The sequence below is a fragment of the Bradyrhizobium sp. SBR1B genome, from assembly GCF_014198205.1.
In the GTDB taxonomy this organism is placed as follows: domain Bacteria; phylum Pseudomonadota; class Alphaproteobacteria; order Rhizobiales; family Xanthobacteraceae; genus Bradyrhizobium.
In genome coordinates this window covers 500,305-610,369 of the sequence record NZ_JACIHC010000001.1, presented here as the reverse complement: position 1 = coordinate 610,369, position 110,065 = coordinate 500,305, and the positions used below count along the sequence as shown (strand labels likewise).

Genomic DNA, 110,065 nt, shown 5'->3' with positions numbered 1-110,065 from the left:
CACGGGGGCCGGGATCCCCACCGGCCTGATGCTGAAATCTGTACTCATGGCAGCCTCCTGGTTGCCTAATGTGAGTCAAATCCCAACCCCTCTAATAACGCAACCATGGAACACCAGGACTGAAGACCCGGTAAGGAAACGTGACTAACCGCGCGACGATTTCGCCGCGCGGTTTTTCGTAAAATTGTCGCTTGTTCTTGTGGCGCTCAGCTCAGAGCGAGCGGCTGACCGCCAACGGCGTGATGTGGCGCGGACCTGGAGCTGCGCGGCGACCAGCGGCCGTATAGGTGTTCGGCACGTTGCGCTTCTGGAGCTCGGCATTGACGCCGCGCACGACGCTTTCGGAGACCGCGTGCGCGGTCGCGAGCACGGTGAGATTGACCTGGAGCATCGCGCGGAACGCATCGTGGTGGCGGTGCAGCGTCGAGAGCAGCTCCGGCGCCGATTTCGCAAGCTGCGCCTGGTTCGCCTTTAACTGGCTGATGGCGCCGACATAGTTTCGCGACAGCTCCTGCTTCTTGCTCTCAAGCGTCATCGCCTCGCGGACCTTGCCGGCGCGAACGAGCTCGGTCTCGCGCTCGATCAGTCCGAGCAGCGCGCTCATCGCGTCCATCAGATCTTCGGCGAGCTTGCGCGCCTCGGCGCTGCCGGGCGCGGTGTTCGGGCGCTGTTGCATCGGCTGACGTGAGGCGTTGAAATGGTTCATCTCGTTTGACCTTATGCCGTGCGGATCGTTTTCGCCTGCTGCATGATGAGGGTGCGGTAGACTTCGGTGGCGATGCCGACGCCGCCGGCCTTGGCGAAGTTCTTGGAATATTGCTCGGTCAGCATCGAGCGCCACACGCCGGTGCCGGGCGTGTCGCCGAACGGGCCTTCGCCTTTCAGGCCCGATGTCATCTGCGAGAACATGCTGTTGAGGAACATCGCCTCGAAGTCGGTGGCGGTCTTCTGCGCCCTGGCCTGCTGCTTCGGCGAGACCTTTTGTAGGGCGGCGGCGAGCTCGAAATCGGGCCGGCCGTTGCGGCTCTCGACCGAGAAAGCCGAGGAGGTGGCGAGGCGCGGTGTGCTGATCGTGCTCGCCTGCATCACATCACCTCGATGTCGGCTTCGATCGCACCGGCGGCCTTGATTGCCTGGAGGATGCTGATCATGTCGCGCGGACCGATGCCGAGACCGTTGAGGCCGTCGACGAGCTGCTGCAGCGAGACGCCGTCCTTGACGACGGCCAGCTTCTTGCCGTCCTCGGTGACGGTGACGCTGCTGCGCGGCGCGACCACCGTGCGGCCGCGCGACAGTGGGTTGGGCTGACTCACCTGTGGGCTCTCGGAGATGGTGACGGTGAGGTTGCCCTGCGCCACCGCGACGGTGGCGACGCGGACGTCGCGCCCCATCACGATGATGCCGCTGCGTTCGTCGATGATGATCTTGGCGGCAAGATCCGGGTCGACCTGGAGTTGCTCGATCTCGGTGAGAAAGGCGACGACGTTGCCCTTGAACTCGGGCGGGACCGAAAGCTGGACCGTGGAGGGATCGATCGGTTCGGCGGTCTTGACGCCGAGATAGTCGTTGACCGCGGCCGCGATCCGTTTGGCCGTGGTGAAGTCGGCGTTGCGCAGCGCCAGGCGCACGTTCGGCAGCCGATTGAGCGCGAACTCGATCTCGCGCTCGATGATGGCGCCGTTGGCGATGCGTCCCACGGTCGGAACGCCGCGCACGATCTTGGCCGCCTCGCCCTCGGCCTGGAATCCGGAGATCGCGAGCGAGCCCTGCGCCACCGCGTAGACATTGCCGTCGGCACCTAACAGGGGGGTGACGAGCAGGGTGCCGCCCTGGAGGTTCTTGGCATCGCCGAGCGCGGAGACGGTGACGTCCATGCGGGTGCCTTGTGTGGCGAAGGCCGGCAGGTTGCCTGTGACCATCACGGCGGCGACGTTGCCGGTACGGATGGTGGCGCCGCGGATGTTGACGCCCATGCGCTCGAGCATCGCCTGCAGCGATTGCTTGGTGAAGGGGATGTTGTTGAGCGTGTCGCCGGTGCCGTTAAGGCCGACGACAAGACCGTAACCGATGAGCTGGTTCTGCCGCACGCCTTCGATATTGGCGAGGTCCTTGATGCGCGAGGTCGCAGCCGCCGGCGCGAGCGACAGCACCAACGCCGACAGCGCCGCGCAGGCCACCCCAACAATCCTCACCCAACGAACGCTTGGCATCCTCTGCTCCCCAAGGATCCTCAAAGGGCTCCTCAAATCGGAAGGACCTGCACGACACTCCCATGACGAGCTGGTCCGGCGCTGTCCTTGCGAGGGCTGTGCCAACCCGGGGCGGCGGGGATAGGCCGCTGAATAGGTTGAATAAATCTGTTTCGACCGGTGTCAGCCGGCGTTGTCCCTGAGGAGCGAAACTGCCGCCCGTCGGCAGATTTTGCCGGGCCGTTTACGCGCCGTTAACCATAAGACGGCGAAGGTGACCGCATCGATCACCCGGATTCCCTCCGATGCGCATCTACGGACCGAACGGCACGACGCTTGGAACGCCGGCCAACCAGGCCAGGCGGACCGGCTCCGGCACCTTCGTGTTGCCCGACACCTCGTCGGCGCAGGAGACCCGGAGCGCTGCCGCACCGAAGGCCGCCACCAACATCGACGGGCTGCTCGCGCTGCAAGGCGTCGAGGAGGATCCGGTCGAGCGCCGCAAGCGCTCGGTCACCCGCGGCAGGACGGCGCTCGACGTGCTCGACGATCTCAAGATGGGGCTATTGGCCGGTAATCTCGACGCCTCGACCGTGATGCGCTTGCGCGATGCTGCGGCGAACCTGAAATCGTCCTCGGGCGATCCCGGTCTCGATGCGGTGCTCTCCGAGATCGAGCTGCGCGTCGAGGTTGAACTCGCCAAGGCCGGACGGGCTTAATCGTCATCCGTCACCCTGAGGTCCGCGCCCTGCAATGCAATTGCAGGGCAAGCCTCGAAGGGCGACGGCCCCGCTGAAGCATCTCGGCCGTGCATCCTTCGAGGCTCCCCATGGGACGCGTTGCGTCCCATGCCTCGCGCCTCAGGATGACGGGACTGCTATTGCATCTTCGCCGCACCCCTTACGCCGCTTCCTCCTTCTGCTGCGCGTCGTAGCGGCGCTGGGCGGCGAGAACGTCTTTCAGATTCTGCTCGGCCCAATCGCGCAGCGGATCGACTGCGCCGGCGAGCGTCAGCCCGAGCTGCGTGATCGAATATTCCACCGTGACCGGCACGGTCGCGATGGCATGGCGCTTGATCAGCCCGTCGCGTTCGAGCGATTTGAGAACCTGGCTCAGCATCTTTTGCGAAATGCCTTCGATCGTGCGGCGCAAATGATTGAAGCGCATCGGCTCCTCGCGCAGCAGCAGCAGGATCAGCACCGCCCATTTGTCGCCGATGCGATCAAGGATCTGGCGCGTGGGGCAGTTCGCTGCATAGACGTCGGGTTTCATCGTCGGTCCTCGGAATCCATGTTCGTCGCTTGCGCCACGCGTTGGCGGTTACCCTTGCGTAATCAGGTAAGCACAAAGTGCTCTCTTAACACCAGCATTCTTTGCGATATCTAGTCACTGCTAGTTACCATAGAAGCAAAGGAGCCTTCCATGAAAATCGCAGTTGCCGGCGCCTCGGGTCGGGCCGGGTCGGAAATCACCAAGGAACTGTCGCGACGCGGCCATGCGGTCACGGCCATCGCCCGGAACCCCGAGAAGATCGCGGCCCTGCCGAACGTCACGCCGACCAAGGGGGACGTGCTCGACCAGGCGGGTCTTGCCAAGCTGTGGGCTGGGCACGACGTCGCCGTGAGTTCCGTGCACTTCCTGGCCAGCGACGCGCGGAAGTTGATCGATGCGGCGAAGGACGCCGGGGTTGGTCGTTACCTCGTCGTCGGCGGCGCCGGCAGCCTCGAGGTCGCGCCGGGCGTGAAACTGGTCACGACTCCCAATTTCCCGGCCCAATATAAGGCGGAAGCGGAGGCAGGCTCGACCTTCCTCGACCTCTTGCGACAGGAAAAGGATTTGAACTGGACCTTCATTTCGCCGTCGGCCCTGTTCGTCGAAGGGGAACGCACGGCCAAGTTCCGCCTCGGCACCGATCAGCTTCTCGCAGATGCGAACGGAAAAAGCTGGATCACCTTCGCCGACTACGCCATTGCGCTCGCCGATGAGATCGAGCGGCCAGCCCATCCGCGGCAGCGTTTCACGGTCGGTTACTAGGCTTTCGGCGGTCCCCGGGCCCTCCAGGATAAACCTTCCTGTGCAAGGGCTTGGGGGCGCCAGCCGGGGCTTCAGGGAAATATTGTCTGTCACAGGAGGCCACTATATAAGGCCCGGCTCAACGGACCCTGTTTCCGTTGCGAGTCGTTGATTAGACAGATAGGCCGCCCTTGGAAAAGTTGAAAAACTACCGACCGACCGAAAAAGAGCCTTTCATGAACGACCGGCAGAAGGAGTACTTCCGTTTGAAGCTCCTCGCCTGGAAGGATGAGATCCTCAAAGAGTCCAAGCTCACCCTGCAAGCCCTGCAGGAGGAGAACGTGAACCACCCCGATCTCGCCGATCGGGCATCGTCCGAAACCGACCGTGCCATCGAGCTCCGTGCCCGCGACCGCCAGCGCAAGCTGATCGCCAAGATCGACGCCGCGCTCCAGCGTATCGAGGACAACACCTACGGCTATTGCGAGGACACCGGCGAGCCGATCTCGTTGAAGCGGCTCGAGGCCCGGCCCATCGCGACGCTCTCGGTGGAGGCGCAGGAGCGCCACGAGAAGCGCGAGAAGGTCTATCGCGACGAATAGAGCCCGAGCCGCCGCGTGCGGCTCTTTTGTTTTTGGCTCACGGCGTCGCTTGAACGCCGGTGGTCCGGCGCGTAGATTCGCGCCGTCATGATGATTTGCACTCTCAACATCGCATCGGTCTTCTTCCTGGGCTGAGCGCAGGCGCCTCCGTCGCGGAGGCATTGCGTCCCGCGAGTTCGACTTGCGGCTTCCCAACCGATTGAGCCAGCCGGTTCCGCAGCGAGCGGACGATGAGGGCTGGCGAGCAATTGAGAGATCATCATGACTGCCAATCCGCGCGCGTTGGACGACGCGCAAATAGCCCAATTCATCCGTGACGGCTTTGTCCGGATCGACAATGCTTTCCCAAGTGAGCTCGCCGAGGCCGCCCGCGTCATCATCCGGCGCGATCTGCCATGCAGCGAGCACGACCCCGCGAGTTGGACCCGGCCCGTGGTGCGGCTGCCCTATTATGGCGGCCCGCCGTTCCGGGATGCCATCAACACCGCCGTGCTCCATGCCGCCTTCGACCAGATCGTCGGGCAGGGGCGGTGGCGGCCGCGACGCGACGTCGGCACTTTTCCGGTGCGTTTTCCACACCCGGACGATCCGGGCGACGACGGCTGGCATGTCGATCTCAGCTTTCCCGGCGAGGCCAGCAACCCGAACGAGCAGGATTTCTCGGCCTGGCGCGTCAACATCACCTCGCGGGGGCGGGCGCTGCTGCTGCTGTTCCTGTTCTCCGATGTCGGTGACGACGATGCGCCGACGCGGATCCGGGTCGGCTCGCATTTGCCGATGGCGCGCTACCTGGCGCCAGCCGGCGATGCGGGGCGGGCGCACATGATGCTGGAGCAGATGGGGGCCGATTGTCCGGTGGCGCTCGCGACCGGTGCGGCCGGCACGGTCTATCTCTGTCATCCCTTCCTGGTTCATGCCGCGCAGAAGCATCGGGGAACGCGACCGCGCTTCCTGGCGCAACCACCGCTGCATCTCGCCGAACCGTACCGGCTGGAGCGGAGCGAGGGCGACTACTCGCCGGTCGAGGTGGCCATCCGCCTCGCGCTTGGACGCATTTGACGGAAGCGATGGCATTGCACGCGGCGTTGTGGCGGGTTCCTGCGCCACAACGCCGCCGTCGTCCGACGCCAATTTCCGGGATCGCGAAAAATGAATCGCGATCAATGGGCTAGAGTCGAATCCTGCATGCTCACGTGAGTTCGCATGAGAAAAAGCCTTCACTTCAGGTGCGGGAAGTTTTGCGAGTCGCATCAAGGAGATCGACCGGCATCTTGAGACGGCGGCGCAGCGGCTTCACGCATCGCTGCAATCAGGGTCTCGTTCCGCGCGGGGCGGGCGGGCCCGGCCGCGTGGCTCCATAAAGACCGGACCAGCTCAATATTTCCTTAAGCGGCGGGAGCGCCCCGTATTCGGCCCGGCCGAGCGCCGACCAGCGCTTGTCAGGCGCGGACGGGGATGCTGAACTGAGCGGCAATGTTGCGTAGCGTGGGAGGCGGCGCCGATGGATAAGATTCTCGAAGCCGCAAAGGCGATCGCGCTGGCGCGTCGCAATCATGCGCCGCTCGCGGCCCTGGAACGTCCCCCCATGGATGAAGCCGAGGGCTACCAGGTCCAGCGTGCGGTGCACGATCTGCTGCTGCCGCATCTCGGGCCGCTGGTCGGCTACAAGATCGGCTGCACCAGCCAGGTGATGCAGGACTACATCGGCATCCCGCATCCCTGCGGCGGCGGCGTGTTCCAGAAGGGCGTGCACGACACCGGCGCCAAGCTCGCCGCCTCCAACTATGTCCGAGTCGGGGTCGAATGCGAGATTGCGGTGCGGCTGAAGCGCGACCTTGCCGCCGGCGAGGCGCCGTTCACGGCCGAATGGGTCGGCGAGGCGGTCGAGGCCTATCATCCCGCCATCGAGATCGTCGATGACCGCTACGTGAAGTGGGAGGCGATGGGCGCCCCGACGCTGATCGCCGACGATTTCTTCGCCGCCGGCTGCGTGCTGGGTCGGTCGGTTCCGCGCTCGTCGGTGCCGGACCTGAAGGCGGTCAAGGGCCGCGCCATCCTCAACGGCGAGGAGGTCAGCCACGGTACCGGCGCCGACGTGCTCGGCCATCCCCACAACGCGCTCGCCTGGCTCGCCAACCATCTCGCCGCTGAGGGCAAGGGTCTTCACGCGGGACAGCTCGTGCTGACGGGCAGCCTGGTCAAGACGCTGTGGCTGAAGGCCGGCGACAAGGTGCGGATGGAACTGGACGGGCTGGGAGCGGTGGACGTGAAGTTTACCTGAGGGGCACCGGTAGTCCCCGCAGTCATTCCCCGCGAAGGCGGGGAATCCAGTACGCCGCGCTGCACCAGTACAATCACGAATATCTCGGAGTACTGGATCGTCCACCTTCGCGGACGATGACAGAGGGGTGGCTTGAATGCTGTACCCTCATCCACGTCATTGCGAGCGAAGCGAAGCAATCCAGAACCCCTCGCCGGAGCAATTCTGGATTGCTTCGCTTCCGCCTTCGCTCTTTGAGCTTCGGCGGACAAGCCGCTCGCAAGGACCGCATGCGGCGACAGCGTTGCCAAAATGCCGCGAGCCTCTCTCGTGATGTGCAGTTTCTGACTCCATCCGACAGAGACATCTTGCGCCCGCCGGCGATCGGGTCTATGAGCCCCGTCCCATTCAACCTGCGCGTTCAACAATGAGGAGACCAGCCGTGAACAGTCTGTGGCGATCGACACGTTCCGTGCCGACGCTCTCACTGCGTCCGGCTGACAGTCATCCAATCATGTTGAACGACAATGGCACATTCATTGATTCAGCGCCGGCGGGAGGCCGAGCGCGCGCGGGTTGAAGCCTACGAGCTGTCGCTGCGGCATGTGTCGCAGCGGACGCGTCCTCCACCGGATTTCGAGACCGCGATCTACGAGGCCAAGCGTGGCTTCGAGGCCGACATCGTGCGCGATGCCGAGGCCTGGAAGCCGCGGATGAAGACTCGCGATGCCGCGCGTCTTCGTCTTGCCGCGGCTCGTTATCTCTTCGCGCGCTATCCTGTCGCAGAACATCTGGAGCAGATCTGGATCGACGGCGCGGGACTGGGCGCCGGCGAGATTCATTTGCGCAAGCGCTGGTATATCGCGGTGGCCGGCGGCGGTTCGCTCTACACTGCCGGTGCGGCCGAATGGCTGTCTCGCAAGGAGGTCCATGCGTTCCTCAATCCGTTGGGGAGCGTTGGCTTCGAGGCTGCGATCTGGCAGGCGATCGCGCGATCCTATGCGAACGATCCCGCCATTGCGATGCGGATCGCACGCACCAGGATCACGCAGACGCCGCGCGCTCAGCATCGCTTCTGGCGCGAGGTGGTGCGCTTCTTCTGCGCGCATCCCACCACGGTCGAGGACATGGATGACTTCCACGATTACCTCGCCGATTGCCACCGGCGTGATCCGGAGTACACCCTCAAGGGGCGTCACTGATCTCGCTTGGTCGGCAGATGCGCGAATGGCATCGCGATCTCGATGCGATCGCTCGTATCGAGGCCGCACGCCGTCGCGCCGAGGCTGCGCGAAACCGTGCGCGTGGGCTGGCAGCAAGCCCCGAGCAGATCGAGGACCGTTGGCTCGGTGCAGCGATCGCGGACTGGTCATGGACCAAGTCGTCCAAGGACCGGGCCAAGCGTGAAGAGTATGTTGTGGTCCAGTTGCGGACCGCAGCCGATCTCGTGGCCGAGACGCGGGGTATGCGCCACTGCGTCGCCTCTTACGCGACAAAGTGCATTGCCGGGCAGGCGTCGATCTGGTCGCTCCGTCGCCGTGCCTCGGGCGACGTCCAGCGGCTGCTGACCATCGAGCTGGATTCCCGTTCCCGGGCGGTTCAGGTTCGCGGGTTTGCAAACCGTCCGCCGCTCGCGGAGGAGAGCAAGATCCTGGAGCGGTGGGCGCAAGCACGCGGGATCATGCTGCTGTGAGAGTTGCCTGCGCCGCTTTCCGCGGCGCAGGCAAAATACATGCGGCCCTCGCCAGGGGAGCTAGCGAGGGCCGCGTCGTACATCGTCGTTCGCGCCTTAAGTTCGCGAACACGATGTGGGAGCTCTTGAAGAGACTTAGAAGGGCAGCAGCACGTCCATCACCTGCTGGCCGTAGCGCGGCTGCTGCACGTCCGTGATCTGGCCGCGGCCGCCATAGGCGATGCGGGCCTGCGCGATCTTGCTGGAATCGATGGTGTTGTCGCTCTGGATGTCTTCGGGGCGGACGATGCCGGCGACCACGAGCTCGCGGATCTCGTAATTGACACGAATTTCCTGCTTGCCCTCGACCACGAGGTTGCCGTTCGGCAGCACCTGGGTGACGACCGCGGCGACGTTGGTCTGCAAGGCTTCCGTGCGGTTGACCGAGCCCTTGCCGTCGCTGGAGGCGGTGGAGCCGGCGGTGAGGAGGCTGCCGGGCAGGATCTTGTTGGCCTGCGTGATCGTCTTCGCGCCGAGGAAGTCGGTGACCTGAGAGTTTTCCGAGTTGGTGCGGCTGCGCTGGGTCTCGTTGGCGATGTTGGCCTTGTCGGTGAAGTTGACGGTCACCGTGAGGAGGTCGCCGACCTGGCGGGCGCGCTGGTCCTTGAAGAAGGCGCGGCTGCCGTTGCGCCACAGCGAGTTCGGATTGTAGGAGGCGACTTCCGGCTTCGGCATCGGCATCTGCACCGGCTTGTAGCCCGGCTGCGCCGTCGGATTGTCGATCGCGGACAATTTCGGCTGCTCGCCGATCTGCGACAGGCGGTCGATCGAGGAGCAGCCGCCCAGCGCGCAACTGGCCAGCAGCAGCGCAGAGATCGCGATGCGACGAAGACGGTAAGCCGAACTGAAAGCGGACATGACGAACTCTTACTTGGCTTGAGCTTGCGAGACGCGAGCTTGCGGGATCTGGGCTTGTGCGATCTGGGCCGGCGACGCCGGCGCCTCGATCAGGCTCCGGGCGAGGGCTGCTGCCGCAGCCGCAGGGGCGGGCGCCTCATCGCGCTTGAGCGAGGAAGTCTGCTCGACCGCGGGCGCCATCGGTGCCGACTGGCTCGCGCCCTGGATCGTCACCTGGCCGCGGCCGGTGACGACGCCGGTCAGCGTCCGCTTGGATTGCACATTGAGCACGCTGACGGTGTCGCCCTCGGCGCCGCTCTCGATCGCCTTGCCGCGCGAGGTGAGATAGAGGCCGGGCACCTGGTAGATGATGGTGACGTTCTGATCGCGCACCACGAAGTCGGGCTTGACGATGTCGGCGGCACGGAGCGGGGTGCCCGCGCGCATCGGCCGGCGCAGCTGCATGCCGATGCTGCGGTCGCGCGAGGCGGGCTCGCCGGTGACCTCGGCTTTCGGCCGGCGTTCCAGCGTGACGTCGGAGGACTTCAGGAGATCGAGACGCTCGATGTCGCGCGTCAGCACGGCCACTTCCACCGTCTCGATCGCGGTCCCGGTGAAGCGCAGCTTGGTCGCGGCCGGATTGCTGTCGTTGGCAATCTCGAAGGCGATGTCGAACCGGCCGCTGCGGGCGTCGTAGCGGGTTGCGACCGGCTGCAGCGCGCCGGAGTTGGAGGCATCCAGCCGCATCTCGGCGACGCCGCGGTCGAAGGTGACGGTGATGTTGGCGGCGTCCCCGAGGCCGAAGCGGCGCTCGAGCGCCGAGGCGACGGCGGTTTCGAGATCCTTGTTCGCCAGCGTGCGGGCAAGGCGGGTGACCTGGACCTCCTTGAGGTCGCCGGTCATCACGCCGATCACCTGTTTTGCGCGGAGCACCGACAGCACTTGCGCGACCGTCAACGTGCCGGTGGTGCCGAGATCGGGCGAGCGGTAGACCGGGATCAGCGCGGCCGAACCGGCATTGTCGATGAGATCGCCGACCCGCACCACGTCCGAGGTCACGGTGACGCTCGCGCGCAGCGTCGGCGAGGCGATGAAGTCGTCCGCGGCCGCTGCCGGCAGGGCCAGCGCGAGCAGGGCGGAGATGGTGGCGAGGGTGGTGCGGATCATCGTCATTGCCTCAGCGGAACAGCGCCGTGGTCGATTGCATCATTTGGTCGGCGGCGCTGATCACCTTGGCGTTCATCTCGTAGGCGCGCTGGGCGGCGATCAGGTCGCTCATCTCCGAGACGACGTCGACATTGGCCTGCTCGAGGCTGCCCTGGGTGATCTTGCCGTAGCCCTCGGAGTTCGCGGTGCCGTCCTGCGGCGGGCCGGACGACGGGGTCTCGGTGAACTGGTTGCTGCCGACCGGCTGCAGGCCCGCCTTGTTGATGAAGCGGGTCACGCCGATCTGGCCGACGATCGTAGAAGTCGACGAGCCCGGCAGCGTCACCGAGACCTGGCCCTGCTCGCTCACGCTGATGCCGGAGGCGTTTTGCGGGATCGTGATGCTCGGCTGCACCGGGTTGCCCTGGGCGGTGACGACGCGGCCCTGATTGTCCATCTGGAAGGTGCCGTCGCGGGTGTACTGGTAGGTGCCGTCGGGCATCAGGATCTTGAAGAAGCCCTCGCCGGACATCGCGAGGTCGAGATCGTTGCCGGTCTGCGACAGCGTGCCCTGCGTCATGCTGCGCGGCGTGCCGACGGTCTTGACGCCGCCGCCGATGTCGACGCCGACGGGCAGGATGGTGCCCTGGTCCGAGGCCTGCGCGCCGACGCGGCGGACGTGCTCGTAGATCAGGTCCTGGAACGCCGCGGTCTGCTTCTTGAAGCCGGTGGTGCGCAGGTTGGCGATGTTGTTGGAGATCACCTGAACGTTGAGTTCCTGTGCCGCCATTCCGGTCGCTGCGGTGTGAAGCGCCTGCATGTCAGTTCTCCCTCAATCAGGCCGGAACGTCGGCGAGCTTCTCGATCGCCGATTTGTGGAGGTCGCTCTGCTGCTGGAGCAGATTGGCGATGGCGGTGTAGCTGCGCATGACTTCGACCATGCGGGTCATCTCGCCGACCGAATTCACGTTCGACTTCTCGACATAGCCCTGGCGCACGCTGCTGGATTTGGCGTCGGGCTGCAGGGTGGCGGAGCCGGCCGAATAGAGATTGGCGCCGAGCTTGGTCAGCTTGGTCGGATCGTCGAACGAGGCCATGCGGATCTTGCCGCGGATCGAGTCGGTCTTGGCGGTGCCCTCGAGCACCGTGATGGTGCCGTCGGGCGCGACGTTGATGTCGTGATCGGTCGGCTGGAAGGTGATCGGGCCGCCGGTGCCGAGCACCAGATTGCCGTCGGGGGTGACGAGCTGGCCAGTCGAGTTGAGCGAGAACTTGCCGTCGCGGGTGAACAGCTCGCCGCCATTGGCCTGCACCGCGAAATAGGCGTTGCCGTCGATCGCCATGTCGAGCGGGTTGTTGGTCGGCTCCATCGGCCCCTGGCCGATGTCGCGATAGGTGCCGCGGTCCTGCACATAGGAGACACGGCGGTCCGCGCCGATGAAATTGTCCTCACGCGCGTTCGAGTTGAGGTACTCCTCGAACAGCGAATGGTCGGCCTTGAAGCCGTTGGTGTTGGCATTGGCGACGTTGTTGGCGATGACATCCATCTGCCGTTCCAACGTCATCTGCCGTGACAAGCCGATCAGAAGCGCGTTCTGCATCGGAAATCTCCCCTGAGCGGATCTGCCATTTCGCTCTCCCAAGCGCCTTGGCGGACCCCGTGAACGAGACCGTCGGGTTCTCCCAAACCGTCGGGTCTCGGCCCTTTCTCAGCGAAAGCCGTGCCAACCTGGAAAACTTCGTAATTTCAGTGGCTTGCTGATTTCGAAGGGGCGCAGGAGGGCGGCAGAAAGGTTCTGTTAGCCATGTCTGCCCGGCAGATTTTTCCTAGTGGAGGCCCAATTGAAAGATTCCGTTAACCATTATTACCGTAGCGTTTGCCATGAAGAGGAGCGCATTGCGCCGGGGCATTTGTATCGCGTCCTTGTCTTAAGGCTTCGCTCTTTCGACCCCTTTGAGAGATCCGGGCGCGGCGACCATGGCAGAGAATGAAGCGGAAGGCGGCGCAGCTGCCGAAGGCGCGGAAGCCGCTCCGCCGAAGAACAAGCTCAAGCTCATCATCATGGCCGTGGGGCTGCTCGCCGTTCTCGGCGGCGGTGCTGCGACCTGGTTCTTCTTCTTCCGGCACGGCGACGACGAGCATCATGCCGAGGCCGCGCCTCCGCCGAAGCCGCCGTCCTTCGTCGACGTCCCCGACATCATGGTCAACCTGGCCGGTGCGCCCGGCGAGCGCGTGCAATATCTGCGGCTGAAGATCGTGCTGGAGCTGAAGGAAGAAAAGCAGATCGAGGCGATCAAGCCGACGATGCCGCGCGTCACCGACATCTTCCAGACCTATGTGCGCGAGCTGCGGCCCTCCGACCTCAACGGTTCCGCCGGCATCTTCCGCCTCAAGGAGGAGCTGACCAAGCGCGTCAACGCGGCGGTCGCTCCGGTCCAGGTCAGCGCGGTGCTGTTCAAGGAAGTCGTGATCCAGTGAGGACGCTGCGGAAGGTGATGGGCTAGCGTCATGGCCGGCAACGAGCAAATGGACCAGGATGCGATTGCCGCCCAATGGGAGGCGTCGCTCGATTCCGAGGATCCCGCCGAGGCCGCGAAGGCTGCGGCCGAGAACGAGCTGTCGGAGACCATGGCCCTGCAATGGGCGGCCATGGTCGAGGACGGCAGCCGCGATCTCGGCAGCGGCAAGAATTCCGGCGAGCGCGTGCTGTCGCAGGAGGAGATCGACAATCTCCTCGGCTTCACCGTCGGCGACGTCACCCTCGACGACCATTCCGGCATCCGCGCGATCATCGATTCGGCGATGGTCTCCTACGAGCGTCTGCCGATGCTCGAAATCGTCTTCGACCGCCTGGTGCGGCTGATGACGACGTCCCTGCGCAATTTCACCTCCGATAACGTCGAGGTCTCGCTCGACCGCATCACCTCGGTGCGCTTCGGCGACTACATGAACTCGATCCCGCTGCCCGCCGTCCTCACCGTCTTCAAGGCCGAGGAGTGGGAAAACTTCGGCATGGCGACGGTCGATTCCAACCTGATCTATTCGATGATCGACGTGCTGCTCGGCGGTCGCCGCGGCACCAGCCAGCTCCGCATCGAGGGCCGGCCCTACACCACGATCGAGACCGAGCTGGTCAAGCGGCTGGTCGAGGTGGTGCTGGCCGACGCCGAGCAGGCGTTCCGGCCGCTGTCGCCGGTGACCTTCACGATCGATCGGCTCGAGACCAACCCGCGTTTCGCCGCGATCAGCCGGCCCGCCAATGCCGCGATCCTGGTGCGCCTGCGCATCGACATGGAGGACCGCGGCGGCAACATCGAGCTGCTGCTGCCTTATGCCACCATCGAGCCGATCCGGGGCGTCCTGCTCCAGATGTTCATGGGCGAAAAGTTCGGCCGCGACCCGGTCTGGGAAGGCCATTTCGCCACCGAGATCGTGCAGGCCGAGATCGCCGTCGATGCCGTGCTCTACGAGGCCGACATTCCGCTCAAGCAGCTGATGCGGCTCAAGGTCGGCGACACCCTGCCGCTGGACATGCGCGCCGACGCCAACGTCACCGTGCGCTGCGGCGACGTCACGCTGACCGAGGGGCGGATGGGCCGGGTCGGCGACCGCGTCGCCATCCGCGTGACGAAACCCTTGCGCAAGCCAAGTACGACACTTGCGATGTTCGAGAAGGTGGACGAGCAGAACAAGATGATGGAGGCCCCATGAACCACTCCCTGGGAATGGCGATCGAGACGCTGGTGGCTATCCTGCTGATGCTGACGATCGTTTATTGCGTCATGCTCAACAAGCGGCTGACGCGGCTGAAGGCGGACGAGCACTCGCTGAAGGCGGTGATCGGCGAGCTGATCACCGCGACCGAGATCGCCGAGCGCGCGATCGGCGGGCTGAAGCTGGCGGTGCGCGACGTCAACGAGAACCTCGGCAGCCAGCTCGCCGCGGCGACGCAGATGTCGGACCAGCTCTACAAGCAGCTCGGCGAGGCCGACAACGTGGTGCGGCGGCTGTCCAAGATCGCGATCGCGGCGCGCCCTCCGGAAACGGTCGCTGCGCCCGCAGCCAAGCCGTCGACGGCGAAGGCGGTGGCGGCTGCGGCCGAAGCCTTCTCCGAGCGCCGACGATCCAATGGCCTTGCCGCATGAAGTCAGGGGTATGAAGTCCTTTCGTAACATCCGCGTCATCCCGGTCGTCCTGGTTGCCGTCGCAGGCCTCGCCACGCTGAAGGTGGCGGGCCTCGTGATCAATGGCGGCTATGTGTTCGACTACAAGCCGAACCAGGCCAAGAAATCCTGGGCGCAGGAGAATCTGAACTTCCCGACCGGCCGCGAGGAGCCGGAGATCATCACCGGCTCGACCCATGGCGCGCCGAAGGAGGCGCCCAAGCCCGCCGCGCCCGAGACCAAGCCGGAAGGCACCGTGGTCAAGGTCGACGAAGCCCAGCCGCAGGTCTCGGCCTCCGAGCGCGCGATCCTCGAGCGGTTGCAGGCGCGCCGCCAGGAGATCGAGGCCCGCCAGCGCGAGATCGACATCCGCGAGAGCCTGTTGAAGTCGGCCGAGAAGCGCATCGAAGGCAAGGTCGAGGAGATGAAGGCGGTGGAAACCCGCATCTCCGCGACGCAGGCCGAGCAGAAGGCCGCCGAAGCCCAGCGCATGAAGGGCCTCGTGACCATGTATGAGGGCATGAAGCCCAAGGACGCCGCACGGGTGTTCGACCGGCTCGAGATGGGCGTGCTGATCGAGATCGCCTCGGCGATCGCGCCGCGAAAGATGTCGGACATCATGGGACTGATGTCGCCGGAGGCCGCCGAGAAACTGACGGTCGAGATGGCCCGCCGTGCCAATGGCGGCGGCGATCAGTCGGCCTCGGCCGGCGAGCTGCCCAAGATCGACGGCAAGCCGACGCAAAAGCCGAATTGAGGGCGCGAGGCGAAGCGCGCTTTCGCGACCCGGCGCGTTGTCGCGTGGTCGTTCGACTGGCGCCCCGCGAGAGGCCTTGCGGGGTCTAGCTCGCGAAGACCTGTTGCACCCTGCGAACAGGCGGGCGCAACTGCTTCTCCACCTGAGGAAGAGTATCGGCCTGCTGCTTGATCAGCGCTGCCTTCGTGACGCGAGTCACGAGCTGCAGGGTGCTATGGCAACAGGAGCACTCGTATATTTTCAGGGCATATCCTCTGGCGATCGGAACGATCGCTACGACCGCTCTTGCCCTGCTACACACAATGCAACCGGCTTCTCCGCTCATTGATTACCCCCAAAGCTAACCAATGCGATTCGCATCGCCGAGGTCACATCTGAGTCAGAGTCGCGCGCGAACTGCAACGCCCCGAAGGTTGTGAGTGGGCGCGCTCAGCAACTCCTCAATGCGGCAGATCAAGCTCCCGTGGCGGATGCAGTCGAAGCTGGCGGCATCTTCTGAGACTGCGATGAGTTGACGCGCGCGGGTGTGAAGTGGCGTACAGTGGCGTTCAAGGCCCGGTCCTACGCTTGGCTAGTCGCAATCGGCAGCGCAGGAGGAGGCCATGAACTACTCGTCCGCAGCAGAACGCGTCATCGAGGCCCTCAACCGGCTGCTCATCGCGGCGATGACATCGGCGTGGACATCCGCCCTCAGCCATCAGCATGCAGAGCCGCCAGAAGGCGACGACGGCAACGATGATGAATCTTCTCTCGACGAAGACAGCTCCTCGGCACCGGAAGGCGCCGGCAAGCAACATTGAAGCCGCAATCGGCTTGAGCCGTCACACGATCAGATCGTGCGACACATGGCCGTGAACGGTACCTGCCGAGAAAGGTGGATCAACATCGGACGGCGATGCTTCAGGCATGAATGCCGGCTCGGATCCATGGAATTCCCCAGCGTGCTCGTGATGACCGACGAAGTCTGAGAGATGATCCAACACTGCGCCGTGCAGTGAGCCTTGCGACGCGACATCCCTGAACTGGAACGAGTCGCCGAGCTGAAGCGGATTGGCAGGCTTTGATCCAGACGCTTCCAGGGAGGGGTTGTGCTGGTCCGCCCCGCTTGAGAACGAATGGTTGGCGCCGCCGGTCGATGACTTCAGGAGGCTTGGGTTCAGCAGGCTTGGGTTGAACGCCGTGTCTGCCGTTTCCCCGCTGGTATGCCCATGGGCATGAGCCGCCTGGGCGGCGCCTCTTGATGACGCGACGCCGTCATTCCCTGTATCGTGTCCGAGCGCAAGCCCGCTACCGGCGTGCTGTCCGGCAGCGTCGTGGGCAAAATTCAGCATGGCGACGTCAGGCATCTGGCCGCTTGCGGCAACCGCGCCATTTTTGAACCCGGTCGGGTTGTTGAAGACAAAGCTGGCCTCGGTGAGTGGGATCACGTGCTGCACGATCAAAGACAGTCCGCTGGCTGAGGGAGCTGCCGTGTCGCTGCGGAGCGTTTCGGTCGCGAGCGTTTGCGTTTCGTCTGAACTGGACAAGCTGGAATATTCGGCCTGTCCGATCTGGTCCCAGTTCGAATCGAGGCTGTAGGTCGCCTCGGTCGATTGGATGGTCGAACTCTCTGCAGCGAGAAGCGTGCCGTCGGCGCTGCCGGAGTCGGACAAGCCTTCGGAAGTGATCGTCATCACGGCGGTCGCGTCACCCTGCGAGGTTGCGATGAGGTCGAGCAACTCGCCGGCAACCGCCGTCGCAGGTGCCGCTGCCGGCGCCGTGATGAAGTCCGACGCGTCGATGGTGGCGATGCCCTGCAAATGGATTTCGAGCAGACTGGAATCGCCGACGTGCAGGGTCTGGTCCGTTGAATTGACGTACACGATCGTTTCATTCGCCGCACTGTCATAGAGCCAGGCGATCGTATGTGCCGGCACGGCCGTGCTGGTTGAGCTCAATGCCAATATGGCGAACCCAAGCGCGCCCATGGCGGTCAAGTCGATCTTGTCCGCTCCCGATGCAAAGTCGGTGATGGTGTCGAACTGGCTTGCGTTGGAATCGGCTACGAACAAGTAAGCGAAACGGTCGTTCCCATTGCTGCCGGTGAGCTGGTCCGCACCAAATCCGCCCGTTATGGTGTCGGCGCCGTTGTTGCCGTTGATCGTATCGTTGCCCGAGCCGCCGAAGATGGTGTCATCCCCATCATTGCCTTTGATCGTGTCATTGCCTGATCCGCTGTAGAGAACGTCGGCTTTACCAGTGCCGTTGACGGTATCGCTGCCAGCTCCCGCGTAGATGATCTGACCTGTGTCGCCGCCGCCGGCAATGGTTTCGCTCCCCGGCGTTCCATACACGTTGGGGGGATCGGAGATCACGGCAGATCCGGTGGCCAAATTATCAAAATCGTTCGGGTCTGCGTCGCTGGCGCCATGAATGGCGACGGTCACCGTCTGTGACGTACCGTCGATGGCAGTTATCGAGAAGGTGTCCGTCAAGGTGTCGCCGACATCGAGCGCCTGAACCACGGTGTTGTTGTTATCGAGGGTGTAAGTCCATACGCCGGCTGCGGTCATCGTGAAGGTGCCGTATCCGCCGTCACTCGCAGCCGGCGAAGAGACTGCGGTGAACGTGTTCGGAGCGTTGTCGACGTCCGTATCGGTGAGCGTGCCGGTCGCGATGGGAACGCCGGGTGAGAAAGTTCCCGCCTCCGTCACTGAGCCGGTCGTGGTGCCGGAAATGAGGGCGGCATCGTTGCTGCCCTGAATGGTGATCGTCACCACCTGCGGCGTACCGTCGAGGGTCGTGACAGTGAAGCTGTCGGTGAGCGTGCCGCCGACATTGAGCGCCTGCACCGCGCCGCTGGCGTTGTCGAGCGTGTAGGTCCACACGCCGGCGGCGGTTATCGTAAAGGTGCCGAAACCGCTGATGCTTGCCTTCGGCGAGGTCACTGCCGTGAATGTATTGGATGGATTGTCGACGTCAGCCGCAAGCAGCGTGCCGGTTGCGCTCGGCGTACCGGGCGTCGCGTTGGCAAGGCCTCCAGCCTCGGTCACCGAGCCGGTCGTCATGCCGGTAATGACGGCAGCATCGTTGGTGCCATGGATGGTGACCGTCACCACCTGAGCGGTTCCGTCCAGCGTGGTCACCGCAAAACTGTCGGTCAGCGTCTCGCCTGAATTGAGCGCCTGCACTGCCCCGTTGGCGTTGTCGAGCGTATAGGTCCACACGCCCGCTGCCGTCATGGTGAAGGTGCCGTAGCCCGCCTCGCTTGCCTTGGGCAAGCTGACGGGCGTAAAGGCGTTTGCGGTGGTGTCGACGTCGACGTCGGTGAGCGTGCCGGTCGCGGTGGGTGTGCCGGGGTTTGCATTGGCGGTGCCGCCGGCTTCGATAACTGCACCGGTCGTCTCACCGGAGATGATCGCCGCGTCACTGGTCCCGTGGATGGTGATCGTCACCACCTGTGGGGTGCCTCCGATCGAGGTCACCGTAAAGCTGTCGGTCAGCGTCTCGCCGGCATTGAGTGCCTGCACTGCGAGGTTGGCATTGTCCAAGGTGTAGGTCCACACGCCGGCCGCCGTCATCGTGAAGGTGCCATAGCCACCGGCGCTCGCGGTTGGCGAACTCACGGCGGTGAACGTATTGGGCGGATCGTCGACGTCGGTATCGGAAAGGGTGCCGGTCGCAATCGGCGTGCCGGGCGTTCCATTGGCGATGCCGCCAGCCTCGATGATCGAACCGGTCGTGGTGCCGGAGATGATTGCAGCGTCGTTGACACCGTTGATGGTGATCGTGAAGGTCTGGGTGACGGAGGTGAGTCCGTCGGAGACGGTGATAACGAAACCGTCGGTCGTAGGCGCCTTCAGCGCGTTGATTGCGGCATTGTCGGGCACGAACGTATAAGCGCCGCTCGTGCTGTTGACGTAGAGAATCCCGTAGGAACTTGTCTTCGACAGATCGTACGTCACTCCATCCAGAACCGTACTGCCGGCGCTGGCCCCGACGACGCCGAAGGTCAGATTGCCACCGCCGCTGGTGCTACTGGCACTGAAGGTTCCCGTCGTCGCCGTGAATGTGTCAAACACGACCGTATCGAGCTCGATTGGCCCAGCCCCGGTGCTGAGAGTCGGCGGTACAGGGTCCACCAGCGCGAAAGTGATGAGTGGCGACGTGGTCGGCAAGATCTGCAGCGTGGGCGCATCCGGCTGAATGAAATTGATCGGCTGCAGTGGCTGGGGTTTGACGAAGAAAGGCGTGCTCGAGCCACGGGGCCCTTGTTCTCCTAGATTGGCGAGCACATCCTGTTGGGCGGCGCGCAACTCCTCCATGCGAGCCGCCGTATTCGCGACCTGATTGACGCTGATGGTGGATCCCACCTTCTTGATGACGATCGTCTCGCCGGGATCTTCGACGATGATGTGTCGCGGGACCCGCTCCTTGGTCACGAGCTCAAATGCGCCGTGCGCAAGGTCCTTGTAGGTAATGGAGTCGTCATCCAGGAATGTGACATCCGGATCCGCGGCCTCGGCATTCTGCGCGGCCGAGAAAGTCAATGCTGCAAGTGTCAGGATCCCGAAACCGCCCGCGTGGCCCCGGGCGCGAATGCCTGCAATGGGCGTATTCAGCCGGAGCGCTCCGGTTTCCGCCAGCCGGCCGGGTACGAAACCGAAGCTCCCTTGGGTCACGTCGAACAAGGCTGCAGATGGCATGCCTTCGACGTCGAAGACGAACTCGCTCAGCACAACATGAGTGCCGGAGGCGATGTTGAAAAAAGTACCGTCGATGAAGCCAATTGTGATCTGCCCGTCGGCGTCGGTTTCCAGCACGTCGCCCCGACAGATAGGCGCACCAGCTACCGCCTGTGTGGCGACGCCGCTCGCTCGCGTAAGCGCACAGCAACCGACCACAGTATGAATATGGCCGATGAGCTCGACGGGCAGGGCCATGGTGGCCCCGTTATCAGCGTGGATGCCGGATGCAACTAACATGGCTCGACCTCGCCTGGGTGATCGATTCAGGCTCGGCGTGCTGCCATAATCCTGCTCGGGCCCTCGCCAAGGGACAAAATTTCCTGGGCGCTGGCAGCCCGAAGGCTTGCCCGCCGAAATAATCAAGTCTGATCGAGAGAGACGCATTGCGCGGGGGACGGCGACGCGTACCGCCATTCCCGCCGTGCCCCCTCCCGCCAATGTGATTAAATTGACAAACGGAACGCATTTAATTTGTGGCGCTTGCGTAGCGCCGGAGATAAATTAGGCTGGTTAATAGAATTAAACAACAATTATATTTGCTGTGGCTGCGCTACGCGGTTCAAGAAATGGGCCACCGATAGCGACAAGATCTTCTCAGAAAGGGGGGATCATGTGCAGACCTACGATAGCTGCTTTGGCGATTGGTCTTGTTTTGGCGCTTGCCAATTTCTCGCCGAGCGCGGCTCAAGCGCAGAGCGATTCCGCCAAGCCCGCCGTCGCGGCCTCATCGCCGAAACCGATTGGGAAGGTGGTGGTGGTCTCAGGCTCGGTCACGATCGAACACGCGGGCGCAGTGATTGTTCAGGCGAATGTGTCGAGTGACCCTGGCCGCACCAACACGGGTGATCCCGTATATCTTGGTGACGTGGTGTACACCGGTGCCGACGGCCGCGTCGGCATCAACTTTACCGACGGCAGCTCGTTCAATCTATCGAGCAACGCCCGTATGGTGCTGGATCATTATGTGTATGAGCCGGCCGGCAAGTCCAATGCGACTCTGTTCAATCTCGCCAAGGGAACATTCACTTTTGTTGCGGGCGGGGTCGCAAAGACCGGCGACATGAAGGTCGATACTCCCGTCGCCACGCTGGGGATTCGAGGCACGACGCCGCATGTCGAGATTTCGGACGATGGGTCAGTCAAAATTTCGACCCTGATCGAAGAGGGCAAGAGCAAGCTCTTGAAGAAGCCGTCGACATCCGCGGCGCCGGAGCCCGATCGAAGCCTCAATCGGAGACTCAACATCTGTCGGGGGTGCTGAGAAACTTGCTTGGCCCGAAGCCGCCGCGACGCCGCAGTGCCGGCCGGCACTGAGATCAGGATTGGCGCTTCGTTCGCCGTCGGTGTCGGACACTTGGTGTGGAAATGACCGCAAGAGCCAGTTTCATCAAGGCCGTGATGCTCATTCTTGTCCTTGGGCTGTCCAGTTCGTCGGGCTGGGCACAGAAGAAGGGCAGCTCCCTCAAGAATGTTGAACTGTGCAACGGCTCGGACCGCGTATCACCCGAAGCTCGGATCGATGGCTGCACGGCGTTTATCGATGCGGGCGAGGGAGCCGTGAACGGCTTCGTTATCGCCTACAACAACAGGGGAAATGCCTATAGCGCCAAAGCCGACTACGAACGCGCGATTAAGGATTTCGTCGAAGCGACCAGGCTTGATCCGACTTATGCGAAAGCCTTCAACAACCTCGGCGTGGCCTATCTGAGAACGGGGGCGCGCGATCTGGCGATCGGCGCCTTTGAGGAGGCGCTCAAGCTCAACCCGAACTATGGCGCGGCTTTTGCCAACCGTGCGGCGGCCTACCTGCAGGGGAACGCGTACGACCGCGCAGCGCGGGACTATGACGAGGCAATTCGCCTTGATCCGAAGCTGGAGGCGGCGCGAAGCGGACGCTGTTGGACCCGAGCCGTCCTTGGCGCTCTGCAGGCTGCGCTGGAGGATTGCGATATTGCGCTTCGATCGGGAGCAAACAGCGCGGCAACATACGACTCGCGCGCTCTCATTAATCTGAAAATGGGGCAATTCTCCGCGGCGATGGACGACTACAACTCAGCGCTGCAGTTGGCGCCCAAGCTTGCGAGCGCGCTCTACGGCCGAGGGATTGCCAGATTCAAGCTCGGCGACGCAGTTGGTGGCCAAAGCGATATCTCGGCGGCCAGAAAAATCGACGCTGGGATCGACGAAGCCTTTGTCCGCTATGGGGTGCCCGTGAAGGGACTGGCCGACCGCGACAGCACCGTCTTGCAGGTGTTAACGAAGCCTTAACTATCGGCGTCTCAAATTCAGACCCGGCGGATCCGCCCACGCTCGATGCGGCACGGCGTGCTGCCTCCAAAGCAAATCAAGATATAGCATTAACAAGTCCTTAATTGGCGGGACCTACAGTCGACGGCATGGCCGGCCTTGATGCCGGCATGGACCGCCGAACCGGAAGAAATGCCGCCAATGGCGCGAAAGGCTGCCGCTGGATTTGTGTCGCGAACCCGCGCCTTGGCGCCGGGGCTGTCGCGTCATGTCCGAACGGCGGGCGCGCTGGCGGCCTGCCTGCTGATCGGTCTCGGTGCGCCTGCCCGGGCGGCCGATCCGATCAGGGGCGAGGCGAGCTTTTCGGCCGGCGGCGGCTTTGCCCGTCTCGTCATCAAGCTCGGCGAGGACGTCCCCTCCGAGGTGACGACCGCAGGCTCCATCCTCATCATCCGCTTCGACCGCGCGGTTGACGTTCCCGTCGACCGCGTTCCCGAAGGCGCGCCCGATTACGTCAACTCCGCGCGCCGCGATCCTGATGGCGGCGCCATCCGCCTGTCGCTGGCGCGGCGCGTCACCGTCAACACCATGAATGCCGGCGAGCGCACCTTCGTCGACCTGTTGCCGGAGGGCTGGAAGGGACCGCCGCCGAGCCTGCCGATGGACGTGGTCAAGGAGCTCGCCGAGCGCGCCCGCGTCGCCGAGCGCGCGCTGCGCGCCCAGCGCGCCGCGGCCGAGACCAAGAAGCGTCCGCAGATCCGCGTGCGGGCCTCGGTGCAGCCGACCTTCGTGCGCTTCGTGTTCGAGATGCCCGACGGCGTCGGCGTCTCCTCCGTGCTCAACGAGCAGAAGCTCACGCTCGCCTTCAACGCCAACCTCAATTTCGATCTGGCGGACGCGGTCGTCGCGGCGCCGCCGAACGTCGCCTCGATCAAGCAGAAGGCCGACATCGATCAGACCAATGTCGAGATCGCGCTGATCGGCGATTCCGACGTGCATTCGTTCCGCGACGAGAAGAACTACGTCGTCGACGTCTCTTTCCAGCCCGACAAGGGCAAGACCGCCGCGACGCCCGAGGCGGCGATCGCGCAGATGAAGCCTGCCGGTCACGGACCGGCGCCCGCGCCCGACAAGCCCGCGGCCGAGAAGCCGAAGGAGGCCCATCGCGAGATCGCGCCGCCGACCTCCGAGACGATCGCGCGCGACGCCAAAATCGACGTCAAGCCCGAGGTGAGGCCGGAAGCGCCCGCCGCGATGCCGCCCGCTGAAGCGCCGAAACCGGCGCCGGCTGCCGCCACTGAGGCTGTGCACGCTCCGGAAGCGCCCAAGGAAATGGCGAAGGAAGCTGCGAAGCCCGCGCCGCCGGTTTCCGAGGCTGCGGCCGCGCCGGCCAAGCCGGTGCCTGCCGAAGCGCCGAAAGAGGCCGTGAAGGAAGCCGCCAAGGCTGCGCCCGCCGAGGCGCCGGCCGCGCCGCAGCCCACCGTCGCCAGCGTCGATGCGCGCCGCGACAGCGACGGCTTGCGCGTGACGTTCCCGATTCAGGTCGCAACACCTGCGGCCGCGTTCCGCCGCGGCGACACGGTGTGGCTGGTGTTCGATACGCCGAAGCCGATCGACGTCGAGGCGATCCGTGCCAGGGGCGGGGCGATGATCGGCGAGGTCGGCCGCATCCCGCTCGACAAGGGGCAGGCGGTGCGTATCCGTCTCACCCGCCCGCTGGTCTACTCGCTGGCGAGCGAGGAGGTCGGCAAGGAGACCAACTGGCTCCTGACGCTCGCCGACAAGATCCAGTCGACGCCGCTTCCGCTGATGATGTCGCGCAACATCACCGACCCCGCGCTCGCCAACATTGCAATCCCCTTCGCCAATCCGGGCCTGCTGCACAGATTCACCGACCCCGACGCCGGCGACGCGCTCTATGTCGTCACCGCGCAGCGGCCGGTGCGCGGCTTCATCAAGCGGCAGGACCTCGTCGATCTCTCGCTGCTGGAATCCGCGCACGGCATCGCGATCCGGCCGAACTCCGACGAGGTCGGCGTCGAGGTCGGCGCCGACAAGGTGATCCTCGGCAAGAAGGGCGGGCTGACGCTGTCGCCGGTCGACATCTCCGCCGAGCGGGCGCCGACCGCAGTGCGCCCGATCTTCAGCCCCGAAGGCTGGCGCAAGGGTCAGTCGGACAACTTCATGACGCGTCAGAGCGACCTGATCACGGCGATCTCCAACGTCGAACCGGCACTGCGCTCGCTGCCGCGGCTCGATCTCGCGCAGTTCTACATGTCGCGCGCGATGTATCACGAAGCCAAGGCCGTGACCGAATTGATGCTGAGCGATCCGCTCAACAAGGAGGAGAGCGGCGCGCTGATCATGCATGCGATCGCCAGCGTCCTGATCGGCCGGCCGGCGCAGGGCCTGAAGGACCTCGCCAATCCCGTGATCGGCAACAGCCACGATTCCCAGCTCTGGAAGGCGCTCGCCTATGCGCGCCAGGGCAAATGGGCCGATGCGCGCGAAAAATTCAAGAACGTCGAATTCGCCATCGCCTCGCTGCCGCTCGACATCCAGCGCATCGTGACGATGGACGCGATGCGCGCCTCGCTCGAGGTGAAGGACTATGCCGGCGCCTCCAAGCGCCGCAGCGAGCTCGAGGTGGTCGGCGTCTCGCCCGAGGCCGCGCCCGGCTTCGCCGTGCTGCGCGGCCGGCTCGCCGAGGCGCTCGGCCACGACAAGGACGCGCTCGACGACTACAAGTTCGCGGCCGCCTCGGCCGATCGGCCGGCTGCGGCCGAGGCCAAGCAGCTCGAGGTCGCGCTGCGGCAGAAGCGCGACGAGATCAGCAAGGAAGACGCGCTGCGCGAGCTCGAGACCCTGTCCATGACCTGGCGCGGCGACGCGATCGAGGTCAAGACGCTGCAGATGCTGTCGCAGATGTTTGCCGAGAACGGGCGCTACCGCGACGCGCTCACCGCCGCGCGCACCGCGACCAGGCTGCAGCCGAACGCCGAAGCCTCGCGCCAGGCGCAGGATCTCGCCTCGGACCTGTTCACCAAGATCTTCCTGGGACCGAAGGGCGACGAGCTGCCGCCGGTCGAGGCGCTCGGGATGTTCTACGAATTTCGCGAGCTGACGCCGATTGGCCGGCGCGGCGACGAGCTGATCCGCCGTCTCGCCGACCGTCTCGCCTCGATTGACTTGCTCGACCAGGCCGCCGAGCTGCTGCAATATCAGGTCGATCACCGCCTCGAAGGTGCTGCGCGCGCCCAAGTCGCCGCGCGCCTGTCCATGATCTATCTCGCCAACCGCAAGCCCGACATGGCGATCACCGCGCTGCGCGCGAGCCGCATCAGCGATCTCTCCGGCGAGCTCAGGCAGCAGCGCCTGCTGCTGGAAGCGCGCGCGCAGAGCGACGTCGGCCGCCACGATCTCGCGCTCGACATCGTCTCCAACGTTTCCGGGCGCGAGGTGCTGCGCCTGCGTTCCGACATCTTCTGGGCGGGGCGGCGCTGGCGCGAGTCCGCCGAGCAGATCGAGCTCTATTACGGCGAGCGCTTCCGCGACTTCAAGCCGCTCAACGCGGTGGAGAAGAGCGACATCATCCGCGCCGCCGTCGGCTATGCGCTCGCCGACGACTCGATCGGCCTGTCGCGCTTCCGCGAGAAATACGCGCCGCTGATGAGCGAGAGCGCCGACCGTCTCGCCTTCGACATCGCCAGCAAGCCGGCCGCGGCCTCCAGCGCCGAATTCGCCGAGATCGCCAAGTTGGCTGCCAGCGTTGACACGCTCGACGGCTTCCTGCGCGAGATGAAGCAGCGCTTCCCCGACGCCACCGCCCGCGCCCCTGGCTCACCGCAGGCCAAGGAACAAGCCGACCACACCGGCTCGCTGCCGACGATCCCCGTCGTGCGGCAGATCAAGATGACGCGGTAGGACTGCTGCCCGCGCGAAGCGCGGCCCGCAACTCCGTCTCACCCCCCGTAACTCTGCACCAGGCTTCCGGCCACCAGCGACCAGCCGTCGACCAGCACGAAGAAGATCAGCTTGAACGGCAGCGAGATCGTTGCCGGGGGCAGCATCATCATGCCCATCGACATCAGCACCGAGGCGACGACGAGGTCGATGATCAGGAAGGGCAGGAACAGCAGGAAGCCGATCTCGAAGGCGCGTTTCAGCTCGGAGATCATGAAGGCGGGGACCAGGATGCGCAGTGCGAGGTCGTCTGGGGTGGCCGGCGGTGCCTCGCCCGAGAGATCCAGGAACAGCTTGAGGTCCTTTTCGCGCACGTTCTTCTGCATGAAGCCGCGCAAGGGAACGGAGGCGCGCTGCAGTGCGTCCTCGACGCCGATCTGGTTGGCGACGAGCGGGCGGATGCCGTCATCGTAGGATTTTTGCAGGACCGGCCCCATCACGAAGAAGGTGAGGAACATCGCCAGCGCGATGATCACCGAGTTCGGCGGAGCGGTCGCCGTGCCCAACGCCGTGCGCAGCAGAGACAGCACGACCACGATGCGCGTGAACGACGTCATCATGATCAGGATCGACGGCGCGATCGACAGCACTGTGAGCAGCGCGATCAGCTGGATCGCGCGCTCGGTGACGCCGCCGCCGCCAGCGCCGCCGCCGAGATTGATGCTGATGTCCTGCGCATGCGCCGGCATCGCTGCCGATGCCGCGCCGATCAGGACAGAAAGAAAAAATACTCTACGCGGGAGGGACGGCAGCCTCACGAAGACGGCTTCGGACGGCCAAGCAGGGAGGCCATCTCGTCTTCGAGATTTTCAAAGCTGGTCTTTTCCGTGGCCGGCTTTGCGGGCGGGGCCGGTGGTGCCGGCGGCTCACTGCGTGCGGCGCGGGGCGGCGGCGCAGGAGGTTCGGGCGCAACCGGAGGCGCGACCGTCTCGCCGGCCGGGCGACGCAAGGCTGCCTCCAGCCGCTGCGCCATCTCGGCGAGATTCTGCTCGGCGCTGGAGGGGGACGCGGCGGGAGCCGGCGGCGGAACAGGCGGAGCCTGCGGCACCGGCGGAGGAGGCGGCGGGGCAGGTGCGCGCTCGGCGCGCACCGGCGGCATCTTCGGCGGCTCACTCTGGCGCGGCGGCCGCGGCATCAGTGGCGGTTCGCTGCGCGGAACGCGCGGCGGCAGCGGCTCGGGCCGCGGTTCGCGCTCGGGGCGCGGCGCGATCGGCTCGGCCGTGAAGCCGGCGAGGGGATCGCTGCGGCGTTCGGCCAGCGCGGGAGCGGGCCGGCGCACCTCGTCGGCGAAGGACGGGCGCGCGGGCCGCGGCGGCGGCTCGGGCATTTGCGGCTCGGGATGGTCGAGCAGTTCGGGCCGCGGTGCTTCGTCGGCCCAGCTGCTGGTATCCGGCATGGGCGCAAGCCGCGGCGGTTCCGCGGCGTTCGGACGCTGCGGAAGCTGGTCGCGGCCGGGCGCGGCGCGAACGATATTGGGTTCGACGACGATATCGGTGGGCCCACCGATCATCAGGAGATGCTCGACATTGTCACGCCGGACCAGCACCAGGCGGCGCCGACCGTCGACCGCGGCAGCGTCGATCACCGCGAGCCTGGGCATCCTGCCGCGCTGGGTGTTGGCGCCGACCCGGCTGCCGGCGAATCGGCGAACCAGCCAGGCAGCGACGCCGATCAACGCCAGAACGACGATGAACGCGACGATGAAGGTGATAGGGCTGCCTTGCATACTTGTCCCCGACAAATGGCGCTGTTCTCGTGCCCATGGTCAGACGCGCCAACCACCGGCTTAACGATGCCCCAAACTGCGATCTCTTAACGTCCCACGGCAAGTTTTGCCGTCCCCAACTCTTAATAACCTATGAATCGCCCGATCCAAAACGACTTCTTGGCCCGTGCATGCGCCGCCAAATGGTTGGGTTAATGCCATTTTTGGACGCGTAGAATCACGGGGCGCAAAATAGTGTCCCGCCCGGGGACACGCCGCGAGGGCGTCCTTAACCAGCTATTAACCATACACGCGGCAAATTCTGCCTAGTTGGACCTCAAGGTTCGCAAGAGGCGGAAGGAGCCGCGACGATGTCCATCAACGACCTCCCGGTACTGTCGGCGCTTCGCACCAAGATGCAGTGGCACCAGGAGCGCCAGCGCGTCCTGTCCGAGAACGTCTCCAATTCCGACACGCCCAAATTCCGGCCGCGCGACCTGGTCGAGCCGAAGCTCGACAAGTCCGGGGCGGTCACCGGCTCGATGGGCCCCCTCGCGCTCGCCCGCACCAGCGGTTCTCACATGACGCCGTCGGGGGCTGCTTCCGGATTCGACCAGAACAGGAACGCGGGGTTCGAGACCCGCCCCGCGGGCAACGCCGTCAATCTCGAAGAGGAGATGATGAAGGCGGCCAGCAACCAGATGGACTACGCGGCGGCGACCTCGCTCTATTCGAAGAGCCTGCATCTGCTCAAGACCGCGATCGGCAAGGGCTAGCCGCATGATCCGGGAACAGAACAGCTAGAGGAGGCGCATCATGGCCAATGACAGCAGCGACTTTGCCCGCTCGATGGCGATCGCGACCTCCGGTCTGCGGGCGCAAGCCGGCCGCATGCGGGTGATCTCGGAGAACATCGCGAACGCGGATTCGACCTCGCAGACCGCCGGTGGCGATCCCTATCGACGCAAGGTTCCGACCTTCTCCTCCGCGCTCGACCGCACGCTCGACGCGCAGGTCGTCACCCTCGGCAAGATCAAGCCCGACCAGTCGAGCTTCCGCGTCAAATACGAGCCGAACAATCCGGTCGCCGACGCCAGCGGCAACGTCAAATACCCCAACGTGAACTCAGTGGTCGAGATGACCGACATGCGCGATGCGCAGCGGTCCTACGAGGCCAATCTCAACATCATCAGTGCGACGCGCCGGATGATCCAGCGCACGCTCGACATCCTCAAGAGCTGAACAGGACAATTGAGCCATGGCATCACCGACAATCGCGGCCAACGCTTATGCCAACCTCGCCCGGGTGCTGGAGAACAGCGGTGCCGACAAAGCCACCGAGGCCGGCGGGCAATCCTTTGCCTCAATGCTGAAGGACGCCGTCGGCAGCGTCATGGAGTCCGGCCGCAAGTCGGATGCGCAGACCGTGGCGATGGCCTCCGGCAAGGCCAACGTGATGGACGTGGTGACTGCGGTGGCGGACACCGACGTCGCGGTGTCTACCCTGGTCTCGGTCCGCGACCGCGTGATCGCGGCCTATGAAGACATCATGAAGATGCCGATCTGATTTTGGCGGATGGTGAGTAGCGAATGGGGACGTCTCCGATTCGCCATTCGCATTTCCCGGCACGTCAGACAACCAATAGCGAGTATCAAACAATGACCGGACCCGAGACCCTCGACGTTGCGCGCGATGCGATCTGGACGATCGTGATCGTGTCCTCTCCCCTGATGGTGGTCGGTCTGGTGGTCGGCGTCATCGTGTCGCTGTTCCAGGCGCTGACGCAGATCCAGGAGCAGACGCTGATCTACGTGCCGAAGATCCTCGCCATCTTTGCCACGATGCTGCTGGCGCTGCCGTTCATGGCCGACGCGCTCCACGCCCACATGCTGCGGATCTCGTCGCGAATCATCGGCGGCTGAGGCAAGATGCGTCAATTATGCGCATCGACGTCTCGCTGCTGCCGGCGCTCGCCGCTTCCTTCATGCTCGCCTTCGCCCGGGTCGGTGCGATGGTGATGCTGTTGCCGGGGCTGGGCGAGACCAATATTCCGACGCGGATCAAGCTGTCGATCGCACTGCTGCTCACGCTGATCATCCTGCCGCTGCATCGCAACGCCTATCAGGTCGACATGGGTTCGCTCGCGCCGCTCCTGGTCCTGATGCTGCATGAGATCGCGATCGGAATCGTGCTGGGCGCGACCGCGCGCGTGACGCTCTCGGCGCTCCAGGTTGCGGGATCGGTGATCGCGCAGCAGATGGGGCTCGGTTTCGTCACCTCGGTCGACCCGACGCAGGGCCAGCAGGGCGTGCTGGTCGGCAACTTCCTGACCATCCTCGGGGTAACGCTGCTGTTCGCCACCGACAGCCATCATCTGGTGATCGCGGCGTTGAACGACAGCTACACGATCTTCTCGCCGGGTGAGACCATATCAAGCGGCGATGTGGCCTCGCTCGCGACGCGCGCCTTCGCCGCCGCGTTCCGCCTGGGCCTGCAGCTCTCGGGGCCGTTTCTGGTGTTCGGCCTGGTCTTCAACATCGGCCTTGGCGTGCTGGCGCGGCTGATGCCGCAGATGCAGGTCTATTTCGTCGGTGTGCCGCTCTCGATCTTCGCGGGCTTCCTGGTGCTCGCCGTGGTGCTCACGGCGATGATGGGGACGTATCTGGATTACTTCATCGGTGTCATGCACCAGTTGATGCCGCTGAGGTCACGGTAGATCGATGGCAGAAGACAAGGACCCAGAGAGTCAAACAGAAGACCCGACGCAAAAGCGTCTGGACGACGCGCTCGAACGCGGCGACGTCGCCAAGAGCCAGGAGATCAACACCTGGTTCATGATGGCGGGCGGCACGCTCGTGGTCTCGACCTTTTCGGGCTCGGTGGGCAGCGGGCTGCTGACGCCGATGCGCAACCTGCTCGCCAATTCCTGGATGATCAAGACCGACGGCAAGGCCCTGCTCGCGCTGATGCAGCAGATCGAGTTCGCCCTGCTCGCGGCGATCGGCGTGCCTCTCTTCTTGCTGATGCTGGCGGCGATTGCCGGCAACATGCTGCAGCACCGCCTGGTCTGGTCGACCGAATCCCTGACGCCGAAGTTCAGCAAGATCTCGCCCGGCGCCGGCTTCCAGCGCATCTTCGGCAAGCAGGCGGCGGCCAATTTTCTCAAGGGCATCGGCAAGCTGGTGCTGCTCGGCGTGGTCATGACCATGATCCTGTGGCCGGAGCGGCATCGCATGGAGGCGATGGTCAGGCTCGATCCGGCCGCCATGCTCGGCGCCAGCACCAGCATGACGATCCATCTGCTCGGTGCGGTGGTCGCCGCGCTCGCGATCGTCGCCATCGCCGACTATTTTTTCCAGTACAGAAGCTGGTTCCAGCGGCAGAAGATGTCGCTCCAGGAGATCAAGGAAGAGTTCAAGCAGTCCGAAGGCGATCCGCACATCAAGGGCAAGATCAGGCAGTTGCGGCAGCAGCGCGCCAAGAAGCGCATGATGGCGGCGGTTCCCAAGGCCGCGGTGATCATCACCAACCCGACCCACTATTCGGTGGCGCTGTCCTACGAGCGCGGCATGACGGCTCCGATCTGCGTCGCCAAGGGCGTCGACAATCTCGCCTTCAAGATCCGGGAGATCGCGCGCGAGCACGACATCCCGATCGTGGAGAACGTGCCGCTGGCACGCGCGCTCTATGCCACCGTCGAGATCGACCAGGAAATCCCGACCGAGCACTACCATGCGGTCGCCGAAGTCATCGGCTACGTCATGCGGCTGAAGCGCGGATTCAGCGCCGGGCGAGGATAAAACACCCGAAAAGTACCGGAAATGGCCGTAATCTGGGAATCAGCGTACCTTTCGTCCCCGCTGCCCTTGCACCTCAGGGTCCGATTCAGGCAGGGAGGACCCCACGCGCCCCGTAGCGCGTTGATTCTCTGCCGACAGGCTGCGCCAGCTCGAGAATGACCGCCGAGACCGACCACGACCTCACCCGCGAGCCCGTTGCGACGCACGAGCCGTCGCCGCGCTCGGGCAGCATTGCGCTGGTGCTGCTGGTGGCCGCCGGCCTCGTCGCCGTCGCCGTCGGGCTGATGACGCTCGGGCGCGCGCAGGCGCAGCCCTATATCCTCGGCATCCTCGCCGTGCTGGCGATGGTCGGCCTGTTCAACCTGTTCGCCTTCGCCGCCGGGATCATCCGTTTCGCCGACCGCGGTCTTGATGACCCGGTCGTGGGCCGCATCGCCGATCACGGGTTCGACGGCCTCGCCGTGACCGATGCGCGCGGCCACGTGGTCTATTCCAACGCCGCCTATCTGACGCTGACCGGCGCGACCGGTCCGCAAGACGTGCGCCCGGTCGAGCGTGTCTTCATCGGCAACCCCGACGTCTCCGAAGCCGTGTTCCGCCTGCTCAAGGCCGCGCGCGAAGGCAAACGGCAGCAGGAAGAGGTCCGCATCTCCGGCCAAGACGGCAGCCAGGGCCGCTGGCTGCGCATGCGGGTGCGCCCGCTCGGCACCGGCAAGCGCGAGGCGAAATACGCGGTGTGGTCGATTGCCGATATCACCCGCGACCGCGAGCGCCAGGAGGACGTGTTCCAGGAGCTCCAGCACGCCATCGAATATCTCGATCACGCGCCGTGCGGCTTCTTCTCGGTCAATCCGGCCGGCGAGCTCGCTTACGTCAACGCGACGCTGGCGAACTGGCTCGACTACGACCTCGCCGAGATCGGCTCGGGCGGCCTGAAGCTGACCGACATCGTCTCCGGCGATGGCGCCTCGCTGCTCACCGCGATCGTGGCGGTGCCGGGCGAGGTGAAGACCGAGGTCTTCGACATCGACCTGCGGATGCGCACCGGCAAGACCATGCCGGTGCGGCTCTATCACAAGCTCGCCTTCGGCGCCGACGGCGCGCCGGGGCCGTCGCGCACGCTCGTCATCAGCCGCGCCCGCGACGAGCGCAGCGATCCCGATCGCGCCGCCGAAGTGCGCTTCATGCGCTTCTTCGACCATACGCCGATGGCGATCGCGACCGTCGACCGTGCCGGCAATGTCGTGCGCGCCAATGCGCGCTACGCCAAGCTCGGCCAGGCGCTCGGGCTCGACAGCGCCTCCAAGTCGATCTTCCGCGCGGTCAATTCGCGCGACCGGCACCTCCTGATCGCGGCCATCAACCAGGCCGCCGACGGCCAGGCCGACATCGCCCCGGTCGAGGTGGCGCTGGAAGGGACCAAGGAGCGCTGGGGCCAGTTCTTCGTCACGCCGGTCGATGCGGCCGAGAACGAGGCGGAAGCCGCCATCGTGCACATGCTCGAGACCACCGAGCGACGCGCGCTGGAGAACCAGATCAACCAGTCGCAGAAGATGGAGACGGTCGGCCAACTCGCCGGCGGCATCGCCCACGACTTCAACAACGTGCTCTCCGCCATCATGATGGCGAACGACTTCCTGCTGAACGCGCACAAGCCGACCGACCCGTCGTTCCAGGACATCATGCAGATCAAGCAGAACGCCACGCGGGCCGCGACCCTGGTGCGGCAGTTGCTGGCGTTCTCGCGGCGGCAGACGCTGCGGCCGCAGGTGCTCGATCTCGGCGATGCGCTGTCCGATCTCGCGATGCTGCTGCGCCGCCTGATCGGCGAGAAGGTCAAGCACGAGACCATCCACGGCCGCGACCTCTGGCCGGTCAAGGTCGACGTCTCCCAGTTCGAACAGGTGATCGTCAACCTCGCTGTGAACGCGCGCGATGCCATGCCCGACGGCGGCAAGCTGATCATCCGCACCGCCAACGTCACCGCGGAACAAGCGGCCAAGCTCGCCTACAAGGGGATGCCGGCCGCGGATTATGTCCGGATCGAGGTCGCCGACACCGGCACCGGCATTCCCGCCGACATCCGCGACAAGATTTTCGAGCCGTTCTTCTCGACCAAGGAAGTCGGCAAAGGCACCGGTCTCGGCCTTTCCACGGTCTACGGCATCGTCAAGCAGACCGGCGGCTTCATCTACGTCGATTCGGAGCCGGGCGAGGGCACCTCGTTCCATATCTTCCTGCCGCGTCACCATGCCGAGCCTGAAGCGCAGGTCGAGCTGCCGGCGGCTGTGGTCAGCGCGACCAGCGGCGCCGGCAAGGACGCCGCGGCGGCCGAGGCCAAGCCGCGCACCGATCTTACGGGGCAGGGCACCATCCTGCTGGTCGAGGACGAAGAGGGCCTGCGCGCGCTGAACGCACGCGGATTGCGCTCGCGCGGCTACACCGTGGTCGAGGCCGAGAACGGCGTCGAGGCCATGGAAGTGCTGGAGGAGCAGAGCGGCGCGATCGATCTCGTCGTCTCCGACGTCGTTATGCCCGAAATGGACGGCCCGACCTTGCTCAAGGCGATGCGGGAGAAGAACCCCGACATCAAGTTCATCTTCGTCTCCGGCTATGCCGAGGATGCGTTCGAGAAGAGCCTGCCCGAAGGCCAGCAGTTCGACTTCCTGCCGAAGCCGTTCACGCTCAGCCAGCTCGTGGCGGCGGTCAAGGAGACGATGGCGAAGCAGGGGTGAGGGTCGGCGGCGCACGCCGTTCGCCCCCTCCGTCATTGCGAGGAGCCCGCGACAAAATTGCGGAGCAATTTTGCGCTGGTGCGACGAAGCAATCCAGGGTCCTTCCGCGGAGGCAGTCTGGATTGCTTCGCTACGCTCGCAATGACGGGGAAAGAGCGGAAATCTCGGCCCAAAACCGCCGGTATCCCGCGACCACGGTTCCCCGACGCACCCGGCCAAGCCCCCGCCAAATATGGGCTTTTGCCACATCCCCGCGACTGAGGGCCGCAGCCATAGGTTCCGAAACCGGCTTCACTTTTCGGGAAGTCTGCCCATCTTAGGCGCACGTCCCCATGCCGGGGATTTGGGAAACGCACATGAATTTCTCGCTACGCTCCCGCAGTCTCTTCAAGACGATCGCTGTCGTGCTGGCGCTTGCGCTGCCGACTGCGCTGGCGATCTCGTCTGCCGACGCGCGTGTCGGCGGCGGCGGCTCGTCCGGTTCGCGCGGCTCGCGCACCTATTCGGCCCCGCCCCCGACCACGACGGCGCCCGGCTCGACCTCGCAGTTCAACCGCACCTACACCCAGCCGGGTGCAGGCATGAACTCGGCTGCTTCCGCGCCCGCGCGCGGCGGCCTGTTCGGCCGCGCCGGCGGCTTTATGGGCGGCCTCGCGGCTGGCTTCCTCGGCGCCGGCCTGCTCGGCATGCTGTTCGGCGGCGGCCTGTTCGGCGGCCTCGGCGGCCTGTCCTCGATCCTGGGCCTGATCATCCAGATCGCGCTCGTGGTGCTGGTGGTGCGGCTGGCGATGTCCTGGTGGCAGCGCCGTCACACGCCGCAGGCGGCCTATGCCAATGCCGACGCGGGCGCAGGTTCCGGACCGCAGCCGAACCAGCGCGGCGGTCTTGGTGGTGGTCTTGGCGGTGGTCTTGGCGGCTTCGGCTTCGGCGCGAACGCCAATAACGCGCCGCTTGAGATCAAGCCGGACGATTACGAGGCGTTCGAGCGCCTGCTCGGCGATGTCCAGACTGCATGGTCGAACGAGGACGTGGCCAAGCTGCACACGCTCGCGACGCCGGAGATGGTCTCCTATTTCGAGCAGGACCTCGCCCAGAACCGCGCGCGCAACGTCGTCAACAAGGTGACTGGCGTCAAGCTGCTGCAGGGCGACCTCGCAGAAGCCTGGCGCGAAGGCGAGACCGACTACGCCACGGTGGCGCTGCGCTTCGCGCTCACCGACAAGACGCTCGACCGTAACAGCGGCACGGTCGTCGCCGGCAGCGAGCAGCCGGGCGAAGTCACCGAAGTCTGGACCTTTGCCCGACGGCCCGGCAGCGGCTGGGAATTGTCGGCGATCCAGCAGACCAACTGATTGCAAAGCGATTGAAGACAAGGGCGTCGTGCTTCCCGCACGGCGCCCTTTTCTTTTGTACCCCTTTCATCGCGGCATCGGAATAAGTGGGGGCGCATCGGGTTGAAATCAGGCGGCCAACGACAAACACAACGGGAGGACAAGATGATCCGTATCAAGAGATCCGTGACGATTTCAGCGCTCGCTGCGGCCTCGCTTGCATGCCTTGCGGCGCCAGCCGTGCAGGCACAGTCGGCCGACATGACGTTCTTCGTGACCTCCAATGGCCCGGGCAAGGGTGCCGATCTCGGCGGCCTGGAGGGAGCCGATGCGCAGTGCGCGAGGCTCGCTCAGACCGCCGGCGCCGGTGCGAAGACCTGGCGCGCCTATCTCTCGACGCAGGCCGCCGACGGAAAACCGGCCGTCAACGCGCGCGATCGCATCGGCAAGGGACCGTGGCAGAACGCCAAGGGCGCGGTCATTGCCAAGGATGTTGCCGAACTGCACGGCCCCGCCAACAACCTCACCAAGCAGACCGCGCTCAGCGAGAAGGGCGAGGGGATCAACGGTATGGGTGACCAGCCGAACCGGCACGACGTCCTCACGGGATCGCAACCAGACGGCACCGCGTTTGCCGGTCCGGACGATCGCACCTGCAAGAACTGGACGTCGAGCACGCAAGGCACCGCGATGGTCGGCCATTTCGATCGCCGCGGCCTGCGCGACGACGAACCGTCAAAGTCCTGGAACAGCTCGCACCCCTCGCGCGGTCCCGATGGTGGCTGCTCGCAGGCTGATCTGAAGAGCACGGGCGGCGACGGCCTGCTGTATTGCTTCGCTGCGAATTGAGTTTGGACGCAACTCTCTCCACCCGTCATTGCGAGCGCCGCGAAGCAATCCAGAATCTTTCCGCGAAGGCGGTCTGGATTGCTTCGTCGCTTCGCTCCTCGCAATGACGGAGTGTTTGGTGGCGCCGTTCCGTCTCACCCTGCCGGAACTCCGAGCCACATGCTACATTGGTCCGTACGTGTTCACGCTCACGGACCTCTCTCATGAAATACGAGCTCTACTACTGGCCCGAGATCCAGGGCCGCGGCGAATATGTGCGGTTGGCGCTGGAGGAGGCGGGGGCCGCCTACGTCGATGTCGCGCGCGGGCCGCGCGGCACGGCTGCGATGATGAAGATGATGGACGCACACAAGGACACGCCACCCTTTGCGCCGCCGTTCCTGAAAGCCGGCAAGCTCGTCATCGGCCAGACCGCCAATATCCTGCTCTATCTCGGCGCCCGCCATGCGCTCGCGCCGAAGACGGAAGCCGGCAGGCTCTGGGTGCACCAGCTTCAGCTCACCATCACCGACCTCGTGGTCGAGATCCACGACACCCATCATCCGCTCGGACCCTCGCTCTATTACGAGGACCAGAAGCCGCCGGCAAAGAAACGCACGGCCGATTTCTGGGAGGAGCGGGTGCCGAAATATCTCGGCTATTTCGAGCAGCTTCTCACCGAGAATGGCGGCGCCTATGTCACTGGCCGGCGGCTGACCTATGTCGATCTCTCGCTGTTCCAGATCGTCGCGGGGCTGCGCTATGCCTTTCCCAAGCGCATGAAGGCGTTCGAGACAGACATTCCGGGCCTCCTCGGCCTGCACGACCGCATCGCTGCGCGGCCGAACATCAAAGCCTATCTGGCAAGCGAGCGCCGCATTCCCTTCAACGAGCAGGGCATCTTCCGCCGCTATCGCGAACTGGATGGCTAAAGCGTTTTCGAGCGAAGTGGATACCGGTTCGCGTCAAGAAAACGCGTCAAAAGAAGAACTTTAGCCGGTCCGGAGGGAGGCTGGCGGCAGCCCCCGTTCCGGACCGGCCGCTTCGGGCGCGATCAATCGCCCGAACGCGTCGTGGCCGGTGGGCGTCTGTAGACGCTGCGGCCCAGAGCGGTCGTCTGAATCATCGGGCAGAGGCGAGAGGTCATGCTCGTCGGGGCAGGGCGGCTTGCAGAACATCGTCGCGTCTTTCGTTGCGTTGCGTGCCACCGCTGTCTAGCGAAGTCCGCATTCCCAGGCGTCAGCCGTTCGGAGGAGGCAGCGCGATGCGCGCTCACCAAACGCCCGGCATCAGGCGATAGCGCACCCGTTCCGCGTAATCGGCATAGCCCGCCAAGCCATCGCGCAAGGTGCGTTCCTCTATGCCGATGCGGATCGCGAACAGGAGGACCAGGATCGGGACCATCACCAGTCCCCACCACGAGCCCAGCAGCAACGGCACGCCGGCGAAGAACAGGACCATGCCGCTATACATGGGATGACGCACATGGGCATAGGGGCCGGTCGAGATCACGCGCTGCGCGCGCTCGGCTTGCAGCTTCACCACGGGAGCAGCGAACGAGTTTTCGCGGAACACCCACATCGTGAACAATGTCGAGGCCAGAAACAGCGCGAGGCCGAAGGCCTGAAGCGCGACCGGCATGTCGGACGATTGAAGGCGCCGGTCGACGCCTATCAGCACCAGCCAGGCCAGCATCGCGACGACGAAGACGCTCATGAACAATTTGTCGGCGGCGGGCTGATCCTTCTGCAGCACCGGCCGCAGCCGCTCGGCGAGCAGCGCCGGATCGATCCGGTAGAGCCACCAGCCGCAGAGCGGGCCGAGCAGGGTGCAGGTCGCGAGGAACACCCAGGCCGAGGGCCAGCGCAGCGTCCCTGCGGAGGCGAACAGCAGCGCGCCCATCGCGGCGGTGGTGATCGTGTTCTGCAGCAGCAGTCTGGCGATCATGCGCGGCTCCCCCGGCAATCTCGCACGATGTTGGCTTTGCTATCCGGCAAAGATAGGGCCAGACGTACGAAAGGCCCGATCGACCGGATCGGGCGCTTCAGCCTAGGCAAACCTGATCAGGCGAGCTGATCGATCCGCGTGCCCTGACCCGGCGGCAGCGGCGCGGGCGGCTGCGGCTTGTAGGTGGGGTCGGCGTCCTTGGTCTTGGTCTGATCGTCCTGCTGCTTGGTCGTGTCGTAGCTCGGAACCACGATCGCGATCGGCGGCGGCGCAACGGTGGAAACCTTCATCCGCAAATCCTCACACATGGAAGCAACTGACCCTGCGCTGCGAGGAGCGAAAATTCCTTCAAGGCAATCGATAAAATGCGAAGGATTGGTGTGGCGGGAGGGCCGTGTTTGCGTCTCATCCGCGCGCTGCCAAAGGAGGCGACGAACCTCTCCCCGTCATGGCGAGGAGCCCTTGTGACGAAGCAATCCAGAATTTTTCCGCGGAGGGATTCTGGATTGCTTCCGCCTTCGCCAAGGCTTCGGCGGACAAGTCGCTACGCTCGCAATGACGGAGTATGTGGCCAAGTGCGTCGAACCAGACGTGTACCGTGTCCGCAGCAGTTACGAAGGAGGGCAACCCCGCCTATTCGTCCTTGCCGCGCGTGATCGCGATGGACGCATCCTTCTTGGTGCGGGTGCATTCCATGTTGAGTCGCCGATATCGCATGCTGATCTTGTCGCCGCGCAGCAGACCCATCCGCTTGAGGCAGCGGGTTGCGCCCGTCGTGGTGTCGTCCTTGGTCACGGTGAAGACGATCGCCGCCATCGATCCCACCAGCGCATAGAATTCTGGCGTCGGCTTGCGATCGCCCTTTGCATAGAGCTCGATGGAATATTTGTCGCCGCGGCAACCCACGGACAGCTCCTTGGCCGCCGGGTGCGTCAGGTAAACAACGTTGGCCGCCCGGAAATTCACCTTGAGGCGATCGACCTGGTTCGCCAGCTCCTTGGCACTGTCGTCGCAGCGGTCGGCGCGTGCGGGCGAAATGAGGGTCACAAGGCCGGTGATGGCGGCGGCGACCAGGATCGCGCCGCGGACGTTCAAGTTCAATGTCATGATGAAAAGCCCCTTAGGGCGCGCATTCAAGCGTCGTCGGGCGCGAAGTGCAAGGGTGGGAACGGGCATTTCCACGTGCTGCGCCAATGCCTTCCCGAGCCCTGGCCGCGCGCTCTCATGCGTATCGGTCCCTTCCTTTTCCGTCCAAAATGGGCTTAGAACGCTTCTACGCGAGGGCCCGCGCGTGGCCCCAAACCCCGAGATTCGCCCCATGAACGCTCCCACCGCCTTCCCCGACCCGTCAAAGCCCGTTCCGCCCTACAAGCACACCCCGCTGTTCCCGCTGGGCAAGGACGAGACGCCCTACAAGAAGATCACGGCCGAGGGCGTCAGGGTCGAGAAGGTCCTGGGCAAGGACATGCTGGTGGTGTCGCGCGAGGCGCTGCGGGCGCTGTCGGAGGCGGCTTTCGGCGACATCAATCATTACCTGCGCCCCGGCCATCTGAAGCAGCTCCGCGCGATCCTGGAGGACGGCGAGGCCAGCCCGAACGACAAGTTCGTCGCGCTGGACTTTTTGAAGAACGCCAACATCGCCGCGGGCGGCGTGCTGCCGATGTGCCAGGACACCGGCACCGCGATCATCATGGGCAAGAAGGGTTGCAACGTCATCACTGACGGCGACGACGAGGCGGCGCTGTCGGAAGGCGCGCGCGATGCGTACCTGCGCCGCAATCTTCGCTACTCGCAGGTCGCGCCACTCTCGATGTACGAGGAGAAGAACACCGCCAACAACATGCCGGCGCAGTGCGAGATCTACGCCGAAGGCGATGACGCCTACAAGTTCATGTTCATGGCGAAGGGCGGCGGCAGCGCCAACAAGAGCTTCCTGTTCCAGGCGACGCCCTCGGTGCTGACCAAGGACCGGCTGCTCGCTTTCCTTAAGGAAAAGATCCTCACCCTCGGCACCGCGGCGTGCCCACCCTATCATCTTGCGATCGTGATCGGCGGCACCTCGGCCGAGCTCTGCATGAAGACGGTGAAGCTCGCCTCCGCGCGCTATCTCGATGCGCTGCCGCCCCACGGCTCGCCGGACGGCAACGCCTTCCGCGACGTCGAGATGGAGAAGGAAATCCACAAGATGACGCAATCGCTCGGCGTCGGCGCGCAGTTCGGCGGCAAATATTTCTGCCACGACGTCCGTGTGATCCGCATGCCGCGTCACGGCGCATCGCTGCCGATCGGGCTTGGCGTGTCCTGCTCGGCCGATCGACAGGTGCTGGGCAAGATCACCAGGGACGGCGTCTATCTCGAGGAGCTCGAGCACAACCCGGCGCAATATTTGCCGCAGGTCGAGCAGGCGCTCGGCGGCGAGGTCGTCAAGATCGACCTCAACCAGCCGATGAAGGACATTCTGGCGACGTTCTCGAAGTATCCGATCAAGACCCGGGTCTCGATGACCGGCACCATGATCGTGGCGCGCGATAGCGCCCACGCCAAGCTGCGCGAGCGGCTGGAGAAGGGCGAGCCGCTGCCGGATTATTTCAAGAACCATCCGGTCTACTACGCCGGCCCGGCCAAGACGCCCGAGGGCTACGCCTCTGGCGCGTTCGGTCCGACCACCGCCGGCCGCATGGATTCCTTCGTCGACCAGTTCCAGGCCGCCGGCGGCTCGATGGTGATGGTGGCCAAGGGCAACCGCGCGCCGGCCGTGCGTGAGGCCTGCAAGAAATACGGCGGATTCTATCTCGGCTCGATCGGCGGCGCCGCGGCGAACCTTGCCGAGCACTGCATCAAGAAGGTCGAGGTGCTCGAATATCCCGAGCTCGGCATGGAAGCGATCTGGCGCATCGAAGTCGTCGACTTCCCGGCGTTCATCATCATCGACGACAAGGGCAACGACTTCTTCAAGGAGTTGAATTTGGGCTAGCCCTTTTACCTCGCCCCGCATGCGGGCAGGACAATCGCATGCGTGAGCGATTTCGCCTGTGGCCATCCTTCGAGACGCCCGCCGTTGGCGGGCCCTCAGGATGAGGACCGACTGCGCGGCTGTAGTTTCAACGAGCACGGATGCTGCTTAGCCTCATCCTGAGGAGACCGCGAAGCGGTCGTCTCGAAGGACGAGGCGCGCTCTCGGGACTCGCAAAGCGCCATTGCTCTGCCGCTTGCGTGGCGAGGGAGAATACTCAGCTGCAGTTCGTTACCTGATTGGAGCACAGCGCGCGCCACCAGCCGCGGACGCCGTCATGGCTCTCGACCAGACCCCAGAAGCCGCTGCAGGCGAAGCGGCGCTTCGGGCCGCCGTCACCATCGATCGGGCCACCGAGCTCGCGCTGGGCCGGCATCCATTTGGCATCGACGAAGGGAGCCTGGAACAGCCCGCCCGCGCGCGTATAGCCGTTGGCGTAGCTCGCGCCGACCTTGTTGGAGGCGACCCAGCCGCGCCCGGCATAGGGTTTGGGCGCGCTCCGCGGATATCTCTTCTCGTCCTCGTAGTCCTTGCCCGGCGGCTTGGCGCCTTCGATCAGAAACCAGCCGTTCTTGAAGCCGATGATGCGGAATTCGGTGAGCCAGCCGCCGTCGGGCGTGTTCTCGGCGCCGCCTAACTTCAAGCGGTAGGGCGGCGGCAGCGTGCCGAGCACGCGCGCCGTCGCTGACGGCTCGGCGCGCACGTTGAGGCCAGCAGGGTCCTTGTCGATGGACCAGGCGCCGAGACTGCAGGGCTCGGTGCCATCGGGCAGCTTTGCACGTCCGGCGGCGAGATCGGCGTGCAGCTTTGCGAAATCGGTCTCGTCATTGTCGGGATCGGGCTCCGCGCGCGGCTTCAACTCGGCTGAAACGGCGCGTGTTGCATCCGGCGTCAGCGTGACCACGAGGGCCTGGCGCGCAGCGAACACACTTGCCGGTGTTTTCGGATCGTTCGACGTCGCCGGATAGACCGCGAGATATCCCATCGAGCCATCGGTTCGATAAGCGGCGCCGGCGACATAGCCTGCCGGGAGCAGGGCGAGCGCGCTTGCGCGCCACGCCGGTTCGGTGTCATCCGCGCGCGCCGCTTGTGTCGCGACGCACAGCATCGTCGCCGCGATGAGACGAAGCACGCGCATGATGTTGCGCGGCCTTAGGCGCGGGCGCCGGTGAACGGGAAGCTGCCCATCGGGCCGATGCCCATCTCGCCGTTGATGCTGTCGCCGGAGACGGTCCCGGTGAATTCGAGCGTGAGCGGCATCGGTTTGTCGATCGAGACCTTCCAGGAGACGTTGTCGCCGGAGACGGTGCCGTCGAAAATTTCGGTGGTATTACCTTCCGCCTGCTGCGTGCCGGTGAGCGTGCCGCCGGCGGCCTTCAGGCTCAGCGTGGTCTGGCGCTCGCCCATCGGCGTCGTCATGGTCAGATTCCAGTTGCCGTCTACGGCCATTCCCGTCTCCCGAACAAATCCCGGCGGACCGCGACGATCCGCGGCCAGTCCTTAAGCGAGCCTATAACCCAACTCGCAGCTCCTGCCTAACCCTGCGATAGGGCATTTAAGCGCGGGCTGCAGCGCGCCGGCGGCTGGTGACGATGAGCCTTAGAACGACATACTGCACGGCAAAGGCGAGGATCTTGGCACCGCCGGCCACCACCGTGAGATAGAAGGCCCACAGCTTCAGATCGCCCGTGGAAGCGACCACGATCATACCGACGCCGATGACGAACATCAGCAGCGCCCAGGCATAGCCTGCAGCCGTCACATATTCCGGAACGGTCTCGACGACGATCGGCGGCATGTAGCGCAGCATCCAGCCGCGCTTCAGCATGATCGCGCCGATGGCGAAATGCGCAATCGAAGGCTTTGCCATCATGAAGCGGGGATCATTGGTCAGCAGTGTGATCCCGCCCAGTCCGACGACGAGCGCGAGGCTCGCATACGTCATGTAGTTGAGTTGCTGGCCCTTGATGCGGGCGTGGATCACCTGCGCGATCGCGCCGGCGATCGCCACCGACGTCGCCAGGATGACGTTGTCGGTGACAAGATAAATGACGAGGAAGAGGATGGCGGAGAAGAGATCGGAGCCGAGGCGGGCGAATACGTCCTTCATCGTCAATCCTGTTCAGTGGGCGTTGTGCAATGCGCGGGCAGGCGTACCGTACTTGATCTGGCGATACTCGGGATACCATTTTGTGAAGTAGATGGCGCTGTTGCGGGCGGCGAAGGCGACTGCAAGGCTCGACCAGAGCGGCAGGCCGGGGACGTAGAGCAGCACGAGATTGCCAGCCGCCATCAACAGCGCGGCCACGGTCCAGGCGCCGGTGATGACGTAATTGGCATAGAGAAAGCCGGGCATCGCCGCGGTCTCGGCCGGCACTGCTTCAAGCGCATATTGCAACGTGAAGGGACGGCGGACCAGCAGCGAGCCGAGCGAGATGACGAAGATGCCGATATCGACCGACAGCTTGACGCCGAGCGTTCCGAGCTGCGGGTCGAGCAGCACGAGGTAGAGGCCGATTGCGGCGAACACGATCGCCGAGCCTGCGGCCAGGGTCTTCACCGAGCGCCCGCGCGCCACATCGATTGCGACGGTGCCGAGGCAGATCGCGGAGGCCACGAACACGCTCATCGCGGCCGACGTCACCAGCATCAGGAGGCTGTAAGCGCCGTAGGGCGCAAGGATCAGGAAAATCGCCATTGCCTATCTCGGTCAGGTCGATCTTTACGATGTAAAGATCAATAATTCAGAGGCGAGGTCGGGTCAAGGGGAATCTTTACAGTGTCAAAATAACGTAGGCAACCTCCAAAAGATGAAGGGCTGCAACGGCCTGGTCGGACGCCTCGTCGGCCAATTCCGCCCAGGGCAGGCGCGACAGAATGGGGAGCGCGCAGGCGATCGCGAGGCCGAGGGCGAGCAGGATGCCGCCGTTGAAGATGACGCCGTTGAAGATGACTTGGCCGCTCCGCCGCAGATGGATCACTTCGAATGTGAGCGCGACGCAGACAAGGGCGAGGATGGCGAGGAAGCCTGCGGTGATTGAGGGCATCTGGATACGGGCCTCTTTGGTGACGCGTCCGTGCTGTGGCTCCGGCGCGCGCCAAGTGGCGCGCCCCAGAAGGACGGGAGTTACTGCGCTCCCACCCAATTGCCGTGAAAGCCGTCGGGCACGCGGTGGCCGAGCTGCACCAGCGCGACGGGACCCGCTTCGACATCGGTGGCGTTGAACACGGCGAGGTCGCTGCGGTTTTCCCGCGCCCGCCAGACCACCGCCAGCAGCCAGCCATCGCCCTCAGCCGCATCCTTCGATCGCTCGACGAACACAGGTTCGGAGATGGTGTCGCCGGCGGGCAGCAGATAATGGCCGAGACGCCTTCCGTTGCCGTCGACATGGACGACGCCGGAGAGCGCGCCGAACATCGGCTGGCGCGGATTGGCGCAGGCGTACCAGCCGTGGCGATTTTTCAACCCGGCGTGGCAGTCGTCGATGCGCGGGAATTCGCCGGTGAGATCGTCCAGGTATGTCTGCTGGAAGCGATCGGTATTCCCCGAGAGATCGAAGGTCCAGCGGCAGTGCCGGGCGCGCGATTTCTCCGGATCGGTCGGCCGGCCGTCGGGATGCGGAAACAGCGGGGCTTCCTCGAACTGCATGACGTCGGCGATGATGCGGTTATCATCCTCCCACGCGTTCATGATGTGGAAGACATAGCAGGCTTCACCGCGAAACCAGACGATGTCCTTTGCCGTGCCGCTCCGCTTCATCACGCCGACATAGGCGCCCTTGTCCGGCTCCCAGGCATAGGGCGGCTGCCCGCGCATCGCGCGCTCCATGCTGCCGGTGATCGGCAGGATCGGAAACAGCACATGGTTCGCGGTGACGATGAAGTCGTGGACCATGCTGGCATAGGGCGCCTCGAACCGCTCGAAGCGCGTCGCCTTGCCGGCGGCATCGATCGAGCCGTAGGAGAGGGCAGGCGTCAGCGGCCCCGCCGCGTTGTAGCCGAAGAACACGAGCTCGCCGGTCACAGGATCGATCTTCGGGTGCGCCGTGAAGCTGCCGGCGACGCGGCCCTGGTAGTTGTGATAGCCGCGCGTCGCCAGCGTGCCCGGCTCGATCTCGGTCGGCAGATGCGCTTCTTCCAGCGCCAGCAGCTTGCCGGCATGGAAGATGATGTTGGTGTTGGCGACGCCGCCATCGGTGAGATCAGCCGGCGCGTCCGGCAGCTTGCGGCCGAAGCCGCCGAACAAAGCGCGGCCGGCATCGTGCTCGGCGAGCCATTTCGGCGTGCGGACCCAGCGGTTGCGATAGCTGGCGCGGCCGTTCTCGAGATGGAAGGCGTGCAGCATGCCGTCGCCGACGAACCAATGCGCGCCGGGGGAATCGAACTGCGGATTGGGGCCGTTGCGATAGAGTACGCCGTTCAGCTCGCGCGGCAATTCGCCAATGATCTTCAGGAATGGCGCGTTTGCTTCGAACGGGATCGGCGCGATATTGTTGCGGCGCTCGGCGACGGCGTCGTGCTGCACGGCGTATCCCTTCCTATCTTTACATCGTAAAGATGAAATAACGCCGATCCTCGCATCGGTCAAGCAAAATCTTTACACTGTCAATATTGCGTCATATAGCTTGCAAATGGCCAAGACCGATACCAAGAGCGAAACGGCGCGAAGCGCGCGTGCCCCCAGCAAGACAACGTCGACTGCGGCATCGCGCCCAAGGCGCGGCGCGGCGAGCGCGAAGACCGAGTCGCCGTACCATCACGGCGCCCTGCGCGAGGCGCTGCTCAAGGCCGCCGAACGGGTGCTGGAACGCGACGGGCTCGCCGGTCTCACATTGCGCGCGGTGGCGCGCGAGGCGGGCGTCTCGCATGCCGCGCCGACCCATCATTTCGGCGATCTCACCGGCCTGCTCAGCGAACTCGCGGCCGTGGGCTTCCGCCAGTTCAACGCCGCGATGGCCTCGTCGTCCGACGCCGCCACCACGCCGCTCGCGCGCGCGCTGGCGCGGCCGAAGGCCTATGTCGCCTATGCGCAGGCCCATCCCGGCATGTACGGCATCATGTTCCGCACCGAGCGGCTGGATTATTCGAGACCCTCGCTGCACGAGGCCGCCGAAGCCTCCTTCGCGGGCCTTGCCAACGCCATCGGCATGATGCGGCAGGAGCAGATCAGCGAAGACGCGCTGACGCTGAACCAGGGCGCCGCGATCGCGCGCGCCTGGTCGATGGTGCACGGTTTCACCATGCTGCTGCTCGATGGACGGCTCGAGGACATCCTCGGGCGGCTGCCCGAGGGGACGACGGCCGAACGCCTGCTGGAGGCGATGCTGACGGCGCCCATCGCGGCGAAGCCGCCCGGCACCTGATCGCCACCGCGAAACGCAACCCTTGCCGTGGTCAGGCGTTGACGCCGCATGGCAAGAACACCGCGCGCGCCCTGGAAACGCTCGAATCCCCGCAAGCGGGCAGGCAAGGCCTCCAAGCATCTCAGTCCCGCGCAGAAATCGGCGGCGAAGGCGCGCGCCCGCCGCGCCGGCCGCCGCTATCCAAACCTCGTGGACAACATGCGCATGGCAGCGAAGAAGACTTCAAAGAAGAAGACCGCGAAGAAGAGCTCAAAGTCCAAAGCGTCAAAAGCAAAGTCGAAGGCTTCGGCGAAGAAGACGCGCAAGCGCACAGCGAAGAAGGCCAAGTCCCGGAAGCGCAGCGTATCCAGCCGCGAAAAAGATCCGCGTGGCGGCCTGACCGCGACGGGCCGCAAGGCGTTTGCGCGCAAGCAGGGCGCCCATTTGCGGCCCGGCGTCACGAAGAGAGAGTCGGAGATGACGCCACAGGAGATGCGGCGGAAAGGGAGCTGGGCCGTGCGCTTCTATGGTCGCACGAAACTGCCGCCGCTGGTCGATGCCAAGGGGCAGCCGACCAGGCACGCGCTGTCAGCGCATGCCTGGGGCGAGCCGGTTCCGAAGACGGTGGCGGCGGCACGGCGCATCGCGGCGAAGGGAGAGCGGCTGCTGGCGCGCTATCGGCATGCCAAGGCGAGAGGCTAGCGCATCGTCGCCAGCTCGACGGCGCGGCCGCGCGTGCCGATGATCTTCACCTCGTCCTTGCCGCAGGCAAAGCCGCGGGCGAAATCGTCCGCAGCCTTGCGCGCAAGCTCGTTGGCGGTGGGATTGGCGATCGCATCGACATAGGCGACGTGACAGACCGGGCCCGGCGGCAGCCGGGTCACGACCAGCATGGCCTTGGTGTTGGGCCGGCCCTGCTTGTCGGGATCGGCGTTATCGGCGATGTGCCAGCGCTGGATGATCGCGAACGGCTTTGCGCCCACGGTACGCCATTCGATCGTGGTCTCCGACGAATTGAACGGGGCGAACCAGACCTTGGCTGCCGGTTCCTCAGCCGCAGCCCTGCGATTGCGGCCGACCGAGACGATTTCGCGAAGATCGTCCTCGGCAATCAGCACCAGGAGGCCGTCCTTGCCCGGACAGATGCGCGTCGTGCTGCCGTCGAGCTCGCTGGGCTTGCCGATCTTGCGGCAATCCTTGGGCGCGGTCGAGGTGTATGTGCTGCCCACGGATTGGGCGGCGGCGCTGTTCAGGCCGATGCAGATCATCACGACGGCCAGGCCGATGCAGGTGATGCGGTTCATCATGAGGGCTTCGAGCGCAGGGAACTCCGTAGCATCAGACGTCTTCATTGTGGGCAAGGTTCAAACAGGTGTGCGATAGACCTGACAGCGGCGCGGAATCGTTCTAGAAGAGCGGCTTCGCTTGGGCTCTTCCAGCCTCGTTCGCGTCCTCCTTTACTTGATCATGCCAGCCATCTCCTCGCAAAAACCCTATCGCGTCGGCCGCTCCAAGACCGGGCTCGGCCTCTTCGCCACCAAGCCGATCAAGAAGGGCACCCGGATCATCCGCTATTTCGGACCGATCCTGGATTCGCGGATCCCCGAGCAGGACGACATCGAGAACAAGTACCTGTTCGAGCTCAATGGCCGCTGGACCATCGACGGTTCGGTGCGCAAGAACCTCGCCCGCTACATCAACCACTCCTGCCGGCCCAATGCCGAGTCCGACGTCCGGCCGCGCGAGCGCAAGGTCTTCATCCGCGCCATCAAGAACATCGAGCCGGGCGACGAGATCAACTACGATTACGGCACCGACTATTTCAAAGCCTATCTGAAGCCGATCGGTTGCAAGTGCGAGTCTTGCGAGAAGAAACGCAAGAAGCTGCGCGCCGAGGCGCGGGCTGAGCGCGCCAAGGTGAAGGCGCGCACGGAGCGCAAGGCGCAGAAGGCGGGCGCGAAAACCGCGTCCGTGAAAAAGAAGAAGCTGAACGGCAAGCACTTTGCCGGCAAGGTCGGCCGCGCCAAGGCGTAAGCGTGGCGGGATGGCCGCGACTGATGCGCGGCCAAGCCCGGGCCTCAAGCCGCCACCACGCTCGCACTTTTCCGCAATCCCACATATTGCAGCTCGGCGAACACGCCGGTGGCGATCGCCTGCGCGACGACCATGAGTGCGCCGGCAAGATTCGGCGACACCGCGCCGGAGAGCAGCAGCGCAATGCTGCCGACGGTCCAGGCCGCATTGCCGATCACGACCAGCAGCACGAGCGCCTTCGCCACCGAGGCCCGTGATGCCAGCCAGCCGACCAGCGCGGCGTAGGCGATCAGGAACAGGCCGGTCTCGCGCAGCAGCACTTCGGGCAGGTTGAACAGAGCAGCGAACGCGCTCGCGCCGAAAGTGAAGCCGAGGGCGGCAACGCCGCTGAAGACGGCGTCGGCCAACAGGGCGCGGCGCAGGAAGGTGGAAGCGTCGATCATCAGAGGTCTCCATGGTTGGGGTGGGCTCGGGGTGAAACTCAGTGCCATGCGCGCCACCAGGCGCGGAGCAGGCGGGCGAGGCGGAACGGACAAAGGCTCCTGCCGACGCCGTGCTCGAAGGCGGTAACCTGCGCGAGCACGTAGTCGCCGGTCGAATGCACCAGCGGCTCCGGCATGTTGAGGCTGCGCGCCAGCATCCGCGTTGCGAAGGCCGTGGCCCAGGGAACAAGGTGGTCTGCGACGGTCCGGTAGAGCAGCAGCGCGATCATGGTCATCTCCTGTCGCCACTGAAGATGCGCCGGCCCGAGGGCCAATTCGATTACCTCGTGGGTAATGGAAGGGCCGAAATCCGCATGATAGGTTTCTGGTCATGAACGCACATGCATCCACGGCACAGGCCGACCGCAGCCAGCCGGTTCACATCGGCGACCATTTGCGCGAATGGCGGCAGCGTCGCCGCATGAGCCAGCTCGATCTCGCGGGCGAGGCCGAAATTTCGGCGCGTCACCTAAGCTTCGTCGAGACCGGCCGCGCCGCGCCCTCGCGCGACATGGTGCTGCGGCTTGCCGAGCGTCTCGACGTGCCCTTGCGCGAACGCAACGTGCTGCTGGTCGCCGCCGGCTATGCGCCGGCATTCCAGCAGCGCCCGCTGGAGGACCCGGCCTTGAAATCAGCCCGCCAGGCGATCGACCTCGTGCTCAGGGCGCATGAGCCCAATCCCGCGCTCGCGGTGGACCGGCACTGGAACCTGGTGTCGGCCAACCGCATGGTGGCGCCGCTGCTCGACGGTATTCCGCAGCGGCTGCTCGGCCAGCCCTTCAACGTGCTGCGGCTCGCCTTTCATCCCGAGGCGCTGGCGCCGCGCACGGTCAATCTCGCGGAGTGGTGCGGCCATCTTTTGGAGCGTCTGCACCGCCAATGCGAGGTGACGGCCGATCCTGAGCTGATCAAGCTCTACAACGACCTCAAGAGCTATCCGATCCCGGCGCGGACGGGGCCGCTGTCGAGCGACAACGTCGCGATCCCGTTCAAGCTGCGTCACGGCGGTGAAATCCTGAGCTTCTTCTCCACCACCATGGTGTTCGGCACGCCCGTCGACATCACCCTGTCGGAGCTGGCGCTGGAGACCTTCTTCCCGGCGGACGAGCGCACCGCCGAACGGCTGAAGCAGATGGCGGCCGGGCTGCCATAGCGCCGTTTACAGGCAGCAGCGGTCCCCGCATAATCCGTCGATGGACACACGCTCGTTTCGGCGATTGCGCCCGGCCAATCCCGTCGGCGATCTCTTGCGCGCCTGGCGCATGCGCCGGGCGTTGAGTCAGGCGGAGCTGGCGTTCGAGGCCGGCATTTCGATCAAGCATCTGAGCTATGTCGAGACCGGCAAGGCGGCCGCGAGCCGGGACATTCTGCTGCAACTCGCATCCGCTCTCGATTTGTCGCTGCGCGACCGCAACGCGCTGCTCGAGGCCGGCGGCTTCGCCCGGCAATATGGCGAGCGCGACCTCGCCGCGCCCGAGCTTGCCGATGCGCGCCGGGCCATCGATCTTCTGCTGCGGCGGCACGAGCCGTTTCCCGCGATCGTCACCGACCGGCGTTGGAACGTGATGCAGACCAACCGTGCCGCATCGCGCCTGATGACGATGCTGCTCGGACCTGAGCGCATGCAGCGGCCGCTCAATCACATGCGCATGTTCCTGGCGCCGAACGAGCTCAAGCCGTTCGTCGAGAACTGGACCACCGTGGCCGCGGCTCTGCTGTCGCGCGCGCGCCATGAGGCAATGGCCGCGCCGCTCGACGAAGCCTTGCAATCGACCTGGCGCGAATTGATGCGGCTGCCGGAGCTGCCCGCGCTTGGGATCGAGGACAACGCCGTGCCGGGGCCGCTCTGCGAGGTGCGCCTGCGCAAGGGCGATGCCGGCGTCTCACTGATCGGCGCGGTTCTGACTTTAGGCACGCCGCAGGATGTGACGCTGCAGGAGCTCCGCGTCGAGATGTTCATGCCTGTTGATGCCGCCTCCGAGGCGACCCTGGTCGCGTTTGCGGCTCAAGACGCCTGAGCTTGCGCGGCCTCACGCCGCTCGAAGCTCATGGCCTGCATCACCTCGGCAAACGGACCCTTGAGATCGCTCAAGGTCGCCGTGGTGAGGCCGGCGCCGTTGGCGCCGACGCGCGTGGCGGCGCGGATCAGGATCCATTCGCTCTCGGGCGGACGGAAGAAGTAAAGGCTGATCTCGGGATTGATGAAGGTCCAGTCGCGCATGTCGACGATCTGCGCGACCCCGCTGGCGAAATCCGCGGCCTGCACCGCCTGGAGCAGCGGTGTGTTCGGCTCGCCCTCGACCAGCGCCGCGTCAAGCCGCATCCAGGCCGCCGCCGGGCCCGGCTTCTCCAGCGCGCCCTCGATCAGCCGCACCGACACGTTCTGGAAATAGCGGCTCCATTTCTGCGCGAAGGCCGGCGGCGGGCTGCCCGCCTCGGGCGCCTTGTCGAGCGCCATGGGGCTCGCAAAGGGATCGGTGGGGGATTCCCCGCTCGGCGCCGTCAGCAGCGCCGTGCAGCGGCCGATCTCGGTCTCGCCGTCCATCAGCCGCACCTGCAAGGTCTTGGCCTTGCGGCCGTCGCGCAGCAATTCGCTGACGGCCCTGAAGGCGCGCAGGCCCGCCGGTCGCCACAGATCGAAGGTCAGGCGTCGCACAACAAAGCCGGATTCGGTGGCGAGACGCTCGACCTCGCGGGTCATCAGGGCAGTGGTGGCGCTTCCCTGCAGCATGTCCGGAGACCACGGACCGCCGGCATGCTCCGTAGCCCGGAACTGTTGGCCTTCCGGCCTGAAAATGGCGCTCATCGCGGTCTCCTCTCGGACTTGATTGTGGTCGCGAGTATCGGGGCGGGGTGCAGCGGTCACAATAACCGCAGAGGTGAAGTCGTGAGCCATGCAGGACCGGCGGCTTGCGCTGCCCCCGGTTCGGCTTATCTTCCGGCGAACCCGTGACCCGCCCGAAGGAGACGCCTGACATGAGCACGCTGAAACCGCTCCAGATCGATGTCGTCTCCGACGTGGTGTGCCCCTGGTGCTATATCGGCAAGCACCGGATCGAGAGTGCGCTGGCGCTGGTGCCGGACGTTCCGGTCAAGCTCAATTTCCGCCCGTTCTTCCTCAATCCCTGGGTGCCGCGCGAGGGCATCAGCCGCGAGGCCTATCTCACCCAGAAGTTCGGCTCGGTCGAGGCCTATAAGGGCATTGCCGGACGTGTCGTTGCGGCCGCCAGCGAGGAGGGCCTCCTCTACAAGCCCGAGCTGGTGGCGCGGCAGCCCAACACCACCGACTGCCATCGCCTCATCCTGTGGGCGGAAGCGATCGGCAAGGCGCCCGAGATGAAGCAGCGCCTGATGGAGCTGTATTTCCGCGACGGCGGCGATCTCACCGATGTGAACGTGCTGGTGCAGGCGGCCGCCGATGTCGGCCTCGATGCCGAGGACGTGCGTCGGCGCCTTGCCACCGACGAGGACGTCGCGCGCGTCTCGGCCGATGCGCAGGAGGCGGCGGAGAAGGGAATCTCCGGCGTGCCGACCTACGTGTTCGCGCAGAAATACGCCGTCTCCGGCGCGCAGGACCCGAACCTGCTCGCGCGCGCCATCCGCCAGGTCTCGGAGGAGATCAACGCCCAGGCAGCGGAATAGCCTTCGCTTATTTGCGGAGCCGGCGAACCACGCCTCGCGCAGCTTCATGCGCGGCGTTGAGGCCAACCAGCGCTGCGTGAATGAGCGCCACGACCGGATCGTGCCGCCGCAGCGGAATCAGCACGTCGCCGACCGCAAAACGCCCGCGCCAGATCGGGTTGATCATGGGGTGATCGGCGCTCGCGGTGGAATCCGCGCTGGCGATGGCGGGATCGGCGCAGAGATGGCGGGTGAGCTCGATTGTGAGCTGCACGCCCGGCGAATATCTTGCAAAGCGCTCGTCGATGCCGAGCTTGAAGAAGAAGGCGCGGTCCTGGTGGCGCAGCACGATGCCCGCGGCGACCGGTGTCGTCCCGGCGCGAAGCGTGATGATTTCGCACTGCGCGGTCTCCGCCAGCGCCGGCACCGCGCGGCGAATGAAGGTCGCATCGCCTGCGTGCTGAACCAGCGCGGTGCCGCGCTTGCCTTTCCAGCCGCTGGCTTCGAGCTGCAGGAATGTTTCGAGCGCGGGGCCGATCTCGTCAGGCCGGCGTGCGACGTCGAACGCAACAGGGCCATGCTCTTCGAGGCGATGGCGTTGTCGGCGCAGCTCCTTGAGCTTCTTGGTGCCCAGTGCGTCGCGCAGCAGCGTCTCGGCATCCTGCGTCGCATCGAGGCTGGCGCGGATGTACGAGGAAAGGACGCGCGGCCTCAGGCCGTCGCGGGTCAGGACCTGCTCGAGCGCAGTCATCGCAGCGCCCTCGAGCGCAACGTCGTTGAGCACGAGCGCATGCGCGCCGCACTCGCGTGCCCGCTGCAACAGCTGCGTGGCCGCCTCGATCGGGGCGCCTCGGTCGATCAGCGGGCTGCACAGCGTGCCGTAGGGATGCGCGCTCACCAGCGCGGGCAGGGGAATCTTCAGGGCGTGCCACAGCGGGATCACCGGCATCAGCCCGATCAGCCGCGTCGACGTGCCGTCGAATGCGGGCAGGGCCGAGGCGTTCGTGCGGCCGCGCGCGGTGGCGCTGACGGCGAGCTCCCAGGCGGGCAGGTAATATCCGTTCGGCTCGATCGCCCGCTGCGCGAGCGCGCGCCATTGGCCAGGATCGATCGCCGCGAGCGGGACGCGCGCCGCCATGGCATCCCCGGATGCCGGATGGATCGCTGCCTGCTGCGCGATATCGACCACGTCCCCTCGTCCCGTTCACGCGGGCAAATGCCGCGTCACGTGGCCATGCTTAGCGCAAAGATTGGAAAATACCGTTGGGACGCGGCTCCAATTCGAACGGTAATGTTAACGTCTCGTTGAGCATCCGTGGCCGGATGCTCAACGCAGGCCTTACTTGTCGCCGGGCAGGAAGTGATCACGGGCGCTTGCCCGTCCACCGCCGGCGGTATCGGTGATCGTGACCTCGACATCGCGCGAGGTCTTCGGCAGATCGGCAGGCCCGACCTGCACCGACAGTCTGACCTCGCGGGTCTGGTCCTGTCCGACCTCGACGACGGGCTTGCCACCGGGAGCGACTTCGATGCCCGCAATCCGAATGTTCGCGCCGGGCAGCCCGGAGACCTCGATCGCAAACGATCGCTGTGCGCCCTTGTTGAGGATGCGCACGGTGTAATCGTTGCGGACTCCGCCGTCCGAGAGCTGAACGAACAGAGGATTGCGCTCGTGCAGCACGTTGACGTCCATGGTCGCGCGCGTGGCGAGGGTGTAGACCATGATGGTGCCGACGATGGCAATGGCTGCGGTATAGATCAGCGTGCGCGCGCGAACGATGCGATAGATCGGCGGCTTGCCTTCGCGCCGGCGCTGCATGTTGATGTCGGTGTCGTAGCCGATCAGCCCTTTGGGCCGGCCGATCTCGCGCATGACGTTGTCGCAGGCATCGATGCAGAGGCCGCACTGGATGCAGCCGAGCTGGATGCCGTGGCGGATGTCGACGCCGGTCGGGCAGACGTTGATGCATTGGTGGCAGTCGACGCAATCGCCGGCGAAATCACCGTGGGCGCGGGCGGCTTCCGCCTTCTTCACCGACATGCGCGGCTCGCCGCGGTCGCGGCGATAGGTGACGTTGAGGGCCCATTCGTCGGTCAGGGCCGCCTGGATGCGCGGCCACGGGCACATGTAGATGCACATCTGCTCGCGGGCGTGGCCGGCAAAGACATAGGTCGTTGCGGTCAGGATACCGATCCAGAGATAGGCGATGAACGGTGCCTGGAAGGTGGCGAGCTCCTTCACCAGCGTCGGCGCGTCGTCGAAATACAGCACCCAGGCGCCGCCGGTCCACCAGGCGATCATGATCCAGAGGAAATGCTTCAGCGCGACCTTTCGGATGTGGTCGAAGGTCCAGTATCGCTTGTCGCCCTGCATGCGCTCGCGGCGGTCGCCTTCGACCCAGCGCTCCACGGCGTAGAACAAATCGGTCCACACCGTCTGCGGACACAAATAGCCGCACCACAGCCGTCCCGCGACTGCGTTCATCAGGAACAGGGCCATCGCTGCGATGATGAGCAGACCGGTGAAGTAGTAGACCTCCTGCGGCCATAGCTCGATGAAGAAGAAATAGAAGCGACGATGCGGCAGGTCGATCAGCACGGCCTGGTCGGGCAGGCCCGGGCCGCGATTCCAGCGCACGAACGGCAGGAGGTAATAGATCCCGAGCGTGACGCACAGGATCGCCCATTTGATGCGGCGGAACGGCCCGTGGACCGACTGTGGATAGACCTTCCTGCGCTTCTCGTAGAGAGGTCCCTCGATGAAGGTGTCGTCGGTCATGCCGCGCTCCCGCGTTTGCGCCGGCGAAGTCCTAGGGTGCGCAGAAGAGGCGGTACAGCGTCTCCAGCACCACGCGGACTTCCCGGCTCGCGATGCTGTAGTATATCGTCTGGCCGTCCCGTCTGGGTTTGACCAGGCTCAATGCGCGCATCTTGCCGAGATGCTGCGATAGCGCCGCCGAGGACAGGCCCGCGATCTCAGCGAGTTCGCCGACGGACTTTTCGCCCTCCAGCATGTTGCAGAGAACCAGCAGGCGCTTGGGATTGCCCATGGCGGTGAGGAGGCGGGAGGCCTCTTCGGCCTTCTCCTCCAGAGCGATCAATTCCTGATTGCGGGGCTTGCGATTCATGGTCGGCCGATATATTAGTATATTCGAAAATAAGAAACAACTGAAATAAAGGTATTCGCCGCCCGTGAAGGGCGCTCTCGGTCCGGAGGGTCGAATGGTTGCAACGTCTTTCACGCCAATGGCTTCGCTTGTAGGCGGCGTGCTGATCGGCCTGTCCGCCGTTCTGCTGATGTGGGCGAAGGGACGGGTCGCCGGCGTCAGCGGCATCGCGGCACGGTTGTTTCCGCCCTATGAGGATGGCGAGTTCGCCGGTCGCCTCGCCTTCGTCGCCGGCCTTGTCGCCGCGCCCGTGCTGGTACGGCTCGCCACGGGGAGCCTGCCGTCGCAGACGATCGAGGCGGGAACGGCAATCCTGATTGTCGGGGGCCTGCTCACCGGCTTTGGCTCGGTGTGGGGCAGCGGCTGCACCTCCGGCCACGGCGTCTGCGGCCTGTCGCGGCTCTCCACGCGTTCGCTGGTCGCGACCGTGACCTTCATGGCAGCCGGCATGGCGACCGTCTTCCTGACGCGGCATTGGAGCTGACGCCGATGGCCATTCTCGTTCAATTCGTGATCGGCCTGATCTTCGGTCTCGGCCTCATCGTCTCCGGCATGTCCGACCCGGCGAAGGTTCTGAACTTCCTCGACGTCGGCGGCATTCCGGCGGGGACATGGGATGCGAGCCTTGCCTTCGTGATGGCCGGTGCGGTGGCGGTGACCTTCATCGGCTTCAATCGCGTCCTGCGGCGCGCCCGTCCGTTCTTTGCCGAACGATTTTTCCTCCCGACGCGAAACGATATCGATCCCAGAATCGTCGCAGGTCCGGCGATCTTCGGTATCGGCTGGGGATTGGCCGGCTTCTGTCCGGGGCCGGCGCTGACCGCGCTCGGGTTCGGGTCTTCTTCGGCCTTCATCTTCGTTGCGGCGATGTGTGCCGGCATGGTGCTCGCACGCTTTGCCGCCCACCTGCCGTCGCTGACGCGCTTGGTCGCGCCGGCCGATCCGCTCGAAACCTGAAGTCACTGCAGAGAGTAAAGATCATGGACAAGAACTACCCCGACATCGTCAGGCAAATCTCCGCCAACATGCGCAAGCTGCGGAGCGACATTCCCGAGACCATGAAGGGATTTTCCGCACTCGCCCAGGCTGCCACGCACGAGGGTGCACTGGACAAGAAGACGAAGGAGCTGATCGCGCTGGCGCTCGGTGTCGCCGCGCGTTGCGACGGCTGCATCGGCTTTCACACCGAAGCCCTCGTCAAGCTCGGCGCGACGCGTCAGGAGGTCGAGGAGACGCTCGGCATGGCCGTCTACATGGGCGGCGGACCGTCGCTGATGTACGCCGCCGATGCGATCGCGGCCTTTGAGCAGTTTCAGCAGCAATCGGTCGCCGCCTGACGTCGCGATCTGAGTCAAGCACGCGACGGGACCGGGCGAGTTGTCTCGTCCGGTCCCGTCCGTGCTCGATCTATCAACTACCAGCGGTCGCCGACACCGACGCCCACGCTGACGCCGGGTGTCCGGATGCCGACGCCGGCACGCGGACCATCGTCCCAGTCGCGATAGGTGCGTCGCTCATAATAGCGATCGCGCGGCATGGTCGCGTAGGAGTCGCGCACGATCACGCGCGAGCCGCCGCGGGTGCGGTAGCAATTGCCGGCGTCGTCGCAGACAAGCCGGACTTCCTGAATGAGATCGGGGTTCGTGTATTCGCTGGTCGAATAGATGTCCGCCGCCTTGGCACCGGTTGCCGCGGCCAGCGCGCCGACACCCGCCAACAGCGCAATCGTAAATGTCTTCATCGTGTCCTCCACCGAAACTGCCCTCGGCGGTAACAAGAAGGGGAGGCGGCGATCGTTCCCGGTTGCGGTGCTGGTTTTTCCCGGAACCGGAGCTTTGTTACGCAGATTCGCTGCTAGATCGGCTCGTAGGTTTCCGTTCCGCAGATGTCCTCGGCTTCTGCCCGGCGGCGGTCGACCACTTTTCCGCCTGATATCGTCACGATGTAGGTCTGGGCGCCGAGCGAGGTGCCGGTGGCGGAGGTGAGCTGGGCCCGGACGCAGGCGGTCCAGCCCGGCCCGCGCACCTCGCGATGGGGCGCAGCGACGTGCACCTCGCGCGGATAGGAGGTGGCGAGGAAGACGACGTCGATCTGCTCGCGCACCACGCGCTTGACGTCGGGGGCGGGCTCAGGCGGCGGCTGCTCGGTTTCCTTCATGCGCATGAATTCCGGCACCGGCACGCGGCTGTCGGCAAAGCCGCAGGCGCCGAGCGCGAGCGCGCCGGCGAGCAGCGCCGCATGTGCAATGATCCGTAACATCCGTGAAGGTCCCCTGCGGGCCAACAGATAGGCAGGAATGCGATCCGGCGAAGTCCCCGGCGATCAAGATTTGCTGAAGTCTCCAGGAAGTCCTGGAACTCGCGGCATTTCATATTCCGGAATTGCAGGCTAAGTTTGTACCCCAGACGAGGGGGGTTGCATCAATGAGGATTTTGGTCATCGCGGCTGCGGTCATGGCGCTGACGGTTGCATCGGCGCAGGCGCAGGGCCGGCGGCCACCCAATGAGGCAGCTAAACCGGCGGACAACAAGCCCAAGGTCGACGAGAAAGCCTACAAGGCCGCGCTTGAGCGCATTCCCGAGCCCAAGGACAAGTACGACCCGTGGGGCGGGGCCCGCCCGAGTGAACCCGCCAAGAAGCCGAAATAGGGCGAGGCGAGCGTTGCGGACCGGCCTGCGATTTCCGATCGGGCTCGTTGCGCTGCTGCTGATTGTCGTGCGGCCAAGCGCGGCCTGGGAGAGTTGGGGCGGCGATGCCGGCGGCTCGCGCTTCTCGCCACTGCAACAGATCACGCCCGACAATGTCGGCAATCTGGTTCGGGCCTTCGAATTCCGCACCGGCGATCTCGCGGTGCGCCCGCCGCAGGTGATGCGGCGAACAAAATTCCAGGCAACGCCGCTGTTCGTCGAGGACAGCCTGATCTTCTGCTCGCCCTTCAACGAGGTGATTGCGCTCGATCCCGGCTCGGGCGCGCAGAAATGGCGTTACGATCCGAAGATCGCGACCAATCAGCGTCCCGCCAATCGTTACGTCTGCCGCGGCGTCACCCACTGGACCGACGATGAGGCGCCCGCGAATGCCGCCTGTCGATCGCGCATCTTCATGGGCACGAACGACGTCCGCCTGATCGCGCTCGATGCGAAGACGGGAATTCCCTGTGCCGGTTTCGGCAATGGTGGCGAGGTGAAGCTTGATATCGGTATTGCCTTGGAATGGCCCGGCGAGTTCCAGATCACCTCGCCGCCCGCCGTTGGCCGGGGTGTCGTCGTGGTCGGCTCCTCGATCTCCGACAACCGACGCGTCGATGCGCCGAGCGGCGTCATACGCGCGTTCGATGCGCGCACCGGCCGGGCGCGCTGGAGCTTCGAGCCGCTCAAGCGTGACGGCATCGAAGCCGGGCACGCCAATGTCTGGGCGCCGATGTCGGTCGACACGGCGCGCGGCCTGGTGTTCCTGCCGACGTCCTCGCCGTCGCCCGATTTCTGGGGCGGCAAGCGGCCGGGCAACAACGAGCATGCCAATTCGGTGGTCGCATTGCGCATCGAGACCGGTGAACTCGCATGGGCATTCCAGACCGTGCATCACGACGTCTGGGATTACGATCTGGCGGCGCAGCCGACGCTCGCGCGCCTCGATGCCGGTGATGGCCAGCGCGACGTCGTGATCCAGCCGACCAAGCAAGGTTTTGTCTTCGTGCTCGACCGCGACAGCGGCAAGCCGGTCTGGCCGGTGGAAGAACGCGCGGTGCCGCAGGGCGGCGCGGAAGGGGAAACGTTGTCGCCGACGCAGCCATTTCCGACGCATGTGCCGGCGCTGACATCACAGGCGATCTCGACCGACGACGCGCTCTCGCCGTTGCCGGAACTGCGCCCCTCGTCCTGCGAGCGCCTGTTCACGGAGGCGCGCAACGAGGGTCTGTTCACGCCGCCTTCCGTGCGGGGCACGCTGGAGTTTCCCTTCACCGGCGGCGGCGTGAACTGGGGCAGCGCGGCCTTCGATCCGGTCCGGCAGATTCTCTACGCCAACACCGGGCGCGCCGTTCATCTCATCAGGCTGATCCCGCGCACGGAGGCTGCCGGATTCAATCCGCCGCCGGGGCATGATTTCGGCCAGCAGCGCGGCGCGCCGTTTGCGATGTCGCGCGCGGTGGCGATGTCGCCGCTCGGTCTGCTCTGCAACAAGCCGCCCTGGGGCGAGATGGTTGCGGTCGATCTGAAGGCCGGCAAGATCCTCTGGCGTTCGACCGTCGGGACCACCGAAGACCTGGCACCACTTGGCGCGCCGCTGCCCTGGGGTGCGCCTCTCGTCAACGGAGTGGCGGTCACGGCAGGCGGCCTCGTCTTCACCGGCGCGATGGATGCTTATCTGCGCGCCTTCGATGCGCGAAGCGGCAAGGAGCTGTGGCAGGGACGGCTGCCGGTGCCCGGCGTCGCCAATCCCATGACCTATCTGTGGAAGGGCGAGCAATATGTCGCGATCGGCGCCGGCGGTCACTCCGAAGTCGGCACCTCGATCGGCGACAGCGTGGTCGCGTTCCGCCTGGCGCGGCCGGGCGAGGCGCCGACATTGTGGTCGCGCACCATCGATCGTCCCGGTGGACGATTTTTCGGAGCATCCGCGGCGATCGGAATCGCAATCGCCGCGCTCGTGATCGCAAGCCTGCGCTGGCGTCGCCGTCGTCGTATCACGCAATCATAATCGTGTTGTGGATGCGATGCGAACGTTCGTTCACATCGCGCGCGCTATTGCACGAAGGCGAGGCCGACGCGCTTGTCACTGCGCCAAACTGTGCGACAATTCCGCACGAAATCGTCGCGCGCGATCGATAGCGTGAACGATTGCGGCAATGTGACGGGGGTGTCGAGGTCGATCGCCGCGCCGCCCGCCGACATGTTTCGCACGGTGCAGGGGATGCCGCTGCTTTCGAAGGTGATCGTTCCACCCTTGAAAACACGGTGCCGCTGCGCTGCACGCTTCTCGATCATCCGCGTTGGTCCATCATGATGATTGTGAAGTAATGCATAGAAATTACGTTGAACTAAACTCAATACTGGCGCTACTTGCACAGCGCTTCAGACTTCGTTTACGACGTTGACGCGGAGAATCTCTCCGCCGACTTTCCCCACACGCTCTTCTTTTATGGCGCTACGCGCCGATGGAGATACTGATGAAGACCACGCTTTCGATTTTGCTCGCCGCCGCGTTCTCGCTGTCGTCGATGCCTGCCCACGCCGTCAAGTGGGACCTTTCGACCATGAGCTGCAAGCAGTTCCTCGAGAGCGGCGAAGACAACATCCAGGTCGTGCTGACCTGGATGGACGGCTGGTACAAGGGCGACGAGGACAACGCGATCATCGACACTGACGTGTTCATCGAGAACGCCAAGAAGTTCGGTGCCTATTGCGGAAAGAATCCGACCGCCAGCATCGTCACCGCAGCCGACGAAGTGCTCGGAAAATAATCTCGGCAAGTCATGAAGCGTGCGGACCGAAGCGAGGATGCAATCGCGCTTCGGTCTTTTGCTTCGACACGATCGTGATGGAGAGCCGCGGTGCGCTTTGCGCCCACGCGGCTCTCTTCTTTTGAGATGCCGCTCAGCCCGGCAGCATCGCGAACGCGCTCGATACCATCGCGATCGGTTTGTTGTCGGTCGCCGAGAGCAGCGTGACGCGGCCAAAGCTCATGGTGCGCCCGAGCCGCACCACGCGCGCGTCCGCCAGCACGTCCGACGAGGAGGCCGCGCGCATGAAATGCGTGGTCTGGTCGACCGTGGTCATGGGGCGGTAGCCGCGATTGGCCGCGAGGTTCGCGATCACCATCGCGGTGTCGGCGAGCGCCATCAGGGCCTGGCCGCAGACCATGCCGCCGTTCCGGCACAGCCGCTCCGAGAACGGCATGCGCAGGAGTGCGCCCGGCTGCCAGTCAGGCGCATCCGCCGGCTGCACGTGCTCGAGGCGCTCGACCGCGAGATTGAGATCCTGGACCCAGGGCGCGATAATCTCGCCGAGGATGCGTCTGGCGTCGGAGAGGCCGAATTCGGTGTCTGGCTGCATTTGCATTGCTGGCGCGCTCTCCTGTATTGCCGGATGTTTCGGCCCATTGTGCGCGCATCGGCGCGGCAAAGTCACCCGGTCTGGGGCCGGTCCCGTCGGCTTGAAAATGCCTGACTTGGCCCGATATGATGGCTTGCTCGGGGTATGGGTGGATGATGTTGCGTCGGTGTGTCCTCGTCTTTTGTATGGCCGCGCTCGGCCTCGCGCTGAGCGGGTGCACCAAATGCGGTCCGATCTGGGACGACTGGCTGCATGCGCCGAAATCGTGCAGATCGGATCGGCTCTAGGGGGCCCGGACGGCCTCGGCGGTCGCGACCGGCCGCGACAAGGATGACCAGGCGCGGGCGAACCGTGCCTCCATGGATGATCAAGGAGTAGACGATGAAGCTTTTCCGTTTGGCCGCGGTGCTGGCCGTGCTAGCGGGACCTGCCTATGCGCAAATGCCCAATCTGAATTTGCTGCAGGACGCCCCGAGCAAGACCCCCGAGGAAAAGGCCGCGGAAGCCGAGCGTGACAAGGCCTATAAGGAAACGCTGAAGAAGATCCCGGATTCCAAGACGTCCAACGATCCCTGGGGCGGCATGCGCGCCGATCCGCCGAAGCAGCCGGTGGCGCCGAAGGCCTCGGCCGCAACCAGCGCGCCGAAGAAGTCCAAGAGCGGCACCGCCGCCAATTGACGAGCGGCACCGCCGCCAACTGACGAGCGGCGCCAGCTGACCGCAGCTCCATCCGGGGGCGGCACAACGCCTTCGGGAGGGGACTCCTCTTCGTCCGGCTCACGCCCTACATTTGGCTGGAGGGTAGCGCGCAGAGGAGGAGGACATGGCCGATCGTCCGCGGGATCTCGCCGAGCGGATGGCGGGCCGGCGCAAGATCGCCGGCAAGCCGGGCCAAACGGTCGGCGACGGCTATCTGCGCGAGACCTTCACGCTGCCGCGCGCGGCGGCACGGGAAAGGGCGCAGGCCTTCTTCGCCCGCTACCCCAAGGCCGGCTATATGAGCGCGGTCGAGACCTGGCGCGAGCTGCCCGGCGGCGACATCGAATTCACCATGCGGCGGCTGCCCAGCGCGGATTGAAGCTGCTTGCTAGTCGAGGGTTTCGGCGACGATGCGGATCCGGAACACGGGCTCCTTGGCCTCGTCCAGCAGCTCCATGTGCCATTCGGAATTTTCCTGGAGCTTGCGGGCAATGCCGGCGGTCATGTCGGCGCAGACATTGGTCATCTCTTTCCAGGCCGAATCGCGATCGGCGAATTCCGTCGCCTGGTCCGCGCAGCCCGAATAACGGCCATTCCGGATTCGAAAGAAATACAATGGCATGGCTGGCACCGATCGCGCGCGTGATGGCCTTGCCCCCAGGGCCATGAGCGCGCGCAGTCCAATCCCAAACCACCGTCAGATCAATTCCGGGCGGCTACGGATGATGTTCCGCCGCCAGCCGCGGCGGCACAAGGCGCCATCCGACGCCGACCTTCATCCGGCCGGTTCAGTCGGCCCGGCCGATCGCTTCAGCTCCCGATCGATGCGCAGCTGCACGCGCCGGATCGCCAACAGATCGATTTTCGTCTCGGTCTTGCCGGTCTTGACCTGCTCGCCGATGCGGAACTGCCATTGCCAGATTCCGGGAATCGCCGTCTTGGCGACAGTGAACTCGATGCCCCTGTGATTCATGGTGACCTCCCCACGATTCACTCTCCATGTCTGCAAACATGTTGGGCGTCCCAATATTCCGGAGACAAGCAAATTCTGTCGGTAAGCCCCGGATAGTTCGGGGATATCTCGAAAGCGCGCGTGCGCCGAAACAAGCGGAGCCGGCTTTCGAAAGACGCCGGGCCGTGAGACAGTAAGGCTGTCGCATACCCGTGGTTCTCCGACCATGAACAAAGTTCCTGGGCTGCACCCGGCTGCGCCGGTACGCCGATCGGACGGGCCGCGGGGGGCCCCGCCGGGGGGGGTACCGTTTTCCCTGCAAGCGGCGGCATATGCCTTGCTTGGTCTGAACGACGGCAAGAAACAACATGGGCCCGGTCATGCTCGGCATTCCCCGCCGCTACAGTCATTTCGTCTTCGGAATCATCCAGTCCGGACTGACCTCGCTGATCGCGGCGGGGATCGCCAGCTTGCCCGCCGGCAGCGCGATGAGCTTCGTCGGGCACTGGATGGTGTCGTGGCTGATCGCATGGGCCGCGATGCTGCCGATCGTTCTGCTGGCTGCGCCCGCGATCCGCACTTTCTCCCTGCTCCTGACCCAGGAGGACAGAGATCCGCGAACCGCCCGGCACGGATGAAAAAGCCCCGCCTGGGGAGAGCCAGACGGGGCAAAAAGTTATTGGAGGCTGAGGTGCTGGGCTGCAACACCATAGCCACATCATTCTAGCCGGCTGCGCTTACGGCAGCCTGACAGGCGGCGGATTTCCGGGCCGAGCGTCGAGGCCGCAGACTGGCCCCGCACCGGTCCCAATTTCGACATCCGTTCGCACAACTGCGGACACACCGGTCGGCAAGATTCCACATCGTTCGGCGCAGCCATGGGGGAACGTGGCACGCCGACCACGGGGTGGCATCATGGATAACGTAGAGCGGTCATTCGCCGCCGCGACAGCGGCTGGCTTCGTGGTGCTGGTGATCGGCCTCGTGCTGCTGGCGCTGCTTTAAAACAGGCGCGCGAGCGGCAGCCTTTCCCCGGATGACGGGTTACGGGACGTGCCGCATTCTCAAAAACTGGAAAACAACCCCATGCACAGTAGGCGGCATGGAAATTCTGTTGTTCTTTCAGCGACTTATGAGTAGTGTTTAGATGCCGTCATTGCGCGCGATGCGCCCCGTGGAGCCGCTCAAATCGACTCGAGCTGCGCTGCCGACACCTTGCGACTGCTTCCCGCCGCCGCCAGCAGCATCGCCGGCGCGCCCTTGTCAGCTTCGGACGCCGGCCCCGCGCCGTGTTTAGTGGATCTTGATTTCGTTCAGGGGAAGGTGGAGCTCGGCGGCGCGCTCTTGGCGGTCCTTCTTGCGGAACTCGTTTTCCGCGCGCTCGAACTTCATCAGTTCCTCCTGCGCCGCCTCCAGCAGGGGATTGCGCCTGATCGTGTCGCGGTTCGTGTTGTCCGTCATGACTGAGATCCCCAAAGTTGCGGTCCCATCCTGGAGAAGGCCCAAGACCGCGAAAAGGTTCGGTGCCGCAGGATTACGGAATTCTGACGGCGGCCGGGCCATGCGTCTTTGATGCGCGTCAGCTTCGGCCGGGGAATGACGTCGCGGCAGCCCTGTTATTTCGGCGGTTGCAGCCCGGGGGATATGACCCAATCGTGCAGATGATTGGCGACGTCGGCCTGCCGGGCCTTCTTGAGCAGGGCGTTCCGCTCGGGCCCGGGCGGAAGCCTGGAGGCCTGCTCCTCGACCTGCTTCACCCAGGCGGAGAGTCGATCTTGAAGCGTCAGTTGCTGCTTGAAACGTCGCCGCTTGAGCATGGCGCGCTCCTTTCCGTGCGAGGAAGGCGGGAGCGCAATCGGGCGTTCTCATCACCGATAGTGGCCACGGTTCGTGCGGTGATGGCCCATTGAGGACCATTAACGGGACCGGCGTCTGTCCAGTTGTGTGCACAACGCGAATGAGGAGGGGGACTGGGGGATGCTCACGGACAACCCCCAAATCCGCAAAAGAACATATTGCGAACCTAGAACAAATGGGGTACGCTACTTTTATCGACGAGCCGCCTCGCCAATCGTTTGTCCCTCACGCGAATCCTCGCCATAAGGAGCACGACCCAATGTCCGCCACTGCCCTGCGTATCGTCGAAGGATCTTCCATGGACAAGAGTAAAGCTCTGGCCGCCGCGCTCTCTCAGATCGAGCGCCAGTTCGGCAAGGGCTCGGTGATGAAGCTCGGCAAGAACGACCGGTCGATGGACATCGAGGCGGTGTCGTCAGGCTCGCTCGGGCTTGATATCGCGCTCGGCATCGGCGGTCTGCCCAAGGGACGCATCGTCGAGATCTACGGGCCGGAATCGTCGGGCAAGACCACGCTGGCGCTGCACACGGTGGCGGAAGCGCAGAAGAAGGGCGGCATCTGCGCCTTCATCGACGCCGAGCATGCGCTCGATCCGGTCTATGCCCGCAAGCTCGGCGTCAACATCGACGAGCTTCTGATCTCGCAGCCCGACACCGGCGAGCAGGCGCTGGAAATCTGCGACACGCTGGTGCGCTCGGGTGCGGTGGACGTGCTGGTGGTTGATTCGGTCGCCGCGCTGGTGCCGAAGGCCGAGCTCGAAGGCGAGATGGGTGATGCGCTTCCGGGTCTGCAGGCGCGCCTGATGAGCCAGGCGCTGCGCAAGCTGACGGCGTCGATCAACAAGTCCAATACCATGGTGATCTTCATCAACCAGATCCGCATGAAGATCGGTGTGATGTACGGCTCGCCCGAGACCACCACCGGCGGCAACGCGCTGAAGTTCTATGCCTCCGTCCGGCTCGACATCCGCCGCATCGGCGCGATCAAGGAGCGCGACGAAGTGGTCGGCAACACCACGCGCGTCAAGGTGGTCAAGAACAAGCTGGCACCGCCCTTCAAGCAGGTCGAGTTCGACATCATGTACGGCGAGGGCGTCTCCAAGATGGGCGAGATCCTCGATCTCGGCGTCAAGGCCGGCATCGTCGAGAAATCCGGCGCCTGGTTCTCCTATGACAGCCAGCGTCTCGGCCAGGGTCGCGAGAACTCGAAAGCCTTCCTGAAGGCCAACCCCGACATCACCGCCAAGATCGAGACCTCGATCCGCCAGAACTCCGGTCTGATCTCCGAGCAGATTCTGGCCGGTACGCCCGAGAGCGACGCCGACGGCGAGGAGCCGGCAGACGAGTAAGACGAACCGCGAAAGCTTTTCGCGAGGAGCGGGCGCTGAAGACGTTGAGTTGCCGACGTCGTCAGCGCCTGTTTCGTTTTGCGTTGTCGTGATCGGGTGGTGGTGTGATGAAGCGTCTGATCCTGACCAGTGCGGCCGGCGCCGATCTCGCCAAATCGAAGCTGGCCGAGATCGTCGTTCTGTTCTTTTTTCGCTTCACGTGGGGGCCGTTGCCTTCGTCCGACTATTTCGCAGCCTATTTCGGGGCGCAGTCAGGGACGCTCAGGCCGGGCGATCATTGGTCGGATTGGGGTACAAAATGGCCCTCCAAGTTCAAGGAACTCAGGAAGCTACCCTTTGCCGATTTTTGCGAGCGCTATGACGAGATCGAACTTTGGTTCGATCCGAGCCCAGACGATCAACTGCAGCTGATCTGGCTGCTCGACTATCTTGCCTCATACCCTGAGCTGCTGAAAAAACTCAGGTTGCGTCTGCTTGCATCCGATCTCTTCGATCTGAGAGACCGAGTTTCCGATGCGTCCGCGTCGCATATTCCTATGGTGGATGTTCAGGCCCGTGAACTTAGCACTGCCAGAATGGCCTGGCAGGCCTATCGCACGCCGACGCCCGAGGCCTGCGCCAACCTACTTTGGAGCGATCTGAGCGCCTTGTTGATGTTGCGACCGGCATTGCAAGAGCTGTTGGCAGAGCTACCGTCATCCTCGACGGGTCTTGGTGCGACCGAGATGCGATTCCTGGAGCTGCTTTCCAGAGGCTTTGCAAACACGAACGCCCTGTTTCATCTGCGCTCGCAGCGGCGCACGTACGTGTTCAGCGAATTTGATTTGGGTTCGCTGTTGGAGGGGCTCGCGCTTGGCCCCAGGCCCGCCGTAGCCGGTTTGGGCGATGAACTGCGTACAATCGATCACGGCAATCTAAGGGCTCGGCATGAGGTCTATCTCCGCAGCCGATTGTCGTTGACCGAGTTCGGGAAGGCTGTCCTGGCCCATCAGGAGGATTTCAGCCGATACAATCCGATCGACCGCTGGTGGGGCGGCACGCATCTGACCAATGATAAGCTATGGCGCTACGGCGCAGTCCTGACGAAACCCTGAGGATCCCGCATGACGCGGCTCATCGTGACGACCGATTCGTCCGCCGCCGGCGCGATACAAGGCGCCGGCCTTGGCGATCTCGTCCTTGCGATCGAGCGCCGGCTTGTCTTGGGGCCGCTGCCGTCTGATGCGGAACACCGGGCATTCTTCTCCCCGCGAACGACCCAAGCGCTCGGCCTGCACTGGCTGGACCACACCCCGGCCTGGCGTCTGGAAGGGTCTGGGGTGAGGGGGCGCGGACTGGTCGACCTGTTGTCCGAATGCGACACGGCCGAACTGTGGATGGGATCAGAGCCAAATGCACAGTTAATTCTGCTTTGGTTGCTCGAACATTGCAGCACCGAGAAAGCGGCAGTTTCCAAGCTCTCGATACGTCACCTGGACTTTGCCGTGGGTGATGTCGCGCCGGAGCAACTTGTGAAGCTGAATCCGCCAATAGGAAAACTTGCGGAAGATCACCTTGAACTGGCCAGTCGCGCATGGTGCGCTTATTGCGGACCCATGCCGCAGGCCTGGTTCAACCTGCTTGAAGCGGACTTGAGTCCGCTTCCGCAGCTCGAGCATTGCGTTGTTGACCTGCTCGAAGAGCTTCCAAACGTGACCAGCGGCCTCGGGACCACGGAGACACGGATGCTGCAACTCATCGCGCCGGGCGAAGTGCAGCCCTTTCACGTCTTCCCGGGACATCAGAAACCCAACGACCGGCGCGTGTACGATTACTGGGAGGTCGGCGCGCTGCTCGATGGACTCGCGCGATGTCCAGTGCCGGCCGTAGCCGGGCTGGAGGAGGGGCCATTCACGCTCGACATGCATGACGATGCTCGCCGTTTCGCGCAATACAAGCAGTCCCTAATGTCGCTCACCGATTTCGGGATGGCGGTGCTGACGGGAGAAGAGGACTTTCGGCGCCATAATCCGTTTCGCCGCTGGTGGGGTGGCACACTTCTCACCAGCGAACGGCTTTGGCGATGGGACGCCGAGCACCGCGCGTTGATCGCACCTGACTAAGGGCGCGCATGGCTCTCAGCGTTCCTGTACGCGAATCAATTTTTTAAGAGGCGACCGTGTCTCATTTGATCTTATCCACGAACCACCTTGACGAAGACGTGCTTGCCCAGTCGCGCCTCGCGAATGTCGTGGTTGGATTCAATCTACGCTTCGTGTGGAGGAAATTGCCTCCCGAGGAACAACTATTGCTTGGGCTGGAGCGCCGATCGGCGAAGCACGGCAATCCTGGCGATCATTGGCTCGATGAGGCTTGTCGCGGCTCGCTGGAGGGGTTCGGAACGCGTGATATCGGTTTCTTCGAGCTGTGTGCGAAGTTCGACTCAATTGAAATCTGGGTCGACCCTCGACCAAACGATCAGCTTGTGCTGATCTGGCTGCTGGACCTGCTTCGCCCCTACAAGGAGATTACGACGAAGCTCAGTCTGGTGCACACAGATGATCATGTTGCGGACTATGCTCCGGAATCTGTCGCAAAATGGAAGCTGCCGGCCTTCAAGGTGACCGAAAACCATTTGGCCTTGGCACGCCGCGCCTGGCAAGCCTATCGGGCTGAAACGCCAAAGCCCTGCTTCGATCTTCTGATGACGGATCTGACGGCCCTGCCGAGACTTCGGCCGGCGCTCATCGCGTTGCTCGAAGAGCTTCCGGACAGTGTGACGGGCCTGGGTGCCAGCGAAATGGATGTTCTGGAGTTTGTGAACGATGGGCACACCGACCCGAGGATCGTCGAGGGAGCGAGGTGGCTTCGCAATGTGTTTGACGAGAACGACGCGTTTGATGCCTTGCTCGAACTGGGGGCGCACCCGGCCCCGCCGATCCTGCTGGGCGATCCGGCATTCGACAATGAGGATCGCTATTTCGGCAGGAGCGAGTGGAAGGTCACGCTCACTGAACTCGGGCGTTCAATTTTTGCGCGCGAGGATGATATGTGGCGCCACAACCGGATTTATCGCTGGTGGGGCGGGACCGAACTCACCAACGAACGGCTCTGGCGCTGGGATCGTGAAAGCCGGTTGTTGATTGCGCCATAGCGGCGCATCCGGTGCCGTAGGGTGGAAAAAGGCGCGCAAGCGCCGTGCCCACCATTTTCAACAAGCAAGAGGTGGTGGGCACGCTGACGCTTTGCCCACCCTACGAGAGCTCCGCCGACGAGACCTCCGTCGTGGCTTACTCCGCAGCTTGCGCGTAATCGCTCACGGGCGGGCAGGAGCATACGAGGTTGCGGTCGCCGTAAACGTTGTCGACACGGCCGACGGGGCTCCAATATTTGTCGGTGCGAGAGGTGCCCGCGGGGAAGCAGCCTTCGGCGCGGGTGTAGGCGCGCTTCCAATCGTCGTCCGCGATGTCGTGCACGGTGTGCGGGGCGTGGCGCAGCGGCGAGGCCTCGATCTTGAAGCGGCCGGCCTCGACCTCGGCGATTTCTTTCCGGATCGCGATCATGGCATCGCAGAACCGGTCCAGCTCGGCCTTGGATTCCGACTCGGTCGGCTCGATCATCAGCGTGCCTGGCACCGGGAAGCTCATGGTCGGGGCGTGGAAGCCGTAATCGATCAGGCGTTTTGCAATGTCGTCGACGGTGACGCCGGACGTCGTCTTCAGCGGACGGGGGTCGACGATGCACTCATGCGCGACGCGGCCCTTGGCGTTCTTGTAGAGCACCGGGAAGTGCGGATCGAGGCGCGCTGCGATGTAATTGGCGTTGAGGATCGCGATCTCGGTGGCGCGCTTCAGGCCTTCGCCGCCCATCATCAAAATGTAGATGTAGGAGATGGTGAGGATCGAGGCCGAGCCGAACGGCGCCGCCGAGACCGGGCCGACCGGGGCATCCGCCTGCGTTGCCGGATGACCGGGCAGGAACGGGGCGAGGTGCGCCTTGACCCCGATCGGGCCCATGCCGGGGCCGCCGCCACCGTGCGGGATGCAGAAGGTCTTGTGCAGATTGAGATGGCTGACATCGGCGCCGTAATCGCCGGGCCTGCTAAGGCCGACCTGCGCGTTGAGGTTGGCGCCGTCGAGATATACCTGGCCGCCATGGCCATGCACGATGTCGCAGATCTCGCGGATGTGCTCCTCGAACACGCCGTGCGTCGAGGGATAGGTGATCATGACCGCAGCGAGATCATTGGAATGCTTCTCGGCCTTGGCGCGGAGATCATTGACGTCGACGTCGCCGTTTGTCTCACAGGCGACCACCACCACGTCCATGCCGACCATCGCGGCCGAGGCCGGGTTGGTGCCGTGGGCGGAGGAGGGGATCAGGCAGATCTTGCGATGGCTCTCGCCGCGCGCGGAATGGTAGCCACGGATGGCAAGAAGTCCGGCATATTCGCCCTGCGCGCCGGAATTCGGCTGCAGCGAGATCGCGTCATAGCCGGTGATGTCGCACAGCCATTTTTCCAGCCGCGCGAACAGCGCGTGATAGCCTGCCGCCTGCTCACGCGGCACGAATGGATGCAGCGAGCCGAACTCCGGCCAGGTCAGGGGCATCATCTCGGTGGTCGCATTCAGCTTCATGGTGCAGGATCCCAGCGGGATCATGGCGCGATCGAGCGCGAGGTCGCGATCGCTGAGCTTGCGCATGTAGCGCAGCATCTCGGTTTCCGAGCGATGGGCGTGGAACACCGGATGGGTGAGGAAGGAGGTCGCGCGCTTCAGTGCCTCCGGCAGCGCTTCGCGTGTGGTCGCCTCTAACTCGGCATAGGCCAGATTGCCGCCGAAGGCACGCCAGACCGCTTCGACCGTCGCGGGCGTCGTGGTCTCGTCGAGTGCGATGCGCAAGCTGGTGTCGCCGACGCCGAGATTGATCTTCTCGGCTGCCGCGCGCAAGACGATCTCGGCGCGCCTGGCGCCGGCATCGACGCTGAGCGTGTCGAAGAAATTCCCGCTGTCAGGCGCAAAGCCAAGCTTGCGCAGGCCGCTCGCGAGCACGGCGGCGCGGCGATGCACATTGCGGGCGATCTGCGTCAGCCCTTCGGGCCCGTGATAGACCGCATACATCGAGGCGATCACGGCCAGCAGCACCTGGGCGGTGCAGATGTTCGAGGTCGCCTTCTCGCGGCGGATGTGCTGCTCGCGGGTCTGCAGCGCGAGGCGATAGGCCGGTGCCCCGCGCGAATCCACGGAGAGGCCGACGATGCGGCCGGGCAGCGAGCGCTTCAGCGCATCGCGCACTGCCATGTAGGCCGCGTGCGGTCCGCCATAACCCATCGGCACGCCAAAGCGCTGGGCCGAGCCGATCGCGATGTCGGCGCCGAGCTCGCCGGGCGAGGAGAGCAGCGTCAGGGCCAGCAGGTCGGCGGCGACGATCGCGAGCGCGCCCTTGGCCTTCAGTGTTGCGATTGCAGGCCGGAGGTCGCGCACCGCGCCGGAAGACCCCGGATATTGCAGCAGCGCGCCGAGCACGTCGGCCTGGTCGAGATCGGTGAGGGGATCGCCGACGACGAGAGTCCATCCGAGCGGCTCGGCGCGGGTGCGCATCACGGCCAGCGTTTGCGGATGCACGTCCTTGTCGACGAAGAACGCTTGCGCTTTCACCTGCGAGTGACGCTCGGCGAGCGCCATGGCTTCGGCGGCCGCGGTGGCCTCGTCGAGCAGCGAGGCGTTGGCGACGTCGAGCCCGGTGAGGTCGCAGATCATGGTCTGGAAGTTGAGCAGCGCCTCCAGCCGGCCCTGGCTGATCTCGGGCTGGTAGGGCGTGTAGGCCGTGTACCAGGCCGAGTTCTCCAGGATGTTGCGCTGGATCACCGCGGGCAGGATCGTGCCGGAATAGCCTTGGCCGATCAGCGAGGTGAAGACCTGGTTCTGCCGTGCGAGCTCGCCCATATGCGCGATCGCCTCGGTCTCGCTGAGCGGCTTGCCGAGGTCGAGCGGGGCGGCCTGCCGGATCGAGGCCGGCAGCGTCTCCGCCATCAGCGCGTCCACACTCTTGGCGCTGACGGTTTCGAGCATGGCGGTGACATCGCGCGCCGATGGGCCGATGTGGCGGCGAACGAAACTGGCGGCGGTGTCGCCGTTGGTCTTGCGGTGCGCGGTCATCGCTTGCTCCATCGTCCTTAAGCCGTGTGCGCCTGGTAGGCGGCTTCATCCATGAGGCCGCCGAGTTCGCTTCTGTCGGCCATCTTGATCTTGAAGAACCACGCCTTGCCTTGCGCGTCCGAGTTCACCAGCGCCGGCTCGGCCGCGAGCTCGGCGTTGGTCTCGAGCACTTCGCCTGTCACGGGCGCGTACACGTCGGAGGCCGCCTTGACGGACTCGACCACGGCGGCGGCTTCCGCCTTCTTCAGCGTGCGGCCGACCTTGGGCAGTTCGACGAACACGACGTCACCGAGCTGCTGCTGGGCGTAGTCGGTGATGCCGACGGTGGCGACGTCGCCCTCGATGGCGAGCCATTCATGGTCGGAGGTGTACAGCGTCGTGGTCATTCTCGAATCCTCAGCGTTTGTAGGTGTTCTTGACGAAGGGCATGGCCGCGACAGCGACCGGCAGACGCTGGCCGCGCACCTCGGCGAAGAGTTGTGTGCCGAGCGCGCTTTGGCTCGTGGGCACGTAGCCCATCGCGACCGGCGCATTCAGGCTTGGGCCGAAACCGCCCGATGTGACTTGTCCGATCGGCTCGCCGCCCGCGTCATTCGCAAACAGCAGCGCGCCCTCGCGCACCGGCGCGCGTCCCTGGGCGAGCAGGCCGACGCGGCGGCGGGCCGCGCCGTTGTCGAAATGGGCGAGGATTTTTTCGGCACCGGGAAAGCCGCCGGCGCGCACGCCGCCGCTGCGGCGGCTCTTCTGCACCGACCATTCCAGCGCGGCCTCGACCGGCGTGGTCACGGTGTCGATGTCGTGGCCGTAGAGGCAGAGCCCGGCTTCCAGCCGCAGGCTGTCGCGGGCCCCCAGGCCGATCGGCAGCACGTCGGGATTTTCGAGCAGCGTTTTGGCGAGACGTTCCGCATCGGCCGCGGGAACCGAAATTTCAAAACCGTCCTCGCCGGTGTAGCCGGAGCGCGAGACGAAGCAGTCGAGGCCGGCCACCTTGCGCGGGCCGGAATCCATGAACTTCATGGCGGGCGCCTCTGCACATAATGTCGCCAGCGCCGCCTCGGCCTTCGGCCCCTGCAGCGCGATCAGCGCACGATCCGCGAGGGAAGCGATGATGCAGTCGTCAGAGAGATTCGCGCGCAGATGCGCCTCGTCGGCGTCCTTGCAGGCGGCGTTGACAACCAGGAAGAGGTGATCGCCGAAATTGGCGACCATCAGGTCGTCCAGAATGCCGCCGTCGGCGTTGGTGAACTGGGCGTAGCGCTGCCGTCCCGGCGCGATCGCCACGATATCCTGCGGCACCAGCCGTTCCAGCGCGCGGGCGGCGTCCTCGACCCTGCCGGATTTCGGCCGGAGCGCGATCTGGCCCATATGGGAGACGTCGAACAGGCCGGCGGAGGCTCGGGTATGGAGGTGCTCCTTCAGCACGCCCGCAGGGTATTGCACGGGCATGTCGTAGCCCGCGAACGGCACCATCTTGCCGCCGAGGGAGACATGAAGCCCATGAAGGGGCGTACGTTTTAGGGAATCTTGGTCGTCGCGCGCTAGCATCACAGGGGCCCTCGGCGGTTCCCCCGGGACGATTCCCTGGGGACACCAGTCGAAGCCCCATCTGTCGCTGTGCCTGAGAGTATTATCCCGTCGGCGGGAGCCATCCGGGTCTAAACCCGTCGGCGCCTCTTTCCAGATGCTGTCAAAGCCACGCGGTCCTTTTGCCTGAGAGTTTCCGGGGCGGTTGCTCCTTCGGCGCCGGCTGCCTAAAGCCGGTCTCTCCCGACGTGGCCGTACGATACAGATGGGTACAGACCACAGCGGGGCCAAGCCTGTCAACGCGTCCGCTTGCCCTATCAACGGGATTGCAGCGGGGATTGAGTGGCTGCCGCAACCCTCTGATCTCCTTGCACAGTTTCTGGACAGCGAAGCTGGCCTTGTCTAAAAGCGCTGTGGCCCGCAGATATCAGCCTAAATGTCAGGTTTGGATGGCCTATAGCGGGTCCAAGCACACCCGATTGGATGAACATGAGCGGCGTCAACGAGATCAGGTCGACCTTTCTGAACTTCTTTGCCGAGAACGGCCACGAGATCGTGTCGTCCTCGCCATTGGTGCCGCGCAACGATCCGACGTTGATGTTCACCAATGCCGGCATGGTGCAGTTCAAGAACGTCTTCACCGGCGTCGAGAAGCGGCCCTATCAGCGCGCCACCACGTCGCAGAAATGCGTGCGCGCCGGCGGCAAGCACAACGACCTCGACAATGTCGGCTACACCGCGCGCCATCTCACCTTCTTCGAGATGCTCGGCAACTTCTCGTTCGGCGACTACTTCAAGGAGCGCGCGATCGAGCTCGCCTGGAAGCTGATCACCAAGGATTTCGGGCTCAACAAGGACAAGCTGCTCGTCACCGTCTACCACACCGACGACGAGGCGCACGGGCTCTGGAAGAAGATCGCCGGGTTCTCCGACGACCGCATCATCCGCATTCCGACCTCCGACAATTTCTGGGCAATGGGGGATACCGGTCCGTGCGGCCCGTGCTCGGAGATCTTCATCGACCGTGGCGATCACATCTGGGGCGGCCCTCCGGGCTCCCCGGAGGAGGACGGCGACCGCTTCCTCGAATTCTGGAATCTCGTGTTCATGCAATATGAGCAGGTGACGAAGGAGGAGCGCGTGGATCTGCCGCGTCCCTCGATCGACACCGGCATGGGCCTCGAGCGCATGGCCTGCATCATGCAGGGGGTCGACAGCGTGTTCGAGACCGACCTGTTCCGTCATTTGATCGATGCGACATCGTCCGCGCTCGGCAGCGGGCCGAATGAGCAGACCGTCGCCTCGTTCCGCGTCATCGCCGACCATTTGCGTTCCTCGGCCTTCCTGGTCGCGGACGGCGTGCTGCCCTCGAACGAGGGCCGCGGCTATGTGCTGCGCCGGATCATGCGCCGCGCGATGCGCCATGCGCAGCTGCTCGGTGCCAAGGAGCCGCTGATGCACCGCCTGGTCTGGGCGCTGGTGCGCGAGATGGGCCAGGCCTATCCCGACCTGATGCGCGCGGAGAACCTGATCGAGGAAACGCTGCGGCTGGAAGAGACCCGCTTCCGCAAGACGCTTTCGCGTGGCCTTGCCATCCTCGACGAGAAGAGCGCGTCCTTGAAAAAGGGCGACATGTTCGACGGCGACGTCGCCTTCACGCTGTACGACACCTACGGCTTCCCGCTCGACCTGACGCAGGACGCGCTGAAGTCGCGCGGCATCGGCGTGGATCAAGCTGCGTTCACCGACGCAATGGAGCGCCAGAAGGCCAAGGCGCGCGAGTCCTGGAAGGGGTCCGGGGAAGCTGCGTCCGAGGCGATCTGGTTCCCGCTGCGCGAAAAGCTCGGCGCCACCGAATTCCTCGGCTACGAGACCGAGAGCGCCGAAGGCGTGGTGTCGGCGCTGGTGAAGGACGGTGCAGAGGTCGCCAGCCTGAAGGCCGGCGACACCGGTGCGATCGTGCTGAACCAGACGCCGTTCTACGCGGAATCAGGCGGCCAGGTCGGCGACACCGGCGTGCTCACGGGCGAGGGCGGCATCAAGTTTCGCGTCACCGACACGCAGAAGAAGCTCGGCGATTTCTTCGTGCATGTCGGCAACGTGGAGAGCGGCGAGCTGAAGCTCGGCACCGCGCTGCAGCTCGAGGTCGATCATTCCAGGCGCTCCTCGATTCGGGCGCATCATTCGGCGACGCATCTCATCCACGAGGCGCTGCGCCAGGTGCTCGGCGACCACATCGCCCAGCGCGGCTCGATGGTCGCGCCGGATCGCCTGCGCTTCGACTTCGTGCATCCGAAGCCGATCACGGCAGAGGAGCTGGCCCGCGTCGAGGACATCGCCAACGACGTGGTGCTGGAGAATGACGAGGTCACCACGCGTGTGATGGGCGTCGACGAGGCCCGCGAGGCCGGGGCGCGCGCGCTGTTCGGCGAGAAATACGGTGATGAAGTCCGCGTCGTCTCGATGGGCCGGACCGCGCGTGAGCGCGGCGCCAACGCGCTCGGCTGGTCGGTCGAGCTCTGCGGCGGCACCCATGTCAAGCGCACCGGCGACATCGGCCTGATCACGCTCACCGGCGAGAGCGCGGTTGCTTCGGGCGTGCGCCGCATCGAGGCGCTGACCGGCAATTATGCGCGCAGGCACGCCAACGAGACCATGGCGCTGGCCAAGACCGCGGCGAACGAGCTGCGCACCTCGCTCGACGACGTCCCGGCGCGCATCACCGCGCTGATGGAGGAGCGCAAGAAGCTCGAGCGCGAGCTCTCCGACGCCCGCAAGAAGCTGGCGATGGGCGGCGGCGCTTCGGCCGGCAGCAATGGCGCAGCTTCAGGCGTGCGCGAAATCGGCAACGTCAAGCTGATGGCGCGCGCGGTCGAGGGCATCGAGATGAAGGATCTCAAAAGCCTCGCCGACGACGGCAAGAAGCAGATCGGCTCCGGCGTGGTCGCCATCGTCGGCGTCACCGAGGACGGCAAGGCCGGCATCGTGGTCGGCGTCACCGCGGATCTCACCGCGCGCTTCAACGCGGTCAACCTCGTGCGCGTTGCCTCCGAGGCGCTCGGCGGCAAGGGCGGCGGTGGCCGGCCCGACATGGCGCAGGCCGGCGGCCCTGACGGGGCCAAGGCGACCGAGGCGCTGGCGGCGATCGAAAAAGCAATGGCAGGCGCGTAAACGGCCATGCGCCCCGGTCTGCGAGGGCGTGGACTTCGCGATCCCAATTTGAGGGATCGCCTCTACGAATTGCTGGAGCACGATCCGCTGGCTTATTCAGCCGGATCGCGCTTCATCCAGATCATCATCGGCGTCATCGTGCTCAATGTGGCCGCGATGATCCTCGCCTCGGTGCCGGAGCTGGACGCCCAGTTCGGCACGGTGTTCTCGGCCATCACCGTCCTGTCCGTGATCGTGTTCGCGCTGGAATATCTGGCGCGGCTGTGGACCGTGGCGGGCCACACCCAGCGCAAGGGCTCCGCGCTGTCCGACCGGCTGGGCTATGCCTTCTCCGCGCTCGGCGTCATCGACCTCATGGCGTTCCTGCCGGCGGCAATCGTGCTCGCCACCGGCCGGCACGCGACGCTGGCGGCGCTCGGGGTGCTGCCGTTCTTCAAGCTGATCCGCTATTCGCCGGCGATGCGCTCGCTGCTCGCCGCCGTGCATGCCGAGCGTCGCGCGCTGATCGGCTGCATCGTCATCCTGATCGGTGCGGTCCTGACTTTCGCCTCGCTGCTCTACGCCATCGAGCGCGACGTGCAGCCGGACAAGCTCGGCACCATCCCGCAGGCGATGTGGTGGGCGATCGTGACGCTCGGCACCGTCGGCTATGGCGACGTCGTGCCGGTGACGCCGCTCGGCAAGCTGGTCTCCACCTTCGCCATCATCTCAGGCTTCGCCATGATCGCGCTGCCGGTCGCGATCATCTCCACCGCCTTCGCCGAAGAGGTGAAGCGGCGCGATTTCGTCGTCACCTGGGGCATGCTGGCGCGGGTGCCGCTGTTCTCGCATCTGTCTGCCGCGGAGATCGCCGACATCATGCGGCTGTTGCGCGCGCGCACCATCGAGCAGGGCGAGATATTGGTCCGCCGTGGCGATGTGGCCTCGTCGATGTATTTCATCACCGCCGGCGAGGTCGAGATCGCGCTGCCGAGCCAGCATGTGCACCTCACGGACGGCACCTTCTTCGGCGAGATCGCGCTGCTGCATAAAACAAAGCGCAGCGGCACGGTGACCGCGACGCGCAAGACGCGCCTTTTGGTGCTCGACGCCCAGGATTTTCACGCTTTGATCGAACGGATGCCGACGCTCGCCGACCACGTCCACACCACCGCCAAGGCACGGCTTGCCGACAGCGGCGATCTCGCGCTCGCGGAATTGGCGCAGGCGGAGAAAGACGGGACCGACCGCTGAGCGGTCAGCCTTTCTTCAGGAAAACATACTCGGCCGAGTAGGGTGCGCTCCTGAACTCGCCGGCCTTGTCGCACGTGCCGTCGAGCTTGCCGCCATGGGTGTTGATGCGCTGCACGGTCGTCACCGGCGTCAGTACACCGCTGCCGCGGCGGGCGGTTACGTCCAGCTTCAGCCAGGGGATATCGGCCGCCGTTGCGCCCGGTGCGTTGCCCGCGGCCTTGGCGGTCACCGCGCTGCCGTCGGCGAGCTCCCAGTTCGGGCCGGCATAGTGGCGGCCGATTGTCTTGCCCTCGGACAGCAGCGTCGCGACCGGTTCGCGGAAGCTCCATGCGAGCTTGCCGTCGGTGCCGGCCTTGCACTCATAGACCTGCGCGCCCTCGGCGTGGACGCTAAGTACGACGCTCTCGCCCGGCGCGGCGATGGCGTCGGGGAGCGGCTCGGCAGCCCCGGCCGGTCCGATCAGGGCCGCGAGCAGCATGGTGGGGCCGGCAAGCTTGATGAACATGGTGGCATCTCCGCGCGAGGTCTCAAAAAGAAACGGGCCGCGCGGTTGCGCGGCCCGTGATGATGTCTGACCCAGTCGGGCGAAATTGCGGTCGGCTCAGACCGCCAACTCTTTCGTGAGGTTCTCCGCGACCTTGTCGAGGAAGCCGGTGGTCGAGAGCCAGCGCTGGTCGGCGCCGACCAGGAGCGCGAGGTCCTTGGTCATGTAGCCGGCCTCGACGGTGTCGACGCAGACCTTCTCCAGCGTGTTGGCGAACTTGGCGAGCTCGGCATTGTTGTCGAGCTTGGCACGGTGGGCGAGGCCACGGGTCCAGGCGAAGATCGACGCGATCGAGTTGGTCGAGGTCTCCTTGCCCTTCTGGTGTTCGCGGTAGTGGCGGGTCACCGTGCCGTGGGCGGCTTCGGCTTCCACGGTCTTGCCGTCGGGGGTGAGCAGCACCGAGGTCATCAGGCCGAGCGAGCCGTAGCCCTGCGCGACCGTGTCGGACTGCACGTCGCCGTCGTAGTTCTTGCAGGCCCAGACATAGCCGCCGGACCATTTCAGGGCCGAGGCCACCATGTCGTCGATCAGGCGGTGCTCGTAGGTCAGGCCCTTGGCGTCGAACTCCTTCTTGAACTCGCGGTCGAAGATGTCCTGGAAGATGTCCTTGAAGCGGCCGTCATAGACCTTCAGAATCGTGTTCTTGGTCGAGAGGTAGACCGGATAGTTGCGCAGCAGGCCGTAATTGAACGAGGCGCGGGCGAAGTCGATGATGGAGTCGTCGAGATTGTACATCTCCATGGCGACGCCGGCGCCGGGCGCCTTGAACACTTCCTTCTCGATCACGGTGCCGTCCTCGCCGACGAACTTCATCGACAGGGTGCCCTTGCCCGGGAACTTGATGTCTGTGGCGCGGTACTGGTCGCCATAGGCATGGCGGCCGATGATGATCGGCTTGCTCCAGCCGGGAACCAGGCGCGGCACGTTCTTGCAGATGATCGGCTCGCGGAAGATGCAGCCGCCGAGGATGTTGCGGATGGTGCCGTTCGGCGATTTCCACATCTGCTTGAGGTTGAACTCCTTCACCCGGGCTTCATCCGGGGTGATGGTGGCGCACTTGACGCCGACGCCGACCTTCTTGATGGCTTCGGCGGCGTCGATGGTGACCTGATCGTTGGTGTGGTCGCGGTACTCCATGCCCAGGTCGAAATACATCAGCTCGACATCCAGGAACGGGTTGATCAGCTTGTCCTTGATGTACTGCCAGATGATCCGGGTCATCTCGTCGCCATCGAGCTCGACGACGGGATTGGATACCTTGATTTTTGCCATGATCGGGGAAGCCTCTTGGGAACGGCGCTTTTGGCGCGCCACGGGAATATCCGCCGCCTCTTAGCACCCAGACGCGGCGGGCGAAAGCCAAGGGATTATGCACTTTTAGCTCATCCAGCTTCCCCAGACGTGGGGGCAGGGCCGCCCTGCCGCAGGGCCGGATCCGAGGATCCAGTGGAGATTCAAAAGTCGATTCCAACCCGTTATTTCCCTTGAGAATTTCGTCAGGACAGGCAAACGAGGCGGACAGCGCCGGCCGGCCCAGGGACGACTTGGGAAAGGCTGGCTTGAATCAATTCCTGAGAGTGCCCTGGCAAGGCCTTGAGACGAAGAGTGAAAGCGAAACGAGATGTCGGGGACTGACAAGAGCAAGGCGGGTTTGTCCCTCGACGGTCCCATCGTGATCCTGGTCGAGCCGCAGCTCGGGGAAAACATCGGCATGGCCGCGCGCGCCATGGGCAATTTTGCGCTCGGCGCCTTGCGCATCGTCAACCCCAGGGACGGCTGGCCCAACATCGCGGCACAGCGGGCCGCCGCCGGTGCCGACCACATTCTGGAAAAGGTCGAATTGTTCGGCACGGTCGAAGACGCGGTCGCCGACCTCGACCTGCTGTTCGCCACCACGGCTCGCCCCCACGACCAGGCCAAGCCGGTGGTGGGGCCGGAGGCAGCCGCCAGCGAGATCGCGGGTCACGTCGCGACCGGCGGCAAGGCCGGTATCCTGTTCGGCCGCGAGCGCTGGGGCCTGACCAACGAGGAGGTCGGCCTCTCCAACCGCATCATCACCTTCCCGGTCAATCCGGGCTTCGCCTCGCTCAACCTCGCCCAGGCCGTGCTGCTGGTCGGCTATGAATGGTTCAAGCTGATGACCTCGGGCGAGCTGCCGCACGCCATGCCGGAGCGCTCCGAGCGCGCCTCGCAGCACCAGATGCAGGCCTTCTTCGACAACCTCATCCGCGAGCTCGACAAGGTGGAATTTTTGCGCCCGGCCGAGAAGCGCGACACCATGCTGGTGAACCTGCGCAACATCTTCAGTCGGATGGAGCCGACCAAGCAGGACATGCACACCCTGCACGGGGTGATCATGGCGATCGCCGAGGGACGCAAGGGCCCGGCCAAGGGCGGCGTGCTCGACGGCGAGCAGGCGACGCGCCTGCGCGCGCTCTTGGCCCAGCACGGGCAGGGCGGCGGCGTGCCCGACAGCGGCTCGACCGTGCGCGGCCTCGCCCGCCTGCTTCGCCGCAACCCGACCGATGCCGAGCGTCTGCTCTGGCAGGCTTTGACCCGCGACCGTCGCTTCGCCGGCCAGTTCAAGCGCCAGACCCCGGTCGGCCGCCACATCCCGGACTTCGTCTCCTTCCCGCATCGGATCGCGATCGAGCTGGTCAATCCGGGCGAGGGGGAAGCGATCGCAGCGGATCGCGCATCGCGGCGGGCCTGGCTCGAGGCGCGGGACTATCGGGTGCTGGAGATTCGCGCCGCGGATGTGGAGCGGGATCTCGAGGCGGAGCTGGCGCGGCTGCAGGGGATGATCGAGCAAGCGATGTAGGTGCCGTAAGGCATGGCTCTCGTAGGGTGGGCAAAGCGAAGCGTGCCCACCATCTCTCGCTGATCATCAAGAGAAGGTGGGCACGGCGCTACGCGCCTTTGCCCACCCTACGGCACTTCCTGCTGGTCGGCAGCGGATGACGTCAGCGCTGAAACACGACCTTGCCGCCCACGAGCGTCATGTCCGCCTTGATGTCCTTGATCTGGTCCTCCGGCACGGCCGTGTAATCCGCGGAGAGCACCACGATGTCCGCAAGCTTTCCGGGCTCAATGGTCCCTTTACGTGCTTCATCGAACGTGTAGCGCGACGCCGCGCTGCTGTAGAGCCGCAGGGCCTGCTCGCGCGTAATGGCTTCTGCCGCGCCGTAGACGTTTCCGTTGGGGTCCTTCCTGGTCACCATGATGTACATGTTGAGGAAGGGGTTGATCGGGTTGACGGGAAAGTCCGTCCCGGCGCCGAGACTATTGAGCCCCATTTTTTCGATTAACGTCCTGGTCGGTACGGCGCGGTCAGCGGTCGCTTTCCCGAGAAATCGTTCGACGGTCGCTGCCTTATCCCACATGAAAGCGTTCTGGAAATCGACACGGGCTCCCAGCTTCTGCGCCCGCTCCATCTGTTCTGGCCGGATCAGGCTGGCATGAATGAGGACGAAGCGACGGTCTCGGATTGATTTCTCCTTATCCGCGGCCTCGAACGCATCGAGCACCTGGTCAATACCAAGGTCACCCACCACGTGGACACCGACCCGCCAGTCATATCGGTGGCAGATGGAGACGAGTTGTTTCAATCGCTCAGGTGTCTGCTGCGCAACGCCATGATAGCTGTCATGTGAATCGGGATACACCTCGCGCATGAGCGCTGTCTTCAGCGTCATGCCGCCGTCGTAGAAGATCTTGATTCCCGCGAACTTCAGCCAATCGTCGCCAAAGCCTGAAGAGGCCCCATTGCCTGCCATGATCGCTTCCCACGCGGTCAGATCGGCCGGGGGCTCCGGTCGAAACATCACGCCGGTGCGCAATGTGGCTTTCCCGGATGCGACATGCTTCTGCAGCATGCGGATATCGCGTGCCTCTGTCGCGCCTTCGACCACGCTCGTGATACCGAAGCTGTTCAGCACACTTTCGGCAATCGTGAATTGCCGCATCTCATCGTCTTCTGTCCAGGGCGGTACGGCCTTCTCGACCCGATCGATCGCCGTCTCCACCAGCACGCCGGTCAATTCACCGGCCGCGTCGCGCTCAAACTTTCCCCCGTTCGGATCCGCGGTGGTCTTGTCGATTCCGACCCGCTGTAGAGCCATGCTGTTTGCCATCGAGAAATGCCCGACGGTGCGAAGATAGACCGGATTGTCTGGAGCAACGCTATCAATCTCCTGCTTGGTCAGATATCGCTTCTCGGCCAATTGTGAAGGCGGATGCCACGCGCCACCTACAATCCACTCGCCCGGCTTCTTCTTCGCAGCGAATGCCTTGATAGCCTCGAGCGCTTCGGCGACCGTCTTGGCTCGGCCCATGATGACGACATAGTCGCCAAGACCAGCGGCCTTGAAGTGAGCGTGTGTATCGATCAATCCGGGGATGACGGTCTTGCCAGCCACATCGAGCACGCGGGTCCGGGCGCCGGCGAGCGCCTTTATCGAAGCACTGGTTCCGGTTGCGAGAATCTTTCCGTCTGCAACGGCCACTGCTTCCGTCATCGTCGATCGCTCATCCAGCGTCAGAACCTTGCCATTAATGAGGACCAGGTCAGGTGCGCTGAACTCCGGTTGCTGCGCCGCGACACTTGCGATGCCGGCGATCCACATGCTCGTGGCAACGATTGCAGATGCCGTCAACTTGCGAACCATGACGTCCCCCTTGAATCTTGTTTTTGCTGGACGAAGATTTTCAAGGGTATCGTCGATCGAACATCGGTTCAACGCTTCTGAGGCTTGCCAGCGTCCACATGCTGGCAAAGTGGATCGCGCTCTGTGTTAGTCTCGTAGGGTCGGCAAAGCGAAGCGTGCCCACGACGTCGATCAACAACGGCGCGGCAGACACGTGGGCACGGCGCTGCGCGCCTTTGCCCACCCTACGAGTTGGCAGGCGTGGCGGCCACGCCCAGGCAAGCGAACGGCGCTGCGCCCAAGACCATCCCGCCTCGTTGATGCATGTCAAGGAACATGGAACCCCGCCCGTTACGGTTTTGAGGCAACAGGGAGGGTTCGATATGTCAATCAGCCGTCGCCAAGCACTGGCCGCCTTCAGCGCCGCAGTATCGGCGCTCGCGATTTCCCGCACCGCACGCGCCGAGTTTGATGGTCTTGTCGTCAGGGCTCTGGAGGGCGGAGAAGATTTTTGGCTTGCCCAGGACGCCTATATCTACGGATATCCGCTCGTGACGATGGAGATGACACGCCGGGTCATGACCAACGTTGCTGCGGTGGAAGGCACGCGCGGGCCAATGGGGCAATTCGTCAAGCTCCGCAAGTACCCTGATGCCACCTTCAAGGACGTCACGGCACCCAATGCCGATACGCTCTACACGACGGCCTGGATCGACGTGGGAGACGAGCCCTGGGTCCTGAGCATGCCGGACATGAAGGACCGCTACTTCCTATTTCCGATGCTGGACGGCTGGACCAATGTCTTCCAGGTGCCTGGCAAGCGCACCACCGGCACCAAGGCGCAAACCTATGCGATCACCGGCCCGGGCTGGAAGGGAACGCTTCCCGCCGGCGTCAAGGAATACAAATCACCCACGGGCATGGTGTGGATCCTGGGCCGCATCTATTGCACCGGTACGCCGGAAGACTACGCGGCCGTGCACGCCGCGCAGGACCAGTTCAAGCTCGTGCCGCTCAGCGCATACGACAAGTCCTTTACGCCCCCGGCAGGCAAGGTCGATGCGTCGATCGACATGAAGACGGCGGTTCGCGAGCAGGTCAACCGCCTGGACGCCGCGGCCTATTTCACCCTTCTCGCGCAATTGATGAAGCGCAATCCGCCGGCCGCCGCCGACGCGGCCGAGGTCGCCAAATTCGCGAAGATCGGTCTTGTCCCCGGCAAGGATTTTGACGCAAGCAAATTCGATGCTGCCTTCGCCAAGCGGGTCCCGCAGGTGGCATTCGACCGCATCATGCTCCAGTTCAAGGTCAACAAGGCGATCAAGAACATCAACGGCTGGGCCTTCGACAGCGAAGCCGGCATTTACGGGACCAATTTTCTCAACCGTGCGCTTGTCACGGCCATCGGCCTCGGCGCCAACCGGATTCAGGATGCGTGCTATCCGACATCCCAGAAGGACGCCGATGGCAAAGAGTACGTCGGCAGCAACAAATACGTCATGCGTTTTCCGAAGGGGCAGCTTCCTCCGGTCGGCGGCTTCTGGTCGCTCACGATGTATGACGAGAACTATTTCTTCGTCGCCAATCCGATCAACCGCCAGTCGATCAGCGCCCGCCAGAATCTCAAAGCCAATCCCGACGGTTCGGTCGACCTCTACATTCAGAAGGACAACCCGGGCCCCGACAAGGAGAGCAATTGGCTTCCCGCGCCCGCGGGCAAGTTCGTGCTGATGTTGCGGATGTACTGGCCGAACGAGAAGTCGCCCTCGATCATCAACGGGACCTGGAAGCCGCCGCCCGTCCGGCAGGTGACGAGCAGCTAGGGAGCACGGCGCTTCGCGCCTTTGCCTACCCTACGCACCGTCACCGGCGCCCGAGCAGTACCTCGCGCTCCACCGCAATCCATGTCGTCCGCGCCAACGCCAGCAATCTGCCGGCTTCATCACGAAGCGCGGCGTCGGCCGTGCGCTTGCGGCCGTCGCGGCCGGTGGGCCAGGCGGTGATGATGCAGCGCTCGCCGGGGTGGGGGCGGGCTTCGATGCGGGCTGACATCCGTCCGAGCAGCAGCGGGGTCTTCTCGAAGCTGCCGCTCTGCTGATCGTAATTGCAGGCAAACCCGGTCGGGCAGTCGAGCGCGGACCAGAGAAATTCGGGCGCGATGAGGCCATCCTCGGCGGCGAGATTCGGATCGGGTGCCCAACTCGCGGCGAGAACGGCGTTCCGCGCATGACGGCGGAGCGGGCCGGCGAAGATGCGCAGGCCGTCGCCTTTCGCCCTTGCGGGACCGCAGACGAAACAGTTCGGCAGCGGATGCTCGTGCGGATTGAACAGTGCGAGCAATTCGGCCGCGCGGGCTTCCGGCAAGTTAGCTGTCTCGGTCTGCGCAAGCTCGACGCTCACGGCGCGCCCTGTCGCGACCACCTTGTCGCCGTCGCGGAGCTCCCATGTGTCGCCGTCTGTCGCGACCGCAGCGAGCGGCGTGTCCAGAGGCGGCGGCGCGCGCAGTGTCACTTCCGCAGGCCCCGGAATATGACGGGCGAGCCGGCCGCAGACATAGCCGCCGTTTCCGGAATTGGGAGGGCCGCAATAGCGTTTGTCGATGATGATCTCTGTCATGGTGCGCATTCTACCTGATCTTGAGCACAATTCGCCCCAGAACCGTGCGGTTGGCCACGGCGCGCATGGCCTCGCCGGCCTGCTCCAAAGGAAGGACGCGGTCGATGTGCGGGCGGATCTGCCCGGCCGCCAACAACTGTATCAGCGTGTCGTTCATCCGCGCGCTCTCGTCCGGGCATTTCTCCGCCCAGGCACCGGCAAAGACGCCAATGATGGAATAGTTCTTCAGCAGCGGCAGGTTCATCGGGATGGACGTAATCTCGCCGCCGGTGAAGCCGATCGGCATCAGCCGTCCGCCCCATTTCATCAGCCGGGCCATCTGCTCGAAGATCGCGCCGCCGACATTATCGAAGCCGACATCGATGCCGTCTCCTGACGTGACCGACTTGATCCGGTCGCGCAGATCCTCGCTGCGATAGTTGATGACGGCGCTGGCGCCGTAGTCGCGGACCAGGGCCGCCTTGTCGTCGGAGCCAACCCCGGCGACGACGCGCAGGCCGAGATGACGGCCGAGGTCGACGGCGGCCAGTCCAACCCCACCGGCAGCGCCCGTGACGAACAGCGTTTCGCTACGCTTGGCTCGCGCCCGCTCGACCAGTGCATAATAGGCCGTGCCGTAATTGTGCAGCACCGTGGCCGCTGCTTCGAACGCGACGCCGTCAGGCAGGCGCACGCTCTTCGACTCCTTCGCGATCATCCGTTCGGCGTAGCCACCGGTCCAGCTGCTGCAGGTCACGCGATCGCCGGGCGCGAACTTTGTCACCTTGTCGCCGACCGCGACGACGGTTCCGGAGGCTTCCGTGCCGGGCACGAAGGGCGTCTGCGGCCGCATCTGGTAGAGACCCGAGACCAAGAGCTGGTCCATGAAGCTGACGGAGGCCGCGTGGACGTCGATCAGGATCTCGTCGCCGGCGGGCTTGGGGACATCGATCTCAGCGAGGCGCAAATCGCCGGGTCCAGTGAACGAATGGCACAAAACTGCTTTCATTGTGGCGCTCCCGTTTTGCGACAGGCGAACATGCGCGGCAGCGGACGTGCGAACATGACGATCTTCCCTTAAGGTGTCGGCGCAAATGGCGCAGCATGCAGGAACTGAACCCTTCGCTCGCGAGCGGGCTCGATCCGGTCCGACACCTACCAATGGACCGTCCCCTGTGCGTCCCCCGAACGGCGCGATGAGGACGAGAGGATTTTCATGACGGTCTTCTCGCTTCACGCGCTTGGATTTCCCGAGGTCTACGCTGGCGATCGCCCGATCAAGCTGAACCTGCGCAAGGCTCTTGCGCTGCTGATCTATCTCGCGGAGGCCAGGGGCGCCGTTGCGCGCGAGGTCCTGGCCGCGCTGCTGTGGCCGGAGACGTCAGCCGAAACCGCCCGGGCGCGGTTGCGGCGGCTGCTTCATCGCGTCGAGCTTGCACTTGGCCGGGAGGTTTTCGAGGCCGACCGCGCCAGCGTGCGATGGTCTGCGGCGGTCGAGATGACGATCGATACCCATCTGTTCGAGGGCGCCTGCGACCGCGGCGCCTTCGAAGAAGCCTGTGCGATCTATCGGGACGACTTTCTCGCAGGGTTCGCTCTCGACGATTGTCCTGCATTCGACGATTGGGCGTTCTTTCGCCGCGAGGCGCTGAGAGGACGGCTGATGCATGCGCTCGAGCGTCTCGTGCAGGACAAGAACGCCGCCGGCGATCATTTTGCCGCGACCGCGTATGCGGCGCGCCTGGCCGAGCTCGATCCGCTCAGTGAAGTCTATGGGCGGTATCTGATCCGCAGCCTGCTGCTATCAGGCGACCGCAGCGCGGCCGAGCGTCACCATGCGGCCCTGACACAGCGGCTGCGGGAGGAACTCGGGATTGCGCCGGAGGCCGAGACCGAGGCGCTCATGAGTCCCGCAACGGAGCTGCACGCTGTTCCGACCACGCGCTATGTGAAGGGTGCCGGCGTGCATCTGGCGTATCAGACCTACGGAAGTGGCCCGCTCGATATCCTGGTGATGCCCGGTTTCGTGTCGCATGTGGAGCGCGCCTGGGAGAGCCCTGCAAGCCGGACGTTCCTGGCGTCGTTGATGAAGCTTGGACGGCTGATCGTTTTCGATCGTCGCGGGATCGGGTTGTCCGACCGGGTCGGATCGGCTCCCGGCATCGACGTCACCGCGGAGGATATCGACACCGTGCTGCGGGCAGCGGATTCGCGCCGCGTCGTGCTGTTCGGCGCTTCCGAATGCGGGCTGGCCTGCATCAAATTTGCGGTCGACGAACCGCGCCGCGTCGCCGGGCTCATCCTGTTCGGCGCGCTCGCCAAGGGCTGCTGGTCGGAGGATTATCCGCATGCCTTGCGCGCCAGCCAGTATGACGCCTGGAGCAGGCAGCTCGTCGCGCAATGGGGCGGCCCGGTCGGCATCGAGACATTTGCGCCGAGTCTTGCCGGCGATCCCCGGGCCCGCGCCTGGTGGGCCGGGCTATTGCGTGCGGCCTCCAGTCCCGGCGGCATCTCGGCCGTGCTCGAGGCCTTTCGCGATGCCGACGTGCGGCATCTCCTGGCGCAGATTGCGGTGCCGACGCTGGTGCTGCACCGGCGCGGCGACCAGGCGGTGCGGATCGCGGCCGGGCGCGATATCGCGAGCCGGATCAGCGGTGCGGAGTTCGTCGAGCTCGACGGCAACGATCACTGGTTTTTTGCGGGTGATCAGCAGCCGGTGCTCGAGGCGATCGCGCGATTTATAAAGGGCTCGATCTTGTAGGGTGGACAAAGCGAAGCGTGCCCACGACGTCGTTCGAGAAGGACCGAGGCAGATCGTGGGCACGGCGCTTTGCGCCTTTGCCCACCCTACGAAGTCATCGTAGCCCCGATGGAGCGAAAGGCAATCCGGGACAGTGTCCCCGCCTTCCGCTTTGCTCCGCGGGCTACGACGTGAGAGCGATCATACCGCCTCGAGCTCACGCTTCTTCTTCGCCTTGGACTGGCCGAGCAGGGGCCCGGCCGTGAGTGCCGCTGTATCGGCCACGCCTGGGTCGCGCGAGATCATCGCGGCGACGATGGCACCGTCGATGATGAGGCCGAGCTGATGCGCGAGCATTGCGGGCTCGCTCGAGCCCAGCTCGGCGGCGAGCTTCTCGATGTGGCCGAGCACGATCTTCTTGTGCTTCAGCGCGATGTTGCGGAATTGCTTGGCGTCCTTGTCGTGCTCGCCGACCGCGTTGATGAAGGGGCAGCCGTAGAAGCGCTCTTCGGCAAACCAGCTCTTCAGGGCCGGAAAGATGCGCGCCAGTTTCGCCTGCGCATCGCCGCCGCCGTCTTCCATGGCGCCGATGAACCATTCGCGCCATTGCTTGCCTTCGCTCTCCAGCACCGCGTTGACGAGGTTGGTCTTGGAGCCGAACAATTTGTAAAGCGTGGTCTTCGCGGTGCCGGCCTCCTCGATGATCGCATCGATGCCGGTGGCGTTGATTCCGTTCTTGCAAAACAGATGCGAGGCGGCACTGAGCAGGCGCCCGCGCGCGGATTCGTCATCGCCGCCGCCTGAATGCGGCGCGTTCTTCTTCGACGACATCTTGTTCAGTGAAGGCTTGTTCAGTGAAGGTTTGGCCATGGATTGCAACTTAATCGCAGCCGCGCGGTATCATCAAGTCGCATCTGCTCCGCGCTAAAAAGATTCGCACTGGCGATCTCATCTGCATGACCTTTGAGCAGAGCGCGGCTGATCAATCCGCAGGCAGCCATCGCTAAGCGGCTCCAATGCCTCGCATTTCGTTTTCGGTCTCGTCTGGCACGCTCCATGCAAGGAAACAGACCGTTCGGTATCCTGCCGTTTTCCACGGCTGCCAGGGAGAAGATGATGACTGCCGTCGTTCAAAAGACAGTGCTGACGGGGTGCCTTGCGCCCATCGACAAGAATGGCCTCGAGCAACTGATCGCGAGCGGCAAGGCCAATCCGAAGGTCGTCAAGACCTTGAAATGCAAGACGGTCGCGGAAGGCAAATTCCGTCACGCCAACTACATCCGCAATCTGCAGCCCTATATCGTCGACGAGCCGCCGGGGCTGCTGGGCGACGACACCGCGCCCAATCCGTCGGAAGCCTCGCTTGCTGCGCTCGGCTCGTGCCTCGCCGTTGGCCTGCACGCCAACGCCGTGCATCGCGGCTGGATCGTCAACAAGCTAGAGCTCGAGCTCGAAGGCGACCTCAACATCACCGCGGTCTGGGGCACTGGCGACACCTCGGACAAGCCGGTCGGCTTCACCGATGTGCGGGTCAAGGTCGACATGGAATGCGAGGGCGTCTCGCAAGACGAGATCAACGCGCTGGTCGCCCATGTGAAGAAATGGTCGCCGGTCGCCAACACCTTCACCCGGCCGGTCAATCTCGAGGTCGGCATCTAGCTGTTAGCAACCAGGACAAGGTGCGGGAGACGATCATGGGGTCACTGGCTTTATCGCGGGCCGAGGTTTTGGATCAGCCCGCACCGTCCATTGCAGGGGAGGTGGCGCGGATCGCGCGCGAAGATCTCGCGCCGCTTGCCGCCGGCATCGACGACGGCTCGGTCTATCCCGCCGAGGTGCTGCGCAAGTTCGGCGCGGTCGGCGCCTGGGGCAGTCACGTGCCGCACGAAGGTCCCGCGGATCTGCGCTGCGCGATCCAGGCGATGGCTGCGATCGGCGAGGTTTGCGGCGCCACGGCCTTCATGGCCTGGTGCCAGAACACGCTGGTCTGGTACGTGGCCAACTCGACCAATCTGAAGCTGGCAAAACGTTTCGGCGATGCGTTCTCGACCGGCCGCGTGCTCGGCGGCACCGGGCTCTCCAACCCGATGAAGAGCTTTTTCGGGATCGAGAAACTGAAGCTGAAAGGCAAGAAGGTCGAGGGCGGCTATATCGTGCGCGGCGCGCTGCCCTGGGTCTCCAATCTCGGCCCCGATCATTATTTCGGCACCATCTTCGAGCGTGAGGAGGATGAAGGTACTGTGATGTTCCTGGCCGACTGCTCGTATCCCGCGATCACGCTGACGCCGTGCAAGCCGTTCCTCGCGATGGATGGCACCGGCACCTATGGCGTGCAGTTCCGCGACGCCTTCGTGCCGGACGAGCTGATCCTCGCTGATCCTGCGGCGCCCTTCGTGAAGAAGATCCGCGCCGGGTTCATCCTGCTGCAGGCCGGCATGGCGCTGGGCGTGATCCGCGATTGCATCAACATCATGGATGAGGTCGGAAGTCCGCTCGGCCATATCAACCGCTATCTGCCGCAGCAGCCGGTGCATTTCCGCGATCTCGCTGCCGAGCTCGAGGCCGAGACCATGGCGCTGGCGCGCGATCCCTACAACGAGGACGAGACCTACTGGCGCAAGGTGATCGCGCTGAGGCTTCGCGCCGGCGAGGCCAGCGTCGCGGCGGCGCATGCGGCGATGCTGCATTGTGGCGCACGCGGCTATCTCAGGAGTCACCGCGCGCAGCGACGGCTGCGCGAGGCCTATTTCGTCGCGATCGTCACGCCGGCCACCAAGCAGCTGCGCAAGATGCTCGCCGATTACTGAGCTTCACGAGTCCACCCCAGAAGACCACTTAACCTCAACGGAGAGGCTGCCAATGACGGACGTTCTGATCTCTGCCAGCGAACTTGCCGATCTCTTGAAGCTCGAACCCTGTGTCGTCATCGACACCCGCAATCCCGACGCCTATGGCGCCGGGCACCTGCCGGGCGCCGTGAACGTGCACGAGATCTTCACGTTTCTTGCGACCTCGACGCCGGAAGGCATGAGCGAGCTGAAGATCAAATTCGCCGACGCCTTCGGTGCCGCCGGCCTCTCCGGCAAGGAGACCGCGGTGATCTACGAGCAGTCGATGAATTCCGGCTTCGGCCAGTCCTGCCGCGGCTACTATCTGCTCACCATGCTCGGCTATCCCAAGGTGAAGGTGCTGCATGGCGGCTTCGACGCGTGGTCGGCCGCGGGTCTTCCGGTGACCAAGGATGTCCCGGTACCGGCGAAGGCCTCGTTCGCGGTCGTGCCGGAAGCCGGCGATATCCTGATCGATGCGAAGACCATGCTTGCCGCGGTCGGCAAGCCCGGCATCTCCATTCTCGACGTGCGCGATGTCGATGAATGGATCGGCGACAGCTCTTCGCCCTATGGAAAGGATTTCTGCCCGCGCAAGGGCCGCATCCCCGGCGCGGTGTGGCTCGAATGGTACCGCATGATGAAGCCGACCGCGGAAGGGCCCCGCTTCAAGTCCAAGGACGAGATCCTGGCCGAATGCGCCACCGTGGGCATCTCGCCGACGACGCCGGTCTATCTCTATTGCTTCAAGGGCGCGCGCGCCTCGAACACCTTCCTGGCGCTGAAGAATGCCGGCGTGAAGGACGTGCGGATGTATTTCGGCTCCTGGAACGAATGGTCGCGCGATCCATCGCTGCCGATCGAGCAGGGATTGCCGATTGCATCGGGGGTGACGACCAAGGCGGCGTGAGCGCGCTTCCATCCAGCCTGACTAGATCGGGCCGTGTTGCCACGAAGGAAGTGCACTGCCTCTCCCGCTTGCGGGGGAGGGTTGGGGTGGGGTGTCTCCTCAGCGGGATTCCCAGTGTGGAGAGAGCCCCCACCCGGCGCTTCGTGCCGACCTCCCACGCAAGCGGGAGAGTTGAAATGAGCCCGTGGCCAGCATCGAAGCTGATCGCTTCATGCCAAACCGTTGAGGCCAGTCCGCGAACGCGGCGCAATTCCCAGCGCCTTGATCCGCGAGGCCAGGGTGGTCGGCTTGATGTCCAGCATCTCGGCCGCGCCGCCGGGGCCGAAGACTTTTCCAGCACAGGCCTCGAGCGCGGCCAAAATGTTGGCGCGCTCGTGGTCGCGCATTTCCGACGACGTCATGACGGCGGGACGCGCGTCGAGCTTCTGGCGAGCGGCACCGCTAGGCGCTTGCGCGCCGGAGGCGTCAGGCAGATCGATGCGCAGGCGGCCGTTCTGCGACAGGATCGCGGCGCGCTCGATCACGTTCTGCAGTTCGCGGACATTGCCGGGCCAGTCGTAGCGGGTCAGCCGCCGCGCGTCGCCCTCCGACAGGCGCAAATTCGACTTCAACGCCTTGCTCTCGCGCGTCAGGAAGTGCTGGGCGAGCAGCGGAATGTCCTCGCGCCGCTCGCGCAAGGGGACGGTCTCGATCGGGAACACGTTGAGGCGGAAATAGAGGTCTTCGCGAAAGCGGCCGCGCTGGACCTCCTGCTTGAGATCGCGATTGGTCGCGGCGATGACACGAACGTCGACCGCGCGGGTGCGCGCCTCGCCGACGCGCTCGAAATGGCCTTCCTGCAGCACGCGCAGCAGCTTACCCTGGAGTTCGAGCGGAATCTCGCCGACCTCGTCGAGGAACAGCGTGCCGCCGTCGGCGAGCTCGAAGCGGCCGATGCGGTCGCGCGTCGCCCCGGTGAAGGCGCCTCGGACATGGCCGAAGAACTCGCTCTCGAACAATTCGCGCGGGATCGCGGCGCAATTGACGCGGATCAGCGGCCGGTCGCTGCGGGTGGAGTCCTCGTGGATGGCGCGCGCGATCAGCTCCTTGCCGGTGCCGGATTCGCCGTTGATCATCACCGCCGCGGTGGTCGGCGCCACCAGCTTGACCTGCCGCAACGTCTTCTGGATCGCCTCGCTTTGACCGATGATGCCGCGCGGATTGGTCTCGATGCGGATTTCTTCCTGGAGATAGGCGTTTTCCAGCTCCAGCCGTTCGCGCAGGCGGTCGACCTCGGCAAGGGCGGCGTGCAGCTTCTCGTCGGCCTCGCGGCGCTGGCTGACGTCGCGAAACACCACGACGGCGCCGACCACGACGCCGCGATCGCGGATCGGAGTCGATGTGTATTCGACCCAGGCGGGCGAGCCGTCCTTGCGCCAAAACACCTCGCCGTCGACCTGGTGCACGGCGCCATCGCGGAACGCCGCATAGATCGGGCAATCGTGGTTGTGATAGTGGCGGCCGTCGTGATGGGTGTGGTGGACGATCGGGTGGATCTCCTTGCCGACCAGCTCTTCGGCGGTCCAGCCGAGCATGCGCTCGGCCGCGGGATTGACGAAGGTGGTCTTGCCTTCCGCGTTCACGCCATAGATGCCTTCGCCGGCGGCGCGCAGGATCAGCTGGTTCTCGCGTTCGATGTCCTGAAACACGCGCTCGACCCGCTGCCAGGTCGAAATGCCGCCGCGCATGTGGTCTTCGGCGGCGGCATCGACATTGCGCCGGCGGCGCGCTTCGAGATCGGTCAGCGTCAGCAGCAGCAGCGTGCGGCCGTCATGCGGCAGCAGGCAGCCGGCGTATTCGAGCCGGAGATCTTGCCCCGTGGCATGGCGGGGATTGAGCGCCGTGGTCCAATAGGCGCCCTTGTGCAGCACGGCCTGGGTGAAGACGGTAAGGGCGGGAAGCTCGCCGGCATGGAGCGTGCTGGCCCGGGTCTGCCGCAGCAGGGCGCGGTCGTAGCCGAGAAGAGCACAGGCGGCGGGATTGGCATCGACGATCTGGTCGCCGTAGGGGTCGACCAGAAGCGTCGCCTCGACGGAGGATTCGAACGCCGCGATGCGCGGGTCGATGGCGGAAGCCACATCATCGTGGATGGGCATTGGCGTCGTTGCCATTGCGAAATCTCGTAATTGAACTACGAAATCTCGTTTATCACGAGTTTTCGTAGTGGCCAAGCGCAGGCGAAATTACTGCGTCATCAAGGCGCTGGCCGCTTCTAGGGTCGTGGCATGCTCCTTGCGTAATTCTCCCCGCAATGACGCGCAGGAGGGCCGATGTCCACGTTCGACAATCCGTTTGATCCCGATCGCAACCTTCGAGCCGGCTGTATCTGCGGCCAGCATCGCTCTGCGGCGGAGCACGAGCAGGCGATGGCTCTGCATTGCGAACCGGTCGAAAGCCAAGAGAAGCGTTACGAGGGCGTCGTCGCCTCCGCGGTGATGCGCGCGATGTTTCCGCAGGACGTGGCGCGGCGTGCCTTCCTGAAGTCGGTCGGCGCATCGACTGCGCTTGCTGCACTGTCACAGTTCTTCCCGCTCAAGACGGCGACCGAGGTGTTCGCGCAGGCCGGTACGCCCGAGAAGAAGGACCTCAAGGTCGGGTTCATTCCGATCACCTGCGCCACGCCCATCATCATGGCGGCGCCGATGGGCTTTTACTCCAGGCACGGACTCAATGTCGAAGTGGTCAAGACCGCCGGCTGGGCCGTGATCCGCGACAAGACCATCAACAAGGAATACGACGCCGCGCATATGCTGGCGCCGATGCCGATCGCGATCTCGCTCGGCCTGGGCGCAAACGCCATCCCGTTTGCGGTGCCCGCGATCGAGAACATCAACGGGCAGGGCATCGTGCTGGCGGCCAAGCACAAGGACAAGCGCGACCCCAAGGATTGGAAGGGCCTGAAATTCGCCATCCCCTTCGACTATTCCATGCACAATTACCTGCTGCGCTACTATCTCGCCGAGCATGGTCTCGATCCCGATACCGACGTGCAGCTGCGCTCGGTGCCGCCGCCGGAGATGGTCGCCAATTTGCGTGCCGACAACATCGACGGCTTCCTCGCGCCCGACAACATCTGCCAGCGCGCGATCTATGACGGCGTCGGCTTCATGCATCTGTTGTCGAAGGAGATCTGGGACGGGCATCCCTGCTGCAGCTTTGCCGCAAGCCGCGAGTTCATCACGTCAGCGCCAAACAGCTTTGCGGCGCTGACCCGCGCCATCGTCGATGCCACCGCCTATGCCTCGAAGGCCGAGAACCGCAAGCAGATTGCAGAGGCGATCGCGCCCGCCAACTACATCAACGCGCCCGTCACGGTGCTCGAACAGGTCCTGACCGGCACCTATGCCGACGGTCTCGGCGGCGTGAAGACCGACGCCAAGCGCGTCGATTTCGATCCGTTCCCCTGGCAATCCTTTGCGGTGTGGATGCTGACGCAGATGAAGCGCTGGGGCCAGATCAAGGGCGACGTCGACTACAAGGCGGTGGCCGAGCAGGTGTATCTGGCCACCGACACCAAGAAGCTGATGACGCGAGATGGGCCTGTCGCCGCCGGCGAGCGCGTACAAGTCGTTTGCGGTGATGGGCAAGACTTTCGATCCGGCCAAGCCGGAGGACTATGTCGCGAGCTTCAAGATCAGGAAGTCGTCGTGATGGGCTGCGCTTTCTCCCAAGCGTCGTCCCTGCGAACGCCGGGACCCATAACCCCAGGGAGACGTTTGGCGAAGACTCGTCGTTCGGTACGCCCACCGATTGCGATCGATAGATTCCGCGGTATGGGTCCCGGCGTTCGCCGGGACGACATGGGGAGAGGTCTTGCGCGATGACCTCCTCCCTCCGTCTCCGCGCCGGTCTCGTTTCCATCGCGCTGCTCGCCGCGTTCCTCGGCATCTGGCATCTCGCCACGCGCTCGACAGGCCCCGTCGCCACGATGAGCCCCGAATATGCCAAGCTGATGGGCCTGACCGCGACGCAGGGCAAATCGGCGATGCCCGGGCCGCTCGACGTCGGCGCCAAGCTCTGGGAGCATCTGAGACGGCCGTTCTACGACAACGGGCCGAACGACAAGGGGCTGGGCATTCAGCTCGCATATTCCATCGGGCGCGTCGGCACCGGCTATCTGCTCGCGGTGCTGGTCGCGATCCCGCTCGGCTTCCTGATCGGCATGTCGCCGCTGCTCAGCAAGGCGCTCGATCCCTTCATCCAGGTGCTGAAGCCGATCTCGCCGCTGGCCTGGATGCCGCTCGCGCTCTACACCATCAAGGATTCCTCGATCTCGGCGATCTTCGTCATCTTCATCTGCTCGATCTGGCCGATGCTGCTCAACACCGTGTTCGGCGTTGCCAGCGTGCGCAAGGAATGGATCAACGTCGCGCGAACGCTCGAGGTCGGCACCGTCAGGCGCGCCTTCACCGTGATCCTCCCGGCGGCGGCGCCGACGATCCTGACCGGCATGCGCATCTCGATCGGCATCGCCTGGCTCGTGATCGTCGCTGCCGAAATGCTCGTCGGCGGCACCGGCATCGGCTACTTCGTCTGGAACGAGTGGAATAATCTGTCGATCACCAACGTGATCATCGCGATCCTCCTGATCGGGATCGTCGGCATGCTGCTCGACCAGATCCTGGCGCGCTTCACGCGCATGGTCACGTTTCCGGAGTAGGGGCGATGACCGACAAATTCATCTCGATCGAAGCCATCGCGAAGCGCTATCCGGGCGCCGGCGGTGCCACGACCACGGTTTTCGAGAACCTGTGGCTCTCGATGGCGCGCGGCGAGTTTGCCTGTGTGATCGGGCATTCCGGCTGCGGCAAGACCACGGTGCTCAACATCCTCGCCGGCCTCAATGCGCCGAGCGAGGGCGCCGTCATCGTCGACGGGCAGGCGATTTCGGGCACCAGCCTCGACCGCGCCGTGATCTTCCAGAGCCACGCGCTGTTGCCCTGGCGCAGCGTGCTCGGCAACGTCGCCTATGCCGTGAGCTCGAAATGGCGGAGCTGGGACCGCGCCAAGGTGAAAGCGCACGCGCAAACCTTCATCGATCTCGTCGGCTTGACCGGCTCCGAGCACAAGCGCCCGTCGGAGCTGTCGGGCGGCATGAAGCAGCGCGTCGGCATCGCACGTGCGCTCTCGATCACGCCGAAGATCATGCTGATGGACGAGCCGTTCTCGGCGCTGGACGCGCTGACGCGCGGCACTCTGCAGGACGAGGTGCGGCGCATTTGCCTCGAGACCGGGCAGACCGCGTTCATGATCAGCCATGACGTCGACGAGGCGATCTACCTCGCCGACAAGATCTTCCTGATGACCAACGGGCCCGGTGCGGTGCTCGCGGAAGTGGTCGAGAACCCACTGCCGAGAGACCGCGGCCGCACCGATCTGCACCGCCATCCGCTCTACTACGCGCTGCGCAACCACATCATCGATTTCCTGGTGACGCGCAGCAAGACGTTTACCGCCGAGACACCCGGTCACGATCCGCGGAATGTGCCGCTGGTGCCTATCGGCAAGCCCGGCCTGACCATCGCGACCAGTGGTGACGAGCAACGCCAGACCTTGATTCCCGGGACCAGTCCCGGACTGACTGCCTGAAACGGAGACCTGACATGAAACGCGAAGACCTCACCGAGAAGCTGCTCGACATCAAGCGCGAGAAGGGCTGGAGCTGGAAGCACATCTGCGACAAGATCGGGGGGTATTCCGAGGTCCTCATCGTCGGCGCCATTCTCGGCCAGATGAAGCTGACGAAGCCGCAGGCCGCCAATGCCGGCGAGCTGTTCGGCCTGTCGAAGGCGGAGACGGCGATGCTCAACGAGGTGCCGATGCGCGGCGCCGGCACGCCGATGCCGCCGACCGATCCCTTGATCTATCGCTTCTACGAGATGGTGATGGTGAACGGCCCGGCCTGGAAGGCGCTGATCGAAGAAGAATTCGGCGACGGCATCATGTCGGCGATCGACTTCGACATGGGAATCGAACGCGTCGCCAACCCGAAGGGCGACCGCGTCAAGATCACCATGAGCGGCAAATTCCTGCCGTACAAATATTACGGCGCCAGCGGCAACGTGCCGGAATACGGCTTCAAGGAGGAGTGACCGCGGCGAAGGCGGCGCGCAGGTCCTTGATCGGTGCCATCTCGCGAACATAGGTGAAGGAGCCATTCTCCTTCATCTCGCGCGCGCTCTTCAGGAAGGCGGCCAGCGCGTATCGCGACATGGCGCCACCGACGCTGATGCGCTTGACGCCGGCCGCGGACAATTGTGCGAGCGTCAGCGTCGGATCGGCAAAACCCATCACGAGGTTGAAGGGTTTTCCGACCGAGGCGACGACCGTCCTGATCGTGGCAAGGTCGTGGACCCCGGGGGCGTAGAGGACATCCGCGCCCGCCGCTTCGTACGCCTGAAGCCGCCGGATCGTGTCGTCGAGATCGTTGCGCCCGTGGAGAAGGTTTTCCGCCCGCGCCGTCAGCGTAAAGGGATACGACAGCGAGCGCGCCGTCTCGACGGCCGCCTGCACGCGCTCGACCGCCAGCGAGAAGTCGTAGATCGGCCGATCGCGGTCGCCCGTCGAATCCTCGATCGAGCCGCCGACCGCACCGGCCTCGGCGGCGCGCCGGATCGCCTCGGCTGCGCGTCTCGGATCGTGCGCGCCGCAGTTTTCCAGATCGACGCTGACCGGAAGATCGGTGGCCTGCGCGATCGCGCGGCAATTCTCAAGGATCGCGTCCAGGCTGACGGTCGAGCTTCCCTGCATGTTGGCAAGGCCGAGGCTCGTGGTTGCAAGCGCCTCGAAGCCGGCCGCGGCGAGCAGTTTTGCGGTGCCGGCATCCCAGGGGTTGGGAATGATGAACGCGCCGGGCCGCTCGTGCAGGGCGCGAAATGCTTTCGCTTTGTCCAATTGGCTCGTCATGGCTCGTCTCCGCTTGACCTTGTCTGCCGGCAAGCCTTAGGGGCATTCTCGCCATCCGCCAAATTTGTTATTCCTCTTATAGTCATCAGTTTTTTGCATGAGGTGTCCGCCATGGACAGCGATGCCCTCAATACCTTCCTGACCGTTCATCGCAGAGGCGGGGTCTCGAATGCCGCGAAATTCCTGCATCGCTCGCAGCCGGCGATTTCGCGCCGTATTGCGCTGCTGGAGCAGGAGCTCGGCGTGCTCCTGTTCGAGAGGATCGCGGGCCGTACGCGGCTCAGCGACGCCGGGCGCGTGCTGATCCCCTATGCCGAGCGCGCCGTCGCGGCGGCGCAGGACGCCGAGCAGGCGATACGTGCGCTGACCAAGCAGCCTTCGGGTCCGGTTTCGCTGGCCGTGACCGGCACGCTCGCCGACGGCCGCCTGTCGGGCATCATGAAACGGTTTGCCGCGGATAATCCCGCGGTCGCGCTTGCCCTGCGGACCGCGACCAGCGCGGAGGTCTCTGATCTCATCCGGCGCGGCGAGGCCACGATCGGCTTGCGTTACAATACCGACCTGGCCGGCGATCTCGCCTGTGAGCTGGTGCTGAGCGAGGCGTTGCAGGTGGTCTGTGCGTCCGACCATCCGCTCGCCAACAAGCGCGTCAAGCGGCTTGCCGAGCTTCGCGGCGAGCGCTGGATCGCGTTCCCGGAAACGCGCGGCCGCCGTGAGATCGCAGCGGCTCACGTGTTCGCGCTGTTCCTGACGCAAGGCCTCGGGGACGTGGAGTGGACGGCGGTGGACAGCCTCACGGCGCAAAAGCGGCTCGTGGAGGCGGGCTTCGGCCTTGCGCTATTGGCGCGGAGCCATGTGGCGGAGGAGCTGCATGCGGGAGCGATCTCGACGATCACCGTCGGCGATCTCGCCGCGGACCAGCACATCGTCCTGGTGACTCGTCTCGGCGGCTTCCTGAGTGCTGCCGCTCAGCATCTGCTGGAGACCATCCGCCGCGACTACGCCACGTTCGACGGCCCGGCCAGGCGGGGCGCCCAAAAAAGACCGCCGGCGCGCAAGGTCATTGCGCGCCGGCGTCGGGCCTGAGCGTATTATTTCCCCGCCTTCACCTCGGCGGCGGCGACCGCGAGCAGCTCGCTCATCTTGGCGCGAATCGCCTGCTCAGTGACGGCGACGTTCTTGGCGGCGAAATCGGTTGTCAGCTTGCGCAGGACGTCGGCATCGCCGGCCTCCTCGAAGTCGGCCGCGACCACCTCCTTGGCATAGGCGGTGGCGGCATCGCCGGACATGCCGAGCTTTTCGGCCGCCCACAGCCCGAGCAGCCGGTTGCGGCGGGCCTCCGCCTTGAATTTCTGCTCCTCGTCGAGGGCGTACTTCTTCTCGAAACCTTCCTGGCGCTTGTCGAACTCGCTCATGCCTTGTTCCAAATCCCGTGCTGATGGAGCGGGAGCCTTCCGTTGCGGCGACCCGACTGCATGCCTACATAGAGAGCACGAATCGGCAAAACAACGGGCCGTTAAGCCGCAGGGCAAGACGGTATAAGTTGGTGCCGGACGGCCGGATCGATTGTGCTCGGTCAGCCAATCGGATAGGTTGCCTGAAGGCTTGGTTCCCGTTCTGTTTCCAAGGGTTATAGATGGGGTTCCGGGCCGTTCACGGCAGCTCCGCTGTGGGTCGTAAATCCTAGTAACCGGAGCACACCAAATACATGGATTTCAACAAAACACGGTACATCCCCATGAGCCGTCGGCGTCGCATTTATGAAGGCAAGGCAAAGGTTCTGTATGAAGGCCCGGAGCCCGGTACCCTGATCCAGCACTTCAAGGACGACGCGACCGCGTTCAATGCGAAAAAGCATCAGGTGATCGAGGGCAAGGGCGTCCTCAACAACCGGATCTCGGAGTACCTGTTTCAGCACCTCAACGACATCGGGGTGCCGACCCACTTCATCCGCCGCCTCAACATGCGCGAGCAGCTGATTCGCGAGGTCGAGATCGTGCCGCTCGAGGTAGTGGTGCGCAACGTCGCTGCCGGCTCGCTGTCACAGCGCCTCGGCATCGAGGAGGGCACCCAGCTGCCCCGTTCGATCATCGAATTCTACTACAAGAACGACCAGCTCAACGACCCCATGGTGTCCGAAGAGCACATCACGGCCTTCGGCTGGGCGACGCCGCAGGAGATCGACGACATCATGGCGCTTGCCATCCGTGTCAACGACTTCCTCACCGGCCTCTTCCTCGGCATCGGCATCCGCCTCGTCGACTTCAAGATGGAATGCGGACGCCTGTTCGAGAACGAGATGATGCGCATCATCGTCGCCGACGAGATCTCGCCGGACAGCTGCCGTCTGTGGGACATCAAGTCGAACGAGAAGCTCGACAAGGACCGTTTCCGCAGGGATCTCGGCGGCTTGCTCGAGGCCTATACTGAAGTTGCAAAGCGCCTCGGCATCCTCATGGAGAACGAGCGTCCGCAGGGCTCCGGCCCGGTGCTGGTGAAGAGCTGAGGGGATTTTTGACGTGAAGGCACGTGTCACCGTTACCTTGAAGACGGGCATCCTCGATCCGCAAGGCAAGGCCATCGAAGGCGCGCTGAAGTCGCTCGGCGTCGACGGCGTCGCCAGCGTCCGCCAGGGCAAGGTGTTCGACATCGAGCTCGCCGGCGCCGACAAGACCAAGGCGGAAGCCGCGCTGAAGGAAGCCGCCGACAAGCTGCTGGCGAATACCGTGATCGAGAATTATCGGGTGGAGCTGCTCGGGTGAAGATGCGTTGCATCCTCATCTTCGTCGCGGCGCATCCGTTGAGCACGACCAGCATCCACAACGCGCGCCGAGGTCTCTAACCGATACTGCACTAGCGCATCCCGAGGGCCCCAACTATAAGTTTTGGCGGGGCGGCCTGATAGGCCAGGGTTGCGGGAGTATCGATGCGGTCTTACGTTTGCTTGTTGTCGCTGCTCGCCGCGCTGCTGGCGGGCGGCACGGCTTTCGCCGAGGCCCCGAAATCCGGGGCGGAGCGCGGCCCGCCTTTCTCGGTCGGCGGATTCCGCTATGAGCTGAGGCCCAACGACGTCCACATGTTCCTGTGCGAGCAACCCGCCTGCGGTGCGCAGTCGAGGGTGAGCTTTCGGTTCTATCCTCCCGGCAACACAATGACGCTGGAGCAATTCCGGCAAGAGCAGACGCAAATCGTCAAGATGCTGGAGCAACGGACGCCGGGACAGAAGATCTCGATTCTCGGAATTGATGGCGACAGCGGCACCAAGGTGCCACGCCTGTTCAAGGCGCGCCGACTGATGATGAAGCCTGACGGCACGAAGGAATATCAGGTCAGTGGCTATTTGTTTGGCGATCGAGGCGCCGCCAGCCTGATCAGTTCGGCGGCCACCGAAAAAGCCAGCTCCGAAAATTATGCGCAATTCGCCATCGGGGTGATAGTGGTGCTGATGCCGGCCAAGCGCTGAGTGCCGGCGCTACAGCCAGCCCGCTCTGCGAAACCGCCAGTACAGAGAGCCGCATGCAGTCAGCATCACGCCGAGCAGCATGAAATAACCGTACTCCCATTCCAGCTCCGGCATGTGCTTGAAGTTCATGCCGTAGATGCCGGCCAGCGCGGTCGGGATCGCGATGATCGCAAGCCACGAGGCGAGCTTCTTCGACACCGCCGTCTCCTGCGCCTGGCCGACCAGGAGGCTGGCCTCGAAGGCGAAGGCCAGCACCTCGCGCATGGAATCGATGCGCTCCTGGATGTTGCGGACGTGGTCGGTGACGTCGCGGAACAGTGGCTGCATGGCCTGCCGCACCATCGACAGCTCGTCATGCTCCAGCCGGCGGCAGACCTCCACCAGCGGCCCGATCGCGTTGCGCAGCCGCAGCAGGTCGCGGCGCAGCATGTAGAGCCGCTCGATCTGCGCCTTGCTGATCGGCTTGGACAGCACGTCGTCCTCGATGCCCTCGACCTCGTCGTGAATGCTCTCGAGCACGGGCGAGTAATTGTCGACGATGAAATCGAGGATCGCATAGAGGATGTAATCCTCGCCGCGCGCGAGTGCCCGCGGGCAGCTTTCGCAGCGTTCGCGCACCGGCGTGTAGGACGTCGAGGCGCCGTGGCGCACCGAGACCAGATAACCTTCGCCGACGAAGATGTGGGTCTCGCCGAAGGCGATGCGGCCCTCGACCAGCTGCGCCGTCCGCGCCACGATGAACAGGGCCTCGCCATATTGCTCGATCTTGGGTCGCTGATGGGCGTGGTTGGCGTCCTCGATCGCTAGTTCGTGCAGGTCGAATTGCTTCTGCACCGCGCCGAGCAGCGCCATGTCGGGCTCGTGCAGGCCGATCCAGACCACGTGGCCGGGCTTGGCCCGCCAACTCGAGGCCTCGCTGATGGCGATATTGGCGATACGGCGTCCATCGACATAGGCGCCGGCGGCGACGACGCCCTCGGTGGACACGGGCTCGGAGTGGGATGTGGGCAGCGACGGGACGTTCATGGCTTCAATCCCGGGCAAGATCGCGGGCAAAAGTGCCTCGGCTATGGCCTGTGTACAAGGCCGTCCGGCAAGGCTAGCACTGGTAAAATCCCCGTCAAATGGCTATGTCTCTTCACGAATTGGCCCTTTGGCCAGCCCGATTCCCATCACCGTCGGAACCCGAACATGAAAGCTGCCATCCTCGTCTTTCCCGGAATCAACCGCGAACGCGACATGGCGCGTGCACTGAGGATGATCTCGGGCAGCGAGCCGGCGATGGTCTGGCACGCCGAGACGGCGCTGCCTGCGGGCACGGATCTCGTGGTGGTGCCGGGCGGCTTCTCCTACGGCGACTATTTGCGCTGCGGCGCCATTGCCGCGCGCGCGCCGGTGATGGACGCGGTGCGCGACTATGCGGCCAAGGGCGGCCTCGTGCTCGGCGTCTGCAACGGGTTTCAGATCCTCTGCGAATCCGGCCTGTTGCCGGGCGTCTTGATGCGCAACGAGCGGCTGAAATTCATCTGTCACGACGTGCATCTGCGCGTCGAGCGGTCCGACACACCGTTCACCCGCGGCTACAATGCCGGACAGGTGATCCGCGTGCCGGTCGCCCATGGCGAAGGCAATTACGAGGCGGATGAAGAGACCATCAAGCGGCTCGAAGGCGAGGGGCGGGTGCTCTATCGCTACTGTTCCGCCGCCGGCGTGGTCGACGATGACAGCAACATCAACGGCGCGGCGCATTCGATCGCCGGCATCGTCAACGACAAAGGCAACGTGCTCGGCATGATGCCGCATCCGGAAAACCACGTCGAAGACATCATGGGCTGCACCGATGGCCGCGGCCTGTTCGCGGGCCTGACCGCGCATCTGGAAAAGGCCGCGTGATTTCGTTCGGGCTGAAGCGGTCACTCGCCGCGATCGCGGCGCTGTCGCTCGCGTCATTTTCGCTCGCAACTGGCGCGTTCGCGCAGGATTATCCCAAGCGTCCTGTTACCATGATCGTGCCGTTCGCGGCCGGCGGCACCTCGGACGTGATCGCACGCGCCGTGGCCGAGCAGATGGGCATCGCGCTCGGCCAGACCATCGTGATCGAGAACGTTGCGGGCGCCGGCGGCTCGACCGCGCTGGCGCGCGCCTCCCGCGCCGAGCCCGACGGCTACACCATCGCGATCGGCAATGCCGGCACCAACGCCGCGACCTACACGATCTATCCAAAACTGCCGTTCGCGCCTGACTCTTTCGTGCCGATCGCCATGGTGGCGAAGACGTTCGGCATCATCGCGCTCCGCAAGGATTTTCCGGCGAAGGACCTCAAGGAGTTCATCGCCTACGCCAAGGCCAATCCCGGCAAGATCAATCTCGGCCATGCCGGCGTCGGCTCCTCGAACTATCTGATCTGCAAGAGCTTCGTCACCGCCGCCGGCATCGACGCGACGCTGGTCGGCTATCGCGGCGCCGCGCCCGCGCTCACCGACGCCGTCGGCAGCCAGATCGATGGCGTCTGCGATGCCGCCGCGTCGGTCTCGCAATCGATCAACGAGAAGCTGGTGAAAGGGCTCGTGGTCGGCTCGACCGTGCGGCTCGCCACGCTGCCCGACCTGCCGACGTCGGTGGAGGCGGGCCTGCCCGAATTCGAGGCACAGGGCTGGAACGGCCTGTTCGCGCCGAAGGGCACGCCGGCGGCCGTGATTGCCAAGCTGAACGCCGCAGCGCGCACGGCCGTGGAGACCGACGCGGTGAAGAAGCGCTTTGCCGACCTTTCGACCGTTGCGCCCGATGCAAGCGAGCATACGCCGGAGCTGCTGCAGCAGCTCGTGACGCGAGACGTCGAAAAATACCGGAAGATGCTGGCGGACGACGCCAACAAGTAGCCGCGTTCGGCAACGATCTCATGAACCTGCGTCGCGTTTGGGGCGACTGACTCTTCGTCGCCGTCACAGTGCGTCCGGGTTCGCCCATTTCGCGGGCAGGGGCAACTCAAAGTTGTTTCCCTGCGCGAGTTGCGATATCAGGAAGCGGCGCTGCCGTTGTGCTGTCCGGATGTCACATGCCCGTCGCTTTGGTCGTTCTGCTGCTCGATATCACCCTGATCTATCACGCCTCGCGAACCGGACGGTTGCGGCCCTGGGCCTTCATCATCCTGATGGTGCCGCTGATGGGCGCGATCGCCTATATCGCGGTCGAGCTCATTCCCGAATGGTTTTCCAGCCCCGGCGCGCGGCAGGCGCGCCAGCGTGTTGCCAACCGGCTCGATCCCGAGAAGCGCTATCGCGAGCTGTCCGACCGGCTGGCCGGCACCGACACCATCTCCAACCGTGCGGCGCTGGCGGAAGAGTGCGCAAATATCGGCCGGTTCGCCGAAGCGGAATCGCATTACGATCACATCCTGAAGCTGTCGATGGGCCACGATCCCGCCTATGCGCTGCGCAAGGCGCAGGCGCAGTTTGCCGCCAGCCGCCCGGCCGATGCGCTCGCCACGCTGGACGATCTGCAGAAGCAATGGCCGGACTTCGATTCCGCCGACGCGCATCTGCTCTATGCCCGCGCGCTCGCCGAGGTCGGCCGGCTCGACGAGGCGCTCGAGGAATATCACGCGCTCGCCGGCTACTTCCCCGGCGCCGAGGCGCGGGTGCGCTACGGCATGCTGCTGCAAACGGTCGGCCGCAGCGCCGAGGCACGCATGGTCTTCAACGAGCTCCTGATCCAGATGCGGCGCGCGCCGAAATATCTGCGCAAGGCGCAGGCCGAATGGCTGTCGATCGCGGAGAAGCAGATTTCGGCTTGAGCGGCGAGCTTACCGCAGCTTCAGACGCTCCGCCGGCACCGTCATGGCCGCAACACCTGCCATCACCAGCAGCAGGCCGAGCGCGAGGTTGGACGGCACGCTCTCGCCGAGCAGCAGCACGGAGAGGCCGACGCCGATCGGGATGCGCAAATAGCCTTGCGCGTTCGTGGTCAGCGTGCCGAGCCGGCCGAGGCAGACGTAGAACAGCATCAAGCCCAGCGCGCTCGAGACGATTCCCATGACGATGGTGGCGACGATTGCGGTCGAGGTCGGCTGCAGCGTCCAGGGCTGATCGATGATCAGCGAGGGCGGCAACAGGATGAGGCCGCCGAACAACAGCGAGCCGGCCGCCACCACCATCGGGTCGTATTCGGAGAGGCGAAGGCCGAAGATCGTGGCGCAGGCAAAGGAGATGGTCGCGAGCAAAATCGCGATTTCCGCCACGATCTCGCTCCCGAAGCCGCGCAGCGCGTCGAGGCCGACGATGAGAACTGTGCCGGCGAGTCCCAAAATCGCGCCGGCGAGCTTGAGCAGCGTTGCCGGCTCATGCCGGGTGATCAGCGAGGTGATCAGGAACGCGAAGATCGGTGTCGTCGAGGCCAGCACCACCGTGTTCGACGCTGGCACATATTGCTGCGACCAGGTGATGATCAGGAACGGAAAGGTCGAGTTGATCAATTGCTGGGTCGCGAACAGCTTCCACGCCTTCGCGTCGGTCGGGACCTTGATGCCACGCATCCACAGGATCGCGAGCAGGAAGGCAGCCGCGATCAGCGAGCGTGCCGAGATGAAGGTGATGGGCGGGATGGTGGGAAGCGCCAGCTTCGCCAGCGGATAGGTCGAGCTCCAGCAGCAGGCGAGCGCGAGCAGCAGCGCATAGTCGCGCCAGTTGCGCGCGCCGGTGGCGGCGATGGGCGACAGTGGTGCGGCGGCCGTCGCGCGACTCGCCTCCGACGTGCTCTGCGGCACCTTGTTCCTGCTCCCCGGCGCGATAGTGCTTGCCGGGAAGTCTGGGCGAGGGGACCTGAAAAGGGAAGCCGCCGAGCTATGCGTTTGGCTGAGGTAGCGCCTTCCGCTTCATCCGCTTGATTGTGCCGGAAAAGGTCAGCAGCACGCGCGTCCCGGACATCATCTTGCCGCGCAGGAAGATCAGCGAGCCGCCGGCGCGGGTGACCTCGCCGGTGCATTCGATCAGCTCGCCCTCGCGTGCCGCGTCGAGGAATTCACATGCAAAATTGGTCGTCACCGCCCGGCTGTCCAGGACATGGGTGGCGATCGCAAACAGGGAGTAGTCGGCAAAGGCCATGTAGCAGCCGCCGTGGACGTTCCCGGAGCCGTTGAGGTGCTTTTTCTCGACCCTGAAGGCGCTGCGGACGTTGCCGTCCGCCTCGATCCGGTGCCAGAAGGGGCCGACATGGGACTCAAAACTGTCGCGAATCCAGGTCCGCCAGCCCACAAATTCGCCCTCGGTGGCGACGTGGAGGTCGGGGCGGCGGGGCGGGGGCGCTTTGGTCAACTCGTGCAAGGAAATGGGCCTTCAATTGCGGGTCTTTAGCCCTTAAATCCGATCCGTCCGCGCCGTGCAATTCCTGTTCCCGCCGTCCCCGCCTGCAAAACGTGGGACAGCGGGAAAATGCGCCAGAAAGGGCTTTCCGGAAGCCCCCGATGTTCCTAAGAACGGCCAAACCGCCGCCGAAAGCCTCGAATCCATGAAGAACGAACCCAAGATCACCCCCGAACTGGTTGCCGCCCACGGGCTCAAGCCCGACGAATACGAGCGCATCCTGAAGCTGATCGGGCGGGAACCGACCTTCACCGAGCTCGGCATCTTCTCGGCGATGTGGAACGAGCACTGCTCGTACAAGTCGTCACGCATCCATCTCAAGGGCCTGCCGACCAAGGCGCCCTGGGTGATCCAGGGTCCCGGCGAGAATGCCGGCGTGATCGACATCGCCGACGGCCAGGCTGTGGTCTTCAAGATGGA

Annotated in this window: 113 protein-coding genes, 2 pseudogenes and 1 riboswitch (2 of these 116 running past the window's edge); of the genes and pseudogenes, 64 read left to right on the top strand and 51 right to left on the bottom strand. The window is 64.7% G+C overall.

All coding sequences use genetic code 11. From position 1 onward, the window contains the following. From GGD61_RS03160 to GGD61_RS03145, 4 genes are all read right to left on the bottom strand, one after another. Positions 1-48, bottom strand: partial view of a hypothetical protein gene (locus GGD61_RS03160; protein WP_018321837.1) — the start only. It extends 312 nt beyond the left edge of the window; only the first 48 of its 360 coding nucleotides appear in the window; the start codon lies at positions 46-48; its stop codon lies beyond the left edge, outside the window. Positions 49-211: 163 nt separating this feature from the next. After that, a complete protein-coding gene (locus GGD61_RS03155; protein ID WP_183230123.1) occupies positions 212-706 on the bottom strand; it encodes a hypothetical protein in 495 nt (164 codons plus the stop codon). 11 nt (positions 707-717) lie between these two features. Continuing rightward, positions 718-1,086, bottom strand: coding sequence for a flagellar assembly peptidoglycan hydrolase FlgJ (flgJ, locus tag GGD61_RS03150; RefSeq protein WP_018321839.1), 369 nt, complete (start codon positions 1,084-1,086; stop codon positions 718-720). Next, positions 1,086-2,210: a flagellar basal body P-ring protein FlgI gene (locus GGD61_RS03145; RefSeq protein ID WP_026202627.1), complete on the bottom strand. Its 1,125-nt coding sequence runs from the start codon at positions 2,208-2,210 to the stop codon at positions 1,086-1,088. Before GGD61_RS03145 ends, flgJ begins: the two co-directional genes overlap by 1 nt. A 284-nt stretch (positions 2,211-2,494) precedes the next feature. Between GGD61_RS03145 and GGD61_RS03140 the strand changes: the two genes are divergently transcribed. Continuing rightward, a complete protein-coding gene (locus GGD61_RS03140) occupies positions 2,495-2,908 on the top strand; it encodes a flagellar assembly protein FliX (protein ID WP_018321841.1) in 414 nt (137 codons plus the stop codon). Positions 2,909-3,089: 181 nt separating this feature from the next. On the opposite strand, the gene GGD61_RS03135 is transcribed toward GGD61_RS03140, so the two are convergent. After that, the gene (locus GGD61_RS03135; protein ID WP_018321842.1) at positions 3,090-3,461 is read right to left on the bottom strand and encodes a helix-turn-helix domain-containing protein; all 372 of its coding nucleotides are present in this window, start codon (positions 3,459-3,461) and stop codon (positions 3,090-3,092) included. A 150-nt stretch (positions 3,462-3,611) separates the two neighbouring features. Between GGD61_RS03135 and GGD61_RS03130 the strand changes: the two genes are divergently transcribed. From GGD61_RS03130 to GGD61_RS41580, 5 genes and pseudogenes are all read left to right on the top strand, one after another. Beyond that, positions 3,612-4,223 (top strand): NAD(P)-dependent oxidoreductase, encoded by a 612-nt coding sequence (locus tag GGD61_RS03130; protein ID WP_183230121.1) that lies wholly within the window; start codon positions 3,612-3,614, stop codon positions 4,221-4,223. Positions 4,224-4,438: 215 nt separating this feature from the next. Next, positions 4,439-4,804 carry an RNA polymerase-binding protein DksA gene (gene dksA / locus GGD61_RS03125; RefSeq protein WP_008554760.1) on the top strand — a complete coding sequence of 122 codons (366 nt, stop codon included), beginning with the start codon at positions 4,439-4,441 and terminating at the stop codon, positions 4,802-4,804. 261 nt (positions 4,805-5,065) lie between these two features. Next, a complete protein-coding gene (locus GGD61_RS03120; RefSeq protein WP_183230119.1) occupies positions 5,066-5,863 on the top strand; it encodes a phytanoyl-CoA dioxygenase family protein in 798 nt (265 codons plus the stop codon). 442 nt (positions 5,864-6,305) lie between these two features. After that, on the top strand, positions 6,306-7,085 hold the full coding sequence (locus GGD61_RS03115; protein WP_183230118.1) for a 2-keto-4-pentenoate hydratase: 780 nt from the start codon (positions 6,306-6,308) through the stop codon (positions 7,083-7,085). A 506-nt stretch (positions 7,086-7,591) separates the two neighbouring features. Beyond that, positions 7,592-8,757, top strand: a pseudogene (locus GGD61_RS41580) (PcfJ domain-containing protein). A gap of 135 nt (positions 8,758-8,892) precedes the next feature. Here GGD61_RS41580 and flgH read toward each other — a convergent pair. Genes flgH through flgF form a run of 4 tightly spaced genes read right to left on the bottom strand, consistent with a single transcriptional unit; the run spans position 8,893 to position 12,380 of the window. Then, positions 8,893-9,654, bottom strand: coding sequence for a flagellar basal body L-ring protein FlgH (flgH, locus tag GGD61_RS03105; protein ID WP_018321847.1), 762 nt, complete (start codon positions 9,652-9,654; stop codon positions 8,893-8,895). 9 nt (positions 9,655-9,663) lie between these two features. After that, the gene (flgA, locus tag GGD61_RS03100) at positions 9,664-10,800 is read right to left on the bottom strand and encodes a flagellar basal body P-ring formation chaperone FlgA (protein WP_183230116.1); all 1,137 of its coding nucleotides are present in this window, start codon (positions 10,798-10,800) and stop codon (positions 9,664-9,666) included. A 10-nt stretch (positions 10,801-10,810) separates the two neighbouring features. Beyond that, positions 10,811-11,599 carry a flagellar basal-body rod protein FlgG gene (flgG, locus tag GGD61_RS03095; RefSeq protein WP_152102700.1) on the bottom strand — a complete coding sequence of 263 codons (789 nt, stop codon included), beginning with the start codon at positions 11,597-11,599 and terminating at the stop codon, positions 10,811-10,813. A 16-nt stretch (positions 11,600-11,615) separates the two neighbouring features. Further along, positions 11,616-12,380 carry a flagellar basal-body rod protein FlgF gene (gene flgF / locus GGD61_RS03090; protein WP_183230114.1) on the bottom strand — a complete coding sequence of 255 codons (765 nt, stop codon included), beginning with the start codon at positions 12,378-12,380 and terminating at the stop codon, positions 11,616-11,618. A gap of 377 nt (positions 12,381-12,757) precedes the next feature. Between flgF and fliL the strand changes: the two genes are divergently transcribed. The 5 genes from fliL to GGD61_RS03065 all read left to right on the top strand — a co-directional run bounded on the left by fliL (position 12,758) and on the right by GGD61_RS03065 (position 16,500). Then, complete coding sequence (fliL, locus tag GGD61_RS03085) at positions 12,758-13,258, top strand: flagellar basal body-associated protein FliL (RefSeq protein WP_018321851.1); 501 nt, start codon at positions 12,758-12,760, stop codon at positions 13,256-13,258. A 30-nt stretch (positions 13,259-13,288) separates the two neighbouring features. Further along, on the top strand, positions 13,289-14,491 hold the full coding sequence (gene fliM / locus GGD61_RS03080; protein WP_018321852.1) for a flagellar motor switch protein FliM: 1,203 nt from the start codon (positions 13,289-13,291) through the stop codon (positions 14,489-14,491). Continuing rightward, the gene (locus GGD61_RS03075) at positions 14,488-14,925 is read left to right on the top strand and encodes a DUF6468 domain-containing protein (RefSeq protein WP_092262721.1); all 438 of its coding nucleotides are present in this window, start codon (positions 14,488-14,490) and stop codon (positions 14,923-14,925) included. Before fliM ends, GGD61_RS03075 begins: the two co-directional genes overlap by 4 nt. A 10-nt stretch (positions 14,926-14,935) precedes the next feature. Next, entirely contained in the window at positions 14,936-15,700 is a 765-nt protein-coding gene (locus tag GGD61_RS03070; protein ID WP_183230112.1) for a MotE family protein, read from the top strand. A gap of 602 nt (positions 15,701-16,302) precedes the next feature. Then, a complete protein-coding gene (locus GGD61_RS03065; RefSeq protein ID WP_018321856.1) occupies positions 16,303-16,500 on the top strand; it encodes a hypothetical protein in 198 nt (65 codons plus the stop codon). Between the two features lie 21 nt (positions 16,501-16,521). On the opposite strand, the gene GGD61_RS03060 is transcribed toward GGD61_RS03065, so the two are convergent. Further along, on the bottom strand, positions 16,522-20,664 hold the full coding sequence (locus GGD61_RS03060; protein ID WP_246785852.1) for a VCBS domain-containing protein: 4,143 nt from the start codon (positions 20,662-20,664) through the stop codon (positions 16,522-16,524). 397 nt (positions 20,665-21,061) lie between these two features. Here GGD61_RS03060 and GGD61_RS03055 point away from each other — a divergent pair, with 397 nt between their 5' ends. The 3 genes from GGD61_RS03055 (at position 21,062) to GGD61_RS03045 (ending at position 26,598) form a co-directional block, all read left to right on the top strand. Beyond that, positions 21,062-21,688, top strand: coding sequence for a FecR family protein (locus tag GGD61_RS03055; RefSeq protein WP_312009933.1), 627 nt, complete (start codon positions 21,062-21,064; stop codon positions 21,686-21,688). Between the two features lie 104 nt (positions 21,689-21,792). After that, positions 21,793-22,695, top strand: a complete 903-nt coding sequence (locus GGD61_RS03050; RefSeq protein WP_210310959.1) for a tetratricopeptide repeat protein — start codon at positions 21,793-21,795, stop codon at positions 22,693-22,695. 180 nt (positions 22,696-22,875) lie between these two features. Then, positions 22,876-26,598, top strand: coding sequence for a tetratricopeptide repeat protein (locus GGD61_RS03045; protein WP_183230110.1), 3,723 nt, complete (start codon positions 22,876-22,878; stop codon positions 26,596-26,598). Between the two features lie 38 nt (positions 26,599-26,636). On the opposite strand, the gene fliP is transcribed toward GGD61_RS03045, so the two are convergent. Beyond that, positions 26,637-27,395 (bottom strand): flagellar type III secretion system pore protein FliP, encoded by a 759-nt coding sequence (gene fliP / locus GGD61_RS03040; protein ID WP_018321860.1) that lies wholly within the window; start codon positions 27,393-27,395, stop codon positions 26,637-26,639. Next, positions 27,392-28,363 (bottom strand): flagellar biosynthetic protein FliO, encoded by a 972-nt coding sequence (locus GGD61_RS03035; RefSeq protein WP_092262715.1) that lies wholly within the window; start codon positions 28,361-28,363, stop codon positions 27,392-27,394. The genes fliP and GGD61_RS03035 overlap by 4 nt, the downstream gene beginning before the upstream one ends. A 350-nt stretch (positions 28,364-28,713) precedes the next feature. On the opposite strand from GGD61_RS03035, the gene flgB reads away from it, so the two are divergent. The 10 genes from flgB to GGD61_RS02985 all read left to right on the top strand — a co-directional run bounded on the left by flgB (position 28,714) and on the right by GGD61_RS02985 (position 37,969). Further along, the gene (gene flgB, locus GGD61_RS03030; RefSeq protein WP_018321862.1) at positions 28,714-29,118 is read left to right on the top strand and encodes a flagellar basal body rod protein FlgB; all 405 of its coding nucleotides are present in this window, start codon (positions 28,714-28,716) and stop codon (positions 29,116-29,118) included. Between the two features lie 40 nt (positions 29,119-29,158). Next, entirely contained in the window at positions 29,159-29,584 is a 426-nt protein-coding gene (gene flgC / locus GGD61_RS03025) for a flagellar basal body rod protein FlgC (RefSeq protein WP_092262712.1), read from the top strand. A gap of 16 nt (positions 29,585-29,600) precedes the next feature. Further along, positions 29,601-29,909, top strand: a complete 309-nt coding sequence (fliE, locus tag GGD61_RS03020) for a flagellar hook-basal body complex protein FliE (RefSeq protein ID WP_092262708.1) — start codon at positions 29,601-29,603, stop codon at positions 29,907-29,909. A gap of 92 nt (positions 29,910-30,001) precedes the next feature. Further along, entirely contained in the window at positions 30,002-30,265 is a 264-nt protein-coding gene (gene fliQ / locus GGD61_RS03015) for a flagellar biosynthesis protein FliQ (protein ID WP_018321865.1), read from the top strand. 17 nt (positions 30,266-30,282) lie between these two features. After that, positions 30,283-31,059: a flagellar biosynthetic protein FliR gene (fliR, locus tag GGD61_RS03010; protein ID WP_018321866.1), complete on the top strand. Its 777-nt coding sequence runs from the start codon at positions 30,283-30,285 to the stop codon at positions 31,057-31,059. A gap of 4 nt (positions 31,060-31,063) precedes the next feature. Next, positions 31,064-32,143 carry a flagellar biosynthesis protein FlhB gene (flhB, locus tag GGD61_RS03005; RefSeq protein ID WP_018321867.1) on the top strand — a complete coding sequence of 360 codons (1,080 nt, stop codon included), beginning with the start codon at positions 31,064-31,066 and terminating at the stop codon, positions 32,141-32,143. Positions 32,144-32,298: 155 nt separating this feature from the next. After that, positions 32,299-34,878, top strand: a complete 2,580-nt coding sequence (gene cckA, locus GGD61_RS03000; protein WP_092262702.1) for a cell cycle histidine kinase CckA — start codon at positions 32,299-32,301, stop codon at positions 34,876-34,878. Positions 34,879-35,210: 332 nt separating this feature from the next. Beyond that, positions 35,211-36,230, top strand: a complete 1,020-nt coding sequence (locus tag GGD61_RS02995) for a Tim44 domain-containing protein (RefSeq protein ID WP_092262698.1) — start codon at positions 35,211-35,213, stop codon at positions 36,228-36,230. Positions 36,231-36,374: 144 nt separating this feature from the next. Then, positions 36,375-37,058 carry a hypothetical protein gene (locus GGD61_RS02990; protein WP_018321870.1) on the top strand — a complete coding sequence of 228 codons (684 nt, stop codon included), beginning with the start codon at positions 36,375-36,377 and terminating at the stop codon, positions 37,056-37,058. A 203-nt stretch (positions 37,059-37,261) separates the two neighbouring features. Further along, positions 37,262-37,969 (top strand): glutathione S-transferase, encoded by a 708-nt coding sequence (locus tag GGD61_RS02985; RefSeq protein WP_092262694.1) that lies wholly within the window; start codon positions 37,262-37,264, stop codon positions 37,967-37,969. Positions 37,970-38,309: 340 nt separating this feature from the next. Here GGD61_RS02985 and GGD61_RS02980 read toward each other — a convergent pair whose 3' ends face one another. The 3 genes from GGD61_RS02980 to GGD61_RS02970 all read right to left on the bottom strand — a co-directional run bounded on the left by GGD61_RS02980 (position 38,310) and on the right by GGD61_RS02970 (position 40,091). Beyond that, on the bottom strand, positions 38,310-38,984 hold the full coding sequence (locus GGD61_RS02980; protein WP_092262691.1) for an isoprenylcysteine carboxylmethyltransferase family protein: 675 nt from the start codon (positions 38,982-38,984) through the stop codon (positions 38,310-38,312). Between the two features lie 116 nt (positions 38,985-39,100). Further along, on the bottom strand, positions 39,101-39,274 hold the full coding sequence (locus GGD61_RS02975; protein ID WP_018321873.1) for a hypothetical protein: 174 nt from the start codon (positions 39,272-39,274) through the stop codon (positions 39,101-39,103). A 343-nt stretch (positions 39,275-39,617) separates the two neighbouring features. Further along, positions 39,618-40,091, bottom strand: coding sequence for a hypothetical protein (locus GGD61_RS02970; protein ID WP_092262688.1), 474 nt, complete (start codon positions 40,089-40,091; stop codon positions 39,618-39,620). 211 nt (positions 40,092-40,302) lie between these two features. Here GGD61_RS02970 and GGD61_RS02965 point away from each other — a divergent pair, with 211 nt between their 5' ends. After that, on the top strand, positions 40,303-41,958 hold the full coding sequence (locus GGD61_RS02965) for a fumarate hydratase (RefSeq protein ID WP_092262685.1): 1,656 nt from the start codon (positions 40,303-40,305) through the stop codon (positions 41,956-41,958). A 256-nt stretch (positions 41,959-42,214) separates the two neighbouring features. Here the strand turns inward: GGD61_RS02965 and GGD61_RS02960 are convergent, their stop codons facing one another. The 6 genes from GGD61_RS02960 to GGD61_RS02935 all read right to left on the bottom strand — a co-directional run bounded on the left by GGD61_RS02960 (position 42,215) and on the right by GGD61_RS02935 (position 46,522). Then, positions 42,215-43,135: an SH3 domain-containing protein gene (locus GGD61_RS02960; protein ID WP_183230108.1), complete on the bottom strand. Its 921-nt coding sequence runs from the start codon at positions 43,133-43,135 to the stop codon at positions 42,215-42,217. Positions 43,136-43,149: 14 nt separating this feature from the next. Next, a complete protein-coding gene (locus GGD61_RS02955) occupies positions 43,150-43,446 on the bottom strand; it encodes a hypothetical protein (RefSeq protein WP_018321877.1) in 297 nt (98 codons plus the stop codon). 106 nt (positions 43,447-43,552) lie between these two features. Next, positions 43,553-44,107, bottom strand: coding sequence for an inner membrane-spanning protein YciB (locus GGD61_RS02950; RefSeq protein WP_018321878.1), 555 nt, complete (start codon positions 44,105-44,107; stop codon positions 43,553-43,555). A gap of 12 nt (positions 44,108-44,119) precedes the next feature. Then, positions 44,120-44,695 carry a hypothetical protein gene (locus tag GGD61_RS02945; protein WP_183230106.1) on the bottom strand — a complete coding sequence of 192 codons (576 nt, stop codon included), beginning with the start codon at positions 44,693-44,695 and terminating at the stop codon, positions 44,120-44,122. Positions 44,696-44,771: 76 nt separating this feature from the next. Further along, positions 44,772-45,044, bottom strand: coding sequence for a hypothetical protein (locus GGD61_RS02940; protein WP_210310932.1), 273 nt, complete (start codon positions 45,042-45,044; stop codon positions 44,772-44,774). 80 nt (positions 45,045-45,124) lie between these two features. Beyond that, on the bottom strand, positions 45,125-46,522 hold the full coding sequence (locus tag GGD61_RS02935; protein ID WP_183230103.1) for a carotenoid oxygenase family protein: 1,398 nt from the start codon (positions 46,520-46,522) through the stop codon (positions 45,125-45,127). Between the two features lie 106 nt (positions 46,523-46,628). On the opposite strand from GGD61_RS02935, the gene GGD61_RS02930 reads away from it, so the two are divergent. Further along, positions 46,629-47,360, top strand: a complete 732-nt coding sequence (locus GGD61_RS02930; protein ID WP_183230101.1) for a TetR/AcrR family transcriptional regulator — start codon at positions 46,629-46,631, stop codon at positions 47,358-47,360. A 48-nt stretch (positions 47,361-47,408) separates the two neighbouring features. Next, the gene (locus GGD61_RS02925; protein ID WP_183230099.1) at positions 47,409-48,041 is read left to right on the top strand and encodes a DUF6321 domain-containing protein; all 633 of its coding nucleotides are present in this window, start codon (positions 47,409-47,411) and stop codon (positions 48,039-48,041) included. Here the strand turns inward: GGD61_RS02925 and GGD61_RS02920 are convergent. Next, positions 48,038-48,643, bottom strand: coding sequence for a hypothetical protein (locus GGD61_RS02920; RefSeq protein WP_183230335.1), 606 nt, complete (start codon positions 48,641-48,643; stop codon positions 48,038-48,040). The two genes, GGD61_RS02925 and GGD61_RS02920, sit on opposite strands and share 4 nt — an antisense overlap. Before the next feature lie 163 nt (positions 48,644-48,806). On the opposite strand from GGD61_RS02920, the gene GGD61_RS02915 reads away from it, so the two are divergent. Beyond that, positions 48,807-49,373: an SET domain-containing protein gene (locus tag GGD61_RS02915; protein WP_183230097.1), complete on the top strand. Its 567-nt coding sequence runs from the start codon at positions 48,807-48,809 to the stop codon at positions 49,371-49,373. Positions 49,374-49,417: 44 nt separating this feature from the next. On the opposite strand, the gene GGD61_RS02910 is transcribed toward GGD61_RS02915, so the two are convergent. Continuing rightward, positions 49,418-49,816: a hypothetical protein gene (locus tag GGD61_RS02910; protein WP_183230095.1), complete on the bottom strand. Its 399-nt coding sequence runs from the start codon at positions 49,814-49,816 to the stop codon at positions 49,418-49,420. Positions 49,817-49,854: 38 nt separating this feature from the next. Continuing rightward, the gene (locus GGD61_RS02905) at positions 49,855-50,085 is read right to left on the bottom strand and encodes a hypothetical protein (protein WP_183230334.1); all 231 of its coding nucleotides are present in this window, start codon (positions 50,083-50,085) and stop codon (positions 49,855-49,857) included. 101 nt (positions 50,086-50,186) lie between these two features. Between GGD61_RS02905 and GGD61_RS02900 the strand changes: the two genes are divergently transcribed. Further along, positions 50,187-51,008, top strand: a complete 822-nt coding sequence (locus GGD61_RS02900) for a helix-turn-helix domain-containing protein (RefSeq protein ID WP_018316648.1) — start codon at positions 50,187-50,189, stop codon at positions 51,006-51,008. A gap of 40 nt (positions 51,009-51,048) precedes the next feature. Further along, positions 51,049-51,873: a helix-turn-helix domain-containing protein gene (locus GGD61_RS02895; protein WP_092258952.1), complete on the top strand. Its 825-nt coding sequence runs from the start codon at positions 51,049-51,051 to the stop codon at positions 51,871-51,873. Here GGD61_RS02895 and GGD61_RS02890 read toward each other — a convergent pair. Further along, positions 51,861-52,661: a thioesterase family protein gene (locus GGD61_RS02890; protein ID WP_092258955.1), complete on the bottom strand. Its 801-nt coding sequence runs from the start codon at positions 52,659-52,661 to the stop codon at positions 51,861-51,863. The genes GGD61_RS02895 and GGD61_RS02890 overlap by 13 nt on opposite strands. Positions 52,662-52,831: 170 nt before the next feature. Between GGD61_RS02890 and GGD61_RS02885 the strand changes: the two genes are divergently transcribed. Then, positions 52,832-53,497: a DsbA family oxidoreductase gene (locus tag GGD61_RS02885; RefSeq protein ID WP_020508626.1), complete on the top strand. Its 666-nt coding sequence runs from the start codon at positions 52,832-52,834 to the stop codon at positions 53,495-53,497. A gap of 7 nt (positions 53,498-53,504) precedes the next feature. Here GGD61_RS02885 and GGD61_RS02880 read toward each other — a convergent pair whose 3' ends face one another. The 3 genes from GGD61_RS02880 to GGD61_RS02870 all read right to left on the bottom strand — a co-directional run bounded on the left by GGD61_RS02880 (position 53,505) and on the right by GGD61_RS02870 (position 56,604). Beyond that, on the bottom strand, positions 53,505-54,665 hold the full coding sequence (locus GGD61_RS02880; protein ID WP_092258961.1) for a GNAT family N-acetyltransferase: 1,161 nt from the start codon (positions 54,663-54,665) through the stop codon (positions 53,505-53,507). 150 nt (positions 54,666-54,815) lie between these two features. Continuing rightward, the gene (gene ccoG, locus GGD61_RS02875) at positions 54,816-56,255 is read right to left on the bottom strand and encodes a cytochrome c oxidase accessory protein CcoG (RefSeq protein ID WP_092258964.1); all 1,440 of its coding nucleotides are present in this window, start codon (positions 56,253-56,255) and stop codon (positions 54,816-54,818) included. A 31-nt stretch (positions 56,256-56,286) separates the two neighbouring features. Then, positions 56,287-56,604 carry a helix-turn-helix transcriptional regulator gene (locus GGD61_RS02870; protein WP_018316642.1) on the bottom strand — a complete coding sequence of 106 codons (318 nt, stop codon included), beginning with the start codon at positions 56,602-56,604 and terminating at the stop codon, positions 56,287-56,289. A 94-nt stretch (positions 56,605-56,698) separates the two neighbouring features. Here GGD61_RS02870 and GGD61_RS02865 point away from each other — a divergent pair, with 94 nt between their 5' ends. From GGD61_RS02865 to GGD61_RS02855, 3 genes are read left to right on the top strand one after another with little or no spacing between them, the layout of a single operon-like run. Continuing rightward, entirely contained in the window at positions 56,699-57,127 is a 429-nt protein-coding gene (locus tag GGD61_RS02865; RefSeq protein WP_092258967.1) for a YeeE/YedE family protein, read from the top strand. 5 nt (positions 57,128-57,132) lie between these two features. Then, positions 57,133-57,600, top strand: a complete 468-nt coding sequence (locus GGD61_RS02860) for a DUF6691 family protein (protein WP_183230093.1) — start codon at positions 57,133-57,135, stop codon at positions 57,598-57,600. 23 nt (positions 57,601-57,623) lie between these two features. Then, positions 57,624-57,980 (top strand): carboxymuconolactone decarboxylase family protein, encoded by a 357-nt coding sequence (locus GGD61_RS02855; protein WP_092258973.1) that lies wholly within the window; start codon positions 57,624-57,626, stop codon positions 57,978-57,980. 77 nt (positions 57,981-58,057) lie between these two features. Here GGD61_RS02855 and GGD61_RS02850 read toward each other — a convergent pair whose 3' ends face one another. Both GGD61_RS02850 and GGD61_RS02845 read right to left on the bottom strand, forming a co-directional pair. After that, positions 58,058-58,384 carry a hypothetical protein gene (locus tag GGD61_RS02850; RefSeq protein ID WP_018316638.1) on the bottom strand — a complete coding sequence of 109 codons (327 nt, stop codon included), beginning with the start codon at positions 58,382-58,384 and terminating at the stop codon, positions 58,058-58,060. Positions 58,385-58,497: 113 nt separating this feature from the next. Continuing rightward, entirely contained in the window at positions 58,498-58,902 is a 405-nt protein-coding gene (locus tag GGD61_RS02845) for a hypothetical protein (RefSeq protein WP_183230091.1), read from the bottom strand. A gap of 164 nt (positions 58,903-59,066) precedes the next feature. Between GGD61_RS02845 and GGD61_RS02840 the strand changes: the two genes are divergently transcribed. Beyond that, positions 59,067-59,291 (top strand): hypothetical protein, encoded by a 225-nt coding sequence (locus GGD61_RS02840; protein WP_018316637.1) that lies wholly within the window; start codon positions 59,067-59,069, stop codon positions 59,289-59,291. A 13-nt stretch (positions 59,292-59,304) separates the two neighbouring features. Continuing rightward, positions 59,305-61,341, top strand: a complete 2,037-nt coding sequence (locus GGD61_RS02835; RefSeq protein WP_244550703.1) for a pyrroloquinoline quinone-dependent dehydrogenase — start codon at positions 59,305-59,307, stop codon at positions 61,339-61,341. 44 nt (positions 61,342-61,385) lie between these two features. Here GGD61_RS02835 and GGD61_RS02830 read toward each other — a convergent pair whose 3' ends face one another. Beyond that, positions 61,386-61,628, bottom strand: a complete 243-nt coding sequence (locus tag GGD61_RS02830) for a PilZ domain-containing protein (protein WP_177237215.1) — start codon at positions 61,626-61,628, stop codon at positions 61,386-61,388. A 182-nt stretch (positions 61,629-61,810) separates the two neighbouring features. On the opposite strand from GGD61_RS02830, the gene GGD61_RS02825 reads away from it, so the two are divergent. Further along, positions 61,811-62,104, top strand: a complete 294-nt coding sequence (locus GGD61_RS02825; protein WP_026201704.1) for an HdeA family protein — start codon at positions 61,811-61,813, stop codon at positions 62,102-62,104. A gap of 133 nt (positions 62,105-62,237) precedes the next feature. Here GGD61_RS02825 and GGD61_RS02820 read toward each other — a convergent pair whose 3' ends face one another. Next, complete coding sequence (locus tag GGD61_RS02820; RefSeq protein ID WP_018316633.1) at positions 62,238-62,702, bottom strand: PaaI family thioesterase; 465 nt, start codon at positions 62,700-62,702, stop codon at positions 62,238-62,240. Positions 62,703-63,077: 375 nt separating this feature from the next. On the opposite strand from GGD61_RS02820, the gene GGD61_RS02815 reads away from it, so the two are divergent. Both GGD61_RS02815 and GGD61_RS02810 read left to right on the top strand, forming a co-directional pair. Next, positions 63,078-63,374, top strand: coding sequence for a hypothetical protein (locus GGD61_RS02815; RefSeq protein ID WP_183230089.1), 297 nt, complete (start codon positions 63,078-63,080; stop codon positions 63,372-63,374). A 145-nt stretch (positions 63,375-63,519) separates the two neighbouring features. Further along, complete coding sequence (locus GGD61_RS02810; RefSeq protein WP_018316630.1) at positions 63,520-63,774, top strand: hypothetical protein; 255 nt, start codon at positions 63,520-63,522, stop codon at positions 63,772-63,774. Positions 63,775-63,783: 9 nt separating this feature from the next. On the opposite strand, the gene GGD61_RS02805 is transcribed toward GGD61_RS02810, so the two are convergent. Beyond that, positions 63,784-64,017 (bottom strand): DUF6894 family protein, encoded by a 234-nt coding sequence (locus GGD61_RS02805; protein ID WP_018316629.1) that lies wholly within the window; start codon positions 64,015-64,017, stop codon positions 63,784-63,786. A gap of 153 nt (positions 64,018-64,170) precedes the next feature. Then, positions 64,171-64,368 carry a hypothetical protein gene (locus GGD61_RS02800; protein ID WP_026201702.1) on the bottom strand — a complete coding sequence of 66 codons (198 nt, stop codon included), beginning with the start codon at positions 64,366-64,368 and terminating at the stop codon, positions 64,171-64,173. A 359-nt stretch (positions 64,369-64,727) separates the two neighbouring features. On the opposite strand from GGD61_RS02800, the gene GGD61_RS02795 reads away from it, so the two are divergent. Continuing rightward, a complete protein-coding gene (locus GGD61_RS02795) occupies positions 64,728-64,985 on the top strand; it encodes a DUF2798 domain-containing protein (RefSeq protein ID WP_183230333.1) in 258 nt (85 codons plus the stop codon). 655 nt (positions 64,986-65,640) lie between these two features. Here GGD61_RS02795 and GGD61_RS02790 read toward each other — a convergent pair. Further along, positions 65,641-65,808 carry a hypothetical protein gene (locus GGD61_RS02790; RefSeq protein ID WP_018316626.1) on the bottom strand — a complete coding sequence of 56 codons (168 nt, stop codon included), beginning with the start codon at positions 65,806-65,808 and terminating at the stop codon, positions 65,641-65,643. 155 nt (positions 65,809-65,963) lie between these two features. Next, entirely contained in the window at positions 65,964-66,164 is a 201-nt protein-coding gene (locus GGD61_RS02785; RefSeq protein ID WP_183230087.1) for a hypothetical protein, read from the bottom strand. A gap of 299 nt (positions 66,165-66,463) precedes the next feature. Here GGD61_RS02785 and recA point away from each other — a divergent pair, with 299 nt between their 5' ends. The 4 genes from recA to GGD61_RS02765 all read left to right on the top strand — a co-directional run bounded on the left by recA (position 66,464) and on the right by GGD61_RS02765 (position 70,685). Then, a complete protein-coding gene (gene recA, locus GGD61_RS02780) occupies positions 66,464-67,552 on the top strand; it encodes a recombinase RecA (RefSeq protein WP_018316624.1) in 1,089 nt (362 codons plus the stop codon). A gap of 107 nt (positions 67,553-67,659) precedes the next feature. Next, on the top strand, positions 67,660-68,646 hold the full coding sequence (locus tag GGD61_RS02775) for a hypothetical protein (protein ID WP_183230085.1): 987 nt from the start codon (positions 67,660-67,662) through the stop codon (positions 68,644-68,646). Positions 68,647-68,655: 9 nt separating this feature from the next. Beyond that, on the top strand, positions 68,656-69,654 hold the full coding sequence (locus tag GGD61_RS02770; RefSeq protein WP_183230083.1) for a hypothetical protein: 999 nt from the start codon (positions 68,656-68,658) through the stop codon (positions 69,652-69,654). Positions 69,655-69,710: 56 nt separating this feature from the next. Next, positions 69,711-70,685, top strand: coding sequence for a hypothetical protein (locus GGD61_RS02765; RefSeq protein WP_312012523.1), 975 nt, complete (start codon positions 69,711-69,713; stop codon positions 70,683-70,685). 136 nt (positions 70,686-70,821) lie between these two features. On the opposite strand, the gene gcvP is transcribed toward GGD61_RS02765, so the two are convergent. From gcvP to gcvT, 3 genes are read right to left on the bottom strand one after another with little or no spacing between them, the layout of a single operon-like run. Then, complete coding sequence (gene gcvP, locus GGD61_RS02760; RefSeq protein ID WP_183230081.1) at positions 70,822-73,689, bottom strand: aminomethyl-transferring glycine dehydrogenase; 2,868 nt, start codon at positions 73,687-73,689, stop codon at positions 70,822-70,824. Between the two features lie 17 nt (positions 73,690-73,706). Beyond that, positions 73,707-74,075 (bottom strand): glycine cleavage system protein GcvH, encoded by a 369-nt coding sequence (gene gcvH, locus GGD61_RS02755; protein ID WP_183230079.1) that lies wholly within the window; start codon positions 74,073-74,075, stop codon positions 73,707-73,709. A 10-nt stretch (positions 74,076-74,085) separates the two neighbouring features. Further along, on the bottom strand, positions 74,086-75,234 hold the full coding sequence (gene gcvT / locus GGD61_RS02750) for a glycine cleavage system aminomethyltransferase GcvT (RefSeq protein ID WP_183230077.1): 1,149 nt from the start codon (positions 75,232-75,234) through the stop codon (positions 74,086-74,088). A 144-nt stretch (positions 75,235-75,378) separates the two neighbouring features. After that, positions 75,379-75,469, bottom strand: a riboswitch (glycine riboswitch). Positions 75,470-75,702: 233 nt separating this feature from the next. Between gcvT and alaS the strand changes: the two genes are divergently transcribed. Beyond that, complete coding sequence (alaS, locus tag GGD61_RS02745) at positions 75,703-78,384, top strand: alanine--tRNA ligase (RefSeq protein WP_026201699.1); 2,682 nt, start codon at positions 75,703-75,705, stop codon at positions 78,382-78,384. A 6-nt stretch (positions 78,385-78,390) separates the two neighbouring features. Continuing rightward, positions 78,391-79,617, top strand: coding sequence for a cyclic nucleotide-gated ion channel (locus tag GGD61_RS02740; protein WP_183230075.1), 1,227 nt, complete (start codon positions 78,391-78,393; stop codon positions 79,615-79,617). Between the two features lie 4 nt (positions 79,618-79,621). On the opposite strand, the gene GGD61_RS02735 is transcribed toward GGD61_RS02740, so the two are convergent. Continuing rightward, positions 79,622-80,122: a DUF3455 domain-containing protein gene (locus GGD61_RS02735; protein ID WP_183230073.1), complete on the bottom strand. Its 501-nt coding sequence runs from the start codon at positions 80,120-80,122 to the stop codon at positions 79,622-79,624. Between the two features lie 96 nt (positions 80,123-80,218). Beyond that, positions 80,219-81,433: an NADP-dependent isocitrate dehydrogenase gene (locus tag GGD61_RS02730; RefSeq protein ID WP_183230071.1), complete on the bottom strand. Its 1,215-nt coding sequence runs from the start codon at positions 81,431-81,433 to the stop codon at positions 80,219-80,221. Positions 81,434-81,782: 349 nt separating this feature from the next. On the opposite strand from GGD61_RS02730, the gene GGD61_RS02725 reads away from it, so the two are divergent. Next, positions 81,783-82,982, top strand: a complete 1,200-nt coding sequence (locus GGD61_RS02725) for a TrmJ/YjtD family RNA methyltransferase (RefSeq protein ID WP_183230069.1) — start codon at positions 81,783-81,785, stop codon at positions 82,980-82,982. 142 nt (positions 82,983-83,124) lie between these two features. Here the strand turns inward: GGD61_RS02725 and GGD61_RS02720 are convergent, their stop codons facing one another. Beyond that, positions 83,125-84,828, bottom strand: a complete 1,704-nt coding sequence (locus tag GGD61_RS02720) for an amidohydrolase (protein ID WP_183230067.1) — start codon at positions 84,826-84,828, stop codon at positions 83,125-83,127. A 362-nt stretch (positions 84,829-85,190) separates the two neighbouring features. Here GGD61_RS02720 and GGD61_RS02715 point away from each other — a divergent pair, with 362 nt between their 5' ends. Continuing rightward, positions 85,191-86,630 carry a DUF1254 domain-containing protein gene (locus GGD61_RS02715; protein WP_183230065.1) on the top strand — a complete coding sequence of 480 codons (1,440 nt, stop codon included), beginning with the start codon at positions 85,191-85,193 and terminating at the stop codon, positions 86,628-86,630. Between the two features lie 40 nt (positions 86,631-86,670). On the opposite strand, the gene GGD61_RS02710 is transcribed toward GGD61_RS02715, so the two are convergent. After that, on the bottom strand, positions 86,671-87,423 hold the full coding sequence (locus tag GGD61_RS02710) for a hypothetical protein (protein ID WP_183230063.1): 753 nt from the start codon (positions 87,421-87,423) through the stop codon (positions 86,671-86,673). A gap of 10 nt (positions 87,424-87,433) precedes the next feature. After that, complete coding sequence (locus GGD61_RS02705) at positions 87,434-88,411, bottom strand: NADPH:quinone oxidoreductase family protein (RefSeq protein WP_183230061.1); 978 nt, start codon at positions 88,409-88,411, stop codon at positions 87,434-87,436. Positions 88,412-88,618: 207 nt separating this feature from the next. On the opposite strand from GGD61_RS02705, the gene GGD61_RS02700 reads away from it, so the two are divergent. Further along, entirely contained in the window at positions 88,619-90,163 is a 1,545-nt protein-coding gene (locus tag GGD61_RS02700) for an alpha/beta fold hydrolase (RefSeq protein ID WP_183230059.1), read from the top strand. A 180-nt stretch (positions 90,164-90,343) separates the two neighbouring features. Here GGD61_RS02700 and GGD61_RS02695 read toward each other — a convergent pair whose 3' ends face one another. Further along, complete coding sequence (locus tag GGD61_RS02695) at positions 90,344-91,012, bottom strand: TetR/AcrR family transcriptional regulator (protein ID WP_183230057.1); 669 nt, start codon at positions 91,010-91,012, stop codon at positions 90,344-90,346. Between the two features lie 246 nt (positions 91,013-91,258). On the opposite strand from GGD61_RS02695, the gene GGD61_RS02690 reads away from it, so the two are divergent. From GGD61_RS02690 to GGD61_RS02680, 3 genes are read left to right on the top strand one after another with little or no spacing between them, the layout of a single operon-like run. Further along, positions 91,259-91,801 carry an OsmC family protein gene (locus GGD61_RS02690; protein WP_183230331.1) on the top strand — a complete coding sequence of 181 codons (543 nt, stop codon included), beginning with the start codon at positions 91,259-91,261 and terminating at the stop codon, positions 91,799-91,801. Positions 91,802-91,836: 35 nt separating this feature from the next. Beyond that, positions 91,837-92,949 carry an acyl-CoA dehydrogenase family protein gene (locus GGD61_RS02685; RefSeq protein WP_183230055.1) on the top strand — a complete coding sequence of 371 codons (1,113 nt, stop codon included), beginning with the start codon at positions 91,837-91,839 and terminating at the stop codon, positions 92,947-92,949. A 52-nt stretch (positions 92,950-93,001) separates the two neighbouring features. After that, positions 93,002-93,880 carry a sulfurtransferase gene (locus tag GGD61_RS02680; protein ID WP_183230053.1) on the top strand — a complete coding sequence of 293 codons (879 nt, stop codon included), beginning with the start codon at positions 93,002-93,004 and terminating at the stop codon, positions 93,878-93,880. 209 nt (positions 93,881-94,089) lie between these two features. On the opposite strand, the gene GGD61_RS02675 is transcribed toward GGD61_RS02680, so the two are convergent. Further along, positions 94,090-96,030 (bottom strand): sigma 54-interacting transcriptional regulator, encoded by a 1,941-nt coding sequence (locus GGD61_RS02675; protein ID WP_183230051.1) that lies wholly within the window; start codon positions 96,028-96,030, stop codon positions 94,090-94,092. A 159-nt stretch (positions 96,031-96,189) separates the two neighbouring features. Between GGD61_RS02675 and GGD61_RS02670 the strand changes: the two are divergent. The 4 genes and pseudogenes from GGD61_RS02670 (at position 96,190) to cynS (ending at position 100,011) form a co-directional block, all read left to right on the top strand. Continuing rightward, positions 96,190-97,570, top strand: a pseudogene (locus GGD61_RS02670) (CmpA/NrtA family ABC transporter substrate-binding protein). Positions 97,571-97,739: 169 nt separating this feature from the next. Further along, on the top strand, positions 97,740-98,579 hold the full coding sequence (gene ntrB, locus GGD61_RS02665) for a nitrate ABC transporter permease (protein ID WP_183230049.1): 840 nt from the start codon (positions 97,740-97,742) through the stop codon (positions 98,577-98,579). A gap of 5 nt (positions 98,580-98,584) precedes the next feature. Next, on the top strand, positions 98,585-99,508 hold the full coding sequence (locus GGD61_RS02660; RefSeq protein ID WP_183230047.1) for an ABC transporter ATP-binding protein: 924 nt from the start codon (positions 98,585-98,587) through the stop codon (positions 99,506-99,508). 14 nt (positions 99,509-99,522) lie between these two features. Continuing rightward, positions 99,523-100,011 (top strand): cyanase, encoded by a 489-nt coding sequence (gene cynS, locus GGD61_RS02655; protein WP_018316603.1) that lies wholly within the window; start codon positions 99,523-99,525, stop codon positions 100,009-100,011. Here cynS and GGD61_RS02650 read toward each other — a convergent pair. Continuing rightward, positions 99,998-100,825, bottom strand: a complete 828-nt coding sequence (locus GGD61_RS02650; RefSeq protein ID WP_183230045.1) for an oxaloacetate decarboxylase — start codon at positions 100,823-100,825, stop codon at positions 99,998-100,000. The two genes, cynS and GGD61_RS02650, sit on opposite strands and share 14 nt — an antisense overlap. Positions 100,826-100,936: 111 nt before the next feature. Between GGD61_RS02650 and GGD61_RS02645 the strand changes: the two genes are divergently transcribed. Beyond that, positions 100,937-101,911: a LysR family transcriptional regulator gene (locus GGD61_RS02645; RefSeq protein WP_183230043.1), complete on the top strand. Its 975-nt coding sequence runs from the start codon at positions 100,937-100,939 to the stop codon at positions 101,909-101,911. A gap of 5 nt (positions 101,912-101,916) precedes the next feature. On the opposite strand, the gene GGD61_RS02640 is transcribed toward GGD61_RS02645, so the two are convergent. Continuing rightward, on the bottom strand, positions 101,917-102,240 hold the full coding sequence (locus tag GGD61_RS02640) for a DUF1476 domain-containing protein (protein ID WP_018316600.1): 324 nt from the start codon (positions 102,238-102,240) through the stop codon (positions 101,917-101,919). A 323-nt stretch (positions 102,241-102,563) separates the two neighbouring features. Here GGD61_RS02640 and purC point away from each other — a divergent pair, with 323 nt between their 5' ends. The 3 genes from purC to GGD61_RS02625 all read left to right on the top strand — a co-directional run bounded on the left by purC (position 102,564) and on the right by GGD61_RS02625 (position 104,288). Beyond that, positions 102,564-103,331 carry a phosphoribosylaminoimidazolesuccinocarboxamide synthase gene (gene purC, locus GGD61_RS02635; protein ID WP_173015815.1) on the top strand — a complete coding sequence of 256 codons (768 nt, stop codon included), beginning with the start codon at positions 102,564-102,566 and terminating at the stop codon, positions 103,329-103,331. A gap of 13 nt (positions 103,332-103,344) precedes the next feature. Next, a complete protein-coding gene (purS, locus tag GGD61_RS02630) occupies positions 103,345-103,587 on the top strand; it encodes a phosphoribosylformylglycinamidine synthase subunit PurS (RefSeq protein WP_092259039.1) in 243 nt (80 codons plus the stop codon). A gap of 185 nt (positions 103,588-103,772) precedes the next feature. Next, complete coding sequence (locus tag GGD61_RS02625) at positions 103,773-104,288, top strand: hypothetical protein (RefSeq protein ID WP_312012515.1); 516 nt, start codon at positions 103,773-103,775, stop codon at positions 104,286-104,288. Between the two features lie 9 nt (positions 104,289-104,297). On the opposite strand, the gene GGD61_RS02620 is transcribed toward GGD61_RS02625, so the two are convergent. Beyond that, positions 104,298-105,314 (bottom strand): magnesium and cobalt transport protein CorA, encoded by a 1,017-nt coding sequence (locus GGD61_RS02620; protein ID WP_018316597.1) that lies wholly within the window; start codon positions 105,312-105,314, stop codon positions 104,298-104,300. A 165-nt stretch (positions 105,315-105,479) separates the two neighbouring features. Here GGD61_RS02620 and purQ point away from each other — a divergent pair, with 165 nt between their 5' ends. The 3 genes from purQ to GGD61_RS02605 all read left to right on the top strand — a co-directional run bounded on the left by purQ (position 105,480) and on the right by GGD61_RS02605 (position 108,081). Further along, on the top strand, positions 105,480-106,181 hold the full coding sequence (gene purQ, locus GGD61_RS02615) for a phosphoribosylformylglycinamidine synthase subunit PurQ (protein WP_018316596.1): 702 nt from the start codon (positions 105,480-105,482) through the stop codon (positions 106,179-106,181). After that, positions 106,178-107,167, top strand: coding sequence for a tripartite tricarboxylate transporter substrate binding protein BugD (locus tag GGD61_RS02610; RefSeq protein WP_183230041.1), 990 nt, complete (start codon positions 106,178-106,180; stop codon positions 107,165-107,167). Before purQ ends, GGD61_RS02610 begins: the two co-directional genes overlap by 4 nt. 176 nt (positions 107,168-107,343) lie before the next feature. Further along, positions 107,344-108,081, top strand: a complete 738-nt coding sequence (locus tag GGD61_RS02605; RefSeq protein WP_092259042.1) for a tetratricopeptide repeat protein — start codon at positions 107,344-107,346, stop codon at positions 108,079-108,081. 9 nt (positions 108,082-108,090) lie between these two features. On the opposite strand, the gene GGD61_RS02600 is transcribed toward GGD61_RS02605, so the two are convergent. Then, the gene (locus tag GGD61_RS02600; RefSeq protein WP_183230040.1) at positions 108,091-109,050 is read right to left on the bottom strand and encodes a DMT family transporter; all 960 of its coding nucleotides are present in this window, start codon (positions 109,048-109,050) and stop codon (positions 108,091-108,093) included. Between the two features lie 76 nt (positions 109,051-109,126). Next, positions 109,127-109,606, bottom strand: coding sequence for a PaaI family thioesterase (locus GGD61_RS02595; protein ID WP_038948054.1), 480 nt, complete (start codon positions 109,604-109,606; stop codon positions 109,127-109,129). A gap of 184 nt (positions 109,607-109,790) precedes the next feature. Here GGD61_RS02595 and purL point away from each other — a divergent pair, with 184 nt between their 5' ends. Next, positions 109,791-110,065: the 5' portion of a phosphoribosylformylglycinamidine synthase subunit PurL gene (purL, locus tag GGD61_RS02590; RefSeq protein ID WP_183230038.1), read on the top strand. It continues 1,936 nt past the right edge of the window; 275 of the gene's 2,211 nt are visible here — the first part of the coding sequence; its start codon is at positions 109,791-109,793; its stop codon lies off the right edge, out of view.

Bases quoted from the DNA above. Each gene is read 5' to 3' on its own strand.
- GGD61_RS02675 (WP_183230051.1), bottom strand. From the start codon at position 96,030: ATGGCAACGACGCCAATGCCCATCCACGATGATGTGGCTTCCGCCATC.
- GGD61_RS03155 (WP_183230123.1), bottom strand. From the start codon at position 706: ATGAACCATTTCAACGCCTCACGTCAGCCGATGCAACAGCGCCCGAAC.
- GGD61_RS02680 (WP_183230053.1), top strand. From the start codon at position 93,002: ATGACGGACGTTCTGATCTCTGCCAGCGAACTTGCCGATCTCTTGAAG.
- GGD61_RS02860 (WP_183230093.1), top strand. From the start codon at position 57,133: ATGGCCATTCTCGTTCAATTCGTGATCGGCCTGATCTTCGGTCTCGGC.
- GGD61_RS02785 (WP_183230087.1), bottom strand. From the start codon at position 66,164: ATGCTCAAGCGGCGACGTTTCAAGCAGCAACTGACGCTTCAAGATCGA.
- GGD61_RS02960 (WP_183230108.1), bottom strand. From the start codon at position 43,135: ATGCGCGTGCTTCGTCTCATCGCGGCGACGATGCTGTGCGTCGCGACA.
- GGD61_RS02685 (WP_183230055.1), top strand. From the start codon at position 91,837: ATGGGGTCACTGGCTTTATCGCGGGCCGAGGTTTTGGATCAGCCCGCA.
- GGD61_RS03070 (WP_183230112.1), top strand. From the start codon at position 14,936: ATGAAGTCCTTTCGTAACATCCGCGTCATCCCGGTCGTCCTGGTTGCC.
- GGD61_RS02640 (WP_018316600.1), bottom strand. From the start codon at position 102,240: ATGAGCGAGTTCGACAAGCGCCAGGAAGGTTTCGAGAAGAAGTACGCC.
- GGD61_RS02700 (WP_183230059.1), top strand. From the start codon at position 88,619: ATGACGGTCTTCTCGCTTCACGCGCTTGGATTTCCCGAGGTCTACGCT.
- GGD61_RS02725 (WP_183230069.1), top strand. From the start codon at position 81,783: ATGTCGGGGACTGACAAGAGCAAGGCGGGTTTGTCCCTCGACGGTCCC.
- GGD61_RS03140 (WP_018321841.1), top strand. From the start codon at position 2,495: ATGCGCATCTACGGACCGAACGGCACGACGCTTGGAACGCCGGCCAAC.
- GGD61_RS02795 (WP_183230333.1), top strand. From the start codon at position 64,728: ATGCTCGGCATTCCCCGCCGCTACAGTCATTTCGTCTTCGGAATCATC.
- ccoG (WP_092258964.1), bottom strand. From the start codon at position 56,255: ATGACCGACGACACCTTCATCGAGGGACCTCTCTACGAGAAGCGCAGG.
- gcvT (WP_183230077.1), bottom strand. From the start codon at position 75,234: ATGCTAGCGCGCGACGACCAAGATTCCCTAAAACGTACGCCCCTTCAT.
- GGD61_RS03060 (WP_246785852.1), bottom strand. From the start codon at position 20,664: ATGTTAGTTGCATCCGGCATCCACGCTGATAACGGGGCCACCATGGCC.
- ntrB (WP_183230049.1), top strand. From the start codon at position 97,740: ATGACCTCCTCCCTCCGTCTCCGCGCCGGTCTCGTTTCCATCGCGCTG.
- GGD61_RS03145 (WP_026202627.1), bottom strand. From the start codon at position 2,210: ATGCCAAGCGTTCGTTGGGTGAGGATTGTTGGGGTGGCCTGCGCGGCG.
- GGD61_RS02865 (WP_092258967.1), top strand. From the start codon at position 56,699: ATGGTTGCAACGTCTTTCACGCCAATGGCTTCGCTTGTAGGCGGCGTG.
- GGD61_RS03075 (WP_092262721.1), top strand. From the start codon at position 14,488: ATGAACCACTCCCTGGGAATGGCGATCGAGACGCTGGTGGCTATCCTG.
- GGD61_RS02915 (WP_183230097.1), top strand. From the start codon at position 48,807: ATGCCAGCCATCTCCTCGCAAAAACCCTATCGCGTCGGCCGCTCCAAG.
- GGD61_RS02990 (WP_018321870.1), top strand. From the start codon at position 36,375: ATGATCCGTATCAAGAGATCCGTGACGATTTCAGCGCTCGCTGCGGCC.
- GGD61_RS03045 (WP_183230110.1), top strand. From the start codon at position 22,876: ATGGCGCGAAAGGCTGCCGCTGGATTTGTGTCGCGAACCCGCGCCTTG.
- cckA (WP_092262702.1), top strand. From the start codon at position 32,299: ATGACCGCCGAGACCGACCACGACCTCACCCGCGAGCCCGTTGCGACG.
- GGD61_RS02950 (WP_018321878.1), bottom strand. From the start codon at position 44,107: ATGAAGGACGTATTCGCCCGCCTCGGCTCCGATCTCTTCTCCGCCATC.
- GGD61_RS02710 (WP_183230063.1), bottom strand. From the start codon at position 87,423: ATGACAGAGATCATCATCGACAAACGCTATTGCGGCCCTCCCAATTCC.
- cynS (WP_018316603.1), top strand. From the start codon at position 99,523: ATGAAACGCGAAGACCTCACCGAGAAGCTGCTCGACATCAAGCGCGAG.
- GGD61_RS02645 (WP_183230043.1), top strand. From the start codon at position 100,937: ATGGACAGCGATGCCCTCAATACCTTCCTGACCGTTCATCGCAGAGGC.
- GGD61_RS02955 (WP_018321877.1), bottom strand. From the start codon at position 43,446: ATGGCCGTAGACGGCAACTGGAATCTGACCATGACGACGCCGATGGGC.
- flhB (WP_018321867.1), top strand. From the start codon at position 31,064: ATGGCAGAAGACAAGGACCCAGAGAGTCAAACAGAAGACCCGACGCAA.
- GGD61_RS03035 (WP_092262715.1), bottom strand. From the start codon at position 28,363: ATGCAAGGCAGCCCTATCACCTTCATCGTCGCGTTCATCGTCGTTCTG.
- GGD61_RS02995 (WP_092262698.1), top strand. From the start codon at position 35,211: ATGCCGGGGATTTGGGAAACGCACATGAATTTCTCGCTACGCTCCCGC.
- GGD61_RS02885 (WP_020508626.1), top strand. From the start codon at position 52,832: ATGAGCACGCTGAAACCGCTCCAGATCGATGTCGTCTCCGACGTGGTG.
- GGD61_RS02895 (WP_092258952.1), top strand. From the start codon at position 51,049: ATGGACACACGCTCGTTTCGGCGATTGCGCCCGGCCAATCCCGTCGGC.
- GGD61_RS02605 (WP_092259042.1), top strand. From the start codon at position 107,344: ATGCCCGTCGCTTTGGTCGTTCTGCTGCTCGATATCACCCTGATCTAT.
- GGD61_RS02840 (WP_018316637.1), top strand. From the start codon at position 59,067: ATGAGGATTTTGGTCATCGCGGCTGCGGTCATGGCGCTGACGGTTGCA.
- GGD61_RS02720 (WP_183230067.1), bottom strand. From the start codon at position 84,828: ATGGTTCGCAAGTTGACGGCATCTGCAATCGTTGCCACGAGCATGTGG.
- GGD61_RS02740 (WP_183230075.1), top strand. From the start codon at position 78,391: ATGCGCCCCGGTCTGCGAGGGCGTGGACTTCGCGATCCCAATTTGAGG.
- GGD61_RS03050 (WP_210310959.1), top strand. From the start codon at position 21,793: ATGACCGCAAGAGCCAGTTTCATCAAGGCCGTGATGCTCATTCTTGTC.
- flgA (WP_183230116.1), bottom strand. From the start codon at position 10,800: ATGATCCGCACCACCCTCGCCACCATCTCCGCCCTGCTCGCGCTGGCC.
- GGD61_RS03115 (WP_183230118.1), top strand. From the start codon at position 6,306: ATGGATAAGATTCTCGAAGCCGCAAAGGCGATCGCGCTGGCGCGTCGC.
- flgJ (WP_018321839.1), bottom strand. From the start codon at position 1,086: ATGCAGGCGAGCACGATCAGCACACCGCGCCTCGCCACCTCCTCGGCT.
- purQ (WP_018316596.1), top strand. From the start codon at position 105,480: ATGAAAGCTGCCATCCTCGTCTTTCCCGGAATCAACCGCGAACGCGAC.
- gcvH (WP_183230079.1), bottom strand. From the start codon at position 74,075: ATGACCACGACGCTGTACACCTCCGACCATGAATGGCTCGCCATCGAG.
- GGD61_RS02985 (WP_092262694.1), top strand. From the start codon at position 37,262: ATGAAATACGAGCTCTACTACTGGCCCGAGATCCAGGGCCGCGGCGAA.
- GGD61_RS02965 (WP_092262685.1), top strand. From the start codon at position 40,303: ATGAACGCTCCCACCGCCTTCCCCGACCCGTCAAAGCCCGTTCCGCCC.
- GGD61_RS02925 (WP_183230099.1), top strand. From the start codon at position 47,409: ATGGCAAGAACACCGCGCGCGCCCTGGAAACGCTCGAATCCCCGCAAG.
- GGD61_RS03065 (WP_018321856.1), top strand. From the start codon at position 16,303: ATGAACTACTCGTCCGCAGCAGAACGCGTCATCGAGGCCCTCAACCGG.
- GGD61_RS02890 (WP_092258955.1), bottom strand. From the start codon at position 52,661: ATGAGCGCCATTTTCAGGCCGGAAGGCCAACAGTTCCGGGCTACGGAG.
- fliM (WP_018321852.1), top strand. From the start codon at position 13,289: ATGGCCGGCAACGAGCAAATGGACCAGGATGCGATTGCCGCCCAATGG.
- purC (WP_173015815.1), top strand. From the start codon at position 102,564: ATGAGCCGTCGGCGTCGCATTTATGAAGGCAAGGCAAAGGTTCTGTAT.
- GGD61_RS02690 (WP_183230331.1), top strand. From the start codon at position 91,259: ATGACTGCCGTCGTTCAAAAGACAGTGCTGACGGGGTGCCTTGCGCCC.
- GGD61_RS02620 (WP_018316597.1), bottom strand. From the start codon at position 105,314: ATGAACGTCCCGTCGCTGCCCACATCCCACTCCGAGCCCGTGTCCACC.
- GGD61_RS02790 (WP_018316626.1), bottom strand. From the start codon at position 65,808: ATGACGGACAACACGAACCGCGACACGATCAGGCGCAATCCCCTGCTG.
- GGD61_RS02920 (WP_183230335.1), bottom strand. From the start codon at position 48,643: ATGAACCGCATCACCTGCATCGGCCTGGCCGTCGTGATGATCTGCATC.
- fliL (WP_018321851.1), top strand. From the start codon at position 12,758: ATGGCAGAGAATGAAGCGGAAGGCGGCGCAGCTGCCGAAGGCGCGGAA.
- flgF (WP_183230114.1), bottom strand. From the start codon at position 12,380: ATGCAGAACGCGCTTCTGATCGGCTTGTCACGGCAGATGACGTTGGAA.
- GGD61_RS02820 (WP_018316633.1), bottom strand. From the start codon at position 62,702: ATGCAAATGCAGCCAGACACCGAATTCGGCCTCTCCGACGCCAGACGC.
- GGD61_RS02830 (WP_177237215.1), bottom strand. From the start codon at position 61,628: ATGATCGAGAAGCGTGCAGCGCAGCGGCACCGTGTTTTCAAGGGTGGA.
- GGD61_RS02910 (WP_183230095.1), bottom strand. From the start codon at position 49,816: ATGATCGACGCTTCCACCTTCCTGCGCCGCGCCCTGTTGGCCGACGCC.
- recA (WP_018316624.1), top strand. From the start codon at position 66,464: ATGTCCGCCACTGCCCTGCGTATCGTCGAAGGATCTTCCATGGACAAG.
- GGD61_RS02900 (WP_018316648.1), top strand. From the start codon at position 50,187: ATGAACGCACATGCATCCACGGCACAGGCCGACCGCAGCCAGCCGGTT.
- GGD61_RS02800 (WP_026201702.1), bottom strand. From the start codon at position 64,368: ATGAATCACAGGGGCATCGAGTTCACTGTCGCCAAGACGGCGATTCCC.
- GGD61_RS02695 (WP_183230057.1), bottom strand. From the start codon at position 91,012: ATGGCCAAACCTTCACTGAACAAGCCTTCACTGAACAAGATGTCGTCG.
- GGD61_RS02810 (WP_018316630.1), top strand. From the start codon at position 63,520: ATGGCCGATCGTCCGCGGGATCTCGCCGAGCGGATGGCGGGCCGGCGC.
- GGD61_RS02805 (WP_018316629.1), bottom strand. From the start codon at position 64,017: ATGCCATTGTATTTCTTTCGAATCCGGAATGGCCGTTATTCGGGCTGC.
- GGD61_RS02845 (WP_183230091.1), bottom strand. From the start codon at position 58,902: ATGTTACGGATCATTGCACATGCGGCGCTGCTCGCCGGCGCGCTCGCG.
- GGD61_RS02775 (WP_183230085.1), top strand. From the start codon at position 67,660: ATGAAGCGTCTGATCCTGACCAGTGCGGCCGGCGCCGATCTCGCCAAA.
- GGD61_RS02980 (WP_092262691.1), bottom strand. From the start codon at position 38,984: ATGATCGCCAGACTGCTGCTGCAGAACACGATCACCACCGCCGCGATG.
- GGD61_RS03120 (WP_183230119.1), top strand. From the start codon at position 5,066: ATGACTGCCAATCCGCGCGCGTTGGACGACGCGCAAATAGCCCAATTC.
- dksA (WP_008554760.1), top strand. From the start codon at position 4,439: ATGAACGACCGGCAGAAGGAGTACTTCCGTTTGAAGCTCCTCGCCTGG.
- flgB (WP_018321862.1), top strand. From the start codon at position 28,714: ATGTCCATCAACGACCTCCCGGTACTGTCGGCGCTTCGCACCAAGATG.
- GGD61_RS02715 (WP_183230065.1), top strand. From the start codon at position 85,191: ATGTCAATCAGCCGTCGCCAAGCACTGGCCGCCTTCAGCGCCGCAGTA.
- GGD61_RS02730 (WP_183230071.1), bottom strand. From the start codon at position 81,433: ATGGCAAAAATCAAGGTATCCAATCCCGTCGTCGAGCTCGATGGCGAC.
- GGD61_RS02660 (WP_183230047.1), top strand. From the start codon at position 98,585: ATGACCGACAAATTCATCTCGATCGAAGCCATCGCGAAGCGCTATCCG.
- GGD61_RS02905 (WP_183230334.1), bottom strand. From the start codon at position 50,085: ATGATCGCGCTGCTGCTCTACCGGACCGTCGCAGACCACCTTGTTCCC.
- GGD61_RS02650 (WP_183230045.1), bottom strand. From the start codon at position 100,825: ATGACGAGCCAATTGGACAAAGCGAAAGCATTTCGCGCCCTGCACGAG.
- GGD61_RS02970 (WP_092262688.1), bottom strand. From the start codon at position 40,091: ATGACATTGAACTTGAACGTCCGCGGCGCGATCCTGGTCGCCGCCGCC.
- gcvP (WP_183230081.1), bottom strand. From the start codon at position 73,689: ATGACCGCGCACCGCAAGACCAACGGCGACACCGCCGCCAGTTTCGTT.
- fliR (WP_018321866.1), top strand. From the start codon at position 30,283: ATGCGCATCGACGTCTCGCTGCTGCCGGCGCTCGCCGCTTCCTTCATG.
- flgC (WP_092262712.1), top strand. From the start codon at position 29,159: ATGGCCAATGACAGCAGCGACTTTGCCCGCTCGATGGCGATCGCGACC.
- flgH (WP_018321847.1), bottom strand. From the start codon at position 9,654: ATGTCCGCTTTCAGTTCGGCTTACCGTCTTCGTCGCATCGCGATCTCT.
- GGD61_RS02975 (WP_018321873.1), bottom strand. From the start codon at position 39,274: ATGAAGGTTTCCACCGTTGCGCCGCCGCCGATCGCGATCGTGGTTCCG.
- GGD61_RS02770 (WP_183230083.1), top strand. From the start codon at position 68,656: ATGACGCGGCTCATCGTGACGACCGATTCGTCCGCCGCCGGCGCGATA.
- GGD61_RS02870 (WP_018316642.1), bottom strand. From the start codon at position 56,604: ATGAATCGCAAGCCCCGCAATCAGGAATTGATCGCTCTGGAGGAGAAG.
- GGD61_RS02705 (WP_183230061.1), bottom strand. From the start codon at position 88,411: ATGAAAGCAGTTTTGTGCCATTCGTTCACTGGACCCGGCGATTTGCGC.
- GGD61_RS02825 (WP_026201704.1), top strand. From the start codon at position 61,811: ATGAAGACCACGCTTTCGATTTTGCTCGCCGCCGCGTTCTCGCTGTCG.
- GGD61_RS02850 (WP_018316638.1), bottom strand. From the start codon at position 58,384: ATGAAGACATTTACGATTGCGCTGTTGGCGGGTGTCGGCGCGCTGGCC.
- fliQ (WP_018321865.1), top strand. From the start codon at position 30,002: ATGACCGGACCCGAGACCCTCGACGTTGCGCGCGATGCGATCTGGACG.
- GGD61_RS02940 (WP_210310932.1), bottom strand. From the start codon at position 45,044: ATGCCCTCAATCACCGCAGGCTTCCTCGCCATCCTCGCCCTTGTCTGC.
- GGD61_RS03130 (WP_183230121.1), top strand. From the start codon at position 3,612: ATGAAAATCGCAGTTGCCGGCGCCTCGGGTCGGGCCGGGTCGGAAATC.
- fliE (WP_092262708.1), top strand. From the start codon at position 29,601: ATGGCATCACCGACAATCGCGGCCAACGCTTATGCCAACCTCGCCCGG.
- GGD61_RS02735 (WP_183230073.1), bottom strand. From the start codon at position 80,122: ATGTTCATCAAGCTTGCCGGCCCCACCATGCTGCTCGCGGCCCTGATC.
- GGD61_RS02930 (WP_183230101.1), top strand. From the start codon at position 46,629: ATGGCCAAGACCGATACCAAGAGCGAAACGGCGCGAAGCGCGCGTGCC.
- flgG (WP_152102700.1), bottom strand. From the start codon at position 11,599: ATGCAGGCGCTTCACACCGCAGCGACCGGAATGGCGGCACAGGAACTC.
- GGD61_RS02815 (WP_183230089.1), top strand. From the start codon at position 63,078: ATGAAGCTTTTCCGTTTGGCCGCGGTGCTGGCCGTGCTAGCGGGACCT.
- GGD61_RS03135 (WP_018321842.1), bottom strand. From the start codon at position 3,461: ATGAAACCCGACGTCTATGCAGCGAACTGCCCCACGCGCCAGATCCTT.
- GGD61_RS02945 (WP_183230106.1), bottom strand. From the start codon at position 44,695: ATGGCGATTTTCCTGATCCTTGCGCCCTACGGCGCTTACAGCCTCCTG.
- alaS (WP_026201699.1), top strand. From the start codon at position 75,703: ATGAGCGGCGTCAACGAGATCAGGTCGACCTTTCTGAACTTCTTTGCC.
- GGD61_RS02855 (WP_092258973.1), top strand. From the start codon at position 57,624: ATGGACAAGAACTACCCCGACATCGTCAGGCAAATCTCCGCCAACATG.